Source organism: Nostoc sp. JL33 (assembly GCF_017114985.1).
Lineage (GTDB): Bacteria > Cyanobacteriota > Cyanobacteriia > Cyanobacteriales > Nostocaceae > Nostoc.
In genome coordinates, this window is sequence record NZ_JABXKP010000007.1 from 1 (window position 1) to 115,343 (window position 115,343).

Annotated in this window: 100 protein-coding genes and 3 pseudogenes; 52 read left to right on the forward strand and 51 right to left on the reverse strand. The window is 42.4% G+C overall.

The window, feature by feature from the left end:
- The first annotated feature begins 505 nt into the window (after positions 1-505).
- The gene (locus tag HWQ23_RS00195; protein WP_292822768.1) at positions 506-829 is read left to right on the forward strand and encodes a DMT family transporter; all 324 of its coding nucleotides are present in this window, start codon (positions 506-508) and stop codon (positions 827-829) included.
- 245 nt (positions 830-1,074) lie between these two features.
- Here HWQ23_RS00195 and HWQ23_RS00200 read toward each other — a convergent pair whose 3' ends face one another.
- The 4 genes and pseudogenes from HWQ23_RS00200 to HWQ23_RS00215 form a co-directional block, all read right to left on the reverse strand.
- On the reverse strand, positions 1,075-2,094 hold the full coding sequence (locus HWQ23_RS00200) for a FecCD family ABC transporter permease (protein WP_292822769.1): 1,020 nt from the start codon (positions 2,092-2,094) through the stop codon (positions 1,075-1,077).
- A gap of 512 nt (positions 2,095-2,606) precedes the next feature.
- The gene (locus HWQ23_RS00205) at positions 2,607-3,233 is read right to left on the reverse strand and encodes a 4Fe-4S single cluster domain-containing protein (RefSeq protein WP_292822770.1); all 627 of its coding nucleotides are present in this window, start codon (positions 3,231-3,233) and stop codon (positions 2,607-2,609) included.
- Positions 3,234-3,430: 197 nt separating this feature from the next.
- Positions 3,431-5,311, reverse strand: a complete 1,881-nt coding sequence (locus tag HWQ23_RS00210) for a beta strand repeat-containing protein (RefSeq protein ID WP_292822771.1) — start codon at positions 5,309-5,311, stop codon at positions 3,431-3,433.
- 768 nt (positions 5,312-6,079) lie between these two features.
- A pseudogene (locus HWQ23_RS00215) lies at positions 6,080-6,259 on the reverse strand (RNA-dependent DNA polymerase); the annotation flags it as partial.
- A 562-nt stretch (positions 6,260-6,821) separates the two neighbouring features.
- Here HWQ23_RS00215 and HWQ23_RS00220 point away from each other — a divergent pair.
- Both HWQ23_RS00220 and HWQ23_RS00225 read left to right on the forward strand, forming a co-directional pair.
- The gene (locus HWQ23_RS00220; protein WP_292822772.1) at positions 6,822-8,015 is read left to right on the forward strand and encodes an NAD(P)/FAD-dependent oxidoreductase; all 1,194 of its coding nucleotides are present in this window, start codon (positions 6,822-6,824) and stop codon (positions 8,013-8,015) included.
- Between the two features lie 133 nt (positions 8,016-8,148).
- The gene (locus tag HWQ23_RS00225; protein ID WP_292822773.1) at positions 8,149-8,796 is read left to right on the forward strand and encodes an HAD-IA family hydrolase; all 648 of its coding nucleotides are present in this window, start codon (positions 8,149-8,151) and stop codon (positions 8,794-8,796) included.
- Between the two features lie 11 nt (positions 8,797-8,807).
- Here the strand turns inward: HWQ23_RS00225 and HWQ23_RS00230 are convergent, their stop codons facing one another.
- Together HWQ23_RS00230 and HWQ23_RS00235 are read right to left on the reverse strand one after the other, a co-directional pair.
- Positions 8,808-9,050, reverse strand: coding sequence for a DUF433 domain-containing protein (locus tag HWQ23_RS00230; protein ID WP_292822774.1), 243 nt, complete (start codon positions 9,048-9,050; stop codon positions 8,808-8,810).
- Between the two features lie 187 nt (positions 9,051-9,237).
- Entirely contained in the window at positions 9,238-9,858 is a 621-nt protein-coding gene (locus HWQ23_RS00235) for a hypothetical protein (RefSeq protein ID WP_292822775.1), read from the reverse strand.
- Positions 9,859-10,031: 173 nt separating this feature from the next.
- Here HWQ23_RS00235 and HWQ23_RS00240 point away from each other — a divergent pair, with 173 nt between their 5' ends.
- The 4 genes from HWQ23_RS00240 (at position 10,032) to HWQ23_RS00255 (ending at position 15,848) form a co-directional block, all read left to right on the forward strand.
- A complete protein-coding gene (locus HWQ23_RS00240; protein ID WP_292822919.1) occupies positions 10,032-10,199 on the forward strand; it encodes a transposase in 168 nt (55 codons plus the stop codon).
- Positions 10,200-10,418: 219 nt separating this feature from the next.
- Complete coding sequence (locus HWQ23_RS00245) at positions 10,419-11,279, forward strand: Tab2/Atab2 family RNA-binding protein (protein ID WP_292822776.1); 861 nt, start codon at positions 10,419-10,421, stop codon at positions 11,277-11,279.
- A gap of 237 nt (positions 11,280-11,516) precedes the next feature.
- On the forward strand, positions 11,517-12,830 hold the full coding sequence (locus HWQ23_RS00250) for a TldD/PmbA family protein (RefSeq protein WP_292822777.1): 1,314 nt from the start codon (positions 11,517-11,519) through the stop codon (positions 12,828-12,830).
- 327 nt (positions 12,831-13,157) lie between these two features.
- Positions 13,158-15,848 (forward strand): chloride channel protein, encoded by a 2,691-nt coding sequence (locus tag HWQ23_RS00255; protein ID WP_292822778.1) that lies wholly within the window; start codon positions 13,158-13,160, stop codon positions 15,846-15,848.
- Positions 15,849-15,885: 37 nt separating this feature from the next.
- Here the strand turns inward: HWQ23_RS00255 and HWQ23_RS00260 are convergent, their stop codons facing one another.
- Both HWQ23_RS00260 and HWQ23_RS00265 read right to left on the reverse strand, forming a co-directional pair.
- Entirely contained in the window at positions 15,886-16,080 is a 195-nt protein-coding gene (locus HWQ23_RS00260) for a hypothetical protein (protein WP_292822779.1), read from the reverse strand.
- A 684-nt stretch (positions 16,081-16,764) separates the two neighbouring features.
- Positions 16,765-17,070: a WGxxGxxG family protein gene (locus HWQ23_RS00265; protein ID WP_292822780.1), complete on the reverse strand. Its 306-nt coding sequence runs from the start codon at positions 17,068-17,070 to the stop codon at positions 16,765-16,767.
- Between the two features lie 132 nt (positions 17,071-17,202).
- Here HWQ23_RS00265 and HWQ23_RS00270 point away from each other — a divergent pair, with 132 nt between their 5' ends.
- Positions 17,203-17,358, forward strand: a complete 156-nt coding sequence (locus tag HWQ23_RS00270; RefSeq protein ID WP_292822781.1) for a hypothetical protein — start codon at positions 17,203-17,205, stop codon at positions 17,356-17,358.
- A gap of 561 nt (positions 17,359-17,919) precedes the next feature.
- On the opposite strand, the gene HWQ23_RS00275 is transcribed toward HWQ23_RS00270, so the two are convergent.
- The 7 genes from HWQ23_RS00275 to HWQ23_RS00305 form a co-directional block, all read right to left on the reverse strand.
- Complete coding sequence (locus tag HWQ23_RS00275) at positions 17,920-18,498, reverse strand: Uma2 family endonuclease (RefSeq protein WP_292822782.1); 579 nt, start codon at positions 18,496-18,498, stop codon at positions 17,920-17,922.
- 72 nt (positions 18,499-18,570) lie between these two features.
- Positions 18,571-20,607, reverse strand: coding sequence for a serine/threonine-protein kinase (locus tag HWQ23_RS00280; RefSeq protein WP_292822783.1), 2,037 nt, complete (start codon positions 20,605-20,607; stop codon positions 18,571-18,573).
- A gap of 435 nt (positions 20,608-21,042) precedes the next feature.
- Positions 21,043-22,119 carry a serine/threonine-protein kinase gene (locus HWQ23_RS00285; protein ID WP_292822784.1) on the reverse strand — a complete coding sequence of 359 codons (1,077 nt, stop codon included), beginning with the start codon at positions 22,117-22,119 and terminating at the stop codon, positions 21,043-21,045.
- A 467-nt stretch (positions 22,120-22,586) separates the two neighbouring features.
- The gene (locus tag HWQ23_RS00290) at positions 22,587-24,821 is read right to left on the reverse strand and encodes a glycoside hydrolase family 57 protein (protein WP_292822785.1); all 2,235 of its coding nucleotides are present in this window, start codon (positions 24,819-24,821) and stop codon (positions 22,587-22,589) included.
- Between the two features lie 79 nt (positions 24,822-24,900).
- On the reverse strand, positions 24,901-25,131 hold the full coding sequence (locus HWQ23_RS00295) for a NifU family protein (protein WP_012408256.1): 231 nt from the start codon (positions 25,129-25,131) through the stop codon (positions 24,901-24,903).
- Positions 25,132-25,996: 865 nt separating this feature from the next.
- A complete protein-coding gene (locus tag HWQ23_RS00300; RefSeq protein ID WP_292822786.1) occupies positions 25,997-27,763 on the reverse strand; it encodes a sensor histidine kinase in 1,767 nt (588 codons plus the stop codon).
- Between the two features lie 172 nt (positions 27,764-27,935).
- Positions 27,936-28,172, reverse strand: coding sequence for a hypothetical protein (locus HWQ23_RS00305; RefSeq protein ID WP_292822787.1), 237 nt, complete (start codon positions 28,170-28,172; stop codon positions 27,936-27,938).
- 604 nt (positions 28,173-28,776) lie between these two features.
- Between HWQ23_RS00305 and lepA the strand changes: the two genes are divergently transcribed.
- The 3 genes from lepA (at position 28,777) to HWQ23_RS00320 (ending at position 33,717) form a co-directional block, all read left to right on the forward strand.
- Positions 28,777-30,588, forward strand: coding sequence for a translation elongation factor 4 (gene lepA / locus HWQ23_RS00310; RefSeq protein ID WP_292822788.1), 1,812 nt, complete (start codon positions 28,777-28,779; stop codon positions 30,586-30,588).
- A 511-nt stretch (positions 30,589-31,099) separates the two neighbouring features.
- Entirely contained in the window at positions 31,100-32,422 is a 1,323-nt protein-coding gene (locus tag HWQ23_RS00315) for a D-alanyl-D-alanine carboxypeptidase (protein WP_292822789.1), read from the forward strand.
- 80 nt (positions 32,423-32,502) lie between these two features.
- Entirely contained in the window at positions 32,503-33,717 is a 1,215-nt protein-coding gene (locus HWQ23_RS00320; RefSeq protein ID WP_292822920.1) for an HhoA/HhoB/HtrA family serine endopeptidase, read from the forward strand.
- A gap of 499 nt (positions 33,718-34,216) precedes the next feature.
- Here the strand turns inward: HWQ23_RS00320 and HWQ23_RS00325 are convergent, their stop codons facing one another.
- The 7 genes from HWQ23_RS00325 to HWQ23_RS00355 all read right to left on the reverse strand — a co-directional run bounded on the left by HWQ23_RS00325 (position 34,217) and on the right by HWQ23_RS00355 (position 40,862).
- Positions 34,217-34,369, reverse strand: a complete 153-nt coding sequence (locus tag HWQ23_RS00325) for a hypothetical protein (RefSeq protein WP_292822790.1) — start codon at positions 34,367-34,369, stop codon at positions 34,217-34,219.
- A gap of 48 nt (positions 34,370-34,417) precedes the next feature.
- Positions 34,418-35,320: an MBL fold metallo-hydrolase gene (locus HWQ23_RS00330; protein WP_292822791.1), complete on the reverse strand. Its 903-nt coding sequence runs from the start codon at positions 35,318-35,320 to the stop codon at positions 34,418-34,420.
- Positions 35,321-35,331: 11 nt separating this feature from the next.
- A complete protein-coding gene (panD, locus tag HWQ23_RS00335) occupies positions 35,332-35,715 on the reverse strand; it encodes an aspartate 1-decarboxylase (RefSeq protein WP_181932051.1) in 384 nt (127 codons plus the stop codon).
- 170 nt (positions 35,716-35,885) lie between these two features.
- A complete protein-coding gene (locus HWQ23_RS00340) occupies positions 35,886-36,398 on the reverse strand; it encodes an inorganic diphosphatase (protein ID WP_292822792.1) in 513 nt (170 codons plus the stop codon).
- A gap of 460 nt (positions 36,399-36,858) precedes the next feature.
- Complete coding sequence (locus HWQ23_RS00345; RefSeq protein ID WP_292822793.1) at positions 36,859-37,044, reverse strand: TLTLP motif-containing protein; 186 nt, start codon at positions 37,042-37,044, stop codon at positions 36,859-36,861.
- 1,244 nt (positions 37,045-38,288) lie between these two features.
- Positions 38,289-39,260, reverse strand: coding sequence for an Npun_F2552 family protein (locus HWQ23_RS00350; protein ID WP_292822921.1), 972 nt, complete (start codon positions 39,258-39,260; stop codon positions 38,289-38,291).
- Between the two features lie 180 nt (positions 39,261-39,440).
- Positions 39,441-40,862: an aspartate ammonia-lyase gene (locus HWQ23_RS00355; RefSeq protein ID WP_292822794.1), complete on the reverse strand. Its 1,422-nt coding sequence runs from the start codon at positions 40,860-40,862 to the stop codon at positions 39,441-39,443.
- A gap of 137 nt (positions 40,863-40,999) precedes the next feature.
- Between HWQ23_RS00355 and pgsA the strand changes: the two genes are divergently transcribed.
- Together pgsA and HWQ23_RS00365 are read left to right on the forward strand one after the other, a co-directional pair.
- On the forward strand, positions 41,000-41,527 hold the full coding sequence (gene pgsA, locus HWQ23_RS00360) for a CDP-diacylglycerol--glycerol-3-phosphate 3-phosphatidyltransferase (RefSeq protein WP_292822795.1): 528 nt from the start codon (positions 41,000-41,002) through the stop codon (positions 41,525-41,527).
- Entirely contained in the window at positions 41,511-41,675 is a 165-nt protein-coding gene (locus HWQ23_RS00365) for a type II toxin-antitoxin system HicB family antitoxin (RefSeq protein WP_292822796.1), read from the forward strand. The genes pgsA and HWQ23_RS00365 overlap by 17 nt, the downstream gene beginning before the upstream one ends.
- 312 nt (positions 41,676-41,987) lie before the next feature.
- Here HWQ23_RS00365 and HWQ23_RS00370 read toward each other — a convergent pair whose 3' ends face one another.
- Genes HWQ23_RS00370 through HWQ23_RS00380 form a run of 3 tightly spaced genes read right to left on the reverse strand, consistent with a single transcriptional unit; the run spans position 41,988 to position 44,212 of the window.
- Positions 41,988-43,079: a glycosyltransferase family 4 protein gene (locus HWQ23_RS00370; RefSeq protein ID WP_292822797.1), complete on the reverse strand. Its 1,092-nt coding sequence runs from the start codon at positions 43,077-43,079 to the stop codon at positions 41,988-41,990.
- 4 nt (positions 43,080-43,083) lie between these two features.
- Positions 43,084-44,001, reverse strand: a complete 918-nt coding sequence (locus tag HWQ23_RS00375; protein ID WP_292822798.1) for an FkbM family methyltransferase — start codon at positions 43,999-44,001, stop codon at positions 43,084-43,086.
- A gap of 4 nt (positions 44,002-44,005) precedes the next feature.
- Positions 44,006-44,212: a hypothetical protein gene (locus HWQ23_RS00380; RefSeq protein WP_292822799.1), complete on the reverse strand. Its 207-nt coding sequence runs from the start codon at positions 44,210-44,212 to the stop codon at positions 44,006-44,008.
- 370 nt (positions 44,213-44,582) lie between these two features.
- Between HWQ23_RS00380 and HWQ23_RS00385 the strand changes: the two genes are divergently transcribed.
- Together HWQ23_RS00385 and HWQ23_RS00390 are read left to right on the forward strand one after the other, a co-directional pair.
- Entirely contained in the window at positions 44,583-45,902 is a 1,320-nt protein-coding gene (locus HWQ23_RS00385) for an ABC transporter substrate-binding protein (protein ID WP_292822800.1), read from the forward strand.
- Positions 45,899-46,795 (forward strand): S66 peptidase family protein, encoded by an 897-nt coding sequence (locus HWQ23_RS00390; RefSeq protein WP_292822801.1) that lies wholly within the window; start codon positions 45,899-45,901, stop codon positions 46,793-46,795. The genes HWQ23_RS00385 and HWQ23_RS00390 overlap by 4 nt, the downstream gene beginning before the upstream one ends.
- Positions 46,796-46,903: 108 nt before the next feature.
- Here HWQ23_RS00390 and HWQ23_RS00395 read toward each other — a convergent pair whose 3' ends face one another.
- The gene (locus HWQ23_RS00395; RefSeq protein WP_292822802.1) at positions 46,904-47,641 is read right to left on the reverse strand and encodes a hypothetical protein; all 738 of its coding nucleotides are present in this window, start codon (positions 47,639-47,641) and stop codon (positions 46,904-46,906) included.
- 14 nt (positions 47,642-47,655) lie between these two features.
- Here HWQ23_RS00395 and HWQ23_RS00400 point away from each other — a divergent pair, with 14 nt between their 5' ends.
- From HWQ23_RS00400 to HWQ23_RS00420, 5 genes are all read left to right on the forward strand, one after another.
- Positions 47,656-47,802: a histidine kinase gene (locus HWQ23_RS00400; RefSeq protein WP_292822803.1), complete on the forward strand. Its 147-nt coding sequence runs from the start codon at positions 47,656-47,658 to the stop codon at positions 47,800-47,802.
- Between the two features lie 159 nt (positions 47,803-47,961).
- A complete protein-coding gene (hemE, locus tag HWQ23_RS00405) occupies positions 47,962-49,023 on the forward strand; it encodes a uroporphyrinogen decarboxylase (RefSeq protein WP_292822804.1) in 1,062 nt (353 codons plus the stop codon).
- 223 nt (positions 49,024-49,246) lie between these two features.
- The gene (locus tag HWQ23_RS00410) at positions 49,247-50,212 is read left to right on the forward strand and encodes an NAD-dependent epimerase/dehydratase family protein (protein ID WP_292822805.1); all 966 of its coding nucleotides are present in this window, start codon (positions 49,247-49,249) and stop codon (positions 50,210-50,212) included.
- Positions 50,213-50,588: 376 nt separating this feature from the next.
- Entirely contained in the window at positions 50,589-52,187 is a 1,599-nt protein-coding gene (locus HWQ23_RS00415) for a B12-binding domain-containing radical SAM protein (RefSeq protein WP_292822806.1), read from the forward strand.
- Positions 52,188-52,644: 457 nt separating this feature from the next.
- On the forward strand, positions 52,645-53,460 hold the full coding sequence (locus HWQ23_RS00420; protein ID WP_292822807.1) for a DUF4114 domain-containing protein: 816 nt from the start codon (positions 52,645-52,647) through the stop codon (positions 53,458-53,460).
- Positions 53,461-53,724: 264 nt separating this feature from the next.
- Here the strand turns inward: HWQ23_RS00420 and HWQ23_RS00425 are convergent, their stop codons facing one another.
- Both HWQ23_RS00425 and HWQ23_RS00430 read right to left on the reverse strand, forming a co-directional pair.
- Entirely contained in the window at positions 53,725-54,993 is a 1,269-nt protein-coding gene (locus HWQ23_RS00425; RefSeq protein ID WP_292822808.1) for a tetratricopeptide repeat protein, read from the reverse strand.
- A gap of 755 nt (positions 54,994-55,748) precedes the next feature.
- Positions 55,749-56,417: a 2OG-Fe dioxygenase family protein gene (locus HWQ23_RS00430; RefSeq protein ID WP_292822809.1), complete on the reverse strand. Its 669-nt coding sequence runs from the start codon at positions 56,415-56,417 to the stop codon at positions 55,749-55,751.
- Between the two features lie 264 nt (positions 56,418-56,681).
- On the opposite strand from HWQ23_RS00430, the gene sfsA reads away from it, so the two are divergent.
- On the forward strand, positions 56,682-57,407 hold the full coding sequence (gene sfsA, locus HWQ23_RS00435; protein ID WP_292822810.1) for a DNA/RNA nuclease SfsA: 726 nt from the start codon (positions 56,682-56,684) through the stop codon (positions 57,405-57,407).
- 190 nt (positions 57,408-57,597) lie between these two features.
- Here sfsA and HWQ23_RS00440 read toward each other — a convergent pair whose 3' ends face one another.
- Positions 57,598-57,999, reverse strand: a complete 402-nt coding sequence (locus tag HWQ23_RS00440; protein ID WP_292822811.1) for a fasciclin domain-containing protein — start codon at positions 57,997-57,999, stop codon at positions 57,598-57,600.
- Between the two features lie 670 nt (positions 58,000-58,669).
- Here HWQ23_RS00440 and modA point away from each other — a divergent pair.
- From modA to HWQ23_RS00455, 3 genes are all read left to right on the forward strand, one after another.
- Positions 58,670-59,524, forward strand: a complete 855-nt coding sequence (gene modA / locus HWQ23_RS00445; RefSeq protein ID WP_292822812.1) for a molybdate ABC transporter substrate-binding protein — start codon at positions 58,670-58,672, stop codon at positions 59,522-59,524.
- A 66-nt stretch (positions 59,525-59,590) separates the two neighbouring features.
- Positions 59,591-60,154, forward strand: coding sequence for a DUF642 domain-containing protein (locus HWQ23_RS00450; RefSeq protein ID WP_292822813.1), 564 nt, complete (start codon positions 59,591-59,593; stop codon positions 60,152-60,154).
- 309 nt (positions 60,155-60,463) lie between these two features.
- A complete protein-coding gene (locus HWQ23_RS00455) occupies positions 60,464-61,117 on the forward strand; it encodes a DUF642 domain-containing protein (RefSeq protein ID WP_292822814.1) in 654 nt (217 codons plus the stop codon).
- 155 nt (positions 61,118-61,272) lie between these two features.
- On the opposite strand, the gene HWQ23_RS00460 is transcribed toward HWQ23_RS00455, so the two are convergent.
- Positions 61,273-63,438, reverse strand: a complete 2,166-nt coding sequence (locus tag HWQ23_RS00460) for an FAD/NAD(P)-binding protein (RefSeq protein ID WP_292822815.1) — start codon at positions 63,436-63,438, stop codon at positions 61,273-61,275.
- Positions 63,439-63,750: 312 nt separating this feature from the next.
- On the opposite strand from HWQ23_RS00460, the gene HWQ23_RS00465 reads away from it, so the two are divergent.
- Together HWQ23_RS00465 and HWQ23_RS00470 are read left to right on the forward strand one after the other, a co-directional pair.
- On the forward strand, positions 63,751-64,005 hold the full coding sequence (locus HWQ23_RS00465; RefSeq protein ID WP_292822816.1) for a hypothetical protein: 255 nt from the start codon (positions 63,751-63,753) through the stop codon (positions 64,003-64,005).
- A 200-nt stretch (positions 64,006-64,205) separates the two neighbouring features.
- Positions 64,206-64,616 carry a 2TM domain-containing protein gene (locus tag HWQ23_RS00470; protein ID WP_292822817.1) on the forward strand — a complete coding sequence of 137 codons (411 nt, stop codon included), beginning with the start codon at positions 64,206-64,208 and terminating at the stop codon, positions 64,614-64,616.
- 74 nt (positions 64,617-64,690) lie between these two features.
- Here the strand turns inward: HWQ23_RS00470 and HWQ23_RS00475 are convergent.
- A pseudogene (locus HWQ23_RS00475) lies at positions 64,691-64,990 on the reverse strand (TIGR03792 family protein).
- A gap of 135 nt (positions 64,991-65,125) precedes the next feature.
- On the opposite strand from HWQ23_RS00475, the gene HWQ23_RS00480 reads away from it, so the two are divergent.
- The gene (locus HWQ23_RS00480) at positions 65,126-65,449 is read left to right on the forward strand and encodes a phasin family protein (RefSeq protein WP_100901084.1); all 324 of its coding nucleotides are present in this window, start codon (positions 65,126-65,128) and stop codon (positions 65,447-65,449) included.
- Between the two features lie 78 nt (positions 65,450-65,527).
- Positions 65,528-66,052, forward strand: coding sequence for an FKBP-type peptidyl-prolyl cis-trans isomerase (locus HWQ23_RS00485; protein WP_292822818.1), 525 nt, complete (start codon positions 65,528-65,530; stop codon positions 66,050-66,052).
- A 185-nt stretch (positions 66,053-66,237) separates the two neighbouring features.
- Here the strand turns inward: HWQ23_RS00485 and HWQ23_RS00490 are convergent, their stop codons facing one another.
- From HWQ23_RS00490 to gloB, 4 genes are all read right to left on the reverse strand, one after another.
- Positions 66,238-66,756 (reverse strand): alpha-ketoglutarate-dependent dioxygenase AlkB, encoded by a 519-nt coding sequence (locus tag HWQ23_RS00490; protein WP_292822819.1) that lies wholly within the window; start codon positions 66,754-66,756, stop codon positions 66,238-66,240.
- A 24-nt stretch (positions 66,757-66,780) separates the two neighbouring features.
- Positions 66,781-68,682: a replicative DNA helicase gene (locus tag HWQ23_RS00495; RefSeq protein WP_292822820.1), complete on the reverse strand. Its 1,902-nt coding sequence runs from the start codon at positions 68,680-68,682 to the stop codon at positions 66,781-66,783.
- A 112-nt stretch (positions 68,683-68,794) separates the two neighbouring features.
- Positions 68,795-69,253, reverse strand: a complete 459-nt coding sequence (gene rplI, locus HWQ23_RS00500) for a 50S ribosomal protein L9 (protein WP_292822821.1) — start codon at positions 69,251-69,253, stop codon at positions 68,795-68,797.
- 337 nt (positions 69,254-69,590) lie between these two features.
- The gene (gene gloB, locus HWQ23_RS00505; protein WP_292822822.1) at positions 69,591-70,364 is read right to left on the reverse strand and encodes a hydroxyacylglutathione hydrolase; all 774 of its coding nucleotides are present in this window, start codon (positions 70,362-70,364) and stop codon (positions 69,591-69,593) included.
- A 378-nt stretch (positions 70,365-70,742) separates the two neighbouring features.
- On the opposite strand from gloB, the gene HWQ23_RS00510 reads away from it, so the two are divergent.
- The 9 genes from HWQ23_RS00510 (at position 70,743) to HWQ23_RS00550 (ending at position 81,663) form a co-directional block, all read left to right on the forward strand.
- On the forward strand, positions 70,743-71,750 hold the full coding sequence (locus HWQ23_RS00510) for a hypothetical protein (protein ID WP_292822823.1): 1,008 nt from the start codon (positions 70,743-70,745) through the stop codon (positions 71,748-71,750).
- 75 nt (positions 71,751-71,825) lie between these two features.
- The gene (locus HWQ23_RS00515) at positions 71,826-72,869 is read left to right on the forward strand and encodes a glycosyltransferase family 2 protein (protein WP_292822824.1); all 1,044 of its coding nucleotides are present in this window, start codon (positions 71,826-71,828) and stop codon (positions 72,867-72,869) included.
- Between the two features lie 12 nt (positions 72,870-72,881).
- Positions 72,882-74,039 carry a glycosyltransferase family 4 protein gene (locus HWQ23_RS00520; protein ID WP_292822825.1) on the forward strand — a complete coding sequence of 386 codons (1,158 nt, stop codon included), beginning with the start codon at positions 72,882-72,884 and terminating at the stop codon, positions 74,037-74,039.
- A gap of 172 nt (positions 74,040-74,211) precedes the next feature.
- On the forward strand, positions 74,212-76,452 hold the full coding sequence (locus tag HWQ23_RS00525; RefSeq protein ID WP_292822826.1) for an ATP-binding cassette domain-containing protein: 2,241 nt from the start codon (positions 74,212-74,214) through the stop codon (positions 76,450-76,452).
- 65 nt (positions 76,453-76,517) lie between these two features.
- Positions 76,518-77,735 (forward strand): glycosyltransferase family 4 protein, encoded by a 1,218-nt coding sequence (locus HWQ23_RS00530; RefSeq protein WP_292822827.1) that lies wholly within the window; start codon positions 76,518-76,520, stop codon positions 77,733-77,735.
- 45 nt (positions 77,736-77,780) lie between these two features.
- Positions 77,781-78,740, forward strand: coding sequence for a glycosyltransferase family 10 domain-containing protein (locus tag HWQ23_RS00535; RefSeq protein ID WP_292822828.1), 960 nt, complete (start codon positions 77,781-77,783; stop codon positions 78,738-78,740).
- Between the two features lie 3 nt (positions 78,741-78,743).
- Positions 78,744-79,724: an Npun_R2821/Npun_R2822 family protein gene (locus HWQ23_RS00540; protein ID WP_292822829.1), complete on the forward strand. Its 981-nt coding sequence runs from the start codon at positions 78,744-78,746 to the stop codon at positions 79,722-79,724.
- Positions 79,725-79,727: 3 nt separating this feature from the next.
- Complete coding sequence (locus HWQ23_RS00545; RefSeq protein ID WP_292822830.1) at positions 79,728-80,618, forward strand: Npun_R2821/Npun_R2822 family protein; 891 nt, start codon at positions 79,728-79,730, stop codon at positions 80,616-80,618.
- A 16-nt stretch (positions 80,619-80,634) separates the two neighbouring features.
- The gene (locus HWQ23_RS00550) at positions 80,635-81,663 is read left to right on the forward strand and encodes an Npun_R2821/Npun_R2822 family protein (RefSeq protein WP_292822831.1); all 1,029 of its coding nucleotides are present in this window, start codon (positions 80,635-80,637) and stop codon (positions 81,661-81,663) included.
- Positions 81,664-81,742: 79 nt separating this feature from the next.
- Here HWQ23_RS00550 and HWQ23_RS00555 read toward each other — a convergent pair whose 3' ends face one another.
- The 3 genes from HWQ23_RS00555 to HWQ23_RS00565 form a co-directional block, all read right to left on the reverse strand.
- A complete protein-coding gene (locus HWQ23_RS00555) occupies positions 81,743-82,117 on the reverse strand; it encodes a hypothetical protein (protein ID WP_292822832.1) in 375 nt (124 codons plus the stop codon).
- A 29-nt stretch (positions 82,118-82,146) separates the two neighbouring features.
- The gene (locus HWQ23_RS00560) at positions 82,147-83,871 is read right to left on the reverse strand and encodes an ABC1 kinase family protein (RefSeq protein ID WP_292822833.1); all 1,725 of its coding nucleotides are present in this window, start codon (positions 83,869-83,871) and stop codon (positions 82,147-82,149) included.
- Between the two features lie 503 nt (positions 83,872-84,374).
- A complete protein-coding gene (locus tag HWQ23_RS00565; protein WP_292822834.1) occupies positions 84,375-87,038 on the reverse strand; it encodes a M1 family metallopeptidase in 2,664 nt (887 codons plus the stop codon).
- Positions 87,039-87,588: 550 nt separating this feature from the next.
- Here HWQ23_RS00565 and HWQ23_RS00570 point away from each other — a divergent pair.
- The 3 genes from HWQ23_RS00570 to HWQ23_RS00580 all read left to right on the forward strand — a co-directional run bounded on the left by HWQ23_RS00570 (position 87,589) and on the right by HWQ23_RS00580 (position 91,205).
- On the forward strand, positions 87,589-89,271 hold the full coding sequence (locus HWQ23_RS00570; protein ID WP_292822835.1) for a DUF3352 domain-containing protein: 1,683 nt from the start codon (positions 87,589-87,591) through the stop codon (positions 89,269-89,271).
- A gap of 740 nt (positions 89,272-90,011) precedes the next feature.
- Complete coding sequence (locus HWQ23_RS00575; RefSeq protein ID WP_292822922.1) at positions 90,012-90,791, forward strand: carbon-nitrogen hydrolase family protein; 780 nt, start codon at positions 90,012-90,014, stop codon at positions 90,789-90,791.
- A gap of 117 nt (positions 90,792-90,908) precedes the next feature.
- Positions 90,909-91,205 carry a hypothetical protein gene (locus HWQ23_RS00580; protein WP_292822836.1) on the forward strand — a complete coding sequence of 99 codons (297 nt, stop codon included), beginning with the start codon at positions 90,909-90,911 and terminating at the stop codon, positions 91,203-91,205.
- A 143-nt stretch (positions 91,206-91,348) separates the two neighbouring features.
- Here the strand turns inward: HWQ23_RS00580 and HWQ23_RS00585 are convergent, their stop codons facing one another.
- Positions 91,349-91,471: a hypothetical protein gene (locus HWQ23_RS00585; protein WP_292822837.1), complete on the reverse strand. Its 123-nt coding sequence runs from the start codon at positions 91,469-91,471 to the stop codon at positions 91,349-91,351.
- 68 nt (positions 91,472-91,539) lie between these two features.
- Here HWQ23_RS00585 and HWQ23_RS00590 point away from each other — a divergent pair, with 68 nt between their 5' ends.
- The 3 genes and pseudogenes from HWQ23_RS00590 (at position 91,540) to HWQ23_RS00600 (ending at position 94,062) form a co-directional block, all read left to right on the forward strand.
- Positions 91,540-92,460 carry a class I SAM-dependent methyltransferase gene (locus HWQ23_RS00590; RefSeq protein ID WP_292822838.1) on the forward strand — a complete coding sequence of 307 codons (921 nt, stop codon included), beginning with the start codon at positions 91,540-91,542 and terminating at the stop codon, positions 92,458-92,460.
- Complete coding sequence (locus HWQ23_RS00595; protein WP_292822839.1) at positions 92,453-93,421, forward strand: PrsW family intramembrane metalloprotease; 969 nt, start codon at positions 92,453-92,455, stop codon at positions 93,419-93,421. Before HWQ23_RS00590 ends, HWQ23_RS00595 begins: the two co-directional genes overlap by 8 nt.
- Before the next feature lie 32 nt (positions 93,422-93,453).
- Positions 93,454-94,062, forward strand: a pseudogene (locus HWQ23_RS00600) (Uma2 family endonuclease).
- A 62-nt stretch (positions 94,063-94,124) separates the two neighbouring features.
- Here the strand turns inward: HWQ23_RS00600 and HWQ23_RS00605 are convergent.
- A complete protein-coding gene (locus HWQ23_RS00605; RefSeq protein ID WP_292822840.1) occupies positions 94,125-94,997 on the reverse strand; it encodes a 6-carboxytetrahydropterin synthase in 873 nt (290 codons plus the stop codon).
- 352 nt (positions 94,998-95,349) lie between these two features.
- On the opposite strand from HWQ23_RS00605, the gene HWQ23_RS00610 reads away from it, so the two are divergent.
- Positions 95,350-95,622, forward strand: coding sequence for a hypothetical protein (locus tag HWQ23_RS00610; RefSeq protein ID WP_292822841.1), 273 nt, complete (start codon positions 95,350-95,352; stop codon positions 95,620-95,622).
- 237 nt (positions 95,623-95,859) lie between these two features.
- Here HWQ23_RS00610 and HWQ23_RS00615 read toward each other — a convergent pair whose 3' ends face one another.
- Both HWQ23_RS00615 and radA read right to left on the reverse strand, forming a co-directional pair.
- Entirely contained in the window at positions 95,860-96,654 is a 795-nt protein-coding gene (locus HWQ23_RS00615) for a DUF874 family protein (protein ID WP_292822842.1), read from the reverse strand.
- Positions 96,655-96,724: 70 nt separating this feature from the next.
- Positions 96,725-98,248, reverse strand: a complete 1,524-nt coding sequence (gene radA / locus HWQ23_RS00620; RefSeq protein ID WP_292822843.1) for a DNA repair protein RadA — start codon at positions 98,246-98,248, stop codon at positions 96,725-96,727.
- A 170-nt stretch (positions 98,249-98,418) separates the two neighbouring features.
- On the opposite strand from radA, the gene rpaB reads away from it, so the two are divergent.
- Both rpaB and HWQ23_RS00630 read left to right on the forward strand, forming a co-directional pair.
- Positions 98,419-99,147: a response regulator transcription factor RpaB gene (rpaB, locus tag HWQ23_RS00625; protein WP_292765338.1), complete on the forward strand. Its 729-nt coding sequence runs from the start codon at positions 98,419-98,421 to the stop codon at positions 99,145-99,147.
- A gap of 91 nt (positions 99,148-99,238) precedes the next feature.
- Positions 99,239-99,877 carry a cofactor assembly of complex C subunit B gene (locus HWQ23_RS00630; RefSeq protein ID WP_292822844.1) on the forward strand — a complete coding sequence of 213 codons (639 nt, stop codon included), beginning with the start codon at positions 99,239-99,241 and terminating at the stop codon, positions 99,875-99,877.
- A 71-nt stretch (positions 99,878-99,948) separates the two neighbouring features.
- On the opposite strand, the gene HWQ23_RS00635 is transcribed toward HWQ23_RS00630, so the two are convergent.
- Positions 99,949-100,863: a M48 family metallopeptidase gene (locus HWQ23_RS00635; protein WP_292822845.1), complete on the reverse strand. Its 915-nt coding sequence runs from the start codon at positions 100,861-100,863 to the stop codon at positions 99,949-99,951.
- A 354-nt stretch (positions 100,864-101,217) separates the two neighbouring features.
- On the opposite strand from HWQ23_RS00635, the gene HWQ23_RS00640 reads away from it, so the two are divergent.
- Positions 101,218-101,736: a DUF456 domain-containing protein gene (locus HWQ23_RS00640; RefSeq protein ID WP_292822846.1), complete on the forward strand. Its 519-nt coding sequence runs from the start codon at positions 101,218-101,220 to the stop codon at positions 101,734-101,736.
- A gap of 432 nt (positions 101,737-102,168) precedes the next feature.
- Positions 102,169-102,825: a PEP-CTERM sorting domain-containing protein gene (locus HWQ23_RS00645; protein WP_292822847.1), complete on the forward strand. Its 657-nt coding sequence runs from the start codon at positions 102,169-102,171 to the stop codon at positions 102,823-102,825.
- A 156-nt stretch (positions 102,826-102,981) separates the two neighbouring features.
- On the opposite strand, the gene nblB is transcribed toward HWQ23_RS00645, so the two are convergent.
- From nblB to carB, 6 genes are all read right to left on the reverse strand, one after another.
- Positions 102,982-103,647, reverse strand: coding sequence for a phycobilisome degradation protein NblB (gene nblB / locus HWQ23_RS00650; RefSeq protein ID WP_292822848.1), 666 nt, complete (start codon positions 103,645-103,647; stop codon positions 102,982-102,984).
- A gap of 105 nt (positions 103,648-103,752) precedes the next feature.
- Positions 103,753-104,217 (reverse strand): CBS domain-containing protein, encoded by a 465-nt coding sequence (locus tag HWQ23_RS00655; RefSeq protein ID WP_292822849.1) that lies wholly within the window; start codon positions 104,215-104,217, stop codon positions 103,753-103,755.
- A 248-nt stretch (positions 104,218-104,465) separates the two neighbouring features.
- Entirely contained in the window at positions 104,466-104,939 is a 474-nt protein-coding gene (gene mutT / locus HWQ23_RS00660) for an 8-oxo-dGTP diphosphatase MutT (protein WP_292822850.1), read from the reverse strand.
- A gap of 486 nt (positions 104,940-105,425) precedes the next feature.
- Complete coding sequence (locus tag HWQ23_RS00665; protein ID WP_292822851.1) at positions 105,426-105,770, reverse strand: DUF760 domain-containing protein; 345 nt, start codon at positions 105,768-105,770, stop codon at positions 105,426-105,428.
- Positions 105,771-106,015: 245 nt separating this feature from the next.
- A complete protein-coding gene (locus tag HWQ23_RS00670) occupies positions 106,016-106,972 on the reverse strand; it encodes an RNA polymerase sigma factor, RpoD/SigA family (RefSeq protein WP_292822852.1) in 957 nt (318 codons plus the stop codon).
- Positions 106,973-107,582: 610 nt separating this feature from the next.
- Positions 107,583-110,852 (reverse strand): carbamoyl-phosphate synthase large subunit, encoded by a 3,270-nt coding sequence (carB, locus tag HWQ23_RS00675; protein WP_292822853.1) that lies wholly within the window; start codon positions 110,850-110,852, stop codon positions 107,583-107,585.
- Positions 110,853-110,981: 129 nt separating this feature from the next.
- On the opposite strand from carB, the gene HWQ23_RS00680 reads away from it, so the two are divergent.
- On the forward strand, positions 110,982-111,119 hold the full coding sequence (locus HWQ23_RS00680) for a hypothetical protein (protein WP_292822854.1): 138 nt from the start codon (positions 110,982-110,984) through the stop codon (positions 111,117-111,119).
- 305 nt (positions 111,120-111,424) lie between these two features.
- Here HWQ23_RS00680 and dpsA read toward each other — a convergent pair whose 3' ends face one another.
- The gene (gene dpsA, locus HWQ23_RS00685) at positions 111,425-111,979 is read right to left on the reverse strand and encodes a DNA starvation/stress protection protein DpsA (protein WP_292822855.1); all 555 of its coding nucleotides are present in this window, start codon (positions 111,977-111,979) and stop codon (positions 111,425-111,427) included.
- Positions 111,980-112,510: 531 nt separating this feature from the next.
- Here dpsA and HWQ23_RS00690 point away from each other — a divergent pair.
- From HWQ23_RS00690 to HWQ23_RS00700, 3 genes are all read left to right on the forward strand, one after another.
- Positions 112,511-112,756 (forward strand): Asr1405/Asl0597 family protein, encoded by a 246-nt coding sequence (locus HWQ23_RS00690; protein WP_292822856.1) that lies wholly within the window; start codon positions 112,511-112,513, stop codon positions 112,754-112,756.
- A 76-nt stretch (positions 112,757-112,832) separates the two neighbouring features.
- On the forward strand, positions 112,833-113,498 hold the full coding sequence (locus tag HWQ23_RS00695) for a (2Fe-2S) ferredoxin domain-containing protein (protein WP_292822857.1): 666 nt from the start codon (positions 112,833-112,835) through the stop codon (positions 113,496-113,498).
- Between the two features lie 351 nt (positions 113,499-113,849).
- Complete coding sequence (locus HWQ23_RS00700) at positions 113,850-114,215, forward strand: hypothetical protein (protein ID WP_292822858.1); 366 nt, start codon at positions 113,850-113,852, stop codon at positions 114,213-114,215.
- A 659-nt stretch (positions 114,216-114,874) separates the two neighbouring features.
- Here the strand turns inward: HWQ23_RS00700 and HWQ23_RS00705 are convergent.
- Positions 114,875-115,141: a hypothetical protein gene (locus tag HWQ23_RS00705; protein WP_292822859.1), complete on the reverse strand. Its 267-nt coding sequence runs from the start codon at positions 115,139-115,141 to the stop codon at positions 114,875-114,877.
- Positions 115,142-115,343 lie beyond the last annotated feature (202 nt).

The following is a 115,343-nucleotide window of genomic DNA, read 5'->3' on the forward strand; positions in this document are numbered from 1 at the left end:
GTTTTTACTGCTGAATTATTTTAATCTACGCTTAATTTAACAATGTATCAATTAATTTATCCTAAGTTTGGCTAATCCAGATGTTTTTTTCTCGCTCGTGAGAAATCCGGGTTTACTGTCTAACTAATTGAGGATTTGATTCCTTGCTTTGTTCTCATAATATTTAAAAATAAAAGTTGGGTTAATTCGGTTTTTGTCACCTGGTTTAGGAAGATTACCGATCCAAAAATCTACCTAATAAAAAGTACGGGAATTTTGAATAGGTGTGTTCGGTAAACTCTACAAAAGCAGACTTGAAATAGAACAATTATTTTTAAAACTAGGACTTACGCACTGTACAAATTTATCGTGATGTGCATCGCACCCCTCCTAAAGCTTGCAATGCGTAGCGTATCCTACAAATTTTTAGTATATTCACGCGACTAATGTTCATAATTAGACCTGTTGTATTTTTTTAATTTCACAGAGATAATAAGAGATTCCTCACAAACTGCTGATAACAGATATGTTAACAAGTTGGATTTACCTTATCGCCGCAATTCTTTTTGAAGTTTCAGGCACAACTTGCATGAAGTTATCGCAAGGATTTACTAAAATAGGCCCTTCCATATTAATAGTTGTTTTTTATGGATTTTGTTTTACTTTTTTGACTCTTGCTCTCAAGAAACTTGAGGTGAGTGTGGCTTATTCTGTCTGGGCTGGATTGGGAACTGTCTTAATTGCTATTATTGGTATTATTTGGTTCCGTGAATCTGCCACACTTATCAAGCTCATTTCCATCAGCTTAATAATCATGGGGGTAATTGGCATAAATGCAAGTGGGGGATAGGAATTAGGCGGCTCTATTGCATCGGGTTTACCAAAATATGCCACTAAAAAACCGACTTTTCACTACTTTGCATGTGAAAATTTTAGTGGGAAAGTTTTTAGCCATTTATTGGAAGTTTTGCACTTTCAATAACTGTTTGCAAAATGTTAAGCTTTGTCCGAAGCGATCGCTGCTTGAAAGTTACTTGATGTATAGTATCAACTTCAGGCAAAATTATTTTTTGGCTTTAACCCAAGCGTATTAGCTCAAAATTTATTAAACCCAGCAGAACGACGATAAAGTAACCAGATAAACAACGGTGAACCCAGCAACGCAGTGACGGAACCTACTGGTAGCTCTACTGCTCCTAGTCTAGAGAGTAAATCTGCAAAAGTCAGTAACCATGCACCTGCAAGGGCGGAAAGTGGCAAAACAAAGCGATGATCTGTACCAACGATCAGGCGGACACCGTGAGGGACAACAAGACCAACAAATCCAATCAAGCCACTGATGCTGACTGCACCTGCGGCTAATAGAGTGGCGACACCACCAATTAACAGGCGCGATCGCGTCAACGAAACCCCCAAACCCACAGCCAAATCATCTCCCAAAGCCAGCACATTTACCGATCGCGCCAGCAAGCATCCCGCGATCAATGCAACGATGATGTAAGGGCCAGCCGTAGAAATTTCTTGCCAACCCCGTCCATTGAGACTACCAACCAGCCAACTCAGCGCAATTTGAATTTGACCGTCTTCAGCTAAAAGCAGCAATGTACTTTGGACAGCACCAAATAAAGAACTCACCGCCACTCCGCCTAAAATCAACCGCTCAACAGAAATCCCCGACCCCGCACGACCGATCAAAATAACGATCGCTGAAGTCAAAATTGCTCCCATCCACGCTGCTAAAGGAATTGCGATCGGGAATATTTGCCAGACGATCATCACAATCACAATTAATCCTGCACCGGCTGAAATGCCCAAAATAAATGGATCGGCAAGACTATTACGTAACATTCCTTGCAGCAGTGCCCCTGACATTCCCAAGGCTGCGCCGACAAGCAGAGCAGCTGTAATGCGCGGAAGACGCAAATCCCAGAGAATTGTCTGTTTAACCGGATCGCCTTTGCGGAGAATGGCTTGCCAAAATTCCGACATACTTAAAGGTACTGCTCCTTGAGAAAGCGACAGGGCTAGCGTTACCACCAGTGCTGCACTCAGGAGTAAAACAGCCCAAAGTACCCGGTGTTCAGTAAAAATTGTCTTAAATGGTCTAGTCAACATAATTCGTAATTAATAATTCGTAATTCGTAATTATTACCCTAAAATTCAAGTCGCTTGCTCAGAAAGATAAATCATGTTTTTTGTCTGCATTATGAGTTACGCAAAACTACACGCGCTCAGGGGCAATTCATGAATTGCCCCTACCTAAAAGTCAGACAATTTTGGATTTTAGATTTTAGATTTTAGATTGACCCCAGCAATCAAGTGACTTGCTCTGTCATTTAATTTTAGATTTTGGATTTTAGATTTCTTCTCGCGTTTAAATTCGGGGGCTTGAGACCTTTTTAAATTTTGGATTTTGAATCTTCTCTACGAGAGGCTTCGCCAACAATCCAAAATCCAAAATTTAAAATCTAAAATTCGGTCATTTAACCTAACCCCCTTTCCGAAGCGGGAAGGGGGGAAAACTCAAAGTCTCTCTCCTAGAAGGAGAGAGATGAAGAAGAGAGGTTTTCCAGATACGGTGAAAAGCCAAGGGCGATCGCGAGTCATTACGAATTACGAATTACGAATTATTCCGTCAACTCCAGTCCACCTTGATAACCCGTAACAATGCGTCCACCATCCTTGAGAATGTGGATTTCTATCTGGTCGCTGGCCCAGGTAATCTGGTCTTGGAAAGCCGGATTTAACACCCGAACCCGTTGATTACTAGAAGAAACTGGAGAGTTGGGAGAATTAATTGCCAGAGATTCTACAAAAGGCCCGTCAATCAGGATATCGAGTTGTTCTAACAATGCTTGGGAACCTGGCGGCGCAGATTGTGACTGTAGCTGCTTAAGAGTGAACCCAGAAAAAGACATTACATTTAACCCAGCAGCTTTTACCTTCCTAGCTAAAGACGCTAGTGCAGTTGCTTGCCAAAAGGGTTCTCCACCAGAGAACGTTACACCCGTGTTGTGGGGATTACTGAGAATATTCTCCGCAAGGGTATCAACAGCAATCAATTGGTTAGCTTCAAATGACCAGGAGTTAGTATTAAAGCAGCCAGGACACTCACGAAGACAACCTTGTACCCAGATGACTGCACGACAACCAGGGCCATTAACTTCTGACTGATCAACGTAACCCATAATGTTGAGATAGCCAGGGGGAATTTCCATGAGTGCTAGCGATGGGTCAGTTGGCTTAATTTCCATCTCTTTAACTCCTTTTAGCCGTTGCCTGTTAACCGTTAACTATAGCGAATCTCCAGTTATATAACCGTGACAATGGTCATATAACTGGAGAAGTAGGAGTCAAATGAATAGGGTTCGGTTAAGCCAAAAACCAGATATATTGAGGGATATCACACAAGTATTAGTATAAAAACCTATACTCCCACTGAAGCTGATAATCAAGTTATAGTCGTGTTGATGATAATGTTGCTTACCCCATTATTATCAGGAGATTTATAAGCGATCGCGCTGTTGTAGTTCACTGTGATGGTGCCAGACTTAGAGTTGTAAATACTACTATCATCTATCTTGTAACCATCAGAACTGAGTTCGATTCCGAAAACATTATTGAGCTTGATAGTGCTGATGCCCACCGTTAGGGTGGCATTATTGTAGATGTCACTGCCAAGGGGTGCCTGATTCTCACTAATGGTACTATTACTCAAAGTAACAATACCTAATTTATTAGAGCTGCTGTTATTAACGGTAGCTCCATAAATGTCGCCGCCATCGTTGCGATTATTGTAAATACCACCACCGGCTTTCCCTGCGTGATTGCCACGAATGATGCTATTAATCACGTTAACAATGCCTAATTGATTGTAGTCGTCGTACTCGTTAGAGGTAGAGTTGTAAATGCCGCCGCCGTAGTCGCTGGCATAGTTATCACTGATGATGCTGTCACTACTTAACAATAGATTGCCATTATTGTAGATGCCGCCCCCAGTGGATGCATGATTCTTAGTGATAGTGCTATTGCTCACCTTAAAAGTGCCATATCCGAGAATATCTGGGGAATGGTAGCCGGGGAGGATAAAGCCCAGGTTATAGATGCCACCGCCTTCGATTGCCGTGTTGTCACTGATGGTGCTGTTACTCACAATTATGGTGCCATAACCAGCAATACCGCCGCCGTATGACGCAGTGTTGCTATTAATGGTGCTGTTATTCACGGTTATAGTGCCAGCAATTATATTAGGCCCGCCGTCTGTCTCGCCGCCATTATAGATACCGCCGCCGTATGACGCAGTGTTACCACTGATGATGCTGTCACTCACAGTTATAGTGCCATCCCCTTCGTTAAGACTGCCGCCGCCATCATAGATACCGCCGCCATCATAGATACCGCCGCCGTATGACGCAGTGTTGCCACTGATGGTGCTGTTATTCACTGATAGGGTGACACCAGTGTAAATACCGCCGCCGTCGCCGGCCTCGTTGCCACTGATCACGCTGTCACTCACGGTTATACTGCCTTCATAGATACCATAGATACCGCCGCCGTATTCCGCAATGTTGCCACTGATAGTACTCTTACTCACTGATAGGATGCCTGAGCTGTAGATACCGCCGCCGCCGTAGTAGCTGGATTTGAAGTTGACGCTGTTATCATTGATGACGCTGTTAGTCACGGTTATAGTGCCAGAACCATAGATACCGCCGCCGCCGTATTCCGCAGTGTTGCCGCTAATGGTGCTATTATCCACAGTAACAATGCCATCGTTATAGATACCGCCGCCGTCACGGCCTGCCGAGTTATCACTGATGGTGCTGTTACTTACCGATAGGGTGCCTGAGCTGTAGATACCGCCGCCGTTGCTGGCGTTGTTGCCAGTGATGGTGCTGTTGTTTACAGTGAAGCTGCCAGAGCTAGAGTTATAAATGCCGCCTCCGTTCGCAGCCGAGTTGCCAGTGATGATGCTATCGCTTAAGGTAAAAACGCCTTCATTGGAGATAGCACCGCCTCCTTTGGCATTTTTGTAGCTATTAGTAATAGTCAGCCCGTTGATTGCAGCTGTTACACGACTGCCAATGTCAAAAACACGAGAAGCACTATTATCACTAATAGTTAGTAAGTTCGGACTTGTGCCTTTAATGGTAAGGTTATCTGTGATACTTAGACTACTACCAGTCAGACTGATGGTATGAGCGATCGCATCAGTAAACAGTCCACCAAATTTGATGATGTCGCTTCCTGTAAGAGCATTGGCATCTAGAATTGCTTGCCGCAGTGAACCTGTACCACCGTTGTTGGTGTTAGTGACGGTAAATAGAGACATTGAGATTACTCCGATTTTTTTCAGGTGTATAAATATTGCGCTCAAAGCTCGCCTTTTTACTAATACGAGTCTTGAGCATTTTTTCTACTGCTCACTGAATATTCAAGAGTGAGCTTTGTCAAAGAACATGAATATTACGCTGTTGTAAACAGCGTTGTGTCAGGTATATCAACAATTCCTTACTCGCGGCATTTACTGATTCGTAGGAAAACCCAGAATGGAGTCGGGTTTTCCTATAAATCAATCCAAATTACTGATTTTCATCGCCAAATCTTTAGTACAGCACGGCAAAAATCCAGGTATCATCTTCTGAATTAACCAGACTTGGGGCTTAATACCCTTGTCAAAGGTAGGCAAAGTTCCGCCACAGTGTACTAGGGAATTGCCGTCTCAAACTCTAAAACCTTCTGAAAATATACTTAAACTCTAAAACTTTTGTAACACAGATTAGAGAAAATGGAAGGTATACTTTTAAATTCATTGAGAGTTTATTTTACTTCATATCTGCTGAGAGCGGAACTTGATTCTAGTTTAAAAATACTAAGGAATAATACGGAGGGATACATTTTGTCTAATATCGAAATGATCTTTAACTGATGACTAATGACTAATCCCTGAAAAACTTTGGGGGGTTTTGAAAAGTCCGCTTTAACTTACAAGTTTTTCGGTAAGCGTAGAGCTTGGTAGAGTCGATGTGGGCTATTATGCCCAGCACCTCTGTGTTAGAATCGGACGTGCGCCTTTAGGTGCATCCGGCTCCCGATGTTCTTAGCTTGCGCTTTTGCTCATGTGCAGATAATCGTGGCAACTCTCGTGAGTCGCTTTTAGATTTGCCTTTTTCCAGTTGGCATGATTTCCGTCGATGTGGTGCAGGTGAACCCGCTCCTCACTTGTGAATTTCAGCCCGCAGGATGCACATTTATGGTTTTGCTTTGTAAGAGCTAAGGACAAACTCCTCCACCCGTACAAGGGAGTGGCTGACTTTAGTCGCCTACGTTTTTGCTAGAATGATTTTAGCCGGAAGGGTAATCAACCTGTTTAAAAACCCTATTGCTGCCTAACACGCAGACCCTGAACCTTCTCCCAAGGGGAGACGCTAACGCGAAGACAACTAAATCTAGGGGGTTCTACTTTGTTATTCCGATTGCTTTTCTGTATTTAGGAAAGCACCTGAAAGTAGGTGAAAGATTCACAGGAATCGGGCAACCAGCATTAAAATTAAAACAAATTTTGCAGTAGTGCAACTACGGTAGAGTATACCGATTAACCCTTTGGCTTCGCTCAGGGTTAAGCTTGGGAGGCAGTGCGTTGGGCGGTGCTTGTTCGCTCAAGCGCGTTCCCGCAGGGTAGCAACTGGCGTGGAGAGAACCATCTCTGGTTTAGATACTGCAAGAGGTCTAAGCTAAGTGGTCTCGTTGAACCAACAATCTTAGTCACCAAGCGTGCTGAGAGTGTCAATAAACTGAAGTTAGTTGCCCAATTAGTATTGACTGTTCCATAAATAGAATAGATGACTCAACAAACTTCTAGAATTTGTATCCTTGGCGGAGGCTTTGGTGGTCTCTACACAGCCTTGCGCTTAAGCCAGTTACCTTGGGGATCTACGCAAAAACCCGAAATTGTGCTTGTAGATCAAAGCGATCGCTTCTTATTCTCTCCTTTACTGTACGAATTACTTACTGGCGAACTGCAAACCTGGGAAATTGCCCCACCGTTTGAAGAACTTTTACAAAGTACAGGAGTGCGTTTTTATCAAGGGGTTGTGTCTGGAATTGACATCGACCAGCGACGGGTAAACTTACATCAAGGCCCGGAAATCCCTTATGACCAATTAGTGTTGGCGCTAGGAGGTGAGACACCGCTAGATTTAGTGCCTGGTGGAATATCCTACGCCTACCCATTCCGTACAATCTCTGATGCCTATCGTTTAGAAGAACGCCTGCGATTTTTAGAAGAATCGGATGCTGATAAAATTCGGGTAGCGATCGTTGGGGCTGGCTACAGTGGTGTAGAGTTAGCCTGTAAGTTAGCCGACAGATTAGGGGAAAGAGGACGCTTTCGGATTATTGAAATCGCTGACCAAATTTTGCGAACTTCCCCAGAGTTTAACCGGGAAGCAGCAAAGAAAGCAATAGAAGCCCGTGGCGTGTTTCTTGATTTAGAAACCAAAGTGGAATTAATAGAACAAAATAGCATCTCCCTAGAGTACAAAAACCAGTTAGACACAATTCCTGTGGATTTGGTAATTTGGACTGTGGGAACCAGAGTTGCGCCCGTAGTGAAATCTCTTCCCCTGAAGCAAAATCAGCGTGGTCAAATCAGCACTACATCTCATCTGCAAGTCCTTGATCATCCAGAAATCTTTGCTTTGGGAGATTTAGCAGACTGTCATGATGCTGAAGGGCAGCAAGTCCCCGCTACGGCACAAGCAGCTTTTCAACAAGCTGATTATACTGCTTGGAATATCTGGGCAACTATGACTAATCGTCCCCTCCTTCCCTTCCGCTACCAACAGCTAGGAGAAATGATGACATTGGGAATAGACAACGCCACTCTCACGAGTTTGGGAATTAAACTAGATGGGCGCTTGGCATACGTCGCCCGTCGCATTGCCTATTTATATAGGTTGCCAACTTTAGACCATCAACTTAAAGTTGGTTTTAATTGGCTAGTCCGTCCGATCATAGAAACACTTTCTCGGTAACTTAAGGTTGGGCAGTGGGCATTGGGGATTGGGCATTGATGCCCCATTCCCTATTCAATTTTGAGTTAGCCGAGTCATAAAGTTTTTAACAAACCAAAATCTAAAATACAAGATTTAAAATCTTCAAAATTGAATGGAACAACCGAAAGTTATTTTTTTAGATGCTGTGGGCACACTCTTCGATGTCAAAGGTGGTGTGGGTGAAGTTTATAGTCAGATAGCTCAAGAATTTGGTGTTACAGTTTCAGCCGAAACATTAAATACAGCGTTCATCCAAAGCTTTAAAGCAGCGCCACCGCCAATATTTCCAGATGCAGAAGTGCAAGATATTCCCCAGCGCGAGTTTGATTGGTGGCGAATAATTGCCCTGAACACTTTTGAAAGTGCAGGTGTTCTCAAGGAATTTTCTGACTTTTCGGCTTTTTTTAGCGAACTTTACATCCACTTTGGCACTGGCGAACCGTGGTTTGTCTATCCCGATGTCATACCAGCTTTAATTAATTGGCGGCGGTTGGGAGTTAGCTTGGGGGTGCTGTCCAATTTTGATTCTCGGATTTACTCAGTATTGCAAAGTTTGGGATTGAGAGAGTTTTTTACCTCTGTCACCATTTCTACCCAGGTACGTGCAGCTAAACCCGACCCTCAGATTTTTGCCATTGCCTTAGACAAACATAAATGTTCCGCAGAGGCAGCATGGCATATTGGCGATAGCATTAGAGAAGATTACCACGGCGCTAAAGCAGCTGGCTTGAGAGGTGTTTGGATTAACCGTGGAAAATGAGGGAGATACTTTCAATTTAGCAACGCCAAATTTTTAAAGTGGAATCCAATCCAATCTATTTCAATACGATTATGCAGATAGTAGGCAAGGGTTGCGTAAATTTTCTCCAAATTCAGGGAAGGTAATTCGTCTATAATTTCCTCTGGTGAATATCCTTGCAAGTAATATTGAATCACATTATCAATACCAATGCGATGGCCTTTGATACGGATGTCATCTGGGTCTAAAAACTCAAAATAATCTTCTAGTTGCATCCATCTACCTCTGAAATGTCTTTTAGCATTATCCTAATTACCCTTGGCTAATTCCATGCGATCGCTGGGCTACTGTTGCTGCATTTTTTCCAAGTTTTAAAGCCTCAAGTACTGACTATAAATAGTATGTATAGAGACAGTAAACCTCTTCAAGAGCGATCGCCTGTGAATTGATTTTTTTGGATACTCAATTACTACATTTTCTATCTCTTACACCTTGTTGATTACTAAGAACGTAAATATAGCTATGTAGACGCTTGTCATCTAATTTTCCTTGTTCGGCTTCATTAAAAGCGTTGTCTAAATCTTTTTGTGCCTCTTGCACTGCATTTTCAGCTTGCTGGCAAGTCCAAGGGTAGCCGCCTACATAGATAGTGCATCCGCCAAATAGGAAAATTAAACCCCAAAATGCCAAACTAAGCTCTACCTCTCTTTTCCGAGCCTCTTTTTTGAGATGCCCAGATGCTTCTGCACTCATTGGTGGACTAAAATCGGGTATTCTTGGGATTTCTGTAGTAGTTAAGCTAAATCTTTCACTCCAGGCTACGTGACTACCTTCTGATTGACGCGCATATATCTTGACGTGGCTAATAGATTCAGGGGCTAACGACATTAAGCCCTTGCGAATAGTGTTAACTAACGACTCTTGGCTCGGTACTTCTGGTGATTCTAGAATAACCTGTAAACAGTCATCTTTTTTAGTGACTTTAGCAATAATACGCTTTCCTTTTAAGGAGTTATTTATCAGCATCGCAATCGCATTTGCGTCACCTTGTTTCGCAAGAGTCAGTATACTTTGTGAATCCATTTTAACTATTTTTTCAACAGAATATACTTATACAGCCCAAAAACCGATCACAATAACCACTTCCTGAAAAAATTTTCATGAACCATATAGTTGAAGGCTAGGCGGCATTAAACCAGTGCCTCTTTCTTGTTTTATGCATTTACGGGTGAAAGTAAAATGAGTAACTTAGCAATATTTCAACCAATTGGAAAAAGGCACAGATACAGATTGCTAGGCTGCACGCCAAAATACCGAATATCCGCAAGGACACATTGCAGAAACTCACCACGATACTAGCCAAGAACCACGGCACAGTAGTAATTGAGGATTTGAATGTCAAAACCTTAGAACTCCATTCATGAACCTCGGAACTCCATTCATGAACCTCGGAACTCCATTCATGAACCCCGGAACTCCATTCATGAACCTCAGAACTCCATTAATCAACCTCGGAACTCCATTAATCAACCTCAGAACTCCATTCATCTCCTACTCCCCACTCCCTTATTCCCCATGCTGCCCCAACACTCGTATGATCAAAATATCAGGAAAACATAACAGCCAGATTTTTACCGCAAAACATGGGCAGTATTTGGGAAATCGATTTTTACTCCCGTCCGATTTTGGACGCTAATCAGAAAAAAATTTGGGAAGTCTTAGTCTGCGAAAGTCCCTTGGATATCAGCACAAAAGCAGATTCTTTGTTTCGCTATGCTCAATATTGTCCCAGTACCCAGGTAAATTCTGGCTGGTTGCGGACAGCATTGCAGGAGGCTATTAACCAAGCTGGAAAAGCACCAATTAAAATCCGCTTTTTCCGCCGCCAAATGAACAACATGATTACTAAAGCTTGCCAAGACTTGGGCATTCCCGCCCAGCCTAGCCGCCGCACTTTGGTTCTCAACCAATGGTTAGAACAGCGTATGGAAGAAGTGTATCCTCAAGAGGCAGGGTATCAAGGGGGGACTAATCCCTCAGTCCGCTTGGAGAAACCTTTGCCGCAACGTTTACCAGATGCTTTGGAAGGACAGCAGTGGGTATTTGTTACCTTAGATGCTGCGGATTTGGCCCAAATGCCAGAGTGGGAAATTGGCTTTGGTGAAGCTTTCCCCCTAGAATTGGTGAAAGTTTCACCCGAAGCTCGTATTCCTGGTATTTTGATTTTCTCACCGAGAGCGTTACCTTTGGCAGGCTGGATGTCTGGTTTGGAGTTGGCTTTCTTAAGATTTGACACCAGCCAAGAGGCGAGATTGCTTTTAGAAACTGGTGTAACTGAAAGCTGGATTGTGGCAAATATCAAAAAACCTCAAATTTTAGCAGAAGCCAAAGGTTTTGAAGAAGCCAAGCAAAAAGCTAACGGAGTACATTTTATCGGTGTACAGTCTGATCCCAAAGCAGAATCTTTTGCTGGTTTTTGGCTGTTGCAAGAGGTTAATCTTTGAAAAATTGGGCATGGGTGGAGAATGACTAATGACTAGATACGTCGAGAGATGGCGATGATTTGGGATAATTAACTGCGTCCATCAGCGTTGATCTGTGGTTCCAAATCGCAACTGCCGAAACACGCTGATGATTTTTGAATAGTTATCTGCGTCTATCAGTGGAAAGTCCGATCGCTAGGGATCAGACTTTTAAGGGACATTGATATGCGGTTCAAAATCCACAATTCACTAAGGGTCATGGGTTCTGAAAATTTGTCACAAGATACACTAGCAGAACAGCTGCTGGAACTAGCTATAAAATCTGGAGCAGAAGCTGCTGAGGTGTATCAGTCGCGATCGCTTTCTCGTCCAGTGTTTTTTGAGGCAAACCGACTCAAACAGCTAGAAACAAACCAATCTGAAGGTACAGCACTACGGCTTTGGCGAAACGGGCGTCCGGGACTCACGGTGGCTTATGGTTCTGTCCTAGCCGAAGTGATGGTGGAAAAAGCTCTGGCACTAAGTCAACTTAATCATCCAGAAACAGTAGAATTAGGCTCTAACTTTCAGCCCTCCTACCCAGATTTAGGGGAAAGTGTGCCGATAGAGATTTTGGTAGACTGGGGCAAAGAAGCGATCGCACTCATCCGTGATGCCTATCCAGATGTTGTATGCAATGGTGACTGGGAATGTGATGTTGAAACCACCAGACTAGTCAATACCAAAGGTTTAGATTGTCACTATACCGACACTACCCTCAGCTGCTACATATCAGCAGAATGGGTGCGTGGCGATGATTTTTTGAATGTTTCTGATGGACAAACCAAACGGGGTGAACTCCACCCGCAGAAATTAGCTAATCAAATTTTACAGAGGTTAATTTGGGCTAGAGAAAATGTCTCACCTCCGACTGGGCGCGTCCCAGTTTTGTTCACTTCAAAAGCCGCCGATATGCTTTGGAGTACTGTGCAAGCAGCTTTGAATGGCAAGCGAGTTTTAGAAGTAGCTTCCCCTTGGGGAGAACACCTGGGTAAGCCAGTAGTTGCACCCAGCCTCACCCTCTACCAAGATCCGCAAGCTGGCCCTTACAGTTGCCCTTTCGATGATGAAGGCACTCCTACTCAATCTTTAGTATTTATCGAAAACGGGACTTTACAGCATTTCTATGGCGATCGCACCACCGGCGGCGAACTCGGTACTGACACCACTGGAAATGGTTTTCGCCCTGGTTTAGGCAGCTATCCCACCCCTGGTTTATTTAATTTTCTCATCCAGCCAGGTTCGGCATCACTACCAGATTTGATTCAACAACTAGATGATGGCTTGATTGTGGATCAAATGCTCGGTGGTGGCGGCAGTATTTCTGGAGATTTTTCGATCAACGTTGATTTAGGCTACCGCGTCCAAAATGGTCGCGTAATTGGGCGCGTTAAGGATACTATGGTTGCAGGTAATGTCTACACAGCCCTGAAGCAATTGGTTACACTAGGCAACGATGCTGATTGGAATGGTTCTTGTTACACTCCATCTCTGATAGTAGAAGGGCTATCCACTACCGGGAGAAGCAATTAATTCGTAATTCGTAATTCGTAATAACGCTCTCTACGAGACGCTAAAAGCGAACGCGGATTCGTTAACGCTTCGCTAACGCTTGTTAGAAGCTCTTAACTTAAACCCTCAAAACTCCGTTAAAAATTCTAAATTGATCGCCGATAACGGGTTTTGCAAGTAGCAAATGTTGCCTTTGATTCGTTGAAAGTAGGACTTACGCATCAAGTACGAAATGTCAAGGCAATTCATGAATTGCCTCTACGGTTCGTCAAGGCTTTCACTGCCTTTTTGCGTAAGTCCTGGAAAGTTTAGTAAATAATCTCCGAATAACACAAGAGATTTGACATCATGTGGTATACACCTATCTTCCAGCGTTTTCGGCAACTGCTACAACCACGGCGTCGTTTAGCAATTTTTGAAGCTTGTCTGATTGGTTTGGTTTCAGCCCTTGCAGCAGTCTTACTTAAATCGGGGGTAGGATTGCTAGGTGCCTGGCGAGTGCAGACATCGCTGCTGCTACCAGCTTGGTTTGTGCTACCAGGGATCGGACTCGCCTTTGGATTCCTCGCCGGATGGCTGGTTGAGCGCGTAGCCCCAGAAACTTCCGGGAGCGGTATTCCTCAAGTCAAAGCAGTGCTAGCCCGCATACCAATTGCTCTAGATTTGCGGGTGGCCCTGGTCAAGCTAGTCGGTGGTATTCTGGCACTGGGTTCTGGGCTAGCTTTAGGGCGGGAAGGCCCAACAGTTCAAGTAAGTGCAGCTTTAGCAGCTCAACTCAGTCGGTGGTTTCCGACTTCACCAGACCACCGCCGCCAGTTGATTGCTGCTGGTGCAGGAGCAGGGTTAGCGGCTGCCTTCAATACGCCGATTGCAGGTGTGTTGTTTGTAGTCGAAGAACTGTTACAAGATTTCTCGGAATTTACTCTCGGCACTGCAATTCTGGCTTCTTTTATCGGTGCCGTCGTCTCGCGCTTATTGGGTGGTCGCAGCCTGGATCTGAATCTAGCATTAACTGCTTCCAAGACAGAGTTTTTTGTTCAAGATATTCCCTTCTATTTGGTGTTGGGGGTTCTGGCTGGGTTGATGGGGGCGCTGTTCAATCGCGGAATTATTGCCAGCTTAACTGTTTACCGACGCTCTCTGCGTTTTGGATTACCTGCTCGTGTGGCACTAGCTGGGCTAGTGTCTGGGGTAATTGTGGCATTACTACCGCTAGCGTTTCGAGACAACACAGGACTACGGGAAATTTTAATTACAGGTGAGGCTAGCTGGTCAATGGCCGCGATCGCCTTTGTCTCCCAGTTTATCCTAACCCTCGTAGCTTATGGCTCTGGTGTCCCAGGAGGATTATTTGCTCCCGCTTTGACCCTTGGGGCTGCCCTTGGCTACTTGGTGGGTATAGGAGAACACAGTCTGCTTCTTCCTTTTGGGATAGCGACTGGATTACCAATTACCTATGCCTTGGCAGGAATGGGCGCATTTTTTACTGCGGTCGCCAGAGTGCCAATCACAGGGATAATAATTGTGTTTGAAATGACTACAGATTTCAACTTAGTGCTGCCCTTAATGATTGGCTGTGCAACGTCTTATCTAGTCGCCGAAAAGTTAGCGCCAGGATCACTATACGACAAACTTTTGGCGTGGAATGGCATAACTATCGAAAAAGCAGCACCTGCGGGGGGGATAATGACAAGTTTGACAGCCAAAGATGTCATGCAGCAACAAGTAGAAACTCTGGATACAGAGATGCCTTTAGATGAAGTGATGCAGGCATTCGCCCGTTCGCACCATCGTGGCTTTCCAGTGGTAGAGGACAGCAAGCTTGTAGGGATTGTGACGCAATCAGATTTACTAAATATCCGCGATCGCAACTTAGCAAACGATACTCCCTTACGGGAAATTATGACCACCACTCCGATGAGCGTAACACCCATCCACACCCTGAGCAATGTGCTGTATTTACTCGATCGCTATCAAATCAGCCGCTTACCAGTGGTCGATGGACGAAAACTGATTGGAATTATTACCCGTGGAGATATTATTCGGGCAGAAGCAGAGCATCTCAATGGTGAAAATGCCACCCCTAAACTGCGACCAGAACCTTCATATGTAGTTTACCAAACGCGATCGCCTAGCATCGGCAGAGGTAGATTATTAGTGCCAGTAGCTAATCCAGAAACAGCCGGGATTTTATTAGAAATGGCAGCAGCTATTGCCCGCGATCGCCATTATGAAATAGATTGCGTGCAAGTGATGCTGATACCCCGCCACAGTTCCCCCTCAGAAACACAGGTAAGGACGGCAAAAAGCCGCCGCTTGCTACGAAAGGCGGAAGTCTTAGCAAAAAAGTGGCAAATTCCCCTGCACACGCAGATTCGAGTTACTCACGATGTAGCGCAGACAATTTTGGAGACAATTAACGAACAACACATCGACCTAATTTTAATGGGATGGAAAGGTAACACATCTACCCCTGGTCGGATTTTTGGCGATGTTGTAGACACCGTAATTCGCCAAGCCGCCTGCGAAGTAGTGTTAGTAAAATTAGGCACTATTCAGCAATCCCCACTGGAAACTCAGCACGGGCTAACAGCACCGGCTAAACAACAGCTATCGGCTAATAGCACTCAGCACTCCTTTAATCGCTGGCTAGTTCCAATGGCTGGTGGCCCGAATTCGCGGCTGGCGATTAAATTGCTCCCAGCTTTACTGACATTAGGAAATAATCCACAAATTCGCCTTGCACAGGTGTTTAAGCCATCTGAATTAAAGCCAGACATGACAATTTCAGAACAAGCCATCCGTCAGTTGATGCGGCGTCGAAAATTGTCCAGTACTGTAGTTGCTCTCCCAGTCCAAGCTGATTCAGTTGCTGAAGGTGTGATTAACCTAGTGAAAACCGAAGGTTACGATGTTGTCGTTGTAGGAGCTTCGCGCGAGGGATTGTTACAGAGGGCGATTCAAGGTAATATTCCCGAAGCGATCGCCAGTGGTGTAGAAAGTACAGTTATTTTGGTTAGGGGTGCGATTAATAAATAAACTCAGATCAATTGGCACTTTCTGGCGATCGCCCATTTTACCTACGATAAAATACACCAATAATAAGAGAAACAATGATTGGTATTAAGATTGGAATAGCAACTATAAGTCCCCACTTACCAAACTTAATTTCCTCACCCTCAGATTTTAAAAAGGCAATCCAACCTACAACTCCCATCACAATCCAAATACACCCAAAGCCAAGGAATATAACAAATACTGAATCTTCCATTTTTTTATCAATTAAAAATTATTTTAATCATAACTTTCTAGTTGTGTATAGTTGTTTGATAACAAAAAATCTCTGCTTAAACCCACACTCGCTGGTTTAAGCAGAGATTTTGATATTTTTTCCAGCTAAAATCCTGAGTACGTAAAGAATATTATCATATTACAGTCGCCGATGATAAGCTGTTCCACATTTAACTTGCTCCCATTAGGGCGGGCTTTTCGGCCCACCCCACAAGAGTTAGGTTTAATTAGGTTATGCAATTTAGATGTTTTTCAGCTTCTCATCTCTTGAAGCTATGAGTGATATTATGTCCGCTTGATTACTTATTAAACCCGAATCACCCCAAAGAGCCAAAGCTGCGCTTTGTCGCCCCCCTCGAAGAGCGGGGGGGAATTAAGGGGAGCCAGTGCGGTCTTGCAAGTGGCGTTTGAGGAACGAACTAGTCGCGATCGCCCAGCCCCTAAATTTACCAAAAACAACCACCTGCAAAGCTGATCAAGCTAAATTTGCAGTCCGATTTTATTTTTGGGAAATCCCAATTCACAATTCAACCAGGCAAACTTAGCACGCCCTCAACCCCCAAGGGTTGGAGACAAGTAAACACAAAAACAAAGCCTGCCGATGCAGGCTTCCTTTACCCGTAATTATCTTTAGAATTTACGCCAAATTCAACTCAACTTATTATTAATAGTTAGAACGGGAGCTAGAGGAACTTGCGACATTAGACTCACCATAACCTACAGTATCATTGGCTCTGCGACTCTTGCGACCAAACAGGCCAAATAAACCGAGCAACCCCAGTAAACCCCAATCACCATCTTGATAATTTCTGTCGGTAGCAGTGCGGTCTGTAGTAGTACCGCTAACAGTAGCATCAGGAGTGGTTGTTGTTGTTGTCTGAGCAGAAGCAGGTAGAACTGTGGGCAAGGTAGCTAAACTTAGAGCTAGAACACTACTTCCCAAAATTTTGGAGATATTAAAGCGTTTCACGATCACATTCCTCAATTGAATTGCTGCAAGTAATAGTTAAAGTTTATTAAGTTTTGACAGCGCCAGCATCAATCTTTAGCAGCAAATATAAATCTACTTAAAGTTGGATTTGTGCTCAAGGAAATAAGCATTTTGGCATACGTTGAAGAAGAATACATTCCTCAGAATCAAGACGCTCTCTACCAGACCGAAGGCGTAGCTTGTCCTCCGCAGGAGTACGCGGACACGAGAAAGCGTCAGACAATTTTGGATTTTGGATTTTGGATTTTAGATTCACCCCATGCCTAAAGTCAGGGGCTTGTCATTTAATTTTAGATTTTGGATTAAAGAATTATTCTCGCGTTTAAATTCGCTTGCTCTCAGACCTTTTTAATGGAACGCAAGAATCTTCTCTACGAGAGGCAACGCCCAACAATCCAAAATCCAAAATTTAAAATCTAAAATTCGGTGACGCTATCAGTCTCTTATTCAGACCCGCGACTACGAAAGTTGACCACTAAATTTTCTTGTTTTGCGGGGGTGCAAAAACGCCGATTATTCAGACGCTTTTTCGGTCAGAATACCTTTCCTGTATTCTGACGACTGACGCATGTATTCTATTCGATAAATTACAGTAGACCTTTTGCAAAAGTCCTCTAACACCCCTCCCCGCCGGCGGGGAGGGGAGACTTTGACGTAAGTTAAAGGCGGGGTGGGGTTCTTTTTTTGATTTATGCAAGAAGTCTAGTGTATTACAAATTATGTAATACTGAAGTCGCCGATCGCATTAAAGCAAGCTCGATTCCAGATAAAATTTTTCTTTTTAAAACCGAAAATTACGTCTTCAGGTATGACGGATGCCGATATTAATTATCCAAAAATTGGGTCTAAATCTAATAAAAATCCTGGCAATACATCTTCACCTGATAGATTTCGGGGAGATTGTAAAACTTCCACTGGTTGGTTAGAGCGATAAATTTCTACTTGCCTATTCTTAGGATTAATCAACCAACCTAGACGCAAACCGTTGTTGATATATTCCCGCATTTTTGCTTGAGTATCTTCTAAATCATCAGTTTCAGAAACCAATTCCACTACAAAATCAGGACATAAAGGTGGAAATTTCTTTCTTTGCTGTGGCGTGAGAGCTTCCCATCTGGCAATTTTTACCCAAGACGCATCAGGGGAACGAGTTGCACCATTTGGCAATTTAAAACCTGTAGAAGAATTAAACGCTTTTCCGAGCTTATTTTGACGGTTCCATAACCATAATTGACCTTCTATATCCAAGTTACGCTCTCCAGTTTCTCCCCCGGTGGGTGGCATAATAACTAATTCTCCTTGAGCAGTTAATTCCAGTCCTAAGTCTTGATTAACAGCAATCAGCTGTTCAAATTCTTCGTCTGTCAATTTCAGCGCCGGAGGGAAATGTAAAGTTAGAGCACTCATACCAATTTTGGATTTTGGATTTTAGATTTTAGATTGCAGCAATTTTCAGGTAAATGTTTCTAACCGCCGATTTCACTCAGACAACCGCCAAATCTTAATAGTATTGTCCTCACTACCACTGACAAGTGTCTTGCCATCAGGACTGAAGGTGACGGATGTGATAGTGTTGGTGTGCCCCGCCAAAGTGAGAATTTCCTCACCTGTGGCTGAATTCCAGAGTTTGATGGTGCGATCGCGGCTACCACTAGCAATAATTTTACCATCGGCACTGAAGGCTACGGTTGTGACAGTGTTGGCATGTCCGGCTAGTGTGCGAATTTCTCTTCCGGTAGTTAGATTCCAAAGTTTAATCGTGCGATCGCGGCTAGCACTGGCTAAAATTCTCCCATCTGGGCTAATAGCCACGGCTGTTACTGTTTGAGAATTTCCCTCCAGTGTACGGATTGAGTACCCTTTTGTGATATTCCAGATTTTAATTGTCTTGTCAAAACTGCCACTGGCAAGAACCACGCCATTGGGACTGATGGCTACCGATCGCACCCAGAATGTATGCCCTGCCAGTGTCCGAATTTGCTCTCCTGTTGTTAAATTCCAGATTTTGATCGTATTATCATCGCTGCCACTAACCAGAGTCTCGCTATCAGCACTGATGGCTAGGGCATGAACTGAGTCAGAATGCCCCTCCAAAGTGCGAATTAGCCTTCGTGTTGGCAGATTCCAGATTTTGATGGTGTTGTCATTACTACCACTAACCAGAGTTTTCCCATCTGGGCTGATCATTACAACATTCACCTGCTGAGAATACCCGTTGAGTGAAGAGATTGCTTTTCCGGTTGCGAGATTCCAAAGTTTAATTGTGCGATCGTCGCCACTACTGGCAATGGTTTTGCCATCAGGGCTGATGGCGACAGATAAAACTGAGTTTTCGTGTCCTTGGAGAGTCTTAGCTAAGGAAACCTCCCCCAAACTAATCTTTGGCGATTGACGTAAAAACGCATCATCTTTGCCAGAACTATTATGCTGACTCAGCCTAGAGACCAAATTAGTCTGAATCTGGCGAAAATGTTTATACCAAGATTCTCCAAACCCGAACAACATAATCAAAGCACTTATTAAAATTAAAATTCTCAGTAAGGGATAACTTTTTGGTAAAGATGGTGCTCTAGTTGGTGGTATTTTCCCAGATGACTTACCGGCTGGTGGTAGTGCGAGGAGTTGTTTTGGAGTCAAGTCTCTGAGGACTTCATCGGCTGACTGGTAACGTTCTTGGATGTCTTTTTTCAAAAGCTTGTCGATCACAAAATCCAACTCAGGATTTAATGGACTCCGCAAATATTCCCGCCAATTACTCACCCAGGAGTACCCAGATTCCATCCACAACTGAAAGGGGGAATTTCCCGTTAGCAGATGAAAGCAGGTAGCCCCCAAACCAAACAAATCACTGGCGGGGAAAGCTTTACCATCTCTAATTTGTTCTAGGGGTGAATAACCATGTGAACCAATGGATGTGCCAGATTTCTGCTGAACTTTGGCGGTGAATTGCTTTGAGGAACCAAAATCAATCAGGCTTAATCGCCCATCACTTTTATCGCGAATAATATTTTCTGGCTTGATATCTCGATGAATGACTTTGCGATCGTGGATGAATTTCAAGATCGGTAGTAAATCTAGCAAAATAGATTGAATTTCCCTAGCGTTATAGGGCTTGCGCTGTTCCAACTCCTTTAACAAATTGTCCCCATTGATAAACTGCTGCACTAAATATAAGCAGCCATCTTGCTCAAAGTAAGCTAGCAAAGTCGGAATTTGGGGATGTTCCCCAAGGTCTTGTAGTCGCTGCGCTTCTTCAGCAAACAACTCCATCGCCTTTTTTTGTGACCAAGTTCCTTGAAATTTTGGAGCTAATTGCTTGATAACACAGCGTTCATTGAGTTTATCTACATCTTCTGATAGATAGGTTCTGCCAAATCCCCCCTCATCTGAAAGGACTCGGATGACACGGAAGCGATTTCTTAAAAGTGACACCAATGGGGTGCTACAACTTTGGCAAAACTTCTTTCCATTGGGATTCAGGGGATTTGGGCAATCGGGATTTAAGCAGCAGATCATGATCTGACAGGCGCGACTGCATGACAACTTAGGCTAAGTTTGCCCCGAATTTTCCCTTAAGAAAATTGACTCTCGCTTACTGATGGTAGAAAACCCTGTTCTGGGGATTGGGGAATTACTTAATATAGTTAGCGTTTGTAAATAGTAGCCAGTCTTCCTCGTCTGTGGAAAACTACGAGAGCCATAAGATTAATTATTCTATTGATTATATAATAATCTGAGTAGAAATTTTTTTTGATGTGCCAGCCCTAGTAATTTTGCTTGTATATTGACCGGCAATAAGTGACTAAGTATTAAACAGAAACCCTGATTAATTAACCATCACTGACTAAAAAATGTAGTCAAAATGCTTACTAAATTTGTTTTTGAGATTTTAAATCACCCATGATTAATTGTTAATTTGATACTTTAGCTCAATCAGGCTTCAACTTAACTTTACGACTTAGTTGATTTTAGCCTTCCTCTCCATTTCCGAATAGCACTAGCAGTTCTGGCAACAGGTGGCAGATATACATCAGGATTTTCGTGAGAATTTTTGTGTTGTGTAATACTTTTATGATCTAATTTGTGTGTAGATTTTTGGGTAGTTAGACAGCTAGCCAAAGTAGTTAAATAGCTTTGATTACCTAAAGCTTTCATCACTTCATCGGCACTCTTAAACCGATCATTTAAGGCAATTTTCACCATTTTTCCTAAAATCTGGGCGAAACTGTAGCTAATATTTACCTCTTTTTGCCAGCTTATCTCACCAGTATTCGCCTCGTACTCAAATTCTAAAGGGCTTTTAGCAGTCAACATATAAATACAAGTTACACCCAGTGCATAAATATCACTGGCATAAACTGGACGTAGAGAAAACTGTTCTGGTGGTGCAAATCCCCTAGTCCCAATAAAATTGGTGTTTGCAGGTTGATTGATTGAGTTTTCACAAAGGTCAACTAATTGCTCTTTCACCGCCCCAAAATCAATCAGCACTATCCGCCCGTCATACTCACACCGCAATAAATTCTGGGGCTTAATATCCCGATGAATCACACGATGTTTATGAAGATACTGTAATACAGGTAATAAGTCCTGTAAAAACTGTTTAACTGAGGCTTCACTTTTGGGCCCAGTTTCTCGCACTTCTCGTGCCAAAGTCAAACCCGGCACGTATTCTTGAATTAAAAAAAACTCCCCATTCACCTGAAAGTAGTCTAATAGCATAGGAATTTGCGAATGACTACCGAGTTGACCCAAAGTTCTTGCTTCTTTTTCAAAGCGCATACACGCCCTTTGCCAGCTTTGAGGATTAGTCACTTTCGGACAAAGCTGTTTAATGACGCACAGGGGATTCCCAGGTAATAGGGTATTTTTCGCTAAAAACGTGATCCCAAAACCACCCCGACCCAAAATTTGCAATATTTCATAGCGATCGCGAAATAGTTGCTTGGAACCACACATCTGACCAAGTTGAGTTTGCTGTAAAATGCTCTGTTGAGAATTCGTTATTTTCTGAAAAAAGCGATTCATTAGTATAGAGTATCTGCTCTGCAATGCCTCTAATTTTACGATAGATAATCATTGGCAACAGTAAGATTACTGAAACTTTGCCAAATCATTAAAATCTTTTAAAAAGTAAAAATAGATTCTTGTAGAACTTACGCATTGACAAACAAGATCAAATATGAATGGACTACTTTGCTACAAATGAATCGACTGTAGGGGCGTACATCTGTCATTTGTGTAAACTTAAGGTAAAAGCCAGTCCATAACAAGCTTTTAAGATTGTCTCTTTCTCTCTGTGTCGCGCCAGTTGCTTCTCCCAAGGGGAGACGCTGCGCGAACAAGTCGGGCATTGCCCGCCCAACGCACTGGCTTCTCTGTGCCTCTGTGGTTAAATAAAAGACTTTTTAACCGCCCAAACGCAAAGAGCGCAGAGAGAAAAAAGAGATTTTACAAGTCACCTTGAAAGGGCTAAACACCAAACCTATTGAGTTCTAAGGCACTTCAATGGGAATCAAAGCATTTTCTGGCAAATAGTTGCAAAAACGCCCTTCATCTGCAAGCACCAAAATCAGGCGTAGCGAATAATCTGGCGGAACTTGCAAGTCTGCCCACGGTACTGCCAACTCTAAACAATTATTTAAAGCTACTTGAGCGCGACTGAAACGGGGATGCCATTGATAATTGTCTCCAGCTTCCCGAAACTGAATCGATTGCGTCAGCAAGTTAATTTCTAAAAGATGGTGGAAATGGTAATTAAGTGGGGCTGCATCTGGTATATCTGCCAAGGGAACTGGGCTATTGACCATTGTTTTTTCTGGATAAAACCACAGCAAATTCAACTCTGCTGGCAAATCCTGCCCTGGTGCAGCGCCACTCTTAAAGTCCAGCCGCAAATAGAAATTCAGGTGATCCACCCCATACCAAAGTCGCTGGATGACACTGCTATTGTGCATCGTCCCTCGCGCCCCGCCGATTTCTATGCGTCCAGCTTTATCCCAATCTTGTTCATCACCTTTACCATCGATGACGGGATGAATAAATCCTTGTGGGGCGTGGTTTGTCTGTGCTTCGTGGATTTCCACTGCTTGCTTGAGATAGGGCGGTACAGGTTCATTTAATGCCTTGTAAATGCCAAACAAATGTTCTCGAAACAATCGGTCAAAGATGGCATCTTGATTTGAGGAGTGCCCTGCACCAAACCACCAGAACCAGTCAGAACCCTCTGCGGCATACAAAGCTTCCCACGCTTCGGGGTTGTTTTCTTCCGTCGCTTCCGGATGACTTGCGAGCATTTTCCTGGCTTCTGTCAGATAATCCCAAGCACGATTTTTGGCGGGATCGCCGATCCAGGTGGTGAAACTGCCATCCACCCAAGAACCACTATGTAGTTGCTCTCCGGGAATGGTGGCTGTGGCTGGAAATTCTTCGAGAAATTCGGAGACAGTGACGAGTTTCAGGTGGGGTTCGTCGCTCAAACTTTGATACAAAGCTTCTAGGAAGGGTTTGCCGTCTTGGGGATAAAATTCCCAGCAATTTTCTCCATCCAAGGCGATGGTAACTAGCCAAGGCTGTTCGCTTTGACTATCTCTTTGCATTCTAGCGATCGCCTGCAAATGTCCCACTAAGTCTGCTGCTGCCTGTTTTGCTGGCATCGTACTGTAGGTAAAGCCAATCAAATCTGATAATCTGTGGTCACGAAACACAATTGACAAGTCACCCTCTGCTGTTTGCAGGCGATACGGTTGGTACAGCAGTTGTGGTTGCTCCACATTCCCCGCCCCATCCCGATGGAAAAAGTGTTTCAGCGTCCACCCTAAGACGGCTTCATCTGAGCATATCCACTTAAATCCTTGGTTAATAATGTGTGGAAGTACCGCCGGACTTACTGACTGTTCCGAAGGCCACAAACCACGAGGTATCTGTCCAAAGCGGTCTTTATAAAAGTTCCAAGCTTTCCGCAAGTGGCGGGGAATATCTTCTGCCCACTGAAAGCGCTGCTGGGGTAGTGTCATATTGGGCACAGCTACCCGACCAGAGTTAGTATCAGCTAGCAAGGGTAAAATCGGGTGAGTGTAAGGCGTGGTGGTAACTTCTAGCTGCCCCGCCTCCTGCATCTTCCGGTGTTGGGGGATAATCCGGCTGAGGATTTCTCGCTGTTTGGAATAAATGCGCTGGCGATCGCTTAAAGTAAAATTCCGACCCTGTTTTAACCAAGCAGCAATTTCTGGGTCATCCCAAAACAACGGATCGATCCAAGCCAAATTGTGCCAAGCTAACAAATCACCATAATCTGGCAATTCCCAATTTGCTAAACACCAAGCTTGCCCCTTATCCTGCCTTTGCTGGTACAACTCGCCATAGCGGGGATGGGGGTCAATCAGGGTGTGGTGATTGGCATCAAAAAAGTGTTGGATAATAAATTCGCGCTGTTCCTGGGTGAGTTGTTCATCTGGTGTCAAGCTGGCTGTGAGGTAAGGGTCAAAAGCAGTGCCAGCAATATAATCTTCGAGTTGCAATATCAGCGATGGAACTAAATTCACCGTTTGGTGTAACTTAGGATACCGCTCTAAGAGCAATACCAAATCCAAATAATCTTTAGTCCCATGCAAACGTACCCAAGGAAGCCGGTACTGCTGACTAGAAGATAGTGAATCGCCGCTTCCAGGGGATTTGTACAGCGGCTGATGTTGATGCCAGATAAAAGCGATGTAGAGAGGATGGGACATAGGAATGAGTTAGGAGTTAAGAATGAGGAGTTAGGAGTTGATCCAAAACTCATAACTCCTAACTCCTAACTTCTAACTTTTACACCACTTGCTCAATTTCTGCAATTTCGGGAATCATTTCCTTGAGGCGGCGTTCAATACCCATTCTCAGGGTCATTGCAGAACTGGGACAAGAACCACAAGCACCTTGCAACCGCAGTTTTACAACAGGCCCATCGAGTTCTACGAGTTCCACATTGCCGCCATCAGACATGAGATAAGGGCGCATTTCATCTAAGACTGTTTCAACGTTGTCAATTGTCAGTTCCATAGTTTTAGACCTGCTAAGTTAATGATGGGCATTGGGAATGGGGCATTGGGAATGGGGCATGGGGCATTGGGCATTGAATAATAATGATCCCTGTGCCAGATGCGCGGTTACTCATTAACCATTATCCAAACTTTTATTTTCCAGCTTTGTCAAATCGATCCTAAATCTAATTGCCCCTAAATTGTCAGGTGTCAGTTTTTAATGACTTTTGACTAAACCACTGCTGGTTTTAGCAACTTGATATTAGATTAGCTGAAACATTGTTTTCGTGTGACCCTCCTACTTTACTCTAGCCTTTAGGTTCTGCTTTGCAGTCTGGCGCAAGGCAGGATTTAATCGTCCTAAGTACACTTTTAGGTCAAAAGGGGTTAACTGATTTTGGATTTTGGATTTTGGATTGAAAGAAACCACAACGGTACGGGGTTTGAGGATTTTAGATTTTGGATTTTGGATTCGTTTCACCCACAAGGGGGAACGACTGCGGTGGACGGGTTAAGAGGCATAAAGGAGCCAGCCGCTCAAGTGGCATTGAGGCATGAACCAAAAAAAAATCTCAAATTGGCAATCTAAAATCTAAAATTGCTAGTCAAAAATCTATTTTTCGTAAATTGAGTAGAGCAAAGCGAAAGACAACATTTAGGCGTTTGTGGCGTTTTGTTTTTCAACCAATCTTTAATTGTAATACAATTTTGGTGGCTATGGACGGAAATCTTGCCAATTTCCAATTTAGTTATTAAATAATAATTGCTCAAAAAACTTAAAGTTTAAAACTCAAAACCCAAAATTGCCAAGTATCCTGACTCTGCCAATTTTCGATTTGGAATTGAAGGAAAAATCTAAAATCTAAAATCCAAAATTGAACGACTCAGCACTCAGCACTCTTTATTGAGTCGCTATCATTAGATGAAACCATAACTGGTTGTTGATATAGTGGCACTGTAAATGTGACTGTTGAGCCAAGTCCTTCGCCCAGACTATAAAAATGTACTTCGCCGCCCATTGCCTCCACTAGCTTCTGGGATATTGCCAGTCCTAAACCTGTACCACCGTACTGGCGAGTGCGCGAGCCATCCACCTGAGAGAATAATTGAAACAGTTTATCTTGTTTGTCCAAAGAAACACCGATGCCAGTGTCCGCCACACGTACTCTCACCATGCCAGGAAATTCCTGACCTTGAAAATTCGGCTTCGCTTTTTTGAGTACTAAATCGGCGCTGACAGTGATGCCGCCCTCATGGGTAAATTTGATCGCATTACCTACCAAGTTGAGCATAACTTGTAGCAACCGTTGGTAGTTGCTTTGGACAATGATTTCATCGGAGATAGCAGGCATTTGCATCCGAAAGCTGAGGTTTCTTATTTCTGCTTGGGGACGCATGAAACTTTCTACAGCACTGAATAGCTCATCTAGCTTGACTGGAGCGTAAACTAGCTCCATTTTACCGGCTTCGATTTTGGCAATGTCCAAAATATCGTTGATGATATTTAGCAGATGTATCGATAAGTGGTGAGCTTCTGCCAAAAATTGGTTTTGTTCTTCTGGGTCATCTGCCATGCCTTCTAAAATCAGCTTCAAAAAGCCAATCATGCCGTTGAGGGGGGTACGAATTTCATGGGATACATTAGCCAGAAACTCACTTTTGAGGCGGGAAGCTTCTTCGGCTTTTTGACGCGCTGCTTCTAATTCTTTATATAAAGTAGCATGTGCGATCGCAGTTCCCAATTGATCTGCTGCTTCTTTTGCCAGTTCTAATTCCGATTCTGTTAATGTGTAGCATTCATCCTGCCAATTCAAGGCAACCAATCCATTGGCTTGGTCTTGATAGCAAGTCGCAATCACCAAAGTTTTCTGCCGCCCAGATGTGTATCCAGCCACTTCCATCACAACTGGTTCTAGGGTTGCCAACACCTGAGCAAAGGCAGGCTCAGAAGCTATATCTATTTCTGAGCCAAGCATTGATTTGAGTTCTGGCTGACGATACTCAGCCTTCACCTCCACTTTTGAGCTAGAGGGCTGATAAGGACAAATAATGCAGCGCTCTAGCCGCAGTGCTTTCCCCAAACTGTCAACTGTTTGCTGCCAAATAATATCTAAATCCAATGTCCGCCGAATATTTCTGGTAATCCGATTTATCAGTTTTTGGTGTTGCTGTGAACGTAAGGCCAACTCTATTTGTGTGGGCGTTTTTGATGCCACACGCACTTGTTTTTTGTTGACTGTCGCTTGCACTAACCGTCCCATCACTAAAACTGTAGTGGCAGCCGTTCCCAAACTCGGCATAATCGGACTAATCACTAAGTCCAACTCAAATAATTCCTGGTGATAGCTAAACCAACACTGAAACCTTTCTGGCACCAAACTTATCAAAATTCGGTGCAATCGTTCCAAATAAGTAACCTTATCCACCGGGGCAAAAGTTTGGGTTTGGTTCAACTCGTCAACTATTTTTTCGGTATTTAACCCCAGGAGTTCGCTGTGCTGCCAACAAAAGGTCAGATAGCGCCCTGCCCCATCTTGCGTATATACCAACTCGGCTCCTAGAGTTGGTAATGAGCCATCAGTCTTACTGGTAATAGATTCCAGTTTTTGGGAAAATACATTTGGCAATTGGGAATTGGCAGTAATAGTCATTAATTGAGTTGGATAAGCAAAGGGTATCCGACCGTAATTTTACTAAAGCTGCTCAAATTTTGGCATAAATTTTTACAGCTTTTTCGTTTTTTATTGAATATTTCTTGGTGTTTTGAAATGCAGATTGGCAAACTTTACTTTTTTAACTTGCATTCACATCTGACTGATGGCGTCAATCGTTCCATTCACCGCGAGGAGGAACGGGAGTACGCACAGGCGTGCGCGTCAGTTCATCATCTCTGAGGATTTCACCCCGCAACCACTGGCGAAGCGCCACCTCAATCACTTTACTTGGGTCATTAGTGAGATGCTGAATTTGCTCTAGTAAGTCGGAGTCTAGGCGGACAGCAATTTCTACCTTTTCGGCTCGTCTGTTTTCCGCTTCGGTAGTTTTCTCTTGCATATTCATAGGTTTATATACTCTGAATTGGTTTTGTCTAAAGCTTTGTGAAGTAGCTATATTTATCATTTGGGCTAATTCACTGAAAAACCTTCAAGGGCACAATTACATAGTTCCCCAAAATAGCACCAAAGTAACAGCTTTAAGTTTCAAATCGCATTTTTCATCTAACTGACTAAACAATGGCTCTAGAAGTTTTGTCCGTAAATCAGTGATTATGAGTAATTACGGGTCGCAATTGCCCATGATCCCTACATGATCCCTACATGTACTTATTTACATTTATTGTACGCTCCTAGCTGATCAATTCCAGCAGCGACAAATAGACTTTCATAATATTCTTAAAAGTCCACCTATTTAGATCGAAACTTAAAGATGGGGTGAAGAGCGGCATTGGGTATTGGCCAAACAGGCCATTCGGCATTGGGGAAATAATAACTTCTCACTCCTGTACAGACGCGATTAATCGCGTCTCTACTCCTAACTCCCCACTCCCCACTCCCCACTCCCCACTCCGCATTAAAAGCTAGCAGCGTCTTGGCTAATAAAGCATTAAAATACATTAAGTAAATTGCTCTTTTAACTTTGGTTGCTGCTTAGGCAAAAATAGTATATGACTGACGTTCCCGCAGTTCGCATTCGCAATTTTTGTATTATTGCTCACATCGACCACGGGAAATCAACCCTCGCCGATCGCTTGCTGCAAGCTACTGGCACTGTTGAAGACCGGCAGATGAAGGAACAGTTTCTCGACAATATGGATCTAGAACGGGAGCGCGGCATTACAATTAAGCTGCAAGCTGCCCGGATGAACTACACAGCTAAGGATGGTCAGCAGTATGTGCTGAATTTAATTGATACTCCGGGACATGTGGATTTTTCTTATGAAGTCTCCCGCTCTCTTGTTGCTTGTGAAGGAGCGCTATTGGTAGTAGATGCGTCCCAAGGTGTAGAGGCGCAAACTTTAGCAAATGTATATTTAGCGTTAGAGAGTAACCTGGAAATTATCCCGGTTTTGAATAAAATCGATTTGCCTGGGGCTGAACCAGAACGGGTAATTGGCGAAATTGAAGAAATTATCGGTCTAGATTGCAGTGGGGCGATTCTGGCCTCTGCTAAAGAAGGAATTGGTATTGATGAGATTTTAGAAGCAGTTGTTGAGCGGATACCGCCACCGCCCAATACGATAAATGAACGCTTACGAGCGTTAATATTTGATAGCTATTACGACAGCTACCGGGGAGTAATTGTGTATTTCCGGGTGATGGATGGCACCGTGAGAAAAGGCGATCGCATCCATTTAATGGCATCCGGTAAAGAATTTGAAATTGATGAGTTAGGTGTGCTTTCTCCGACGCAAAAGCAAGTTGAAGAACTGCACGCTGGGGAAGTAGGCTATTTGGGAGCGTCAATTAAAGCTGTAGCTGATGCACGGGTAGGAGATACAATTACCCTAAGTAAGGCGAAAGCAGAGTCAGCCTTACCAGGTTATGCAGAAGCGAAGCCGATGGTTTATTGTGGGATGTTCCCCATTGATGCTGATCAATTTGAAGACTTGCGGGAAGCCCTGGAAAAGCTCGAACTCAACGACGCAGCGCTGCACTACGAACCAGAAACTTCTAGCGCGATGGGGTTTGGTTTCCGTTGCGGGTTCTTGGGTTTGCTGCACATGGAAATTGTCCAAGAACGTCTAGAGCGAGAGTATAACCTAGATTTAATCATTACAGCCCCCTCGGTGGTTTATAAGGTGATCACCCTCAAAGGTGAGGAACTGTACATCGATAATCCTAGCCGTTTACCTTCTCCCAACGATCGCGAAAAAATTGAAGAACCCTACGTCCAAGTAGAGATGATTACGCCGGAAACCTACGTCGGCGCTTTAATGGAGTTGTCACAAAATCGTCGTGGCATCTTTAAAGATATGAAATATCTCGCCCAAGGAAGAACTACACTTACGTATGAGCTACCCTTGGCGGAAGTGGTGACTGACTTTTTTGATCAGATGAAGTCGCGATCGCGCGGTTATGCCAGCATGGAATATCACCTCATCGGCTACCGTGAAAATCCTCTGGTGAAGCTGGATATCATGATTAACGGCGATCCCGTGGATTCCTTGGCGATGATTGTGCATCGGGATAAAGCTTACAACGTCGGGCGGGCAATGGCAGAAAAACTCAAGGAACTAATTCCCCGCCATCAATTTAAAGTGCCAATTCAAGCGTCTATTGGCAGTAAAGTTATTGCCAGCGAACACATTCCCGCCTTGCGGAAAGATGTGCTAGCCAAGTGCTACGGTGGTGACATCAGTCGGAAGAAGAAACTCTTACAGAAGCAAGCAAAAGGTAAAAAGCGGATGAAATCTGTCGGTACTGTGGACGTACCCCAGGAAGCGTTTATGGCAGTACTGCGCTTGGATCAAAGCTAATTTAAAAGTGCTTAATCCTCAGACACAATTGGCTGCTTGCAGCGACATCTCAAAGGAGAAAAAACATCAAAATTTAACCCTCCAGCCTAGTCTGGGGGCGGGGTTATTTCATTGTCATCTAGTCCGCCTCAGAATTAATTCTGAGGCTAATAGCACTTATTCGTCTAAAGACGACTAAGAAAAGGTTGTAGTCCGTTAAAACGGACTTTAGCTATTAGCCCTGAACTTCAGTTCTGGGCGGTTTTTGTCTAGAACGAAATAGCCCTAGTCTGGGGGGTTAGGTTTTAATTACCGATAAATGAATTAACTCTTCTTGAAACCCTGTGGACAAGGGGTTTTTTCTTTTTTCCCCTTGTCCCCTTCGGTCAAAGGAGCTACGAAAAGAAGATGATTCACCCTACTTACAGATGAGAAAAACAGCAGTTATTATGACTCAAGACTGATTATCATAAAAAACCTTGTATATTAGCACAGGAAACAACGTATCAGAATCCTAACAGAGGAATAAAACATGCTGGAATTATTGGGTTCAGGTTTGATGTCGCTTTGGCTGGAAATGGCCGGGGTACAAATCAAGCCTCTAGATGCCTTAGATGCTTTAACTTGGCAAAGTAGCCCTGGCTTGGTTCTTGCCCCTGATCCCAATCCAGCTGGGGCGACTACGGTGCAGGAATATCTGAAAAAGCTCATAACATCAAAAGTGGTGCCGCCAAATCTGGCCCAGAGTCAGGGAATTTGGATGCAGTCAGGGCCGATGCTGATGGCAAATCACCAAGGTACGACACCTCTGCCGGCTGCTTCTTTAACTAAAATTGCCACTACATTAGTTGCTTTGAAAACTTGGGGGCCAGATTACCAATTTGATACTTTGATGAGTGTCACTGGGCCAGTGGTAAATGGAGTTGTGCAGGGCGATTTGGTGATTACAGGCCGTGGCGATCCTTTATTTGTTTGGGAAGAAGCGATCGCTCTTGGTAATACTCTCAATAAAATGGGCATCAAGCAGGTAAAGGGAAATTTGATCATTAATGGCAGTTTTGCCATGAATTTCCAACGTCAGCCGATGCTGGCGGGTCTGATGCTTAAACAAACACTAAATCGTGCGACTTGGGGCCGCCCCGCTATTTACACCTACTCAATTATGCCCAAGGGAACACCTAAGCCTCAAGTTGTGATTGCTGGTGGGGTGAAAGTTGAGGCACAACCAAATCCTCAAGAAACTTTGTTACTGCGTCATCGCTCGTTGCCCTTGAAGCAATTAATCAAGGAGATGAACGTTTACAGTAACAACGATATGGCACAGATGCTGGCAGACTCACTAGGGGGAGCAACTGTGGTGCAATCAACCGCCGCCAGCCTTGCTAGGGTGCCACAACAGGAAATTCAGTTAATCAATGGTTCTGGACTCGGCCCGGAAAATCGCATTTCCCCCAGGGCTATCTGTGCCATGCTAATGGCGATTCAAATTGAGGCATCTACCCATCAACTAAATGTAGCTGACTTGTTCCTCATGTCTGGATTTGATCACCGGGGGACACTGCACGCCAGACACATTCCCCTTGCGACTGTGATCAAAACTGGCACTCTCCGGGATGTGAGCGCTTTAGCCGGAGTGATGCCCACACGCGATCGCGGTTTGGTTTGGTTTGCTATTATCAACCGGGGGACAAATGTCTGGGGTTTGCGGACTGGACAAGATCAACTATTGCAAAGTGTTATCAAACAATTACAAGTATCTCCAACCGTTCCTGCTGCCATCACTCCCCACTCAGTGATCAACTCTTTACCCCAGCTAGGCGCAAATAGTCGGAATGAAATCTTGTTCAAAAGTTAGTTTATCTTGGTAAAAATAACTATATATAGATTTGTCACGACTAAGCAACAATTAGGCTTATAAGAATGTTGGCTGTGATTATGCGATTTCCCAAAATATCCCGATCTCTACGTCAACTCACTAGTCATGTGTTAGCGATCGCGCTCGGAGTTGTGCTAATGGTTAGTACATTGCAGGTGTTGCCCTCCCAAGCCGAACCAGCACCCACGGTAACTGTTGATACTTCAAAACTAATTGTCCAACGCCAATCACCAGCCACTGCTGCGATCAGTAGCACTAGTTTTGTCACAGCAGCAGTGAATCGTGTGGGGACAGCAGTTGTCCGAATTGATACTGAGCGGACAATTACTCGTCGCGTTGATCCATTTTCGGAAGACCCCTTTTTCCGCCGGTTTTTTGGTGACGGTTTTTCCCAACAGATGCCTCCTGAGCAGCAATTACGCGGTTTAGGATCAGGTTTCATTATTGACAAGAGCGGCTTAGTTATGACTAATGCTCATGTGGTCGATAAAGCTGATAAAGTAACAGTCCGGCTCAAAGATGGTCGCACCTTTGAAGGGAAAGTTCAAGGTATTGATGAAGTCACAGATTTGGCAGTAGTCAAGATTAACGCTGGTAACGATTTACCAGTCGCGCCCTTGGGTTCTTCCAGTAATGTACAAGTAGGAGACTGGGCGATCGCAGTTGGTAATCCTTTGGGATTTGATAACACCGTTACCTTGGGAATTGTTAGTACTCTCAAACGTTCTAGCGCCCAAGTCGGCATTAGTGACAAACGCTTGGATTTTATTCAGACAGACGCCGCGATTAATCCTGGTAACTCTGGCGGGCCACTATTAAATGGCCAAGGTGAAGTGATTGGGATTAACACAGCCATTCGTCCTGATGCGATGGGTATTGGGTTTGCGATTCCTATTGATAAAGCTAAAGCGATCGCCGCGCAACTGCAACGTGATGGTAAAGTTGCTCACCCGTATCTAGGCGTGCAAATGCTAACTTTGACACCCGATCTTGCCAAGCAAAATAACACCGATCCCAATTCTCCTATTCAAATACCAGAAATTAATGGTGTTTTTGTAATGCGAGTTGTTCCCAATTCTCCAGCTGCATCTGCGGGTATCCGGCGCGGGGATGTAATTCTTCAAGTTGATGGTAAAGCTATTACCAGTGCTGAACAATTGCAGAACGTTGTAGAAGACAGTCGGCTTGGTCAAGTATTACAGGTGAAAGTGCAACGGGGTAATCAGACACAGCAGCTTTCAATCCGCACAGCTGAGTTGCAAAATGCTTCGTAGAAGCAATGCAGCCGATTTTAATAGTGTGGAATAGGGAACTTCCAAAAAAATATCCAATTATTTATTGTGGGGTGGGCGTCTCGCCCGCCCAGTAAGCAAAGGTGGGCAAGATGCCCACCCCACAATTAGTAGTAATTTATTTCTTGGAAATATCTAGTAAAAGTCTCATTTCTCTGGTTCGTTTAAAGACTGGCGTAATGCTGCAATAACATCTTGGGCTGACTGATGCCGAAATTTACCTGTATGGAAATCAGCTAGGGTTTGTTGCAATACAGTTCAGTTAAGAAATTTTTTCCTTCTCTCTCTTCTCTCTCTTCTCTCTCTGTGTTGCGCCAGTTGCTTCTCCCTACAGCCCTGCGGGCATCCTACGGCAGGCGCTAGCCTCTCCCTTTGGGAGAAGGGGAGACGCGCAATTTCCAAGTCTCTTAACCGCAAGGGCGCACTGGCTTCTCTGCGCCTCTGCGGTTCGTAAAGAAAATGACTTTGACAAATCCTAGCCTTAACCCAAGCGTATTGGGGTTTGTTGGGCATCCGCCGCTATTTCTGCACGACGATTTTCGCGGTGGCGGTTTTGGAGAATCTTGATCAGCATTTCTTGCTGTTCTGAGGAAAGTTGCAAAGCGTCTTCCAGCACTTGATCGAGAGTACTCATGATCGAATTAGACTATCAACTGCTCTTAGAAACTTGATCGTGTTTAAGTCACTTACCAACCGCTAATACTAAACCCTCATGGGCTAGTATTGCTTGAGGAAAAGCAGATTTAACATCAACTTGAACCTGGTCAAGAAAATCATCATGGTCATCTGGGTGATGATGAGAAATGGCTAGCCGTTTGACACCACCATTGAGACCTGCATTCACCGCAGCTTGCCAGAGTAAATCAGCAGAGTCATGGTTGTGAGATGTCGGGGGAGTGTAAGTGGCATTGGCAATTAGCAAGTCAACGCCTTTAATAAACTGTAAAATCCGCTCTCGCTCCACTTGATCGGCATTCTGGTGCAAATCTGTGACATAAGCAACACTATACTCTTGCCAACTAACTCGATAGCCAACTGAGCGCTGAGTTTGATTGATTAATGCAGTTGTAATGGTGACATCATCTAGCTTTACCTCACTGTCTGGAGTCAGATTGTAAAACTGCAATTCCGACTGCATTACCTGTAAAGGGTAAGGAAAGTGTGGCTGGAGCATCTGATCGTACAGACATTGTTTGATTGAGGCTCCATTTGAGGCAGCTGTGCCGTAAATGTGAAAACAATTTTCCCCAATAAATGCAGGAGCGAAAAAGGGAAACCCTTGAATCCGATTTGATTGGCAGTTGGTAAAAAATAAATGCGCTTCTAGTCGCTGTTGTACTTGTTGCCAAGTTTTACCCAGTATGCGTAAGCCAGTACCGCCATCAAAAATCAAGCGTTTCCCAGCTACATGCATTTCTACACAAGCGGTATTACCACCATAACGATTGGTGTTGCTAGTTGGAGTGGGAATCAAACCTCTTACACCCCAGAATTGCACGAGAAATTCACTTGCTGGACTACTTGGCATGGTAGCTGACTTTTCTCTTATGTAGCTCTGGGAACCCGACAACTCAAAATTTGACATTTTCTTTGAAATTAGACCTTACTGAGCAGGTCATCGTAGCGCCGTACTTCCAACAGCCTGTTTTTTTCGTCCACAATGACTACCGTCGGAGAGTAACTTTTTAACTCTTCTGGAGTGAACTGCCCGTAAGTCATTATAATCAAGCGATCGCCAATAATGCCTAGACGTGCCGCACCCCCATTTAACTCAATTATTCCTGAATGGGCTGGAGCCGGGATCGCATAAGTAATAAAGCGCTGACCATTAGCATTATTAACTACTTGCACCTGCTCATAGGGTAAGATACCAGCTTTTTCCAAAAGCATTTCATCAATGCTGATACTACCCACATAGTTGATATTTGCCCCCGTGAGGGTGCAGTTATGAATTTTTGCCAAAAGGAGAGTGCGCTGCATTTGCGTTTAGGTTGGTGACAGATTTTGCGATCCGTAACAAGCGAAAGTTATTAAAGTTAGGAGCGAGGATTGATAAGTGAGGAGTGAGGGTGAGGAGTTAGGAATAAAAATTCATAACTCTTTATAACTCTTAACTCCTAACTTATAACTCTTAACTCCTAACTCCTCTATTATCCTCTATAAGCTTTGACGGATTTTTCTACTAAAGCTGCAACCTTGTCCACATCTTGCCAACCAAGAATTTCAGTCACCTTTTTTTCCAAATTTTTATAACTACGGAAAAATTCGGCAATTTCATCTAAGCGGTGTGGCGCTAAGTCATTCAGAGATTTGACCTGAGTGTAGCGCGGATCTTTGTCAGGAACACAAAGGATTTTTTCATCGCGATCGCCACCGTCAATCATCTCCAAAAAGCCAATCGGTCGTGCGGCAATAACACAGCCTGGAAAGGTTGGCTCGTCAATTATGACCATACCATCTAGGGGATCGCCATCATCAGCCAAAGTATTGGGTACAAAGCCGTAGTCATAGGGATATTGTACCGAGGAATAAAGTACTCGGTCTAGAGCAAAAGCTTCTAGTTCCTTGTCGTATTCATATTTATTTTTACTTCCGCCAGTAATTTCAATCAGAACGTTGATTAGACCCGGTTTCGGCTGGGCAGGAATACGAGATAAATCCACAAAAAACTCCTCTGATAACAGTGAATCATGGGGGCACTCAGTCAGCTTCGCTCCCCGTGTAGAATTTTAGGGCAATATGGATCTCTTCCCAAAGTATTCATTCCAGGGCATGGGGCATTGGGCATTGCTTATTTCTCCCTCATTTTCCTCATCTCCCCCACTCCCTACTCCCTACTCCCCACTCCCCAGTTCCCTTGAATTAACCAAAAAATGGAAAAAGCGTTGCGAAGATACTTCGCAACGCTTTTTCCAAGAGGGTACTATGGATATCCTCCACCTTGATTGCTGTTGGAGGGATTTCTCCCCCTATTCTGCCAAGACAACTGAAATCGGGAGTTACACAATACAGATTCAGATCATTCCTGATGAACTACATGCAAATCTACAGAGATTGTCTCAAAATCAGTTTTCTCCTTTTTTATAGCTTTTCTGCTGGCGAAATGCATACTAAAAAGCTTTATCAATCTTTACTTTTTTGTAGGTTTTGGATCAGCGGATGCTGGTTATTTTCAACATTAGTTGAAGAATAATGGGCGATCACAAATACGGGTAGGGTGAGAGTTAACAGAGCGATCGCAGTTCCCACAATGTCTGCCATACGTTGGGAATATGTATCGGCATTGGCAGACTGGCTATTTGAATTCATACAAAATTGAAGTTCTTCGTAATACTGTGTAGGTCTACTCTCTCAGTGAGAGTCTTGATGCTATTTTAGCTATTTTTAAACTGTAAAATGTGTAGCATTCTACAAGCTAAATCAGTTTTGCAACTGTCATAATAGCGTTTTGATACATGGAATTCTTAATACAAAGTTACAAGTAAACAAATCATGTTTTATTTTGTGATTAATGTTTTCAGATGTTTCCCTGTATGGTGTAACGGTTCGCATACGCAAAGTTAACTTTAACAGCATCATAAATTACATTTTTTCGCTGCTTAAAGATTAATTAGCAAAATGTATTTGTCCGATACTTTATGATTATAACATCCTGCAACGCCTTTGTTAAGGTCATTTTACTGAAATTGCTAATTTGTGATACAGGACACAAAACCGCAAAAGCACTGATAGATATTCAGTGTTTTCGATCGTTCTACGGTAGTTATACACAAAAATATTTGACACCAAAGAAGAAACTGGTAGGAATGATTTTTGTAAGCACTTATAACTACCGAATAAATACAGATACCTCAACTGTCTTGTGCGACTTGGATTCAGTGATACCACTAAACAGATATTTTATAATTTTAATTTTCAACTCTATTTAATATCACAGCAATTTTGTCAATCTATATATAGGTAGAGTAAAAATGCTTTGGAAGGTGGTGTAGGGGGTTATCGCCAGACTTTGCTCATAATCTGAACAAAATACCCAATTCTAATTTCCAGATCCTAAATCTGTATAACTTTTAGGATAAATCAAAATCTAATCGAGAAACTGTAGATAGCGTTTCTTAATAAGAGTGAGGTACAGCTTAACCTCACCCCAATAAAGCTGTGCTTTATATCCCCTCTCCTTATTAAGGAGAGGAGTTGGGGGTGAGGTTTTGATATGTACTTCATGCACCTGGGAACTGCTATAACAAAATTAATCAGCTAAAAAAACCGCCACTAACTATATATAATAGGGCGGTCTGGTTAAGCAATCGGAGGGTAATTAGAGATTACTCTACTAATAAATGAAATTGCTGTAACGATGTTTGCACTTACAAATTAGCGATTGGGCATTGGGCAATCTTTTTCTTCTCTACCAGACCAAGGGGAACAATTTTGAATCCGTGAATGCGTGAATTGATTTCTCCCTAGTACGCCCGTAAATAGAGCAACCATTTAAAATCCATAAAAAGCCTATTCCATAATACTTTTGAATGCGTGACTTCCGCCTTGCGGTACTAGTCCCTTCCGTAAACACTCATTGGTTCCTTGATAAATCGGGTGTAAAGATGCTTAAACGTAGACTTAATTACGCGGGGCATACCAAAATCGATGGGCATCAACTTGTCTGGTAGCCGCCAATCTTCTATTTTTAATAAGTCAGGATTTAAATGCGGAAACTCTATGGCAGCAAGTTCTGGACAAACTCCTAATCTTTGGGAAGCTGCAACTGTAGGCACTTGTTCAGGAGAAACATTGAGGATTTCTATCATTGCCCGATCTAAGGCAAATATATCTGATGCAGCTGCTAAAATGCCCAGTTGGCGAGGTTCGCCGTTGCTGGGGCCATTACCTTCATGACCGATGATGCCATCTAATATGGTTAAGTTAGGGTTAATTGCCCTGGCAGTTTCTACTAACATTTCACCAAATCTATTCGCATCTTTTCCGGCTTCCATGTGCCACCAAGCTTTCATTTTGCCGGGGACGCAACCAAACAAGTTTTTTACGCCCAGTGTTAATGTCAACTGCATATGTGATTTCACTTTAGGTAGGTTAATCACTACGTCTGCTTCCATTGCTTCTTTAGACAACCGCAGATGGTTAAAATTGTCACTAACGGTTTGGTAACGCTGACCGTGAAAATCGATAATGGGAAGATTGAGTTCTTCTAAAATAGGCAGATAGCCGTTTGCTACTGCTACGCCTTTGGCACTGCCAAAAGCAGGACTATCGCCCAAAAATGGCTTACCGCCAACCTCAATTACCATCTGGGCAACTTCGTAAACTAGTTCGGCACGGGTGATACACTCTTTACCAGGACGCGTACCTGTAAGTAGATTCGGTTTGAGTAAAACGCGATCGCCTTTTTTGACAAACGCTGCCATTCCTCCAAAAGGTTCCAGGAGAATGACTAAGGATTCCCGTAAGGCTTCTCGTTCGTAGGATGTAGCCCGAATTAGACTAACGGATGGTTTTTGAGTCTGCATGGTATAGATGGGGGAGTGGGGAGTGGGGAGTGGGGAGTGGGGAGATGAGGAGGTAGGAGTTTGGAGTTTGGAGTTTGGAGTTTGGAGTTTGGAGTTTGGAGTTTGGAGTTTGGAGTAGGGGGGACAAGCAATGCCCAATGCCCAATGCCCAATGCCCAATGCCCAATGCCCCATAACTTATTATTCTGTTCTGAGCGGTAAGATGCCACTCATTTGTTCTAGATTTAAGACTGTGGCTAAGTCTGCTTCACTCATCAATCCTCGTTCTAGAACAATTTGGCGGAGGGATTTACCAGTTTCTAAAGATTCTTTGGCGACGGCTGCGGCATTTAAATAACCGATGTGGGTATTTAGTGCAGTTACTAAAGCTAAACTGCCTTCGGCATATGCTAAACAACGTTCCTGGTTAGCAGTAATTCCCTGGATGCAGCGTTCGGTGAGTGCAGCGATGGTATTACCCAAAATTTCGATACTGTGAATTAGGTTATAAGCAATCAGGGGCATCATCACATTTAATTCTAATTGTCCGGCTTGTGCGGCTAATGCGATCGCACTATCGTAACCCATCACCTGAAAACACACCATTGATGTCATCTCTGCCATCACTGGGTTATATTTCCCTGGCATAATTGAGGAACCGGGTTGCACTGGAGGCAGTTGAATTTCTTTTAAGCCAGTTTTTGGCCCGGAATCCATTAGCCGCAAATCATGAGATATTTTGACTAAATCCTGCGCTAAGTTGCGTAAAGCACCGGAAACATTTACAAATGGTGCCATACTTTGCATGGCTGCCATGAGGTGGGGCGCAGGTTCTAAAGGAGTGTCAATCAATTCTGAGAGTACTTCCACTACACGGGCGCGATACAGAGGATGAGTATTTAAACCTGTTCCGGCTGCACTACCTCCCAAACCCAACACCATCAAATCACCAGAGGCGGTGTAAATTCGGTTTTGATGTTCTGTAAGAATTTGCGCCCAAGCCTGAAAATTTTCACCCAAACGCACAGGTACAGCGTCTTGTAAGTGGGTTCTGCCAGATTTGACGATATCTTGAAATTCTACAGCTTTGTTTTCTAAGGATGCGATCGCACCATCTATTGCTGGGTGTAATGTTTTGGATAATGCCAATAATCCACCAATACGAATTGCAGTAGGAATCACATCATTGGTAGACTGCCCATAATTAACGTGGTCATTGGGACTAACACGTTTATAGTTGCCCTTTTCTTCACCAAGAATTTCTAAGGCGCGATTTGCTAGAACTTCGTTGACATTCATGTGGTGGGATGTTCCAGCACCCGCCTGATAAACATCTACGACAAATTGATCCCGGAACTTCCCAGCCAAGATTTCATCAGTTGCTTGCACAATCGCCTGACTAATATCTTGAGGAATGCAATTTAGTTCAGCATTCACAATTGCTGTAGCTTTTTTAATTAGTATTCCAGCATCTACGTAAGTAGATAGAGGTTTTATGCCGCTAATTGGGAAGTTTTCGATTGCCCGGAGCGTTTGAATGCCGTAATAAACGCTACTAGCAATTTGGCGATCGCCCATTGAATCGCGTTCGATGCGGTATTGGGAGTCTGGGTGTTGAGTCATAGTATTGTTTTAGGATAGCTACAGAAAACAGATTTTCCCACGCCGGTACACACAGATACACTAATCTGCATATATTTTGCATATTTGCTTGGCTGCTTGTTGCTTTACACTTGTTAACTTTGGTTTTTGAATTCCCTATGAGCATACCCAACTGGATTACCTTCTCTCGCCTATTGGGAATACCATTTCTGCTTTACGGTTTATATAATCCTACACCTCAAGCTAAGTGGATATGTTTGGCGATTTTTCTGATTGCGGCATTGACTGATTGGTTAGATGGCTATTTGGCGCGGAAACTCAACCAAATTACTGATTTAGGTAAATTTCTTGATCCCTTAGTCGATAAACTTCTGGTACTTGCGCCGTTGCTGGTCTTTATTGAACTAGGAAAAGTGCCAGCTTGGGGAGTGTTTCTGATTTTAGCGCGGGAATTAGCGATCGCTGGTTGGCGAGTAAATCAAACGACAATTACCGGGGCGAATATTTGGGGTAAACTCAAAACTGTTAGTCAAATAGTCGCGATCGCGCTTCTGATTGCACCTCTGGCTGAAGTGTGGCAAATTCCCTCTCTGATTGCCTTTTGGATTTCTGTCGCCCTGACTTTAATATCTGGGGGTATTTATCTTTTGCCGCAAAAAGCTAAGAATTATGAAACGACAATATAGTATTGTAATTCAGTGGTCGATGGAAGATAAAAAGTACATTGTCAGCCTACCTGAGTTTGGCCCCTATGCACACACTCATGGAAATACCTACGCGGATGCTCTCAATAATGGTGAAGAAGTGCTGGAACTTTTGATTGAAGATTACTAAGCACAAGGAAAACCACTACCAGAGCCTTTGACTGCAAACGTTTCCTTTCAGTTTATGTAATTCTCACCCTAATTATTAGCAGTTACAACTATAGCGTTTTTCGTTTGGATGCAATGCATTTTCACCTCCGTGGACTAATAAAAAATCAAGGGTGTTCTAACCCACGGAGGTGGGTTTTGACTGTATAGCCTGCGCCAGTGCGTTGGGCGGCTCCGCCGACTTGTTCGCGCAGCGTCTCCCCTTGGGAGAAGCAACTGGCGTGCGACTTCTAGTCGCCCGGCTAATAAGAAATTAGACTTTTTAAACAACCTCTTAAGCCGTTTCAGGGTAGCCTATTCTCAGAATTTTTTGAAACCACGCTTCGGTGCGATCGCCCATAGCTTCTAAAGAGTATAGAGTTTCTGCTTGCTGCCGACAAGCTCGGCGATCAATTTCATCCAAATGCTTAATCGCTTCTACTAAACCTTGGACACTATCAGGTTCCACTAAAAAACCAGTTTTGCCTGACTGAACAATTTCTGTTAAACCACCCCGACGATAAGCAATTAAAGGCACTCCACAAGCAAGCGCCTCTATTGCTACATTTCCAAATGCTTCTATCCAACGAGGAGTTACTAAAACTGCTCGACATTTACCTAACTCCTTTTGTAGCTCAACCGTTGGTAAAAATCCGACATATTCTATGGGAGCATCAGGGTGTTCTTGACAAATCTTTTCCCAGTAAGATACATCCTGTTTTAATCCGAATATTTTCAGCGTAATGCCGGTGATTTCTGCTGCTGCTACTGCATCTTCTAGTCCTTTTTCAGGAGCTATCCTACCTACCCATGCCAAACTCTGAGTTGGTTTGGGACAAAATTGATAAATAGATAAATCCAAACCATTTAGCAGACAGTAACATTGTTCTGCACATGAAAAGGTGTCCGCCTGTGATTGAGTGTAAACACCAATAGTATTCGGAAACTCAATTGCCACACTTTCAATAATCTGATCGATTGCATCTATCAAAGAACCCATACTGATAAAATGGGCGATCGGACAGTTAAAAAATGGTGTTAAATACAATGGCAGCCAATCATAAGCAAAATTCACAATCAAATCATAATCGGCTTGGACTTGGCGAGCATAATCCCACATATTCGCTAAAACAGAATTTTTTAGCATAGTAATTGGGCTATTACGGGTCTGATTTTGTGCTGGTGTCTGTAATTTTCCAGCAATTTCTTTCACAGTAAATTGCTGCATAACAGACCCCTGCGGTGCGACAATTTCAACCTTATGTCCCCGTCGCGTCATCTCTTGGGTAATGTTAAATAGTGTCAGTTCGACACCGCCTCCAATGCCTGTACCTATCGCACCAACAGGAGTAGAAATAAACAATAATTTATATGCTGGTATTTGCATAATCTTATTTCCACCAGTCTTCTTGAATTTTTCTTAGTTCTATTTTACTGTTTATATATAAATCTTCAGAATTAACTAGCATCCTCTGAGGATGCAGAGGTAAATCTAAAATTTCTAAAATAGCCATTTTATTTGCTTCATCAATATCCGAACCCCTAACTATGTTTGCTGCAAATTCAAAGTTACTATGAATCAGACAAAACAGCACTCCTTTCAGTATATCTTCTTCGTTATTTAAAAAGTTAATATCTCTCAGAAAAGCCACATCTAATTCAATTATTTCTCCTCCAAAGCTAGGATTATATTGACAAGAAATTAATTTGAATCCTAGACTAGTTAGCAACTTATGGATATCAAAAAACAAGGGAGAGTCAATATATATTTCTTGTAGATAAGTTTCTAAAAATATTCCGATTACATTATTCTTTAAAGCTGACTGCCCTCCCTTTAGTACTTCATATTCTGCTCCTTGAATATCAAGTTTGAGGTAATGTGGTTTAGATACTTCAAATTTAGCGATAAATTGATCAAGTGATATAGTTTTTACAGATGTAGTATCAACAATTTCAAACAAATCCGATATTAAATAATTACTCAGAAACTTTGTATTGGGAAGATAAAGAGAGCAGCACCCAGGATGTTTGGTAATATAAATTGTCCTCACACCTTCAGATTCAGCCAGAGCAAGAGGAAATGTTTGTCTGATGCCAGACATATTATTTTCATTTAGTTTAGATACTTCTTCTTCATCTGGCTCAAATCCAATGACACTAAAGTTTGGATGCTTAACTAATTCTGTATACAGATAATGAATTCCATATCTTGCACCAACGTCATACATGACTATTGATGTATTGACATACTCTCTCTTTAAAAAAGATAAAAAATTACCAATTTTATCTTGAATAAGACTACTATTCATGATTCTAACCTTCAAGACTAAATTTGACGTACTTGCTGGAATATACGTTATCAGCTTTTTCTATATCATGTTCCTGAACAAATATTTCCAATATCGTCAGCCACAGCTTTGAATAAATCATCAGTTTTAGACGTTGACTCCAGCCAAAAACCGCATACAATTGTGAATTTTGCACTTGCAAAAAAGTGCTAGTGACATAATCACTTGCCATGATAGATTTACCCAGTTAGTATTCTATTTGCACCTTTGAGAAATTATACATGATAAATATGAATTTATCACAATCTGATTCGATACAGGAACTTACTCGTAAAGACTCTGAATTCTTAACTGGCAAGCCCAGACTGTCTAATTAGTATTTTTAACAATTCCGGGAGAAAGAGAATTATTAAACACAAGACCTTCGCCAATTTACGAGGCTTGACATAGAACAAACCTAAGATTTTACAAGCTTTTTTTGCCATCTTGCAAAAAACTGAGTCAATAAAATCCTGTATAGTTTTTGTGGAGCTAATTTTGACCGTTGTATACGTCTGGGTGGAGTTTCTACGTTTTGCCTAATAATCAAGCACACACTTGGCATGAAAGTTACCCTTTTGCAATCCCAAATTCTGAATTTTTACCGCCAGTTGACCAATTCTGCTTGGCGGCTTTTGCTAATGGGAATTATTCTGAGTATATTTTTATCTGGTTGTCAGGGGACAGTCCAGAAGAATGACGGAGTAATTCATCTGAGTCTATGGCAATCAATCAATCCCCCTAGTAATCGGGATGTGTTTAACAAACTAGTAGATAAATTTAATCAGACTCATCCTGATGTTCAGGTGGAATCTATCTTCATTGGTCAACCCCAATTGCCAAAAATATTAACAGCAGTTGTGGGCAATGCGCCTCCAGATATTCTGTCATTCGATCCTCAATTGACAGGTCAGTTTATGGAACTAGGAGCAATTCAACCTTTAGAAGAATGGCTGGACAAATTGCCCTTAAAGTCGGAAATTAGCCCGAACTTATGGGAAGAATTAAAATTAGACGGTCATCTTTGGTCAATCCCACTTTACACGAGCAATATAGGCATTTTTTACCGACCTAAACTTTTCCAAGCTGCGGGAATTACGCAAATTCCTCAGACTTGGGAAGAGTTGAGGGAAGTTGCTAAAAAATTGACCATAGACCGGAATGGCGATAATCGACCTGAACAATACGGAATATTACTGCCTTTAGGAAAGGAAGAATGGACTGTCTTTAGTTGGTTCTCCTTTTTATTGAGCGCTGGCGGAGAGATTGTGACAAATAATCGCCCAAATTTGATGAATCCTAGTGCGATCGCAGCCTTACAATTTTGGCAAGACCTCTTAAAAGATGGTTCAGCAACTCTTTCTTCCCCAGAGCGAGGTTATGAAGAAGACGCTTTTATAGCAGGTCGCGTTGCTATGCAACTCACAGGCCCTTGGACTTATATAATGAAGTCCAATGTTGACTTTAACGCATTCCCTATACCTGCAAAAGTGAAGCCTGCGACGGTGACAGCCACTGGAAATATGTATTTGATGAAGACCACACCAGCAAGAGAGCAAGCTGCACTCAAATTTTTAGAGTATGTCTTGAGTGAAGAATTCCAAACAGAATGGAGTATGGGGACGGGTTTTTTACCAGTTAACCTCAAATCTACCCAAAGTCAGGCTTACCAGGAATTTATCCAGCAAAAACCTGTCTTGAAAGTCTTTATTGACCAAATGTCTGTATCAGGTTCTCGACCAATCATTCCTGGATATAGTCGTTTGTCTGACAGTTTAGGTCGAGCCATCGAAGCCACCATGTTAGGCGCTTCTCCAGAAACAGCACTCAAACAAGCCCAAGCAAACCTCGATTCAATTTGGGATTCCCTATCATCTAGATGAAATCTAAAATCCTACCAGCACCTCTCAAACCTGGTGACTTGCTACGAGTTATTGCGCCCAGTGGTGCTTTACGAGAATTGGAGCCGTTTGGGCGGAGTGTGGAAATTTGGCGATCGCACGGCTACCAAGTAGAAATCAGCCCACAGATAGATGATAAATGGGGATATTTAGCAGGCAGAGATGAAGAACGCCGTAACCAGCTAGCAGCAGCATGGCAAGATCCAGATTGTCGCGGTATCCTCTGCGCCAGAGGTGGTTTTGGTAGCACCCGCATCTTAGAAAATTGGCATTGGCAACAAAACTCAGAACTTCCCAAATGGTTGATTGGCTTTTCTGACATCACCGCCCTTTTGTGGAGCCTTTATAATGTCGGGATTTCCAGCCTTCACGGGGCAGTGATGACAACTCTCGCCGATGAGCCAGATTGGTCAATCGAGCGATTGTTCAATTGTGTGGAAGGGCGAGCTCTCAAACCTCTCAAAGGTTGTGGTTGGGGTGGCGGGATTGTTACTGGCATTTTGCTACCAGGAAATCTCACAGTCGCAACTCATCTTTTAAATACACCAATGCAACCAAATTTCGATGGTGTGATTTTGGCATTTGAGGATGTCACAGAACCGCCCTACCGCATCGACAGAATGCTGACGCAGTGGCGTTTAAGTGGTTCTTTATCAAAAATTCGGGGGATTGCTTTGGGGGGTTTTACTCGGTGTCAAGCCCCGCCAAATGTACCTAGTTTTAGTGTGGAAGAAGTTCTGCGCGATCGCTTAGGCGATTTGGGGATTCCTGTTGTCTCTCACCTGCCTTTTGGTCATGATAGCCCGAATGCAGTGTTACCAGTGGGTGTGGAAGTAACTTTAAATGCAGACCAAGGAATATTAGAGATCATTTGAGAGGATGTTTTAAAAGTTTTTCAATCAAAGTTTGCTCTTTGAAATAACGAACCGCAGAGGCACAGAGAACACAGAGAAAGAGAAACAGAGAAAGATTTGTAGTTATGCTCAACTAGAAATTTCACTCCGGCGATGTGGATTTATTTTCAAGGTACACAAGCCAATTGCTGGTATAATCCCCAGAATTATTGCTGTAAATAATTGTCCACTCCAATACAATATAAAATTACGGTTTACTTCTGGAATAAAGTCTTGTACCAGAAAAAGCAACCAAACCAAAATACTAATTAATAAGAAAGAAATTGAGGGTAAAAAATTCCACCACCAAATACCTGCTGTATATCGCCTCAATACCAGCCATTGGCAAATCCCTAGCCAAATTCCAGAAATTATATATGCGATCGCAGATAGAAATCCCAAAATTAAAATATCTTCAGGAGATGATGAGGCAATCGTCGAAATGTAGTTAATCCAGGCTGTAGAAACACCGTTGGCAATCAGCCAACCTACACTAGTAGCAAATAGCCACTGCCAACCCGGTAAATATCGGTAAATTACTAGGCTCTGGTCAGCAGCGAAAATCACGGCAAATACAACGTTACTGAGACTTCTCACCACAATGCTCCATGTTTGTGGTTGGATAGCAACGCCAGGTGAGAGACTTTGGAGAATAATTTTCTCTAAGGCGATACTGGCAACGCCACCCACAACCCATCCGATCAGGGTCATTAAGGTAAACTGAATAAAGAACCTCTGTCGCTGCGATCGCGGAATCAAAAACTTTCCTGGGTTAGGCTCGTTATTAGTAGATGCAACATGATCGGGACTGTTAGAGTCAGTTTGCATAGGAAGTTAGGGGAGTGGGGAGTGGGGAGTGGGGAGTGGGGGATGAGGGAGATGAGGGAGATGAGGGAGTAGGGGAAGAAGAACTATTGATTATTGCCCAATGCCCCATGCCCTATGCCCAATTCCCAACTCCCAATGCCCAATCCTCAATTCAATATTGATTCCTGTTTTATCCTATTTCCCACTCCCTACTCCCTACTCCCTACTCCCCACTCCCCACTCCCCACTCCCCTTTTACTCCAAACCTGCTGAAAAAGCGTAATCCCAGAATGATAAGCTAAACAGTGGCATAAAAATTGTGACTTAGGATGAAGTAATAAATGGGTGTTTCTTCAACGACTCCTCATCTCTTACGGGCTGCTCGTGGTGAAGTAGTAGATCGTCCCCCTGTTTGGATGATGCGACAAGCGGGACGATATATGAAAGCATATCGAGACTTAAGAGAGAAGTATCCTTCATTTCGCGATCGCTCGGAAATTCCAGATGTAGCAATTGAAGTTTCCTTGCAACCGTGGAAAGCCTTCCAACCAGATGGAGTAATTTTATTTTCTGATATTGTCACCCCATTACCTGGTTTGGGCATTGACATGGATATCGCCGAAGGTAAAGGGCCAATCATCTCTTCGCCCCTCCGCACTCAAGAACAAATTGATCGTCTGCGTCCTTTGGAACCAGAAGCAGCTCTGCCATTTATCAAAACCATTTTGCAAGCGTTGCGCTCTGAAGTAGGCGATAAATCAACTGTGTTGGGCTTTGTGGGTGCGCCGTGGACGTTAGCAGCTTATGCAGTTGAGGGAAAAGGTTCTAAAACCTATTCCATCATCAAAAACATGGCATTTTCCGACCCGACGATACTGCATCAACTGTTAGCTAAATTAGCAGATGCGATCGCCATCTATGCCCGCTACCAAATTGACTCTGGCGCTCAAGTTGTGCAAATGTTCGATTCTTGGGCGGGTCAATTGAGTCCTCAAGATTATGACACCTTTGCTCTCCCCTATCAGCAGAGAGTTTTCCAGCAGGTTAAGCAAACCCATCCCGATACACCTTTGATTTTGCTAGTTAGCGGTAGTGCGGGTGTGTTGGAAAGAATGGCACAATCTGGCGCTGATATTGTCAGTGTAGACTGGGCGGTGGATATGGCAGACGCACGAGCCAGATTGGGTAAACAAGTCAAAGTTCAAGGAAATCTTGACCCAGGCGTACTATTCGGCTCTAAACAGTTTATCCGCGATCGCATTCTCGATACCGTTCGCAAAGCTGGTAATTGGGGTCACATTCTCAATCTCGGTCACGGTGTTTTACCAGAAACTCCAGAAGAAAATGTTGCTTTCTTCTTTGAAACCGCAAAGGAACTTAATCTTGCAGGAGTTAAGGCTTGAGAGTGAGGAGTGAGAGTTATGAGTTATGAGTTATGAGTTAGGAGTTATAAACTATAAAGTTATCAGTTGCGAGGTGCAAAGTTATTTTTTATTTTTAACTCCTCACTTCTCACTCCTAACTCCTAACTTCATTCTTGACTCCTAACTTGATTTTTACCTCCTGGAACTTTTAACTTAATTCTTAACTCCTAACTCCTAACTCCTAACTTATTAAAATCTTAGTATGAGCCAGAAACGGATTTTAGTGACTGGTGCAAGTGGTTGTATAGGTCATTATTTAACAGAAGCCTTAATTAAAGAAACAGATCACGAACTGTATCTACTAGTTAGGAACCCAAGTAAACTGCAAGTTGATACCAAGGCGCGTTCAGGCATCAACGTTTTGCAAGGTGATATGCAAAATATTCGCCAGTTTGCCAATTTGCTATCCACAATTGATACGGCGGCACTCACAGCCACAGCTTGGGGTGGTGATCAGACATTTGATATTAATGTCGTTAAGACAATAGAGTTGCTAGAACTACTAGATCCAGAACGTTGCCAGCAGGTGATTTATTTTTCGACAGCTAGCGTTTTGGATCAGTACAATCAACCATTAAAAGAAGCCGGTGAAATTGGGACAGATTACATCCGTTCCAAATATGACTGCTTACAGAAAAAAGAAAAATTAGCGATCGCACCCAAAATAACCACACTATTTCCGACTTTAGTAGTGGGCGGTGATGCCAATAAACCCTATTCTCACCTCACATCTGGCATTCCCGAAGTTACGAAATATATTAATTTGATTCGCTTTCTACAAGCAGATGGCAGTTTTCACTTTATCCACGGACGAGACATTGCCATTGTCGTGCGATATTTAATTGATCATCCTCCCGAAAATGATCAACCACGTCGGCTTGTTTTAGGCCAGCCACCCTTAACTGCTAATCAAGCAGTCGAAGAAGTTTGTGCTTATTTGGGCAAAAAGATTTACTTTCGCATTCCCATATCTTTAGCATTGGCTAATTTGATTATCGTTCTGTTCCACATTCAGATGGCCGCTTGGGATAGATTTTGCATGAACTATCGGCATTTCACCTATGAAAATTTCATCAATCCCGATACTTTCGGCTTACCAAATTATTGTGCAACCATGAGTGATGTTTTAAAAATCAGTGGCGTTGAACGGGCTAAAAATTCGATATAAACTGTGGCTTTTGACAACATTTGTAAAACATTAGTAGAAAAATAACGTATTGCATAAAGCATCTACCGCTCAAACTTTGCGCCCCTCTGTCTTGAAAAGTTTCCTACGCCGGGAAACCCGGCTTCGAGGAACTTTTCGCTGCGCTTTACTTCTCTGCGTTCGCGCAGCGTGTCGCAGACAGACGCTTTGCGAATGCGTTCCTCTGCGTTTAAAAAAGCTACCAACTTATGCAAAACGTACCTCTTTCCCCTCTGCCCCCTGCTCCCCATTCAGGTAAAAATATGAATGCTAAAATAAAACAACTTTAATAAAAAGTCAATAACTCTTAATTTTCGTTAGAGTGGGATAACAATCAAAGTGTGAGGATTGATACTACATGCGAATCTTGTTAGTGTATCCAATATTTCCCAAAACCTTTTGGTCATATGAAAAAATCTTAGAATTAGTCGATCGCAAAGTTTTATTACCACCTCTGGGTTTAGTAACAGTAGCGGCGATTCTCCCCCAAGAATGGGAATTCAAGCTAGTCGATCGCAACATCCGCCCAGCAACAGAAGCAGAATGGGCATGGGCAGATGTAGTAATTCTCTCTGCGATGATTGTCCAGAAACAAGATTTACTTGACCAAATCCAGGAAGCAAAAAAACGTGGCAAGTTAGTTGCAGTTGGCGGCCCCTACCCGACTTCTGTACCTCACGAAGTTGAAAATGTTGGCGCAGATTTTCTGATTCTCGATGAAGGGGAAATCACGCTGCCGATGTTTATTGAGGCAATCAAAAGGGGAGACACATCTGGCACTTTCCGCGCCACAGAAAAACCTGATGTCACAAGCACACCAATACCTCGCTTTGATTTATTAGAATTGAATGCTTATGACATGATGTCGGTGCAGTTTTCGCGCGGGTGTCCCTTCCAATGCGAATTTTGTGACATTATTGTTCTCTACGGGCGCAAACCGCGCACCAAAGCCCCAGCCCAACTGTTAGCAGAGTTAGATTACCTCTATGAATTGGGTTGGCGGCGGGGTGTGTTTATGGTGGATGATAACTTTATTGGCAACAAGCGAAATGTGAAATTGTTGCTCAAAGAGTTAAAAGTCTGGATGGCAGAACATAAGTATCCCTTCCGGTTTGACACTGAAGCTTCAATTGACTTAGCAGAAGACTCAGAAATGTTGGAGTTGATGGTTGAGTGTGGTTTCGCGGCGGTGTTTTTGGGAATCGAAACGCCGGATGAGGATAGTTTGCAAATGACCAAAAAGTTTCAAAATACTCGCAATTCCCTAACTGAGGCAGTGCAAACGATTATTAAAGCCGGATTGCGCCCAATGGCTGGGTTTATTATCGGCTTTGATGCCGAAAAAGCAGGCGCAGGCGATCGCATTGTCCGCTTTGCTGAACAAGCAGCAATTCCCTCTACTACTTTTGCGATGTTGCAAGCGTTACCAAATACCGCACTTTGGCATCGCCTGAAAAAAGAAGGGCGACTGCGGGAAAATCAAGATGGGAACATCAACCAAACAACATTGATGAACTTCCTTCCCACCCGTCCCTTGGAAGAACTTGCACGAGAATATATTGAAGCATTTTGTACTTTATACGACCCAGTACAATATTTAGATCGCACCTATCGCTGTTTCTTAATGATGGGTTTGCCAAGTTGGAAAGCGCCAGCGAAAATGCCAGAGTGGGTTGTTGTGAAAGCGTTGTTAATTGTAATTTGGCGACAAGGCATCAAACGCGAAACCCGTTGGAAATTCTGGCATCATTTGTTCAGTATTCTCAAGCGTAACCCTGGAGTTATTGAGCATTACATTGCCGCTTGCGCCCACAACGAGCATTTTCTAGAGTATCGCCAAATTGTCCGCGATCAAATTGAAAGTCAACTAGCTGAATATCTCGCACAAGGTGCAGAAAAGCCTTATGTACTAGTGAAGGAAAAAGCTGAGGAAAAAGCTGAAGCGGTAGTCAGTTAAGGCTGGTAATGGGTAATAGGTAATAGTAAGACTCTATTTTCTCTCTTCTGTAACTCTTTTTTGAAGAATTGGTATAATTACAGCCCATGATTTGAGAGTTACAAAGAGTAGGGCTACAAAGTTAGGGATACTAGTGAGTACCCCTAACTTTTTTAGGTTTTGGACTTTAACTATCAACATTACACATCTAATTTTAATAAAAAATATAAATTTTCGATAAAAGTCTCATTATCTATTCAGTTTAAATACTGAATCATAATGATAGTACATGAGTTATCAGTTAAGATTATTCTTCAGTAAAAATACTCTAAATAAAGAGCTATTTAAATATACAAATAAAAGTCAAAATAAAGATTGACTTTGCCAAAGCATAGCTGTTAGAACTTAAGTATCGAGACGGACGGGGTGCTAAAAATATTACTGTCTAAATTGTTTTGCCTACTTAATGAATTCTGATATGAAAGCTACTTTGTTGACTGCCTTGATTGCTGCTACCGCTACCTTGACCGGATTAGTTTCCAAAGTAGAAACTGCATCTGCTGCTGGTTTTACTTGGAATAATGCCTGGGCTCAACCAACGATATCTAGTGAATCTAAAACTGGTTTTAACGACACTCCTTTTCAACAATTTGTCCAAAAAGAAAGCGTTGCCATCCCAAACAGCGGACAATTTAAATTAGACCCTAGTAAATTAAACCTAAAATACAACTACAACGTATCTGTTGACTTTATCAATGAGGGCGCTAGTTTTAGAAACCAATTAGCCTTCAATGCCACAGGAACTACTAACAAGTCTGGACTGATTTTTAAGGATGCTTCTTGTGACGGAGTTTCTGGGTGTATGATGGGCGGGGGCGTTAGTTCACTAAACTTCGGTGATGGGGTCAATATTGGTAATATTGCCGGAGGTACTCAACTCGACTTCTTTTTAAAAGCTAATGGTTTGAACAATCCCAATGGCAACATCTTTGGTACTCAAACTGCCTCTAATGCTGACGGACTACAGCACGTAGTTGCTTATGCTTATAACAACTACATCATTCTGGGATTTGAGGATTTATACGGGGCTTTACACGCAACTGGTAACTTAAACCAAAATTCTGACCGTGACTTTAATGATCTTGTCGTCGTTCTTGATATCGGCGAGGCAAATGTTAGAGAGCTAATTAGCGCTACCGTTCCTGAACCATCTGTTACTCTGTCAATGTTTGCGGTGGGAGCAGTTAGTATGTTTGGATTGCGTCGTCGCCGTCAAACTCGCACTTCTAACTAAACTTTGAACGTTCTTAATATAGTAAGATGCGTTTAGTTTGATTGAAAAATAGCAAGTGATTGATCGCATTTTCACCCGTACACTTCTACGGGTGAATTTTCGTGTATATAGGACTGGTATTTGATTTTTGAAAAAAATCAGTACACTCCGAAAAGGCTTCTTCCCCACTCCCCACTCCCCCCTCCCTGTCTACGCAAATAATTATGGCTATGCCACGCTGCGCGAACAAAAATCAAATATGATTCCTATAGTCGCATTTATATTTTATCTACCGCGATCGCGTTCTAAATCATCAATTACTTTTTGCAAATACCACTCGTCTGCCATCCCAGGAGAGTAATCCTGCTTCTGCTGAATCAATCGTTCGGCAATTTCCCAATATCCGCCAACCATTCGCAAAAGTCGCTGACGTAGCAGATTATATTTTTGCTTTTTTGACTCTGGACTAAATTTATGGATTTTTTCTAGGCTACTTAAAACTTGTTGATAATTTCCCCAGTCTTCTTGTTCACAAAAGATACTCGCCGCCCGTTGATAATCTTCCACGGCGTTTTGCATTTCTTCTAAACAAGTATAAGCAATGCCGCGATTGTAGTAAGCTTGAGCATCATCAGGATTGATTTGCAGCGCTTGGGTGTAGTCTTGAATTGCACCGAGATAATTGCCCGTTGTCCGATAGGCATTACCTCTGGCAATATAGACTAAGGCATCTTCGGGTTGCATCTGGAGTGCTTGGTTAAGATCCGCGATCGCACCTTGATGATCTCCCAATACAGAACGCGCTTTACCTCGATTGCGATAGACAATCGCATCTTGAAAATTTAATCGCAATGCTTGATTAAAATCTGCGATCGCTTCTCGATAATTCCCCATTTTACAACGCACAACCCCACGACAGCAGTAAGCTTGGGCATCTTGCGGATCGGCTTTTAATACCCAGTTTAAATCGGCGAGTGCCTCTTGGGTATCTCCCTTTTCAGCTTTTTCTAATAATTGCGTGAAATAATCATTGGTGGATAAAATTGGCGCATTTGTAGAACTAGATTGCTGTACAACAGGTAATTCTGGGGGTTGTAGCTTTTTAATTAGTTCCAGACACAGGCGACAATTCTCTTTATCCTGTTGCTCTAGATATAACTGTGCAGCTTTTTTAAAATTAGCGATCGCATCTTGAATATAACCCTGTTTGCGCCGCACCATTCCCCGCAGATTATAAGCAGCAGCATAATTCAGATTGAGACGAATAGCGCGTTCAACATCCTCCAGCGCCCCCGGCAGATTTTTCAGCGCTACCCTTGCCAATCCACGACAATAATATGCCTCTACACTGTCAGGATTCAGCTTCAGTGCTTCGGTATAATCTGAAACAGCCTTAAGGATTACACCTGAGTCATAATATGCCAAACCCCTTTGCAAGTAAGCTTCGGTAAAGTAAGGTGTCAGTTCTAAAGCATGGTTAAATTCCTCAATTGCTCCAGCGTAGTCTTTTCGCCTAGCCTTTTCCAATCCTCTATTGTAGAATTCGTCATTCATGGCATTTGTTTGGTTGATTCAGTTAGTTGAATTCCAGCAGGCTTGTTTCGTAGTTTAACCTATGCGCTCACCCTTAATATTCTAAGTATTCAGCGTGGCTTTGCTTCATTTCGTATTTTCGATTAAAAAAAACGAACACACCACCCTAAGTTGTTATAAATAGAATTCACCCAATGGAATATTGTACACGTCCAGTTTTTATAAATCTAGGCGTAGGTTGGGTTGAGGAAAAAACCCAACACCAAGAATCGTTGATTTTGTTAGGTAACACGAATGTTCAACCCAACCTACAAATATTTTATTTTTTCAGAGTAATAAAAGAGCGGTAAATTGTTATAAACGGAATTCACCCAATGGAATCTTGTACACGTCCAGATTCTAATCAATAATAAGTTATGCCAATGGAAATTAGAACTATCACAACAGGTATATAAGCTGAAAAACACCTAAATTGCATAATCGGATTAAATCAAACTCTTGTGGGGTGGGCCGAAAAGCCCGCCATAATTATGCAAGTTAAATGTGGAACAGTTTAGCAGTCCTAAATCATTGACGAAACCTAGTACGCCACGGCGTAAATAGAGCAACCATTTAAAATTACTAGGAAGCCTATTGCATAATACTTTTGAATGCGTGAATGCGTGACTTACGCCTTGCGGTACTAGCCCCCTTACCTTATAGAAAAGGGGAAAAAATCAAAGCCTCTCCCCTAAAAGGAGAGAGGTTTTCCAGAATAACAGTGAAAAGTCAGAGAATTATTCTGAAAGCAAGCTAGGAGAAGTCAGTACAAAAACATCCCAACTTCCTTCAGCATCAATTTGTGGTTTTATGGGATTGGCGAAGTGCAAGAATTCATGGTCATTTACCAATAAAAGTTCTCCCGGATTTAGAACTTTGCTAAACACAGGCTTTTCTTTTTTGGCAGTATACAGATGTGTTTCTCCACCTTGAATATTATTTCTAGCTACTGAGAAGATGCCAACAAAATCAGTGCCATCTTGATGGATACCTTCAGGTGCTGGATTACCTGAATTATCTGGTGAACAAAGAATTCTAATTTGATGAACTCCGATTTCAGCTTCAGGATGAAGTTTACAAGAATCGCTAAATGCCAAAACAAGATGTTTAAAAATATCAAGTTCTATGAGCGCATCATCTAATTCTGCAAACTCTCTTTTTATGTCGCCCGCTAATGGATTATATTCTTTGCTTTGAAAGAAGTAGCCATGAGGTAATTTGATTAACTGATTTCCCGATACTGTGAACCGAGATAATCTTCTCGAACGATGATTGCCTTTGATATAAGGGTCAATAGGCATATTACTAAAAAATGGCTTAAAACCTTCTAGATTTATCGAATTTACCTTTCTTAGAGTAAACAGAAAAGCATATTCTAATTCCGTTGATGTCCACACTTTTTGCATAGGATTTACCTCCTTGCATGTTGAAATTCTCCCAGATTTTCCTTTATGGGAGGCTTATAACACCTAGTATATGCTAATTCTTATTAAGATGTTGTTAATTTAACTACAAAATTTGACACTTTATGATATATCAAATTACTCAAATTCTGTCACAGGGCGGAGTAATGCTTATGGGTGTATGAGTAGCTGCTGAAAAGATTTGCTGATGGGGGTTCGGTGGGGAAGAAATCGACGTATATTTACTAACAGCAACAAGGTTTCATAATGATTGATTGGCTTTACCGTTACCCACCTTTATATCCAGGTATTCTGCTAAAACGCTACAAGCGGTTTTTTGCTGACGTTCAACTTACTTCTGGCGAAATAGTGACAGCACACTGTCCCAATACAGGGCCAATGACTGGAGTCTCGACTCCCCAAAGTGCTGTACAGCTTTCCAAAAGCGATAATCTTAACCGCAAATTGGCTTACACTTTAGAACTAATTCAGGTACATGACAATGAGCCGACTTGGGTAGGTATAAATACTTTTTTGCCCAATCGGGTGGTAAAGCTAGCTTTGGCGAAACATCTTTTCCCAGAATTGGGCGACTATAGCCAAATCAAGGGCGAGGTAGTTTATGGGCTAGATAAAAAAAGTCGAGTGGATTTTTTCTTGACGGGAAGTGATCAGCAACGCCCGATTTATTTAGAAGTTAAAAATACAACTTTGTCTGAGGGGAGATTAGCCTTATTTCCTGACACGGAGACTACAAGAGGACAAAAGCACTTGCGAGAATTAATGGCGCTGCTACCTCTAACTCGTGCGGTGATGCTTTACTTTATCAATCGCAGTGATTGTACTGAGTTTTCCCCTGGCGATCGCACAGATCCTATATATGGTAAATTATTACGGGATGCGATCGCTCTTGGTTTAGAAGTCTTACCTTGCCGTTTTGACATTTCCCCCGAAGGTATCCGTTATTTGGATTTGGCAAAACTAAAAATTTGATTACATCTAATTAGAGAGACGTTGCAATCCAACGTTTATACACGCATAAAACAATAAATCCATCTAGACAGTATCTAGATGGATTTATTGGTAGTTGTGTTTAATAAAAAACATTCAACCAGACTGTAATCGAGAAACGACTATAGGTAGTCGCCGTCCCAGAAATAGCATTCGCTATTCTGAGATTTGCTTATGCAGGAATCAAAACTGTGTCAATTACGTGGATGACACCGTTATCAGCAGCAACATCTGCTGTTGCAACTTTTGCATCATTTATCTTGACGCCATTAGAAGCATCAATTTTCACATCTGAACCTTCAACTGTTTTAGCTGTCTTCAGTTTAGCTACATCAGCAGCCAGTACCTTCCCTGAGACAACATGATAGGTTAAGATTTTCTTGAGCTTAGGAATATCTTGGAGTAATGCGTCTACTGTACCTGGTGGAAGCTTATTAAATGCTGCATCAGTGGGTGCGAAGACGGTGAATGGGCCAGGTCCTTGCAGTGTATCTACCAGACCAGCCGCTTTAATTGCTGCAACTAGTGTATTGAAAGAACCATTATTAGTGGCAGTGTCAATTATGTTGGCCATGTGTTTTACCTAAGTTCTGTGTAACCTGTTACAAATTTAAACTACTTGTTTAATAAAATCTATCTATCGGTAGACGTATGTCAAATCAAATCTTTTATTGATACGATAGAAAACTTTACATATTTTTATACAAATAAAAAATAATATGTGCATTGTCTTGGGCGGGTGAGTTACAAGCGCTCCTTTTTCTACACCAAAGTAGGGGCGATCGCTGTTCACTACTATGAATACAGCACTTTTTTACCAAAAAAGTTAGTTAAAAGTATTTTGTTGGTATAGCTTAAATATTTAGGAATACTAGAAAAATTAGAATAAAACCTCTACTCGGTAAGCTATTCAGCGCTTTTATAGTATTTAGATTTGCTTGTACTAGCTTTTTGTCAGGATTCTCTAACCAAAATTGTTGGTAATGAGCCTATTTAACTGATATTATTTCATCACTAAATACATTTCACTCGCTGTTTGTGTAGTTCTACTTGGAAATAATAAATGGTTCATCACACTAATACTTTTAGCGATTGTGATTGGCCGTTTATTTCCAGAATACTCAAACTCTCATTTCTCCATGTCCTCTGCCATCTCTGTGGTTGGTTTTTCCGTTGCCTGTGCGTAAGTCAGGTATATCAACAATGAGACTTTTAGGTAATATTTTCCTCGAACTATAACTTTTATGAACAGAAGAAGACTTATTGTTTGGATTGCTACGGCAATTACCAGCATGATGTTGGTAATTGGCTTACAGTTTGTCAATTTTTCACCAGCAAGTTCCGCAACCACACTTAACGTGTATGCGGCTGTCAGCTTAACAAATGCGCTGAATGCCATTAAGACTCAGTACCAAAATGCTAACCCAGGTGTCAACGTTGTTTATACATTTGGTGCTTCTGGTACCTTGCTCAAGCAAATACAAGCAGGAGCACCAGCAGATATTTTCATTTCTGCTGCCAACGACCAAATAAATGTTTTGCAGAATTCAACTCCAAGTAAATTGGTTCCAGGTAGTCGTAAAAACGTCGTCAAAAACAGTCTAGTTTTGATTGTTCCTACGACATTTCCGATTAGTGCTGGTAGTGCAGGTCTCACTAGCTTCAATGGGTTGACCAACGCCAACATTACTGGCATTGCTATAGGTGACTATACAGGTACTCCTCCAGTTGTGCCAGCCGGAAATTATGCCAAACAAGTTCTGACTAAGCGAGGTATTTTCACTACTCTTAGTCCTAAATTATACCTTGCTAGCAATGTGCGTAACGTTTTAACTGCTGTTGAAAATAAAACTCTTGTAGTTGCAGGTGTAACTAAAACTATCAGCGCAGGTGCCGTTTACAAAACCGATGCTGCCATTTCTAAGAAGGTAAGAGTCGTAGACAGTGCGAAAGTAGCAGAGAGTGATACGATTATCTATCCACTGGGTATACTCACCAGAACTAAAGTTTTATCGACGGCACAGAGTTTTTCTAACTACTTAAGTGGTAGTACTGCCAAGAATATCTTCAAAAATAATTATGGCTTTGTCCTGCCTTAATGACTGCAAACTAAATCAATTAAGTACTCGTTGTCGTGAATTTTGAACTATTTGGAGTAATGTCTCGTGAAGTTCACTAAAAAACTCTCAATTATTGTTTGTAGTCTGAGCACTGCCTTGCTTCATACTGCTGTGATTACCAATACTTATAAGTCAGTAGCACAAGCGGAAGGAAAAGAGCTAATTTATAACGGGGGATTTGAAATCGACCCTCTGGCAGATCCTAATAATCCTAACGGTGTAAATCCTAATGTTACTGGATGGCTTAAATCTGGCGCTCTAGGTACTACAATTAGCAACTTTCCTCACACTGGTAACCAAGGTTTATCGCTTGGTGCATTTTCAGGCATTAGCTACATATCGCAGACTATCCCTACAGTTGTTGGTCGACACTACCAACTTACTTACTATTTTGCATCCATAGAGGAGCCACCTGACCTTGAGAATAAATTTCAGGTTTTTATAGATGGAAAAAAGGTTTCTGTTAAAAAAGATACTCCTTTCCAACCTTATAGGCAATACACCTTAGATTTTAAAGCAAAAGCAAGATCCACAGAGATAAAGTTTGGTTCCCTAGCAAAGTATGCGTTTTTATATTTGGATGATGTGAGTGTCAAAGCTACACCTTAACAATCAAGGAGAAAACAACGGGGATAAATAAACCACAGATGACAAGCTAACCTTATTGTCTTAGAAGCCCAAGCAATGTCTGGCTCCATAGTGTCGAGAATGCCACTGAAATTCTTCTGATTAAAAAACTCCATTATGGGTTTATAGAGAGGTTGCCTTAAGTGTATGAATCATTATCCATATCAATAGCTAACTCTCAGAAACCAGAATAAAATGCTCAGTTTGATTGACACTACTTAGAGCCAGCATGGATATAACTATCAACTTGTTTTAATTGTCGGAATTTAGAATTATTTGGAGTCAAGTTTCATGAAGTTAACTAAAAAACTCTCAATTATTGCTTTTAGTGTTACTACTACCTTAATTAGCACTGCTGTGATTACCAATACTTATAATGCAGCCGCACAAGCGGCAGAACTTGTTAAAAATGGAAGCTTTGAACTCGATCCGCTCGTAGATCCTAATAATCCCAATGTTACAAATCCTAATATTACAGACTGGACTAAATCTGGTAATCCGATGGATATATCAGGGATAAGAATAAGCAATTTTCCTCAGCATGGTAGTGGTAATCAGGGCTTATCACTTAGTGGATTTATAGACCTCAGCTACATATCACAGACGCTTTCTACACAACCTGGTCAGAAATACGAACTTAGTTACCATTTAGCATCTATAGATGAGGCACCTGACCTTGATAATCAATTTCAGACATTTGTAAGTGGAAATAAGATTTTTGATCAAAAAGACATTTCTTTTCAACCATACACGCAATATAAGTTCAATTTCACGGCAGACGCATCATCCACAGAATTAAAGTTTGGGAATTGGGATAAATATGGATTCTTATACTTGGATAATGTGAGTGTAAAACCTGTGCCTGAGCCATCGACTATTGGAGGAATAATAGTTACTGGTGGGTTGTTGGGAATATGGCTGAAGAAAAAGAAAGCAATTAGTTAGAAAAAATAACCCTTTTTTGTCACTCTCGGAAAACAATAGAGTGTAGACGCGCACTGGCTTGTCGTTAGACATCGCCATACAATTCTCAATGGAAAAGGTGTCAAGGCGTAGCCCATCGTAGACATCGCCTTACCCTTTTTATAGCTAAATAAAGTTCAAATTTGATAATCCAATGCAGCTAAAATTCTGCCACAATGCTGATTTGCAGGTACAGCTTCCAGCATCTTTTTCGGTTGGGGTAAGTTGAGGTTCTTCATTAGTTCGATGAACTGATTGCGGCTGCGTCCAGCAAAACGAGGATTCCAGCACTTTTCTTCGCCAATCGTGGATACTGTCTGTCCTTGGTAGTCGTGGCCGGGATATACCAAGGTGTCATCTGGTAATGTGAATAGCTTTTGAGTAACGGCATCATACAGTGAGCCAGCGTCACCGCTTTGGAAGTCGGTACGACCACAACCCCGGATGAACAGGGCATCTCCAGTTAATAGATGAGTGTCATTGACTAAGTATGCCATGTGGCTGTCAGTGTGACCAGGGGTAGCGATCGCTCGAATCTGCACGTTCCCTAATTCCAACATATTTCCATCGGCAATGTAGTGGTCTGCACAGGTAGCGGCTGCATTCTCAGGCAAAATCCCCAAACAACCCGTCAGTGACCTGAGTCTGTCTGTTCCAGTAATGTGGTCAGCATGAATGTGAGTTTCTACACAGTAGCGCAGGGTCAGCCCCAATTGTCGCAATATCTGAAGATCACGTTCGACCTGCTCCAACACAGGATCAACTAGGATAGCTGTTTTGGTTTCTGGGTCAGCAATTAGGTAAGTATAAGTACTAGATTCTTTATCGAATAGTTGACGAAATAACATACCAGGTTTCCTCAACCCGAAAGTAGTAGCATCGGGTTTTGGATTCAGAGATTTCAGTAACTCCTGTGCCAAATTTGCTGCCTGAACGCGAATTTCGGGAACAGCAGTGGTTTCCCAAAGATTGCCTTTGCGCGGTGTCCCCAAGGTGTACAGCATTTGAGATGTATTTCCATCTGCATCGATCACCGCACCATTTGGAGCAGTGTCGATTCCCATTGACAATGTGTTGGGACGGATCAGCCGTTGTTCTTGGATGCTAGCCACCAATGGGTGCTGCAATCTGCGGTAATCACAATTTGCACCAGTGCAGTTGATAATCCGCTTCACCTGCAAAACGATATTTTTGTGCGTCCCCCGTTCGCAGATGCTCACATTCACTCCATTCTCTAACTCCTGACAACTTTGAATCCGACCTGCGTAATGCTTGAGTTGACCAGACTCGATTGCAGCATCCAGTACTTCGGCAATTCCTTCAGCAATCCGATGACGGTGAACTTCCCAATAAGCTTTGACATGGCGGAGAAATCGCTTCTGTTCCCGCAATGGCATTGCTTGCCAAAGTTCTGGAATAATTGGGCGGATGGCATCGATTACCGCCCGCCAATCTTGAGCGTGTCCTTGGGTAAGGGCTTGGCGCAGTTCTTGACGTACCACATGCAGCAGTCCTCGCGCCGTTTTTGGCGCAGTTTCTAGATTAATAAATGCCGGATAAGCTGCTGTTGATTTGTGCTTAAAGGGCATCAATCCGTGCCGCGAGACGGTATGAATTTGTCCCTGGAACCCTTGTTGATGTAGGGAAACAACCGCATCTACCATTGTTAACCCAGTACCCACCAGCAGAATAGCATCCTCTGGATTTAAGTCGGTAATCGCATCCGCAGACCAAGCATCTTTGACATAGCGGTTGTCTAAAACGGCAAGCGGTGCAGGCGTAATTGCCGGGAAATTGCCCAACGCTAACACCGCTTTTTGCACATGCAAACATTGGCCACTGCTCAGATAGACTATTGTATTGGTCGGTTTTGTTTCAATGGCGATCGCTTCATCCACAATCTTCTCTAGCTGCACATTAGCCGGTGCATTTACCTGTGCTGCTTTTAAAGTCGCCTGCACATAGTCCCCATAAACCCGACGCGGAACGAAGGTAGATGGAGTTACCTGTTGGTGCCCATTTTTGTGCAGCCAGTTGAGGAAGTGATTTGGCTCATCAGCAAATGCGCTCATCTTACCCGCAGGCACATTCAGCAAGTGACAGTCAACTGGTGTCCCGTAAGCAACTCCTCTACCCACTTCAGAATTACGTTCAATCAACTTGATGGACAATGGCATAGTTGCGTTGCGTAAAAGATTGGCTGCAACCAGAGAACCGCTAAAGCCACCACCAATGATAGCGATCGCAACTGGAGGGACGGTTAGGTTAAGAATATTGTTGTTCATAGGACGTGTGAGTTGCACTTGCTGCTTTCTACCTATCAATCTACGGCCGATAAATTGAAATTTACGCTTATTGGAAGTTGTTAGGCGGAATGAATTAGCTCAAAAACCACATAGGCACAAGAATAAGTGGGAATTGCACTTGAGTATCCAATTCCCCAAATCGAGAGAGTGGCGATCGTCAGATTACACAAACTAAAATCTATATGAGACAACGTTTTGGAACTACTTCTCTAAAATTGATGTGTCTATTGCATCCAAATACGATGCAAATACCGGGGTTTTTAATTAACATCAAAAAACCCTTCAAAAGCGATAATTTTACCTTGACAATTGTCAACATTTTCTGACACTACTAGCATTCAAGTTTCAGATAATGTTTGGCTTAATATCTTAAGAGCGATCGCTGTTAGGGCATTGTCATATAGCGCTTCCCAGGTGCAGGAAGTAGATCATATCAAAACCTTACCACGCCAGTTGCTACAACTCTTGGAACCCCGCAACACACTGGCTCCCCAACCCCTCTCCTTACCAAGGAGAGGGGAGATAAAGCACAGCTTTATTGGGGTGAGGTTAAGCTGTACCTGATTCTTATTAGGAAAAGCAATATAGAGGTATTGAGAAATACAGTAGCCCTAAATCGATTATGAGAAAATAATAAGCTTGTGAATGTGACTAAGTATTTAGTGCAAAATGTGGAGGCATTTGCTAACTGAATTGGACGAAGCCTATCGAAAACTTCGTAAAATCAAAAGCGTATTTACACACAAAATTATCAGGTAATTAAAATGACTTACGATTCCGAAGATGTGCAACAAATCCTTCAAATAGCACTCACTCGTAAACAGGAAACTGAATTTTCACGAGAAGAGCTTGTAGAAATGGCATCTGACTTAGGTATTTCTTCTAATATTTTGGAAACAACTGAACAAAAGTGGTTAGCTCAACAAGAAGAGGAAGGTTCGAGACGCACATTTAATACTTTCCGACGTAGAGCGTTTTGGGCACACTTTGTTTCCTTCTTAGCGGTGAATTTATTCCTCATTCTCTTGAATTTAATCACTAGTCCTAGTTATTTTTGGGCTATCTTCCCAGTTTTAGGATGGGGGTTAGGACTATTTTTTCATTGGTGGAGTGTTTATCAGAGTAAAACAGAGGATTACGAGATAGCCCTTCAGAAATGGCGTGCAGAAATTTAACTTCTCCCTACTTTGAAAAATGGAGACACCAACGCACAGCTATGCAGCCCTACGAGTTGCGAGTAATCTTTCACCTACAAATGGCGAAATTTCCGTACTTGATACTCTGCTGACTCCAGTATCGGATAGGATTCTCCCAGTAGTTGGATGAATTTGTCTTCGATAGTCTGCAAATCGGCTTGGAGTAAGACTTTCCACTGCTCCAGCGTTGCCCAATGAAATAACTTCTCTGTGGTCATTGGGGCTGATCCAAACCTCTTTACCGAGAAATCCAGGATATTCAGCCAGCGCTGTTGTCCAAATTTGTGCATCCTTCTGGATAAAATCTTCCCATAGATTCGGGGCACTTTAAACTTGAGGAGTTCTATAACCACGCCCTTTGAACCTTGTGCTTGCTAATTTGCCAAAATAGAGATGTAGGCTAGAATAACTACGCTTTTAGCATAGCTTGATTGCCTACACTCAGGAGCAAGGGTCGGCTGGTTTGAAATAAATAAGAGGAAGGAAGTATGGACAGCAATAACTGGTTGCAACAGTTAATGATGGTGGGTCTTGGCACAACGTCTTTAGTAGGTGAAAAACTGCGCCAAGTTAGTGATGATTTAGTTAAAGACGGTAAGCTCAATCCTGAGCAAGCCAAGGCGGTAATAGATGATATTGCCCAGCAGTTAAAGTCGGAACAGGGAAACTTCGATGTCCAAATGCAACGGCAAATGCGGAATATGATGCAGGATTTGGGGGTAGCTCGTCAGTCGGAAGTGGACGAGCTGCGCGGTAGAATTGACCGTTTAGAGCGTCAACTGCGCGATTTGGAAAATAAGCTTTGGCGTTAAGATGTCCTTTCTGATTTAAACTAATTGTGTCCTGTTGGTAATGTTTTTGCCAGGATACCTAAGTAAGGAGAACTGATTTTGAAACCAATTTTCCTCAGCGTGGCGTTCATGCTGGTGTGTTTTGTGCTTTTGGTTGTGGGGCAAGTAGGCAGTAAACAGAATACTGCCATTGCTGCTGAGTTAACCCAAACGTCGCCAGCGCCCACAACTTTAACTGAAAATAATACTCTAATTGCGAGCAATACTATGTCTGATGATGCTAATGCCGTAACTACCCCCTCTGGATTAAAGTATGTCGAGTTAAAAGAGGGGACTGGGGCGACTCCTCAATCTGGACAAACGGTTGAAGTTCACTATGTCGGCACTCTAGAAGATGGTACTAAGTTTGATAGTTCACGCGATCGCGGCCAACCCTTCAGCTTTAAAATTGGCCTTGGACAGGTAATCAAAGGTTGGGACGAAGGACTTAGCACCATGAAAGTAGGCGGTCGTCGTCAGTTAATCATCCCCCCAGAGTTAGGTTATGGCTCTCGTGGTGCTGGTGGTGTGATTCCGCCTAACGCCATCCTGCATTTTGATGTGGAATTGCTGGGAGTTAAATAGGGACTAGGGACTAGGGATTGGGTACTGGGGACTAGGGGGAATTATTAAAATAAGTTTCTATTCTCTCTTTTCTAAATGCCCAATGCCCTATCAGATAAATTAGGTATTTCAGAGTACAGATGGGACAGAAGTACAGCTAGAAAACATAAGAAAAAGTATCTGTAACTTTGATCGGACTGCCGCAACTATATCAACAACCTAAATGTCAGACTAATACGCCCGAATGTTTCTGGTTGCTTGAGAATTCCATGCTTCCAGTATTGCTGCGTCTTCTGAGGCATAAAAAGTAGAGAACCACTTTTGAGTAAGTAACTATGTTCAATGTTTTTGTCTTGTTTATTTTGAAATGTAATTATTCTTTCAGCCCCTAACGAAATAATAGAGATACCAGTATCATCCATGAGTTCATCAATTGAGTCGGAGTGAAATCCCATTGTTGAGTTACCATTTGTGTAATAATTTACTAAACAGTTGTTTGGTCGAAACCCAAAGTGTTTTTCAAGCCGATCGATAATAGGAAGTAACTCATTCAGCATCGGGCATGAGTTGTAATAAATGTTTGAGTAGTTATATGGTGAACCAAAACTAGCTGTTTTTCGTGCCCGTATACGCTCATCCCAGTTAATTATGGATATAAGACTATCAAATAGAGAATGACTATTCGGCAAAAATATATCATTAATGAGTAAATCAGGCTCATTCATTGCTCAAATAATTATTTGATATCGCTAAATTTTTAAATTTTGAAACTTTGTAAACTGTGGATTGAATAAAAGTTTTGCAGTACCTGTAGGGCCGTTGCGATGTTTAGCTATAATCACTTCTGCAATGCCGCGATCGGGAGTATCGGGAGAGTAATATTCATCGCGGTACAACATTATTACTAAATCCGCGTCTTGTTCAATAGAATTGTGAACAACAATATTATTAGCAACAAAGTTATTTAAACGAGGAACGGTGAGGTCAAATACTTCTTCTTCTTTACTAGGTTCAGTTGAAACTATTTCATCCCAATAAATATCGCAATTTGGACTTGCTTGCAGTTTATTTGATTGAACAACTGTGTCTTCTTTTAGAGATTCTTCTCGACTTAAATTTGCTTTATAAACCGTAGAGTCACAATAGGATGTTGCAAGGGCATAAGTCATGGTTTGTTCACCAGAACTAGGCAGATGTCTAGGTAAGCACAGATGTTCCTTCGGACTTAACTCATCTAGTCTGCACCAACCATTAATTGTTAAAAATTTGTGATTACTTGTGGCACGAATTTTTCGGCCCAATCGAGTTGTTATAGTAAACAGAGGCTTTACACCAGTGGAAAAAGCATTGCTAACAATTGCCTTTTCTAACTGCATTGTAGCTTCGTTCAACGCCCAAACTGCAAAACCAGATTTACCTGCTAATTCCCTAATTGGTACTTGCAGTCCTGAGTTCGCTAATGTCACCAAACTGTCGCCTGCTAAACAACCAGACTCTCTCAAATCAGATAACATCGGACGCTTATTGGTACGTGCTTCCACCCCTCGACTTAACTGAGATAAAGCAATAACTGGTACAGATAATTCCCGCGCTAAACCTTTGAGTTGACGCGTAATTTTTGATAATTCTTGAACTCGATTATCGCCTGCTCCTTCCATCAATTGCAAGTAATCTATTACAATTAATCCTAATTCAGTTCCCTGTTCTGCTTGCAGTCTTCTTGCCTGACTACGAATTTGTGTAACTGTAATATTCGGCGTGTCGTCAATATAAATCGGCATCTCAGAAAGGATACCAATAGCACGGCTTAAAGGTTCCCACTGTGTTTGGCTGAGTCTTCCAGTTCGCAGATAACTACTTTCAATTTGCGCTTCGCTAGCTAATAGCCGTTGGGTCAGTTGCTCTTTTGACATTTCCAAGCTGAAAACAGCAACTGGTAATTTAAAAGAAGCGGCAATATTATGAGCAATATTTAAACAAAAGGCCGTTTTTCCCATTGATGGCCGACCAGCGACAATAATCAAATCAGAACGTTGAAAGCCGCTAGTCATAGCATCTAAATCGTAAAATCCGCAGGGAATACCAGGTAAGGCGATGCCTTGATTTCGATCCTCAATATCCTGAAAATTATTAATTAGAGTATCAGAAATGTGAACTAAACCCGATTGGGGACGTTCTTGAGTAACTCCGAATACTTTTTGTTCTGCCTGATCTAAAACCTGTGGTAATTCGGTTTCTGTCTCGTAACCAAGATGTACAATTTCATTGCCAGCTTTAATTAAGCGCCGCCGCAGGTATTTGTCCATCACCAACCCTGCTAAACCGTCAATGTTGACGGCTGATACTGTGCGGTCTACCAGAGTTGCTAATTTATTTCTACCACCTATGCGGGATAGCATTTCATGGTCAGTCAGCCAACTTGTGACTGAGAGCAAATCTGTGGGTTTACCTTGGGCGTGGAGCCTGACAGCTGCTTGATAAATATCTTTGTGAGCGCTAATGTAAAAAGCTTCGGGAAGGAGGCGATCGCTAACTCGACTAATCGCTTCTGGATCTAGCAAAATACCCCCCAAAATCGCTTCTTCCGCCTCAATATTTTGTGGTGGGAGGCGATTGCTACCATCGCCTTGAAAACTCAATTCTTCAGCCATAAACGATTTTAGTTTTGAGATTTTGCTAGAGACGCGATTAATCGCGTCTGTACAAGAGTTTGGAGTTTTTATTTACTCCTATCCCTGCTTCCTATGCTCCCCCTGCTGTCTTTTAGCTAGCGACTACTTGAATATCGACTTGCGCCGCTACTTCAGAATGCAGCTTAATTTCGGCTTTATAAGCACCAAGGTGGTTAATATCGGGGATGGTAATGCCACGCCGATCGATTTCTTGACCGGTAGCTGCCTTAATTGCATCTACAACATCTTGGGTGGTGATAGTACCGAAAATTGCTTCGTTTTCACCAACTTGCTTGGCAATTGTCAAGCTGCCAACTTTTTCTAAAGATTCTTTTTGCTCAAGAGCTTGTTGTCTGAGTTCTAATTGCCGTTGACGCTCTTGCTCACGACGGCGTTCTACTTGCTTGAGAATACCAGGAGTGGCATTGGTTGCCAATTTCTGGGGAATCAGATAATTACGAGCGTAGCCAGGAGCTACTTCCACTAAGTCGCCAGATTTTCCCAGCTTGCTGATATCCTGATTTAAAACTAACTGCACGCGTTTCGCCATCGTTTTTCGTTTTTCCTGTAAAATATGATTAATTTGGGTTTGGGCAGCATAGCTCACCAAAACAGTGCTGAGTGGTGAGTGCTGTTAGCGGATAGCTAGGGTTTAGCCCCTACTGAGTAAAGAGTCCTGAATAACGAGTGTTTCTTCAGAACTTAGAACTCCTGAAATGAGTGTATTGCCCCAAGTAGCTTTGCCCATAGCCTAAAGCTTACAGATCCTAGCGAAAGGAAGGGTGCGATCGCAACTATTAGCGCTAGAAAATTCCAGGAATGGGGGAGTGGGGAGAAATCAATTCAAAATTCAAAAACTCCTACCTCCTCTTTTCCTATGCCCAATGCTAAAAGTTATTTCTCATTTCCCGTATCCGCGCAAAGGTTTGCACTGCATCGCTACTCTTAAGAGTTAATTGTAATGATGGCTGATCCCAACGTAAAAAGGGATTGATTCGCTTCTCCACTCCCAGCAGTGAGGGTATGGTAGCTTCTCCTCGACTACGGTAAGCCTTCACTTCATTGAAGCGCCTTTGTAAGTCGGCGTTGTCGCCATCCACAGTTAAAGCAAATTGCAGATTTTTTAAGGTGTATTCGTGGGCGCACCAAACGCGTGTATCATCGGGTAGCGATCGCAGTTTGCTTAAAGAATCTACCATCTGGGTCGGTGTTCCTTCAAACAAGCGACCACAACCGCCAGAAAATAAGGTATCGCCGCAAAATAAATCGCCTGTCTCACCAGCTTTTTCGGGGGGGAAGTAGTAAACGATGTGAGCGCGGGTATGGCCAGGAACGAAGAAAACTTCAGCTATCCGGTCTGCAAACTGGACGCGATCGCCTTCTTGCAAAAACACTTGCTGTCCCGGAATTCTACCACGATCCTCGGCACCTCCGTAAACTATCAGTTGCGGGAATTCTCCTATTAACTGCTTATTACCACCCACATGATCGTTATGGTGGTGCGTGTTGAAAATTGCTACCAACTCAGCTTTTAATTCTGCCAGTTTCTCTAATACTGGTTGAGACTCCGCTGGATCGACAACAGCAGCGATACCATGTTGTGTATCGTACAGTAAAAATATATAGTTGTCTGAGAGTGCCTCAAGACGGATTACCTGCATTACCTTTGCCTTTCTTATGAGTAGATATTTTGTATCAAAAAATATCATTTATATGTAAAATTTCGGTAGACGAACTAGCCAATATGGCGTTAGCTTTATTTAGGCTTTTATTGAAACTTGATATCTAGGGTTAACTAAAAATATACCCTTTCCCATAATTGCTCACAAATTAAAGGCTGATTCATCGTTGACCTGAAAAACTTCAAAAGTAAGAGATCGCCTATATTAAAACCATTTCCTAGTCTATCAATACCTTATTTATCGAATAATAACAATGAGAAAGTTTTGTCAATAAAAATCAACTAAGATTTTTAGCGCCGAATATCCCACATCTGATCGAAATTTCATCCAGCACTATATTAACGTCACAAATCCTCTATGTACAAAGAATTTCGGCAACAGGTAATTTCAGCAATCCGGGATGCTGTGAACAACGTCCGATATCCCAAGCGCATCCTTGTTTTGCGACAGGCAGATCACCAGTCTACATACAATGACTACTTTCTTTATTGGGTCAGTAAAAATGTACCTGAGGCACTACATCTGTTTGAACTCCATTATCTCCCTTGTGAGATAAATGACTGGGATCGCTATGCACTATTGATACCTTGGCTACAAGATCCCCTCAAAGAAAGATTTCCGCATATTTATCAATATGCCCAGCTAATAGAAGCAGAATGTAAAAAACGCAACATTCCCATTGTTAATCCCATTGATAACCTCTCAAATTCAATTAAATCACTGGCAGCACAGCGCATTGGTAACGTAGAGGGCATTCGCACCGCCAAAACAGTGCCGATTACTGATTTAGAAGCTTTCAAAAAGACACAAGGAGGATTGTCAACTCCCTTCTTTATTCGTGAAGACTGGGTGCATGGCTGCCAAATCTTTTTCGTCCAAAATCTTGATGAGTTGGAAAACATCCCTTTTGAAAAGATGCTTGCCCCCATTGCAGTAGAATTTTTGGATGTTAGGGGAGAAGATGGTCTGTATCGTAAGTATCGCTACTTCGCTATGGGAGATGAAGGTGTCCCTGGCCCTTTAATGGTTTCCAAATCTTGGGAAGTACGCGACAACGATAATCGCGTAATTAATGAATCAATAATAGCAGAGGATATTGCTTATTTCAGTGGAGAAGACCCGAATCATCATCTTTTGCAGCAGGCACGCAAAGCATTAGGTTTTGATTTTATGGCTTTTGATTACAGCTATGACGAACAGAAAAACCTCATTGTCTGGGAACCAAATCCTTTCCCAGTCATCTGGGGTTCACATGACAGTGAACCTGAGAAAAAGTATGCATTGCCATCAAGAGACCGTATCTATACAGCACTTCTCAAATATTACTTGCAGCGTGCCAATATCTCAATCAAAATACCAACTTAGTTGATTTGCTAATACTTAATTTTCTCCGGCGTGAATTCTAAACTATACCTTTTCACCAAGAAGAATGTTTAATCAATGACTCCCCTTGTTTCAATCGTTGTTACCTGTTTTAATCAAGCTAGCTACCTAGAGCGCTCAGTTAAAAGCGTACTATCACAAACATTTACTGACCTTGAATGTATTATGGTAGATGATGGCTCTACTGATAATACACAAGAAGTTGCTCAACAATTGATCAGTCTAGATTCAAGAGTCAGCTACTTCTATAAAGAAAATGGCGGAGTATCCTCAAGTCGGAATTTTGGGTTTAAAAAGGCACAAGGGAAGTGGATTCAGTTTCTAGATGGAGATGATTGGATTCACGAAGATAAAATTAAATTTCAATTAGATCATTTAAGTGCCTTGGATGTTCAAGAAAATACTGTTTTTTATACAGATTATGAACGGGTATTTATAGACAAAGAACAGCAAATTATCAACAGAGAGGAAAATATAGTTGGTTCTTTATCACCAGAGCAATTAATTGAGCGATTACTCATCCCTGATTTTCTAGCTGATTCTCCATTTCCCTTACTTCAGCAATGTCTATTGATGAGTAAAGATGTGCAGGAGAAAAAAATATTTGATGAGCGCCTAAAAGCTCTGCAAGATAGAGATTTTACAATAGACCTTTTAATTGCCAATGTTAATTTTGTCTACACACCGATGATCGGAGCATATTATACGAAACATCAGTCTAATAGAACTAATAACTGGTCTTATATGAAAGCTTATTACATTTTGTTATACGAGACAGTGTGCAGTAAGCATGATGATTTAATCCCTTTATGCCAAGTAGGTATAGATTTTTTGCTTAAAGAAGCAATTAGAGAAAAAGAGGAAGATAATTTTGCTCGGCTAATTAAAATGTTTTCTCCTCCTTTGTACTTATTAAATAAAAAAATCAAGATTAATCATAGTTATTTACTCAAGCTAATTTATCAAACTCGGCTAATTATTCCCAGCTTTGTATTATATGAAAACTATCGAGGCCCGCGATCGCAAAAAATTATCTCGATTTTTTCCCAGATCATCAACTTGTTCAAAAAGCCCAAAAGCAGTTATATCAATACTGACTAAAGCAACTAATATATGAAAGGAAAAGTTTCGTTAGTTGTGAGTGACTTGTCTGGTGGAGGCTCAGTTAGAGCATTTTTACTAGCTCAAGTTCTAAAAAAAATCGGTTATGAAGTTGAGATTGTCGGATTTTTATTTGGGCAGGAATTATATGCTATTCCTCCAGTAGGGATACCAGTAGTTGCTATTGATGGTAGAAACTATCCTGAGTTTTTTACTTCAGCTAAAAAACTTTGGCAAAAACTAGATGGCGACATTATTTATGCAGTCAAACCTAAACCGACAAGTTTTGGTCTGTCTCTACTGCATAAATTAGCTAGTCGTCGTCCTTTGCTTTTAGATATGGATGACTGGGAACTTAGCTGGCATGGAGGTTTTGAATGGAAGTATCGCCCCAGTCTTAAGCAATTTGGCAGGGACATTTTAAAAAAAAATGGTGCATTGAGATTTCCAGATCATCCACTTTATCTCCAGTGGATGGAAAGTTTAGTATCTCGTGCTAATGGGATTACGATAGATACTCAGTTTCTTCAAGACCGCTTTGGGGGTGTTTATTTGCCTAATGGCAAAGATACCGCCATGTTTGACCCTGAGAAATATAACCCAGAGGTCAGCAGAGAGCGTTATGGTTTGACAAAGTATCGAGTTCTCATGTTTCCTGGTGCGCCAAGACCTCACAAGGGGGTTGAAGATGTCTTAATAGCGTTAGATCAGTTGAATCAGCAAGATTTAAAATTGGTAATTGTGGGAGGCAGCCCTTACGATGATTATGATCAGCAGTTGATTCAAAAATGGGGACGCTGGATTATCAAGTTGCCAAAATGTCCTGTAGAGGTTATGCCTGAGGTTGTAGCAGCTGCTCACGTTGTAGTTGTTCCTCAGCGAGATAGCGTAATTGCTCGTGCCCAATTTCCTCTGAAGTTAACAGATGGAATGGCAATGGGTAAACCTGTGTTATCCACACGAGTTGGAGATATTCCCGAAATTTTAGCAGAAACTGGTTATTTAGTTGATCCTAGTTCTCCCCAACAAATTGCTGCACAAATTCAACTAATATTTGCCGATGTAGAACAAGCAAAGGAGCGAGGTAGAAAGGCTAGAGAAAGATGTTTGGAAAAGTATAGCTTAGAAGCTATGGCATCTACCTTATCTGAGTTAATTTCCCGTTTGTGAGAATGGTGCATGGTTATAAATCTATGATTAATCTAGATTTAACTCAATTGAAAATATCGTAACAGGCATAGTATATCTATCATGTAAGAATAGCTCTGGATTGACAGAAGTTTTATGTATAACATTTTTTTCTTGCCGCGATCAAATTAGAAATTTATAATCTAAATCCCCAATGTCTAACAGCAAACTACTAGTAAAATTTGCTAAACCTTATCCAGCTAGGATATTTTTTACAATCTTATTCGGATTTTCTAGCGCTTTATTTAACGGTGTGGGTACGACACTGATTGTGCCAGTAATTCTTCAAATAGTCGGTCAACCTGTGGATTTAACAGGTGCTCCGCCAATTATTAAAGCTATTATCTCTCCCTTTGATCAGGTTCCCGAAAGTTACCGCCTAGTGGTGATGGCTGGCTCAATCATATTTACAATTGTTTTAAAAAATTTAGCTGGCTATGTCGGTACTTTGGTGTCGAGTTCTTTAACGCGAACCTTGACATCCGATATGCGAGAAGCCGGGTTGAAGTTATTACTAGATATTGACATAGATTATTACAGCAAAATGAAAGTTGGTGATCTAATCAACAGCCTTGGGGGAGAAATTAGTCGTGCTGCTAGTGCTATAGGCGGTGTCATCCGGTTAATCATCCTGGCAATTACGATTTTAGTTTTTGTGGCTTTGTTGCTGTCAATCTCCTGGCAGTTGACGATCGCCACTACAATGTTGCTAACTTTGGTGACGTTCGTAAACCAGTATGCAATTTACCGCTCAAGAGATTTCGGTGCCCAGCTTTCGGAGATGTCGAAAGCTTATTCCATCTCTGTGTTAGAAATGCTAAATGGAATTCGCCTAGTAAAGGCAACTGGAAATGAAGACAGAGAATATAAACGGATTCAAAAGCTAATTCGTGACCGAGAAAAAGCAGATTTTCAGTCGCAGGTGAATTCTGAGGCGATTACACCAGTTAGCGAGGTGACGGGCATTATCGCCTTAATAGCGATTGTCTTTTTGGGTCGCACCTTATTTGCCAACGAGCTTAGTTCTGTCTCAGCCGTTTTGATTACATATTTATTGTTGCTATTGCGACTGCTCCCGTTTATTTCTCAGTTAAATACTCTTCGGAGTAGCTTTGCTAATACTGCTTCTAGCGTGGATATTGTTGCTGATTTTTTACGACAAGATAATAAGCCGTTCATGAGTAGCGGGATGATTCCTTATGAGAAATTAACAGAGGGAGTACATTTTAAGCATCTGTGTTTTTCCTACCCTAATCATCAAAATATAGTACTTCAAGACGTAAATTTATATTTACCACGCGGTACTACTCTGGCTTTGGTGGGTAGTTCTGGTGCTGGTAAATCAACAATGGCAGACCTCTTACCGAGATTTTATGACCCCACATCTGGCTGTATTACCCTAGACGGAATAGATTTGCGAGATTTCGATTTGAAATCGGTGCGGAAGGCAATGGGAATTGTCAGTCAAGATACGTTTCTGTTTAATGATTCGGTGGGGAAGAATATTGCTTATGGACGACCAGAGGCTAGTGATGACGAAATTCTCACAGCCGCAAAGCGAGCAAACGCCTATGAGTTTATTAGCAAATTACCCCAGGGATTTGATACGCAGGTTGGCGATCGCGGCGTGATGTTATCTGGTGGACAAAGACAAAGATTAGCGATCGCCCGCGCACTACTCCAAAATCCCGAAATTTTGATTTTAGATGAAGCCACCAGCGCTTTAGATACCGTTTCCGAACGCTTAGTACAAGCTGCACTTGATGATTTGAGTCGCGATCGCACCACCCTAGTAATCGCTCACCGCCTTTCCACAGTCCAAAAAGCCGATCAAATCGCCGTCTTAGACCAAGGAAGTGTAGTAGAAATCGGCACCCATCAAGAACTTTTACAAAAAGGTAGTTACTACTCACGCCTCTACTCAATGCAATTTACTAATCAGCCGGAAATTTCCACCAAAACTAATCCCAGCTTTAACCGAGTTTCTCACGAACTGCGGACAAGGCTTAACTCAATGATTGGTTTCCTCGGACTATTAGTTGATGATCTGGTAGACAATTCCCAGGAGCGGCAAGAATTAATTGAGGAATCATACAATTCAGCCTTAAGAGTTCTCAACGCCATTGATGTCTTCGACGATGTGATTAACCTGAAAAGTAACTGGGAGATATCGTCAGATATAGATCAAAATCAAAATGGAAATAAGCAGTATCAAAACTTTAGTCATATCTCGGATGAGTTTCGGACACGTCTCTATCCCCTCCTTAGCTCTCTGCGCTTGCTAGCCGATAAATTAGAATCCGAACCCCAAAAACAAAATCGATTAATTGCAGAATCTTATGACTCTGCTATTTCCCTACTAGATATATTAAAGCTTCTCGAAAATAGAGTTTAATTTTAGTTATTGCAATTAACAAAAGTATTATTACCAAAATCTTGAAAAACCGATCATCCAAAATAATGATAAATTCTTTAAAAAAAAATCAATATATTTTTTACACCGGAGAGTTATCACTACAACCGGACACAGCACACGAAATTCATGATGTTCTTTGTGCCAACGCAGCAGCTAACTTAGGCTACTCCTCAGTTTTAATCTACCCAGATAAAAAAAATTCTTCTGTTAATCTCCTATCGTTAATTTATCCTTATCAACCCAAAAGACCCGGCAGAGAATTTATAGAATTTTACGATGTTCAAGAAAAGCTCAAAATTGCTCCATTACCAATGCCTTGGCCTATTGATAAAATAGGCGGCAAATTTACTAACTCCAGTACAGTAGTAACCAAATATTATTTACCGGTTCATATCCTACCGAATACGAAAGTTGTCCACACGCGGGATTGGAATTTTGTCAAAGCTGCAATCAAAAATAAAATTCCTACTATTTATGAACGTCACTACTTTCCAGACCAAAAATTTGAGCCAGAAATTGTCCACAGTCCCTATTTTAAAATAGCCATAACTCAGTCAGAACCGATCCGGCAAAGCTTAATAGAATATGGAATACCATCTGAAAAAGTCGTTTGGCTACATAACGGATTCAATCAATCATTTTCAGTCAGACAGCCCCAACTCGCCGAAACATGGCGTCAAGAATTGCTCATAAATGGACGTAAGCATTTAGTTGTCTATTCCGGCGCTTTGTATCCTTTCAAAGGGGTTGATCTGTTAATTGATTCTGCTAAAGAATTGCCAGAAATTCAGTTTGTGATCACAGGTGGTACAGAAGCACAAGTACAATCTTATCAACAACTAGCCAGAGATAAAAATGTAGAAAACCTGAAATTCTTAGGCTGGATACTTCCACGGGAACGATTAGTCAGCTTGTTTCAAGCAGCTGATATTTTAGTTCATCCTCACTGCGCGGGAAAATCAGCAGATTTCACGAATCCAGTTAAGTTTTTTCAGTACATGGCTGCTGGTACTCCTATAGTTGCGACTGAGATTCCACCTTTAATGGAATTCAAGACATCACCTTTAATTGCCAGTTGGTGTACACCAGATAACCCGCATAAACTTGCCCAATCTATTCAACATACTTTAGAAACCTATCCCAGAAAAATAGAGGGTTATGCAGCTAGTATAGATTTTGCCCAGCAATTTTCTTGGGAGAATAGAATTACTAAAATATTAAGCTACGTAGAAGAAGATCAGCGCCCACCAATTCTGGGGTAACGATACAAAAATTAACTGAAAACTAACTACGAATATATTCGATTTATGACTATCAAAACTGTTGGGATGATTAGCAGCTATTCAGGTCTTGCTAAAACCAGAGATTGGTTATGGCAACAAACCCCGCACCACTTTGGTGTTTGGGACAACATCCAAATGTTGAAAATAGCCGAAAAGCCAGACTTTCTGTTGCTATATCAATTTGATTTTCCCCAACCATCCCCACAACCATCCTGGTTAGATATTGTTCGTAAACGACAACAAAAACCAGAAATAAATATAGAATCTCTATTATGTGGTGTACCGAAAGAGCGGATTATTTATTTTCTCCGCGAACCGCCCTTAGATGAAATTGTAGAAATAAGTAAGCGGAATTATCAGGAAGCTCAAAAGTATTGTGGTCATGTTTCCGGCCCCGATGACTTTGCGCCCAATCCCGATTATATGCCTGCTATTTGGTATCATGCCAAATCATTTGAGGATTTAAATGAAATGCCAGTGCCGGAAAAAATTGCCCCATGCAGTTGGATAACTTCGGGAATTAGCCGGACAGCTAACCATCGCCAGCGCTTAGACTTTTTGAAATCATTGCAAGCCAGCGAGACTAAGTTCGATTTATATGGGCGTGACTTACCTGCATGGTCGCCAACAAAAGGAGAACTTGGTCATAAATGGCATGGAATGGCACCATACTACTACAATCTGGCAATTGAAAACTATGCAGAAAATAGTTGGTATGTAAGTGAAAAATTGTGGGATTCTTTGCTGGCATGGTGTCTGCCAATTTATTATGGTGGGCCTGCTGCTGATAAATTATTGCCACCCGGTAGTTTTTTGCGGTTGCCCAGTTTGGATGAAAAAGGCATTGCTTACATCCAAGAAGTGACAGCTACACCTGATGCTTGGTATGCTGCTAGAGATGCGATCGCAGAAGCACGTCAAATCATTTTACGCAAATTAAACCTGCTTAACTGGTTGTCAAACTTTGTTGCTCAACACTCATAAATTATGAATGGTATTTGTACCCTTGGCAATGATTATGTTTTCGATCAACTGGTGGCTTTGCTCAACAGTATTGATGTTATCTTGGGTTTAGAAACTCCTGTTTGTATCTATCCTTTCGATGATCAGACACAGCGAATTGCTGATGAAATAGCTAAACGCCCTAATGTATTTATTTACGATGATCAAGAATCAATCAATCGCTGGGATCAATTTATGCTCACAGCAGCGCCAGAAAGATTGAATCGCAGTAAATCCCGTCTTTATGGCGCTCACCGTCGTTTTTGCGCTTTTGATGGCCCATTCGATAAGTTTATCTATTTAGATGCAGACACTTTGGTGATGAACTCACTAGCGACAGTGTTTGAAAAGCTAGATAGTTATGATTTTGTTGTCTATGATTTCCAATTTAAAGACGTTAGTAAAATATATAATGTTAATTCTCCAAAATTACTAGAAGTTTTCGAGCAAAAACGCATTGATTCCGAAATATTTTGCTCAGGCTTTTATGGCGCAAAACAGGGAATATTTAACTCAGAACAAAGAGAACGGCTGATATCCCATTTACAAAATGGTGAGGCGGAAATTTTGTATAGTGGTGCTGGCGAACAACCACTGATTAACTACATGGTAATGAGGTCTAATCTTTCGATTTATAACTTTGCTCAACAACTGCCAGATAATGAAGCAACAGGATGTTCTGCCACATCTAAGCATTTCGAGGAACGAGAACATCTTCTTTATGACAAAGGTAATCGACTAACTTATCTTCATTACATTGGGGTTCCTCCTAATATCAATCAAGCAGTCTGTGCTGGAGAAAATATTGAGTTTCCCTATCGAGATTTATTTCTCTACTATCGTTATTTACACGAGCCAGAGAAGCGTCCAGTCTTTAAAAATCCTCCTAAGAGTTATAATGACGCTCCAGCACCGAATTTACTTACAAGAGCTTTGCGAAAATTTAAGTTAATTAACCAAGGATAATTTATGAGTCGGGGCATTTATATTGTTGCCAATGATCGTGTTATTGATAATGCGATCGCTTTACTCAATAGCATTCGTTACTATGACCCAGAAGTGACTGTTTATCTCATACCTTTTAATGAAAGTTATCACAAAGTAGCAGAACAGCTTGCTACGTTACACAACGTCCAAATCTTCCCAGATTTAGAACTTATTGATACTTTTACCAAACGCATCGGAGAAATTTTTGATCGAGATTTCCTCGCCTTACCCAACAAAATGCGTAAACTGGTGGCGTGGTTTGGCCCTTTAGATGAATTTATTTATATAGATACGGATATTGTCGTTTTTGAAAAAATCGCCGACAATTTAGACAAACTTTCAGAAGTAGATTTCTTCTGTTGTGATTACCATCATGCTAATGACAAGCTGCGAAATATCTTTTCCCCATTTGTGAAAGAGCAGCAAATTTTTTCTGAACTCCAACTTGAAGACGTTTTCAACAGTGGCTTTTGGGCTTCGAGAAAAGGAGTTATTACCGAACAACAAATGGATGAAGCTTTGCGCGAGTGTGCAGCGCATCGAGAATATTTTGATTTTTCTGAAGGAGTTACAGACCAACCAATATTAAATTATCTAGTGCTAAAATTAATTTCCAAACGTGGTAATCTTGTCAAAATTCCTGGGGGAGGGCCTGGTAGTTGGGCGGGTTCGCAAAATTTTCAACAGCAAGATTATGCCCTGTATGACCGAGGACAACGACTAAAATATCTCCACTGGGCTGGTACGCGGATGAAAACTGGTAGTCCCTATTGGCAATTGTGGGAACACTATCGCTATCTCCATGAGGGTAAATTCGCTTTCATTTCCAAATTGACTCGCCGTTTATTTCCCTTTGTTGCTGCCCGTACTTAATATTAGGAGTATCCCAATGAGCGATGGCATTTACATCTTAGCGAATGATGTTGTCTATGACCAATTAGTGGCGTTACTCAATAGTATAGAAGCTAATGCTGGTAGAGAAATTCCTGTTTGTGTAATTCCATATAATGATCAGTTAGACAAAGTAAAGGCAGAGATTGCATCTAGAGATAATGTTACTTTATTTGAAAATTATGATTCCATAGCCTACTGGGAGAACTTTGGCTCTCGTATCTGGAAAGCTCACCCAAGAGCGTTAAAATTGTGGCAAGAATATGGTTTGCCAGATAATTATCGCATAGAAAGGCATCGAAAACTTTGCTGTCTAGATGGCCCATTTGACAAGTTTATCTTCTTTGACGGAGATACGCTGTTGATGAAATCACTCGATGATGTTTATCAGAAGTTGGATGAATCTGATTGGATTACGAATGACTTTCAATATAAATCCGATTTGAATTATATTTTCAACTGGCCAGAAGATAAGCTAAAAAAGATTTTTCCGATAGAAAATATCAGCACTCACGTTTTTTGTTCTGGTTGGTTTGCTTCTAAAAAGGGAGTTTTTGACGATGCTAATTTAGCCAATCTACTAGAAAACTTAGAAGCAGGTGAAGCTGATGCACTGGCATGGGCAGATTCCGATCAAACAGTTCTCAACTATTTAGTTTTACGTAGTGGAGTTTCTTACTACAATTACGCTCATCACGATACAGCGACTGGTTGCCATTGGGCTTCTAAATTTGATGTTGTAGATAATATCCTTTACGACCAAGGACGGCGGCTGACATATCTGCACTATATGAGTATAAGTTCATCAAACTTTACTCAACTTTGCGCTGCTGAAGATGTTAAGATTCCATATCGAGATGTGTTTTTGCATTATAGGTATTTAAAGTCGCCAGAACAAAGACCCAAAAGCTTTAAGCGCCAGAATCCGCTAATGCGTCTGCAAAAGACTACTACAAGTTTTTTAAATCAAAAAGTCAACAATATTAAGCTTAACTATCGTAATTTCAAGGATCGAATTACTAAATAATTAAGCAAAATTAAACTTAAAATAATTACTGATTAAGTTTTGTAACGGGGGTTTGTATGTTGGTGAGGCGTCCTACTATCTAAGAAAAAGAATCTAAATCTAAAGATTGCATTCCTTCGCGTTCTATAAATGTCATCATACTTCCCAGTTGCAACCAAACTAATAAACAAGTAAACAGACTAATTGGTAGACCGACTCCTAAAGCTAAAGAGGATGGGAAGCCAAATATCTCTAAGCCTGAAGACAGAAATAGACAAGTACCGCCAGTTATGCCGATAAATGGTACAAGTAATTGTTTAAGTGAGGAGCGCGGCTTAGTATTTTCTGTGCGCTCGCTTGGCCATTTCTGCACAATTACTTTCAAAGTGCCAGATAATGCCAAACCAGATGTTAATGCTGTTAGAAAGCCAACAAGTAATAGGAAATAAGGCGGTTGCAGAGGAAAATAGTACATAAAAACTCCTAATTGATATTAAAGATTTTTTATTTTTTATTTGTTGATTGGTTGCCAGCAAAAGACCCCAGGAATGTAGCTTTTGGAAGGATAGCAGCTGCGCCCTCTCTGGATAACTCTGTTAAAATGCCGATCGCTACATTTAATAAACGATCCGGTTTTAAGTCATCTTTAACCAGGTTCCACAGGCGTTGGACATCTTCAGTATGGAGGCGGTCATCTTCGGTGAGAGCAAGCACCATCTGCCGCCGCAGAAACTTGCCTTCTTCCGACATTAAATATTGGAACCCCATCTGGGCTGTGGGCAATACATCAAAGTTGCTATCGGTACGAGCGATCGCAATCAAATTCTCTAACCGTTGCCACTGAAATTTACCATCTTTGAACAACACATTCAATAATCGCCGCCGTAATTCCGGCGATTCCCCGGTTAGCAGCCGCCGTGCTATATAGGGATAACCCACTTCAACAATTTTGAAATTCGGGTTGAGGCTAAGGGCAATACCTTCCTGAGTCACCAGGGAACGAATAATCAAAGCAAACTTCGCCGGGACTCGGAAAGGATATTCATACATCAGTTCCGAGAATTCATCGGTAATAGTTTTGAAGTTAAAATCCTTGACATTTTTGCCAATAGCATTCCCTAGCACTGCCTCTAATGCTGGCACTATCGGGCAAATATTCGTGTCTGGAGTCAGAAATCCCAATTTTACAAAATCTTCGGCTAAGTCGGTATAGTCTTTATTCACCAAATGCACTAGCGCATCCACCAGCGCTTCTTTGGTAGTTTCCTCCAACTGATCCATCATGCCGAAGTCGATGTAAGCCATACGTCCATCAGGCATCGCAAACAAATTACCGGGATGGGGGTCAGCATGGAAGAAGCCGTATTGTAACAGCTGTTGCAATCCTGAGGTGACACCAATTTGGATGATCCCTTCTGGGTCTAAACCTGCTTCGCGGATGCGTTTAGTGTCTGTCAGCTTGAAGCCATCAATCCATTCCAGGGTTAAAACGTGGGTATTGGTGTAACGCCAGTAAATGCCTGGAACTTTTACTTGCGGGTCGTTGCGGAAGTTGATAGCAAATTTTTCGGCGTTGCGGCCTTCATTAATATAGTCAATTTCCTCAAATAGCTTTGTGCCAAACTCGTCCACAATCAAAGTTAGGTTGTGACCGAGATTTAAAGGCAACCAAGGAGCTAGCCAACCTGCTCCCCAACGCATCAGATATAGGTCGCGTGTGATTACCGGGTGTAAGTTGGGGCGTTGCACTTTTACTGCGACTTCTTCACCACTGACTAGACGACCACGGTATACTTGACCCAAGCTAGCAGCAGCTACGGGGTTAGGTGACAGTTCGCTAAAACTTTCGTGAATAGGGCGGTCTAGTTCAGTTTCGATAATCTGGTAAGCGATCGCATTATCGAAAGGTGGTAACTGGTCTTGTAACTTTATCAGTTCTTCTAAAAAATCTTTGCGTATCAGGTCTGGTCTGGTGGAAAGGGCTTGACCAACTTTAATAAAAGTCGGGCCCAGTCCAGTGAGCAGTTCTCGTAACTGGATAGCTCGTTTACCCTTGTTCTGCTCAACTTGATCTAGCCATTCGTCCCACTTGAGACTGAGTAGAAATCCTGCAAAAGACCAGATAATTTTCAGCAGTCGCCCCCAGGCTAACCAGGGACGGTAACTATAGTAGCGAGCGATCGCATCTGGATTATAGAGTTTTAGCTGAGTAGGTTGAAACTGACCCACGCCTTTATTTGCCTCTTCAACTGAAAAATTTACAATGATTGTTTTTCTCCTAAGCCACAAGTTAGTTGCAAGTTTAGGATAGCGGTAGTCTTTTATCTAAAACAACTAGAACTTTACCCTTTGGGGATACTGTTCGAGGCGTTTTTAGCTGATTTTACTGCCTAGATTTATTTATCTTTATTCTTAATTATACTTTATAAAACTACAACTCATTACCCCAGTTTTCGATGATTTTATCTTTTCTTAATTATACTTTACGTAAATATAAATATTTAATATGCAAATTTAAGCAGGATATGATCACTCAGTAACCATGTTTGCTATCAGCTACATCAAAAATAAATTTTTGCCAGAGAGTGTAGATTTAGAAGCTTTTTGATTGATTATATTATGCAAATTTATCATAAAAATTACATCCAGCGTTAAGTACAGCTTTGGTAATTGGTAGTGATTTTGCCACAATTACCAATTACCAATTAGCTAGTTTTAACTATCATGTAGTGCTATTTAGATTTGGCCTCCAAGTTTTCTAAACGGCTTCTTAATTCTTGGTTTTGTTGTTTAAGTTGGTCGAAATCTTCACGCAATTGACGCAGGGTTTTTTCTGAACCAATATTCTTTTGCACCTTGGAAATTTCTTCTTCAGCATAGCGACGTACACGCCCATCGGCTGTTTGGTCAACTAGCGATCGCAAAATCCCGACTGCTTTGGGTGTTTCCATTTCTCCCAATGCTGCTGCTACCGCCACTTGCGTTAAAAAGAAGGTTTCTTTGGCTAGTTCTGTTAATTTTTCTAAAATCCGTTCCAAATTAACCGGACTTTGACCTACAGAAATCTTTCCTAAAGCGCGAATTGTGGCTAAACGTAGGGGTTGTGGTACACCAAGTTTGGTGTATTCGATCAGCAGATTTAAAGCTGCTTCGGAAGTTTTGAATTCAGCTAAACCGGCGATCGCACCACCCCGCACAACTTCATTCCAACCCGCCTTTTCTTCTAAAACGGATTTTAGTAGCTTTAATACCTTGTCTTCCTTGGGTTTTTCTTCCAAGTTAGCAGATGCTCCGGCAAAGCCCGTCGCAGACATCACCCCGATCGCACGAGAAGCTGCTGCTTCCACGTAGTAGCTGGGATCGCCCTTTTGCACTAACCTTCTTACAACTTTATAGCTTTCAGCAGTTTTGATTTGAGCAAGTGCTTCCACTACAGATCGTCGCACATAAGCATTTTTATCTTTTAACCCAAGAACTAAGCCATCAAAGGTTTGGTCTAAATTAATTTGGGCTAGTTGTTTTGCCACTTCCACACGCACACCCCACAATGGGTCATTTTTGAGCGCCGCAGATAGTGCAATCGTAGCTTCTAACCCGCCTTTTTTCGCCAAAGCTTCTGCTGCATAGATGCGCGAAATCGGATTGGGATCAAATTCCAATTGTGCTTTTAACTCTGTTAGTGGATACTCCAAAGCTACTGTTTTCAGGTAATTATTCCCCACATCAAAGCTGATAAATTGGGGCTTATTTTCTAGGGGAAAGTAGAAGCTTTGTTCACGTTCATTCACCCGCACTACAAAAGTTTTTAGTTGTGAGTTAGGAGTTATGAGTTTAGAATTATTTTTAACTCCTAACTCCTCACTCCTGACTTCTGACTGTTGCGTATAGCCAAAACCAATAGGTATTTTTAGATCAAACAAATCCTTACTGCCATTTTTATCTTCAGCAGCTTGGGTTTGAGTTACCGTAATTTTTGCCAAATTAGCATCCCCATCCCAAGAGTAAGCTACTTTAAAATCGGGATGACCACCACGATAAACGTATTGGTCAAAGAGGAACAAAAGATTACGTCCGGTTGCTTTTTCAATCGCCCTAAGTAAGTCTACTGTTTCTACAGTTTTGTGGGCATTATCTTGGATAAATGTTTGAATTGCCTGCCAAAATAATTCATCTCCTAATTGGGCCCGAATCATGTGATATACACAAGACCCTTTTTCGTAGATGTGGCGATCGTAAAGTTCAATAGCTTCTCGGTAAATATGTGTTACCATTGGACGGCGGTAGCGGCTGCTATCTTCACTGAAGTAACGACGAGCTTGCAATAAACGATAGTAAGCTGCTTCTTCTGGACTATATTCCTCTTCTGTCCACATCACCTCAGAGTAGGAAGCCATCCCTTCCTTAATCCAAGCATGAGACCAATGCTTAATCACCACCAAATCACCAAACCATTGGTGCGCGAGTTCGTGGACGACTAAACTTTCGGTGTTGCGGTTATCTAAGGCGGCGCGTTCATCCAGCAAGCATCTATCTGTTAACAAGGTTGTGGAGGTGTTTTCCATCCCGCCAAAGATGAAGTCATCGACGCAAACTTGGGCATATTTCGGGAAAGCATAGGGATAGCCATACTTTTGGCTCAAAAATTCGATCATCTTGGGAGTTTTGCCCATGCTGCGTTTAGCATCTTCTTCCCGTCCCTTTTCTACGTAGTAGGTAACAGGTTTACCCTGCCACTCGTCCCCAATTTCAGCAAAATCACCTACTGCCAAAGTCATCAAGTAAGTAGGATGAACTTGTTGCTGCGACCAATGGAAGATTTTGTAATCACCATCTTCTGTGGTGTCAATCAATTCGCCGTTGGAAATCGCCACAAGAGGGTTGGGAACACGCACGCGAATTTCCGAAGTAGACAGTTGTCCTGGATAGTCAAAGCAGGGGAACCAAAAGCGAGAGTCTTCGTCTTCTCCCTGAGTCCAAACTTGGGTGGGCTTGTTTGGGTAGTGCTTGTCTGGTTGAATAAAATAAATACCGCGTTGCGGTTTTGCCACCGAGTAGGCGATCGCAATCAGCAAGCTTTTACCAATCTGAGTCGCCTGAGAAAGTTGGATGGAAAGGTGTTCCCCGTCATAGTCAAAATTTTCTCGCGCCCCGTCCACCTGCACAGACTCGATATTCAGGTTGACAGCATCCAAAGCCAAACGGTCAATGCCATTACAGATTGGCAAGAGGCGAATGCTACAAGTACCCTGATAGCTTTGCTTGGGGATATCCAAGCTGAGATCGAGAAAAATATGCTCTACCTGTCCGGGGCGATCGGGGTTGTAGTGTGGTCTTGCTCCCGGTAACTCAAAAGGCTTGTGTCCGTTATTATCTGTATCAAAATAAGACTTCGACATTGATCCTTACTGACCTTGTAATTCTGAAAAGTCTGGCTTGGCTGGATGTAGTTAAGCAAAATAGCGGTGTCTTAATGTATTTCCCCAACAGGGCATTACGGAGGTGAAAACTCCCCTTTGGGATTGGGGGATTGAAATTAATCTCACCCGAATTTCCGAAGGTCGGCTGCCGATGCTTGGATTTTTTTCCATATCCCTCCCGCATTTACTTTTCCTGATGTTTTGCACTTTTTTGTCATCGGGTCAAGAGTCTCTTGCACCTCGATAGATTCTCATTAAGTACAAATACTCCTAATTATTCTTATAACTTAGGATAGCTTGCTGCTGCTGAACAGGCTATCTTATTTGAGATGAACAGCATAACATTTGCGGATTCGCCCATCATCCCTTTGAAGTATTTTTGAGGGTAATTTTAGACTGCTAACTTATAGGACTACTAATTTTATCAGTAAATACCGATCAATGAGCGTCGATTATTAATAAATCCGAAAACTCTACAATGACACTTGTATAAATCTCGGTGACAATCGGAGCAAAAGAGGATAACAAAATGCCTGAAAGTAAATCAAAGTTTTTCATTCCTGCTGTTAGTGCTGCTGTAGTTGTAGCAGGAAGTATAGCGACTTATACCTATTTTAAAAGCCCATCAGGAGGTAGCTCAGATGCTCTAGACAGTGCTAAAGTAGTACCTTCAACAGCATTTATGGCAGCTTATATTACTACTGACTCTCAAGGCTGGGCAAAGTTACAGCAGTTTGGTACTCCAGAAGCACAAAAGTTAGTGGCTAAAGGTCTGGAAGATTTCAATAAGCAAATGTTCAGTAACAGTAACGTTTCTTATGAAAAAGACATAAAGCCTTGGGCTGGTGGTGTGATGATTGCTGTACTGCCAACAAATCCTGTGAAACCGGCACAGTTAAACGTGCCGTCTGGGGGATCTAATGTACCGACAAATTTACAACAGAAACCGAATATCCTGATAGTAGTGGGAATCAAGGACAAACTCAGCGCCTTGAATTTTGCTAATAAATTGAAGTCAGAAAAAGGGGTGAAATTCCAGGAATCTGACTACCAAGGTGAAAAAATTATCGAAACTAGACAAAATGGCAAGCCGACATATAGCGTAGTTTTAAATAATAGTCACTTGGTATTAGCCCCGGAAAAGCAAGCTGTAGAAAAAGCAATTGACACCTTTAAGGGACAGTCTTCTTTGGCCAGTAAAGAAGGTGCTAGCAGCATTCTCAACCAAGGAGTGGATGTCAAAAACAGCCTCGCCCAAATTTATGTACCAGACTATGCAGGTATGGTACAGCAATTATCAGCCGCAAGTCCGCAGACAAAGCAGTTACCTGCACAAACCCTGACGCAACTGAAGCAGATAAAATCTGTGGTAGCGGGTGTTGGTGTTGATGATGCAGGAGTGCGGCTAAAAGCGATCGCGAATTTAGATCCACAACTAAATAAATTTCAGTATCAATCAACTCCTGGGAATATAGTCGGGCAATTTCCGATTGATACCTTTGCTCTGATTAGCGGAAGTGGCATCAGCCGTGGCTGGGAAACGGTAGTAGAACAGTCAAAAGATTATCCCCAAATGAAGCAAGCTCTAGAACAGGTGCGATCGCAACTGAAATTTGTGAATATAGACCTGGATAAGGATATTTTTGGCTGGATGAATGGAGAATTTGCCTTTGGTGCAATTCCATCAAATCAAGGGGTTTTAGCAAGTGTTGGTTTTGGAGGTGCTTTAGTATTTGATACTAGCGATCGCAAAACTGCCGAAGCCACCTTCACAAAATTGGATACCCTCGCCAAAACTCAACGAATTAACATCGCCAACAAAAATATCGCTGGTAAAGACGTAACTGAATGGCAAATCCCCCAACAAGGAGCTTTATTGGCACATGGTTGGCTGGATCAAGATACTGTATTTGTAGCTCTTGGTGGCCCCATTGCTGAGGCAGTTAGCGATCGCAAGAATCCATCTCTCGACAATAGCGACACCTTCAAAGCTGTTACTGGTTCTTTGCAAAAGCCCAATGGCGGTTATTTCTACTTAGATATGGATAAAACTAAAACTGTGCCCCTGATCAATAGTTTTATCTCATCTAACGCCGATACCATCACCATCCTGGGTTCCATTCGTGGTTTTGGTATTACCGCCACTAGCCCTGATAAATCCACCAGTGAATTGGAGATGTTGTTAGCTCTGAAGCCGAATACTGCAAAATAGGGCATTGGGCGAATGGCACTAAGTTAACCGTAAAACATTGATATAACTGGTTTCTGGGTGTAAGGGTATAGGGGTATAAAAGAATGGCACTAAGAAAAGCTATTCGCTATGTAGAATAAGGGCTATAGCTTGAAAAGCTGGATGAGCAGTAATGGTATGGTTCAGGCGATGGTCGCAAAGCGAACCGCCTTCGGCATCGCCAATAGAAAAATGATGTACGGTTGTCCAAAAGTTTTTGGGGGTAGAAAAAGCGAAGCTCGTTCATGAAATACTTTCACAGGAGACGAGCAAGCCAACATCATAAACACTACTGTGACACTATGAGTACAAATCCTCAAGAATAAATTTGGACTACCTTTTAAAGAACTGTTACCAGAATCAATTATTGAAGAAACGCTTCAAGAACTAAAAATAAAATACAAGATTAGAAAATCTTGTTAGTTGGCACAAACCTCGAGTCTGCCCTAGTCATGTTCTTAATTTTTCTGCGATCGCTACTAAGCGTAGTAAATTCAATGTTTCGGGGGAGTGTCAAAATTTATGTTTGCAGTTGGCTACAATTAAGCAGAATCTAGGTTTGAATTGAGGAACTTCCCACTTTAGGGGAAATTAATTGAATGGAAACAGAAGCCATGCCGGAACCGAAACGCCTACGGATGGCCGTAGCGCAAACCACGCTTCGCTCTGACCCTAGCAATAGTGTTCAACTGCGCGAGAGCGGGCGGGAGATCCGATGTCTGATGTGCGAGGCACACGAAGCGGGCGCGAGGCTTGTACACTTCCCAGAGGGAGCTACTTGTTCTCCGCATAAGCGCATCATGTCCATCGCTGGCTGCGATCAAGTTGGGGCAGCAGACTGGAATCGAGTCCAGTGGGACGTTCTCCAGCAGGAGTTGAACCAGACGGCTGCCTTGGCGCGAGAGCTACGGCTGTGGGTCGTTCTCGGTTCGGTGCATCGGCTGACACCACCGCACCGTCCGCACAACAGCTTGTACGTCATCTCGGAGCGGGGCGAGGTAGTGACGCGATACGACGAGCGGATGCTGTCGAAGACCAAGCTAACCTTCATGTACACACCAGGCTCCATCCCGGTGACGTTCCAGGTTGACGGTCTACGGTTTGGATGCTCGGTTGGCATGGAATGTCAGTTTACAGAAGTGTTCAGCGAGTACGAGCGGCTCGATGTCGATTGCGTTCTGTTCTCGACAGCTGGCCCAGGTACGCCGAATAATAAGGGAGTGTTCGCTACCCAGGCGCAGGCACTCGCGGCGATGAACAGCTACTGGGTCAGCTATGCCGCGCTCACGCAGTCCGAAGGCGCACCGTCTGGTCTGATTTCACCTCGCGGGAAATGGCTGGTGCAGTGTCCGCAGCACGGTGAACCAGTAATGGCGGTCGTTGACTTGGACGACAGCGAACCGAACCTCGCACGACCGTGGAGGCGTAAGGTTCGGGACGGGATCTACGAGCCGCACCTCGTTTGCAACGATGCTCGGAGCAACGAGCGCCAAACCTTCTGAGCGGGCTTTAGGGATCTCCAGAAAATAAAAATAGTATTTAACTAAACAATGCGACTACAGTAGAAAAAGTTTTTAGTATACAGGCAAACTATGACTGAATACCAGAGACGATTTAAAATGACTATTTCTACTGTGCCTCGACGTGTCAAAATACTCAAACAGAAATTTCCCCAAAGTCTAGGACTACCTTTTAAAAAATTGTTACCTGACACGGTGATTCAAGAATCTCTGGCTAAACTTTTTATAAAATATAGCCGTCGATTATTTGACCCAATTGTTACTTTATGGGCGTTTCTCTCTCAACTTTTAGACACTGATAAAAGTTGCCATAATGCAGTTAGTAGAGTTATCGCCTATCTCGTGGGAGAAGGTGTGGAACTTCGTTCTACCCTGACCTCAAAACTGTTTGATTAGAAAAAATATTGTGTAGGAGAATTTTGTATTTGTCAACTACTTAATTCGCGGAATTATTCCGCGAATTAAGTGTTTTTTTCCACTGCATTCCCTCGCTTGTCACATCCCAGTGCTTCAAACCCTTACAGAATATACGTTTGGGCTTATCTTAGTGCCATTGCCATTGGGCATTGGTTATTAATTCTTCTCTCTGCTGCTCCCCCTGCTTCCTCATCCCCCTCATCTCCCCCCACTCCCCACTCCCCACCCTCCAGAATGTTTTTCAATTTGCATCTAGACTCGCCTCCAGCAAGTATGTCATAAGTACAAAAGGCTGTTAAATGCAAACTGACTTATGACTGCTGCTGTAAACACTAATCCTGGCTTTGCTTCCCGTTTGGTAAATGGCATATTGGCAATCAAGCCTTTAGCTAACCTAGCCAAACATCAAGCTAGACAAATGATGATTAAACGTGCCGAGAAAATTGGTGTGCCTTGGACGCAAGAAGTCGAAACACTACAGGCGCGTGATTGGAAGGCTGATCTAGCTCAAGTACAAAATCCTCAGCTTTCCTACCCAGAATACTACTTGCGGCCGTTCCATGCCTACGAAGGCGGAAACCTCAGTTGGAAAGCGGCTTGGGAGCTAGAAGTTGCTGCTCGTACCGTCCATGCCGGAATCTGGCAGGATGCTGGAGCCGAAGGAGATGCTAAACTCCGCCAAAGTTACCACGATATCCTCAAAGTTCAAATCCCCAATCAACCCCAAGACATCCTAGATTTGTGCTGCGGTGTGGGTTTGAGTACATTTACCATGCAAGAAATTTATCCCCATGCCCAAATTACAGGTTTGGACTTATCTCCCTACTTCTTAGCCGTTGCCAATTACCGCGCCCAACAACGCCAAGCTAAAATAAACTGGCTTCATGCCCAAGCTGAATCTACTGGACTACCTGATGCCTCTTTTGATTTAGTCTCCATTTTCCTGATGTGCCATGAATTGCCCCAGTCGTCAACCCGACAGATTTTAGCTGAAATGCGGCGCGTGCTGCGTCCCGGTGGCTACTTAGCAATCATGGACATGAATCCCAAATCTGAAGTTTACAAGAAAATGCCAGCTTACATTTTGACGTTGCTCAAAAGTACCGAACCGTATTTAGATGAATATTTCGCTTTGGACATTGAGCAGGCTATTGTTGAAGCGGGTTTCCAAACTCCCACTATCACTAACAATACCCACCGTCACCGCACAGCGATCGCTCAGGTGAGTGGTTGATTTTTCTCTAGTGTTGTGGGCAGCCATACCACCCTTGCTGCTGCTAGGCTACTACTATTGTCGAGTGCCATTTGCCCCACCTTTGTTAAAGTTGCTGATGTTCTTTATCATTGGGGCAATATCTGGTCTTTTAGCCCTGAGCCTCGAAAGGGTTTTTGAAACTGTAGCCAACTCTTTTGTAGACTGGCATCAGATCAAGCGATCGCTTCCTGGTATAGCCTTGCGGCAGCTTGTGGAAGTAGGCCCAATTGAAGAAGGCTGCAAATTGGCAGCAGTTGTTGTCCCAACCTGCTATCTGCAACGCAGGTATCGATTACTTCAGTCTACGGTTTTCCTCTTCACTATAGCCGCTACCCTTGGATTCACTGCCGAGGAGAACTGGATTTACCTGTTCCACGATACCGCATCAATTCTTGACCGGACTATTGGCACGCCAGTCCACGCCATGTTCTCTGCGCCTTGGGGATATGCTTTGGGAATTTATATTTCCTCCCACACTCGATTAAATCGAGACAGGAAGTTAATTTTTAGGGCTTGGCTAAATTCTGTAATTTGTCATGCCCTAGTTAATGTCCTATCTAGTGCTGGACGTTACTCAATACCCCTAAATTTCCTTACTTATGGTTTATTTCCGTTTCTATTGTGGATGTTTTGGCGACTGGAACAATTACTCCGAAAAGTACAAGGTAAACCTGTAATTACCCTGATTTCAGTCCGTACACCCCAACGCCGTTACTGGCAGAGGAGTTTAGTGCTGTTTACCCTCGTGCTGGGTGGAAATGCTATTTTTGGGCTGTTTCTCTTAGCCAGCAAAATTAGTCCCTTGAGTCCGTCCAAGTTTTTTGACAGTGATATATTGTGGTTTATACTTACTCGCTTTTTGCTAAATCTCTTTTTTGGAGTTTTAGCCTGGGGCATTTATCGCTATTTGCGACATTCCGCCCGTCGTCGGTATTTTTAAAATATGATTTAAGAAAATGCTAGGGGGTTTCTATGCAAACAACTCCAGTGCGTTGGACGACTGCTGACCTAGAGTTCTTTGCTAGCGATTCTCGTTCCGAGACACTTCGTGAACGCAGGAATCGCTATGAGATTATCGATGGAGAACTATTTGTGACTAAAGCACCTACTTGGGATCATCAATCAAGTTGTGGCAATATTGTTACATTTCTTAACAATTGGTCAGATGAAACTGGTTTAGGTAAAGCTGCGTAGATGCGGAGCAGCTTGTCGTCAGACATCGCACCTGGAATTATTTTCTCAGATTCTGACAATGTAATCCCTGATGTGGTGTGGGCAAGTCATGAACGCTTAAAATACTTGCTAGATGAAGCTGGACACCTTACGGGCGCACCGGAGTTAGTAGTAGAGGTTTTATCACCCGGCGAAAAAAATGAGAAACGCGACAGGGAAACAAAGCTAAAGCTTTACTCGGTGCAAGGGGTTCAGGAATATTGGACTTGCGATTCTATACAGAAAAAAGTTGAGGTTTATCGTCGTGAACAAGCTGCATTAAAGCTAGCAGTTACTTTATTTAGTCAAGATGAATTGACAAGTCCTTTGCTACCTGGTTTCAACTGCTTAGTTAGTAAACTTTTCTAGCTAGGCATTGGGCATTGGAATGATATAAATTCCCTATGTCTTATGCCTAAGTTTCTAATTAACTAAACTTGTGCCAATACTGGGTGATTCACGGCTGCGCTGACTGAATCTGATTCCGACTCCGTGCAGTAGATTTCGCAGGAGTTATTGGGACTTTCAATCAGTTTCACTTTGTAAAGTTTAGCTCCCAATTCCTGAATAGGCGATCGCAATAAATTACTAATATAAAGTGCGATATTTTCAGCCGTGGGCACAACTTCGGCAAAGTAAGAAATGTCTTTGTTTAAAAATGTGTGATCGAATGGCTCTACCACATAATCTTCTACCACTTGATTCAGGGCACCTAAATCAATAATCATGCCGGTACGTGGGTCAATTTTCCCTTTGACAGTGACTTCTAGATGGTAGTTGTGTCCGTGACCGTTGGGACGAGCGCACTTACCATAAACAAGCGTGTTTTCTTCGTTACTGAGGTTAGGATGAGCTAGCCGATGGGCAGCGCTAAAGTGAGTACTGATGCTGAGGTAGGCTTCCATTGCGTTTCCCATATAATCTGCCCAAAGTTCAGGATGTTCAAATAACTGCACACGGACTAGAGGCAAGTGAGGTGCTAACCTCTGCCAGATAATCCGTGCAATATTCTCAGTGGTGGGCAGAGTTTGTTGAAATTCTGCCCAGACATCGTTGAGATAAGAGAAGTCCAATTGACTGGTAACTTCCCGTTTAATTACGTGTTTCACATCAGACAAGTTTAGCACCATGCCATATTCATCCAATTCCCCGGCTAGGGAGATAAATAAGACATAGTTATGTCCGTGTCCCGGAAATCTAGAGCAAGCACCAAATTTTTCAATATTCTCGGCTTCACTCAGTTCTGGCAACCAATAGCGATGACTTGCTGAAAACTGGGCGCGGCGATTAACAATACATTGCATGAGTACAGTAGCAGCAGAATTTAAAATTTCTTAATCTTTTTCTGTTTCCAGGATAAACTAATTTCTCTGTCAGTGGTTAGGGGAATCAACACTTCGGACAATTTTACAACGATACTGAAAGCCTTACAGGGTATTCTCTGGCAAAAACGACGCATTTTTTAAAGATTAGCTTAGAGGATGTTTTAAAAGTATTGGGCGAATAGAATTCGCTACTACACAAACAAAGTCCACCTCCGTGGACTAAGAAAAAATGAAGGGTTTTTAACCTGCGGAGGCAGGTTTTGTCTGTGTAGCCGCGACTTTGTGTACTTTTGTTTCTATCAATCCCATTCCAGGTGCAGCGATACCAGTTGTGGCTACTATTCAGACTTTTATGGTTACATATATTGGCTGGCTAAGTGGACGGAAGTTTTCTGATCAAACTGTCAAAGACTTTTTTGTAAATGGGGGAGTAGGTCTTGGAGCAAATCTTGGCATGATCGGTATTGCTGATATTGCCTTAAAATTTATACCTGGTTTCGGTAGCTTGGTGGCATCTGGGGCTGGCGCGATCGCTACAAAAGGTTTAGGGGATGCTGCGATCGCATATTTTCTCACCTTACCAGAGGCAAAGAATGCAGGCTAGGAGGGTTAGGTTTGGGAGGCTTTGATGTTACCAAAAATACTTTTCAAACATCCTCTTAATAGACATCTCCGAAAACAGGTAAAGCCAGTCTTAAACTGACTTTTCAGCAGGCGATCGCACAATTTTAACAGATGCTACGTTTTTCTATGAAGGTGGGGACTTCCGCGCACTGTTTAAAAAATGCTAGATTAGCGAAAAATTTGCTAATCTAGCAAACCTAAATTTTTTGCAAGAAGTCTAATCTTCAGGTTCAATTCCCGCAGCCCGCAATTGTGCTGCTAGTCGTTCGGCGCGTTGGCGTTCTTGTTCGGCGCGTTGTCGTTCTTGTTCGGCGCGTTGGCGTTCTTGTTCGGCGCGTTGGCGTTCTTGTTCGGCGCGTTGGCGTTCTTGTTCAGCTAATTCAGTACCCCAGAGTAATAGGTTTCCTTGTTCATCCCACCACCGCAACCAATTTCCTGTGTGGTTTTCACGCATACCTTGCCATACGCCAAGGTAAAGATTCATTTCCCCTATCCAGTAACGTTGGTTTTCGTTGGAGGTTTGTACAATGTACCTGCCTGTATTGTGATCTAGGCGATAAACTTCTAAGTTGCCGCTATCAGGTTCAAAAATGGCATAGTTTGGAGCTTTTAAGACGCACTCGTAAAAAAACCATTTACCAGGAGGATAAGTGGGTTTAATGGAATATTCCCCGCCTTCTGTATCAGAAAGGAATTCCATCACAATTACGGGGATGTCTCCTTGTAATTGGGGGGTATAACTGCGTATTACTTCTTCTCTATCAACACCGATTTTCGGAATATACGCCCAGTCTGGAGCTTTAACGACGATTTTGCCATTTAATGTGGCGCAGATGCCGTAATTAGTTGGCGTCAGCGCATTGGGTGGGAGTTTTCCGGCAAGTTCTAAGCTTTGTGTAAGTGCTGCGGCTAAGGCTGGTTGGTTGATGTTGTCCACTGGATCATCTGGCAGTTTGTAATCATCGGGTAGTTTTTCCCAAGTGATTTGATAGTCTTGGCTAAGGGTTGTCATCGTGGATTCTCCTTTGCTGTGGTGTTTTACTGTATTGATCCCCCCAACCACTGAAAAAGCAAAGCTATGGTTACTCATCTTCATCGGGTTCTAAATCGTCATTTGTTAGTTCCTGATGCGGGATGGCGGCGATAATTGCATCTATTACTTTAGATACTGGTAATATCTCAATGTTAAGGTCAGGAAATTTTGTTCCTTTTGGGACGATCGCTCGTTTAAATCCCAACTTAGCAGCTTCTTTCAACCGCAGTTCCATTTGGGAAACCGATCGCACTTGTCCGCCTAAGCCAACTTCACCGATCAATACTGTACCCGGATCAACTATGCGATCGCGGAAACTGGCAACGATCGCGATCGCTATTCCCAGATCTACCGCCGGTTCTTCCACATTCAACCCACCCGCAGAAGCAACGTAAGAATCTAACTTGGACATCGGAATTCCCACGCGTTTTTCTAAGACGGCGAGAATTTGCACCAAACGGTTGTAATCTACGCCAGTACCAGCACGACGGGGTGAAGGGTAGCTGGTGGGACTCACCAAAGCTTGCAATTCCACAACTATCGGGCGAGTGCCTTCGCAAGCCACGACAATGGCAGTACCAGGAGCGGGATCGTCACGGTTGCCTAAAAATAGCTCTGAGGGGTTGGAGACTTCCCGCAGTCCCTCGGCCACCATTTCAAAAATGCCGATTTCGTGAGTTGCGCCGAAGCGGTTTTTTACTGTCCGTAATAACCGATGGGAGGCAAAGCGATCGCCTTCAAAATACAACACCGTATCTACTAAGTGTTCTAAAACTTTCGGCCCAGCGATCGCTCCTTCTTTGGTGACGTGTCCCACAATCAGCATAGTCACATCTTCGTGCTTCGCTACCTTCATCAGTGCTGCGGTACATTCCCGTACCTGAGCCACCGAACCTGGTGCAGAAGTAAGCGCCGGAAAAAACACCGTTTGGATACTATCAATCACCGCCACGTTGGGTTTTAGAGAGTCTATTTCCCGTAAAATTTCTTCTAAATCTGTTTCTGGCAGTACATATAAATCTGCACCTATACTGTCATGGTCTATGGGAAGTGTAGTATCTACTACTGTTCCCTTCTCCTCATTCACCAAACTTAGCCTTTTTGATACTCCCAAACGAGAAGCTCGTAATTTTACCTGCTGTCCCGATTCTTCACCAGTTACGTAAAGGATGCGATATTTCTGTGCTAGTTGATTTGATACTTGCAGTAATAAAGTAGATTTACCGATACCCGGATCACCTCCAATCAGCACCATAGAGCCAGGGACAATGCCACCCCCAAGCACCCGATCCAATTCTTCATAACCAGACTCCCAACGGGCAATTTGGCGATCAGTAATTTGGTCAAATGTTAAGGAGGCTCGCGCTTTAGCTGGTTTAGAGTGAGATTTGCCATTGGTTTGAGTTGATTGCCAACTACTCACTCCCCCCCGACTGGGTACATCTACTGAAGACTGGATAGTAATCTGCTCTTCTAGAGAATTGTATGTGCCACAACCTGGACACTTACCAAACCACTGAGATGATTCTGCTCCACAATCGTTACAAACGAAAAAGGTTTTTGACTTTGCCATTCTTAAATATTATTAAATAATCTTAATATTTTCTTAATTCTTGAAAAAAACTAAAAACCAATAATAGTAGTATTTAGAGCTTTTTCCAAATCAATTGGTGGAATGATATCTTAATATTATGGTATTAAAAATTAATCATGTAAATTTTTAGTGAAGGAGCCTTGAGAAACTTGGAAAGCCATAAAGAAAAAATCTTGGTGGTAGACGACGAAGCCAGCATTCGCCGGATTTTGGAAACGCGCCTTTCCATGATTGGCTACGATGTAGTGACGGCTGGCGACGGGGAAGAAGCTTTGGAAACTTTTCGCAAAACTGATCCTGACCTGGTAGTTTTGGATGTAATGATGCCAAAACTAGACGGTTATGGTGTATGTCAAGAATTACGAAAAGAATCAGATGTCCCGATTATTATGCTAACAGCCTTGGGTGATGTAGCCGATCGCATCACCGGGCTAGAATTAGGTGCTGATGACTACGTAGTTAAACCATTTTCCCCCAAGGAGCTAGAAGCTCGAATTCGCTCGGTGTTGCGGCGGGTAGACAAAACCAGTGGTTCTGGCATTCCTAGTTCTGGTGTGATCCATGTCGCTAATATTAAAATCGATACGAATAAGCGACAAGTCTACAAAGGCGATGAGCGAATTCGATTGACGGGTATGGAGTTCAGCTTACTAGAGTTGGTAGTCAGTCGCTCTGGAGAAGCTTTTTCTCGTTCGGAAATTTTGCAGGAAGTTTGGGGTTATACACCAGAGCGTCATGTGGATACCCGCGTAGTGGATGTGCATATATCCCGTTTGCGGGCAAAGTTAGAAGATGATCCTAGCAACCCAGAATTGATTCTCACAGCACGGGGTACGGGTTATCTTTTCCAGCGAATTATTGAACCAGGGGAGGAGTGAAAATAGTTAGGAGTGAGGAGTTAGAAGTGAGGAGTTAAAAACTTTCTTCAACTCATAACTCATAACTGATAACTCATAACTTTTTCCAAGGATGACTAAACCTGATCCTAATCGAGTTTTGCGGCGTCTACCCATTGTCGTCGGTGGGCTAGGCGCTGTGCTTTTGCTGATTAACCGTTTATTGACACCAGAATTAACCCAGTCTCAATCGCGTGGTGATGTGGTAGGCGTGATTTTGAGTGCGGTGTTAATTTTAACGGGTTTAATTTGGCAGCAAGTTCAGCCGCGATCGCCTGATATTGTAGAACTAATTGGTGAAGTTGGTTTTGTACTAGCAGCAGATTTACCTGAAGCCGTGAAAACAGAGCTAGCCTGGGCATCTCATTTATTGTTAACCAATACAGTAACGCGATCGCTTGTGGTTTTTTATCAAGGTAAAGTTTTGTTGCGTCGCGGGATTCTAGGTACAAAATCTGAAGTTGTACCAGGAGTAATCTTAAAACAGGTACTCGAAAAACAAAAGCCAATTTATTTAGTTGCGCTAAAAATATATCCAGGTAGGCTTGAATTTGATTATTTACCAGAAAATACTCAAGGTGTAATTTGTCAACCTATTGGCAACCAAGGTGCTTTAATTTTGGGCGCGAATGCTCCTCGCAGTTACACCAAACAAGATGAAAACTGGATTGCGGGAATTGCTGATAAATTAGCCGTTACTCTTGGCTCTTAGGTGATTGGCTAGTTTAGAATTTAATCTAAAATCAGCAATCCAAAATCTAAAATCTAAAATCTAAAATTCAATCACCAAGAAGTCAAAAAATTCCACCCTTCCTTTTCTTCCAGTGTATTTCCTTCTTTTTCTTCCGCTTCTTCTGGTGTCTTTAAATTTTTCAGTTGAATTACATTCTCATATTCTCCTGAATCAACCCATTTTAATAACTCGCCAGCCCGCATAACTACCCAGGAAAGTCCAGGTTCTGTATAGCTTAATATTTTCGTAACCTTATCAACAGGATCAAAGCTATTGGATGCAAACTCACGGGCTTGAACAAGGAAATCTTCAATTACAGCAGTAGTCAAATACTCATCTGGCAAACCTGCGAGTTTCATCAGTGTAGTAGTTGCTACGTCAATATCCTGACAAGCCAGCATTGCAGCCCGATCAGCAGTGAACCTAGCCATCATTCGCCAATTATATAAAGCCAGTTCCATACCACTAGCTACCAAGCCACCAACCCCCAGTGTGGTACTGTTCAACAAATTTTTCAAACTTGGCATAACAATTGCCATTTGGTGATAAACCATGTGCTGACTCTTGATGCGAGCGACTTCGTGTCCGAAAACGTAAAGTAACTCATCTGCGCCAAGCCACTCCATTGCATCTAAATTTATACCAACAAGGGGTTTTTCTACCCCAACAATGTAGGTTTCAATGTGGCCTGTGCCTCGAAACAGACACAGTTCAGGAAGTGGAGCAACATCAAGAATTTGGCAGGTTTCTACAAATGCTTCATGCAATTGGGGAAAATTACGGGGCGAAATTCTAATTTCACTACCAAGGCTTTGCAGCCTGAGTAAGCGATCGATGCCGTATTCATTAACTTTTTTGAGTAGCAAGGAGACACCGGGCATATTTTGCAAAGAAGCCAAGGCTTTGCGATCGAAGGGGTGTTCGTAGGCTTCTGAACTCAGTCCAGTTAAAATTTTTCTCGTCATTAGTTTTGAGTTTTGTCTTGGAGTGTTTGGGAAGTTCAGTTTCAGTAGGAACGGCTTGTGCTTTCACTACGCCTGTGGCTATGGGTTAATAAACAAACCGCAAGTAACGCGCTTGCTATTGAGTTTTTTGAACAGTGTAAATTGTATCTGCCCAACAACTGAATTAGTCCCCATAACCGACAATTACCAAGACGAGCCAAGAGCGATCTAGAGAGAGATTTTACCAGATTGAACTAGAAAAACATATTTGGTTCAGGTTAAAGTCTAGGCATTTTTTACCATCTTGTCCAGATAGAATATACAGTAGGGGCGCACAGCTAGCTGTGCGCCCCTCGGAAATTTAGAAATTTATCTATGCAAATTATTTATTGGCTATTACTTGCTGTAATGCTTGTAGGTATCATTGGTGCTGTAGTTCCTGCCATTCCTGGTAGCAGCTTAATTTTAATTGCAATTATCGTCTGGGGAATCGTTAGTAGTTCCTTTGCGGCTATCAAAATTCCCCTAATTGTGACAATTATAGTTTTACTGCTCAGTGTCGGAGTAGATTTTTTAGCAAGTTATGTAGGAGCAAAACAAGCTGGAGCTAGCAAGTGGGGGCAAATTGGCGCAATTGTCGGTTTGGTCGTGGGATTTTTGGGATTATTGCCAACGTTGCCTTTTGGAGGCCCACTGTTAGGAATTTTACTAGGGCCGCTTTTGGGAGCAATTATTGGTGAGTATATTTACCGACGTGAATTTGGGTTAGCGGTTAAGGCGGGTATAGGAATTATAGTCGGGTCTTTGGTTGGAAATTTGATTCAAGGCTTGTTAGCGATCGCCGCAGTTGTAGTTTTCGTTGTGACAACTTGGCCACAGGTATTTGCCTCTTAATCTGACAGATTTGAGAACAGCCGTAATACGTAGCAGTTATAGCGTTTCTTAATAAGAGTGACGTACCGCTTTACCTCACCCCTAACCCCTCTTTGTGAGTTCAAGAGGGGTTAGAGGCGAGGTTTTGATATCTACTTCATGCACCTGGGAACCCCTATAGCGATCGCCAACAATTTAAACCCGATGAAATGAAATATATACGAAGCGCAGATATGTAGGCAATTAAAATTTCATGAAGGAAAGTAATGCGTTAAAGATGTGATGAAGACCACTAAGTAAATATTGCAGGCTCTAAATCTATGTGATTTTATGGAGATAAGAAATACATCACGCAAGTTTCGCTTTCACTGACAGTATTTTCTATAAATTACTGAGATTAAAAGTAAAGCAATTGCTCTGATTTAAAATTATTCCTAGGAGCCTCAAACAACAATGATTGGTTTTAAATCTACATTACTAAATGCAACTTTAGCCATTACTGCTGCAATTCCTTTAGCTGCTACTGGGTTGTTTACATCTGTTGGTTCAGCTCAAGCTGCTGCACTCAATGGTAGTTTTAATTACGGTGGTGCTGGGTTTCCTGCTACTACAGTTACAGTGTCAAATACATCCTTACAATTTACCCCTAACCCTGGTTTAGCTTCCCTAGCATTACAAACTGGAAGTTTTACAGCATTTGACGCAGCTCACATATTCAACGTTACTAACCCCTTAACATCGAGTTCTCTTTTTCTTGACTTAGGTGTATTTGCAACCTCTGGTACTTTAGGAGATGGAGCAAATACATTTAGTTTAACGTCTTTGGGTACCCCAACATTCACAACACAGAACGCAGGAACAGATATAAATTTGAATTACGTTGGATTCTTTGATGATGGATCGGGTAACAAAACCAATGGAACCGGATATATCACTTTTTCTACTCAAGATACTAATGCAGAAAATGACTACACATCTGGTAAAACATTCAAAGCCACTTTTACTGGTCTTGCAGTAACTTCCGTTCCCGAACCAGCTGCATTATTAGGCTTAGGTGCAGTAGGTGCAGTCATGGCCATGTCTCGCCGCCGTAAGAGTTTCGTTCAATAGACTTATCCTAAATATCATCAAGTTACTTTTAGCAACTAAAAGTAACTTGAATTTATCTATTCGACTGGCTGGAATGCAAAATTTACCAACCAGGTCGAATTTTTTAGTATCAGATAAATCTATATTAAAGGTGAATTTTCTTAACCTTAGATAGACTTAAACTGATTGCAAAGAATTTTTGGCTTCAGTTGCGATCGCTTCTACTTCATCATTAGCCAAAGTTTCTAATATAGATTTGGCTTCTGGATTACGCAAACGAGCCAAGGCTTGTACAAGTCTGTAACGAATTTGCCAATCTGGATTGGTAGCATAGGGAGCCAATAAGGGAACTGCTTGTGCATCTCCCAAGTCACCCAAAGAACTAATAGCAGCAGTTTGGACTAATTCGTTTTCTGACGAGAGTGCCTCTTTGAGTAGTTCAAAGGCTCGTGGATCGCCCAACTCTCCTAATGTAGCAATGATACTGAATTGTATTAGCCATTCATCGGTTGTATGATAAAGCTGCTGCAAATCTTCAAAAGCTTCACGTAACTTCAGGGCACCCAAACAGTCTGCTGCTGCTGCTTGGACATCTACTTCGGAGTCATGAAGCAAGCGATCGCGCAAGATATCCAAGGATAACTGTAAATCCTGCGTTCCGAGTGTATCCATTTGACTCACTGCTGAGTAACGGACACGGGAATTGTGATCGCCAATGGCAGTTTGAATCAATTCAAAGCCGATCGCAGGTTCCAGTTGGCGAATTTGATTTACTGCACGTAAGCGATCGCCTAAATCCTCAGAACTGAGCAATTGCTTAACAGACTCCGAAGTAATACTCATTTAGTTATCCTTGATTTTCAAAGGTATAAAAAAGACAGACGTGATTAATCGCGTCTCTATTTTTGGCTTTTGTACAGACGCGATTAATCGCGTCTCTATTTTTGACTAATCTTGACTTGCTGCCATTGCCCGAATAATATCACCACGAGTGAGGATACCAATTACTTGACCCGTACTGTCAAGTACTGGCAAGCGGTGAACGCTGCGATCGTGCATGATTGTGGCTGCTTCCTTTAAAGTTTTATCAGGGGAAATACTAATCGGGTTTTTACTCATCACCTCCCCAACGGTTTGCCCTAGTGCCTTGTGCAAGTCACGATCATATGTAGCAGGATTTTGTAAATAGATAACGCTATCAAGAAACATAATGTACGCAGGTGGAGTAACACCAGTTTCTTGCCACATCAAATCGGTTTCTGAGATAATGCCCACTAATTTACCGACATCATCCACAACAGGTAATCCGCTGATGTGGCGTTCTGCGAGAATTTGGATAGCTTCCTTCAGTGGAGTTTCCGCCCGGACGACAATAGGATCGCGGCTCATTACATCGGTAACGGTTTTAGGCATTTATTTGCTGACACCTTAAATCAAAGTCCCTGCGCCTATTGTAGGAAATTGCGGGACTCAACCTGATGCAATTAATAGATTGTTACGGGATTGGGCATTTGTCAAAAGTCATTGGTTATTTCCCCCCTATCTCCCAATACGGTTCGGATAAGGTTTTTTGATGACACGCCGCTAATCGCAAAGACGCGATCGCCGTCTTTACAATAATCAGTTCTTTGTAGAGACGGCGATTTATCGCGTCTCTTGCCTTAACCGAACCGTATTGCCTCATCTCCCTCATTTCCCTCATCTCCCTGTGTCTTTCCTACTCCCCAGTCCCTTTTTAAGGCAGCAATAATTTGAGTATTTGCTTTAGGAAAAGTAAACTGCTCCAGTTCTTCCAAAGTTACCCAGCGAATTTCATCGGATTCCAAAGGTTGGGGAACACCTGTAAGATGACGGCAATGATGTACTGTGAGGGTAACGCGTAAGTCTGTATAGGTGTGGTCAATAGTAATCAGATGCTCTCCCACTTCAATTACAATTCCCAGTTCTTCGGAAATTTCCCGTTGAATACACTCGGTGATAGTTTCACCAGGCTCAATTTTACCACCAGGAAATTCCCACAAACCACCCATCATTCCTTCTGGACGACGGCGATCGATTAAAATTTGCTTTTGGTCATTCCAAATTACTGCAACACCAATGATTTTATGGGGTAGGAAAGAACTGGTTTTACTCATTGTGAATTTGGGAAATCGAGAGTAGGGGAAAAATTCCTGACTTTTGAATCTTGACTAATAACAAAACTCGGCAGACTGGTTTTAACTCTGCCGAGTTTGTATTTATTGGGAAGGTCGTCTACCGCTCTTAGTTTATCCACAAATGTGTATTAATCATTTAGAAATATGCCTTTAGTTAAACTAATTACCAAATTAGATGAGTTCACAGATAACCAAATCCAAAAACTCCGCGTTACTCTAGGCTAACTTCCGCGTTCCTACCCTGCGGGAAGGCGTTCGCGTAGCGTCTCGTAGAGAAGTACCTATGCGTTTAGATTTCAACCTGAATTTTTCAGTATTTTGGATTTTTTAAAAAGATTGACCTGATGTATGATTTGGAATTAGAGGCAAAGATTTCGCAGAGGCTTATTTGAAATTCCTATCGCCCTGACTGTGACTAGCTATCAGACCAACAATATAGGATAGGATTTCCTAAATTTTATATTTCTAGTCAACTTCGCTGTTGTTGGTTTCATCTCCTTGTAGGGCGATTTCAAAATTCATTCTCTGTTCAGCGTTACGCAAGAAATAGCCACTAATCATAGCAGAGGCTAAAAGGCGACCCAGATTTTCCCGATTTGTAGTTACAGTAACACCAAAATGTTCTGAAGGTAGATTTCCCAACAGTCCGGTAATATTACGTTCCATCACCTGAAAGACTTCGGTAGACGTAGGTTTGGATAGCTGCGTAACTGTCTCTGGACTCAAGGATTTAACGTACTGCCATAATAAATCGCTAGTTTCTGATTCGCTATTAAAAAATTCTGAGACACGATTGGATGGGTTATTCATGTTTTAGATCCTTAACTACCACTACTGGCTGCGGTGCTTGTGATTTGAATATTAAATGCCTGTTTTGGATTTGACTTAGCTAGCTCTTTGGTCTTCCTGTCAACTAATGTAACAACCTAGCCCAAGAGTGGAAGTAGGTGTAACCGTACCAAAGTCAGCGTATTTTCTCACCCCAATAAATATACTTAGGAGTGAGGAGTTTTTAATTAACTCCTCACTCCTAACTCTTAACTCCTAACTTTCCTTTAACTTGCCAAATATTCATCCATGCTGGCTTTAGACTTGCGAAGTTTGGTTAAGGCTTCCCGCTCAATTTGCCGGACTCGTTCCCGACTGATGTTCAGTATTTCACCAATTCTAGCCAGAGTCAGGGCTTGCCCATCAGTTAAGCCAAAGCGCAGCGTGATCACTTCCCTTTGTTGTGGCGTAAGATCGCCCATCAGGCGATCTAAGTCATAAGATAGAGAAGATTGCATGACAAACTCTTCTGGAGATGCTCCTGGATCTTCCAGCATTTCTCCAAGTTCGGTGTCGTAATTATCACCCAGCCGCAAATCCAAGGAAAGGGGCAAACGCGCCTTTTCTAGATACTCTCGTACTTGTTTGGGGGTCAATTCTAATTCTTCAGCTAGCTCACCAGCTGTCGGAGCGCGTCCCAACTTTTGAGACAATTGGCGCTGTGCCTTTTTAATCTTATTTAATTTTTCGGTTATATGGATAGGCAGTCGAATGGTACGAGCTTTTTCGGCTATGGCACGAGTGATTGCTTGCCGAATCCACCAATAGGCATAGGTAGAAAACCTGTAGCCTTTGGTGGGGTCAAACTTTTCCACGCCCCGTTGCATACCAATACTACCTTCTTGGATCAAGTCCAGTAAATCGACGTTGCGCTTTATGTACTTTTTGGCAACGGACACTACCAGCCGCAAATTGGCTTCTACCATCTTGCGCTTGGCAATTTCACCATCAGCGATCACTTCGTTCAACTCTGCTGGTTCTAGTTTTGTCGCTTTAGCCCACTCTTCTAAAGTCGGTTGACGATCTAACTGGCTAACAAGACATTCTCTTGATTGATGCAAAGCACAGGAACGTTGCACCTGTTTACCATAGAAAATCTCTTCCTCGTGGGTTAAGAGTGGCACACGGCCAATCTCACGCAGGTAAGTCCGCACGAGGTCTGTGGCTGTCTGAGCGGTCTTCATGGCGCTACTCTTTGGTAATGATGGGTTTGGCGGTAGGGTCATTAAGGGATAGATGCTTTGTTAGGGTGCTACCCAGTCTGACTGGGAACCCATGCTATGGTTTGCAACTTACGCGCCCGATCAACTCGTCGGCTGCTCATAATAATCAAATTTGGGCTACTAACTGCTAAAAATTACAGTTATTTCCTACTTTTTACAAGTATCTACAGTTAGATAAAAGGTAGCTTCTTAAACATTTTTCTATGGGAACCTTATTAACAATTGTAACATTTATGAGAATGTTTTGGCTAGATGGCGACGTTAAATTTCCTGGCTGTTCCAGTTCATGCAATGTCGCCCATTTTCTCAAGGCTGACTAGAAGTCAATTTAAGAAATTATCTGGTTTCAATAATTTTCCTCATATTTGTTAAAGTATCTCAATGAGAACTATAGTCATTCTCTTATAACAATTCTTTAATTTTTCTTGGGCATGGGGCATAGGGCGTAGGGCATTGAAAAGAGGCTCCAGGGGCGGGGTGCTGCTCTTGCTGAGGGAAAAACTCTTCTCCCTTGCTCCCTGTGCTCCCTGCTCCCTCATCTGCCTTGTCCCCACTCCCCACTCCCTACTCCCTACTCCTTACTGACGATCGCGCAGTAATCTTGGATGGCTTTTACGTCCAAAGTCGTATTTTGTAAGGAACGGATGGCGGCAACGGTAGCTTTTGCACCCGCGATCGTAGTAATAATCGGAATTTTGTAACCTAAAGCTGTGCGACGGATTAACCTAGCATCAGTCTGAGCTTCTTCCCCTGAAGGTGTGTTGATAATAAGTTGGATTTTCTGGTTTTTGATTGCATCGAGGACGTGGGGACGACCTTCATGGAGTTTTAACACCAACTCAATATTTAACCCGTGTTCGAGAAGAACTCGGCGTGTACCAAGTGTAGCCATCACTTTAAAGCCCAAATCGATAAATTCCTTCACCACAGCACCCGCAGCAGGTTTATCGCGATCGCTCATTGATACAAATACAGTTCCCGTCAGTGGTAAATGCTCCCCAGCACCCATTTCCGCTTTGGCAAAGGCACGCCCAAAGTCGCTGTCAATCCCCATCACCTCACCAGTAGAGCGCATTTCTGGGCCTAATATTGTATCAGTTCCAGGGAATTTATTAAAGGGTAATACAGCTTCTTTTACAGCAATGTGGGTTGGAATAACTTCCTCGGTGAAGTGTAGCTCCTCTAAGGTTTTGCCTGACATAATTAAGGATGCTAGTTTCGCCAACTGTACGCCCGTTGCCTTAGAAACAAAGGGGACTGTGCGGGAGGCGCGGGGGTTGGCTTCCAGAATGTAAACTTGGGGAGAATAGCTGCTTGCGCCGACAACGGCAAATTGAATATTCATCAATCCCACGACTGACAGCGCTTGTGCTAGCTGCACCGTCCAAGTGCGAATTTGATTGAGAACTGCTGGTGATAGGGAAATGGAAGGTAAGGAACAAGCGGAATCTCCTGAGTGAATTCCGGCTTGTTCGATGTGTTCCATGATGCCACCAATCACCACCCGTCCTGTATGATCAGCGATCGCATCTACATCAACTTCGATCGCATTTTCCAAAAACTTATCAATCAAAATCGGATGTTCTGGTTCCACTAGTACCGCAAAGGTCATGTAGCGTTCCAACTCAGTATCGGAATAAACGATTTCCATCGCCCGTCCCCCCAACACATAGCTGGGACGCACCACCACCGGATAGCCAATGCGTTTGGCGACAATCAGCGCATCTTCGTAAGTCCGAGCGATACCGTTAGGCGGTTGGGAAATATTCAACTGTTGAAGAATCTTTTCAAACCGCTCCCGGTTTTCTGCCATGTCAATAGAATCTGGTGATGTACCCCAGATTTTAGTGATCAGTCCTGATGTGTCATTGTTAAGAAACTCTTGTAAAGGAATAGCCAACTTTAGCGGTGTTTGTCCGCCAAACTGGATGATCACCCCGACGGGATTTTCAGTTTCGATGATGTTAAGAACATCTTCTTTTGTTAAAGGCTCAAAGTAAAGGCGATCGCTGGTATCGTAGTCTGTCGAAACTGTCTCTGGGTTGGAGTTGACCATAATCGTCTCATACCCCGCTCCCTTCAAGGCATAGGCGGCGTGACAACAACAATAATCAAACTCAATTCCCTGCCCAATGCGGTTGGGGCCACCACCCAAAATCAATACTTTTGGCTTGGTTGTTGGCAAAACCTCTGTTTCTTCTTCGTAGGTAGAATAGTAGTAAGGGGTAAATGCTTCAAACTCAGCCGCGCAGGTATCCACGGTTTTGTAAACTGGGATGATTCCTAGTGACTTGCGGTAAGCGCGAACTTCATCTTCGGTGGTTTTGGTGGCATAGGCAATCTGGCGATCGCTATATCCGTCCCGCTTCACTTCATAAAGTTGCTCTTTTGTCAATTGCTGTAAGGGTGTCCGTTTCAGGAATTTTTCGACATCTAGCAGTTGCTGCAATTTATCCAGGAACCATCGGTCAATACCAGTGAGTTCATAGATTTCCTCAATGGTTATTCCTTGCTGCAAGGCATGACGCACGGCGAAAATGCGATCGGGGTTAGGTGTCCGCAATTGGGCGCGAATTTGTTCGCCACTGGGTAATTTCTCAGCTTTGTCGCAACCCCAACCAGCGCGTCCTGTTTCTAGCGATCGCAGCGCTTTTTGAAAGGATTCGTTGAATGTCCGCCCAATTGCCATTGCTTCCCCGACTGACTTCATTTGGGTTGTGAGCACTGGTTCTGAACCAGGAAACTTTTCAAAGGCGAAGCGGGGAATTTTTGTCACCACATAGTCAATTGTCGGCTCAAAGGACGCGGGAGTTTTCTTGGTGATGTCATTTTGAATTTCATCCAGGGTGTAGCCCACAGCCAATTTTGCGGCAATTTTAGCGATCGGGAAACCCGTGGCTTTGGAAGATAAAGCCGAACTGCGGGAAACGCGGGGGTTCATCTCAATTACAACCACATCCCCATTAACCGGATTGACGGCAAATTGAATATTAGAACCGCCAGTTTCCACGCCGATCTCGCGGATGATTTTAATTGCCATATCCCGCAGCCTTTGATATTCTTTATCAGTGAGGGTTTGCGCGGGAGCGACGGTAATCGAGTCGCCAGTGTGGATACCCATAGGGTCAAGGTTTTCGATGGAGCAGATAATCACCACGTTATCTGCCAAATCACGCATCACTTCGAGTTCATATTCTTTCCAGCCGAGTAAAGACTGGTCAATGAGAATTTGCGAAACAGGGCTAGCATCTATACCTACCTGTGCCATTTCTTCAAATTCTTCTTGGTTGTAGGCAATACCGCCGCCACTTCCACCCATTGTGAAAGCTGGACGAATAATCAGGGGATAAGTACCAATTTGGCGGGCAACAGCTTTGGCTTCTTCCAAAGATTCGGCTGTGTCGCTAGGACACACAGCTATTCCGATTTTTGCCATTGCCTGACCAAAAAGTTTTCTGTCTTCGGCTTTTTCGATCGCTGGTAGTTTAGCGCCGATTAACTCAACGCCGTACTTTTCCAACACCCCATTTTTGGCTAAAGCAACGGCGAGGTTGAGGGCGGTTTGTCCTCCCATCGTCGGTAGTAGAGCGTCAGGGCGTTCTTTTTCAATGACTTTTTCGACCAATTCCGGTGTCAGAGGCTCAATGTAAGTGCGATCTGCCGTTTCCGGGTCGGTCATAATCGTTGCAGGGTTGGAGTTGACCAAAACCACTTCATAGCCTTCTTCTCGCAGCGCTTTGCAGGCTTGAGTGCCAGAGTAGTCAAACTCACAGGCTTGTCCGATCACAATTGGACCAGAGCCTAACAGGAGAATCTTCCGGAGGTCGTCACGGCGGGGCATAGTCGTTGCCTTGGAGTACGAGAATACAAATCAAATCCTGATTATTTTAAGGGTCTTTACCCCCTCTGGTGCTTTTTATTATTAAGATTTTCTAAGTTTGATGACACAGAGGGGAGTCGGGAGTGGGGAGTGGGGGATGAGGGGGATGAGGGAGATGAGGGAGATGAGGGAGACAAGGAGAATAACCAATGCCCAATGCCCAATGCCCAATGCCCAATACCTAACGATGATTTTGTATTTCTAATTTTATTTAATTGTCATGCTTAAATTTATTAAGCTTTTGCGAATCTTTATTCTTTAAGCTGATGACACCTGGCAACAAATGGTAATTTATTTTGGCATATATCTATCCTGATTATTCAGCACAAATAAATTTCTTAATTAAGAATGTTTATTAACTAGCTAATTGCTAAATATTTTCAATGTTAAATATTATGTAAATATGTTTACTTAGATTAAAAATGGCAGAGAAATAGGGATACCATTCTCTGCCATTTTTTATATTATTTTAAGAGTTAGTGCTGCCAACTTTTTCTTTGAGTCTAGGTAGACAAATCTAGATTATCAGAGCTTTAGCTTTGAGCAGCTTGAACAAACGCTAAGGTTAAGCTGTCTTTGGCGAGGAAGTGAGACAAATGATAAGCACGTTCCTCAGTTTTCAACAAAATCTTTTCGTAGAGATAGCGTGTGCCCCTATCCCCCAAACTCTCTGCCTGAGCAGCTTGGCGGCGAATTACGCCAATAATGGCTTGTTCTGCGGCTAGGTCATTTTCTACCATTTGGCGAGAGGAATATACGCCTTCAGATTCTTGCTCAAAAACAGTTAATTCTGCTAGCTTACTGAAAGTGGCTACTGGCACACCACCTAGTCCATCCAAGCGTTCCCCAATTTCATGAACGTGCTCTTGTACTTGGTTGTAGCTTTCGTTAAAAAACTCATGCAGAGAGTAAAATTCTGAGCCTTCAACTACAAAATGATGCTTTTGGTACTGTAAGTATAGTGCCTGGAAACTAGCTAATAAGACGTTAAATCCTTCTGTAACTGGAGCAGTGACGCTGTGATCCAGCAAGACGGGATTGTCATATACATGACCAAAATTCCGTAACAAAGTTTGCGTTTCAGACATTGTTCTCCTCGCTTTTTAGCAGTTATAGATTTTAACTGCTTATTCCTTACATATTAACATTTTAATAATTAAGAGCAAGTCGATTCGCCATCACAAGATTTTGTATTTTTGCTTACTAAAAATCTCAAGTTTATTGTTTGCAACTTGATGAGCGTGCCATCAAGTTGCATGTATTTATTATTATTGACATTCAAACTTAAGTGTGCGTAATTCCCTAGAGAGTCGGGAGATGCGGAAGACAGAGTAGAATTTTTTCCCTTACCTCTCACCCTGCGGTTCGTTAAAGCTACATCTGCCCCTTCCCTACAAACGCGAATAGCGGACGCGTAAGGGACAATGCGTGAATGCGTGAATTGATTTCTCCCTCATGGGATGACTGCAAGAATTTAATTTTTTTTTCCAAAATTAATGATAATTATTTGCACTTAATGTATGCTAGTGTTAACAGGCTAAACTCCTAAGACTTTCAAAAAGCAGGGAGTTAAATCGTAGTAGTTACTGCAAGTTTGTTGCACTTTGAGGGCAATTCGCTTGAAATCGTTTAGTTCAGAAATAGAAATAAAGCACCTTGTAGAGGTGAATTGGGCAGACCGGTGGCAAGTCTATCAACGCCTAAAGGAGTTAGACATTCCCTGTAGTTGTGCGGCTAACCAGCCATTGAAAGTTGAAATTGGCAATCCTATTGCGGCTGTTCAACTTTGGAGTGTGATACGGCAATTTACAGCCTTCCGTCAAGACCAGATTTTGACTCTTGAACGCTGCTGGTATAGTCGTTAGCAATAGTTATAATCTGTGGCTACTGCTAAGAATCTCTCGCTTGATAGCTTGTACTAGTTAAAAGGAGGTCAAAAAAATGGGTGTATTTCAGAGTACAGAAGTATCAGAATTTTGCCTTGAAGGCAGGTTTATAAATTTTGTTATTAAAGATGGCTATAAGCTTAAAGGCTTACTGCTGGGGACTCATGAGGGTGAGTCTTACATTAAATTAGCTAAACATTTACGGGCTACTTTTGACTTGCGCTTACCACCAGGGACTTGGTTACAAGTTGTTGGTTACAAAAAACATGATTTGAAGAACGGCACAGTTACACTGAAAGCTGAACGTGTAATGGCGGCGCGTTCTGAGATGGGGAGAGTTGAAACGATCGCCCCAGTACAAGAACCCCCATCTATTGATAATGTCAAGGTAAAACCAGCTAAGACTAAAGCCACGATTTTGGTGTGTCAAAAGTCTGATTGCATGAAACGCGGTGGTAAAGCGGTTTGTCAGGCGTTGGAGGCTGCTTTAAGCGATCGCGGTTTAGAAGACCAAGTTACAATCAAGGGCACTGGTTGTATGAAGAACTGTAAAGCTGGGCCTAACCTAGTAATGCCAGATAAAACGCGCCATAGCCGAATTCAAGCTTCACAAGTCCCGGCGCTAATGAAGCAGCATTTTGGTAACAAGAGTCTAGAAGCGCAGCCTGAGAATTTAAGGCAAGCAGCGATACCTAATAGCAAGTTTTGCGGAAATAAGTAGTGAAATATTGACATTTTAATGAGAAAGTTTAATAATATCTTTTCAAGTGTGTTCCCTTAATACTCGGCCGTAAGCTTTGATAAAAGTTTGCAACAAAATCAAAAAACTGGCTTTAACTAAGGCCAGTTTTTTGAATTAATAGGGTTTCTATTGAGCAATTTTTAATCGGGATGCTTCGATAATTTGTAAAGATTCAAGGGAACGTGGTTGATTGGTGAGTAGGGAGACGCACTGAGGCTTGTCGTTAGACATCGCTTACAGTGAAAGCGTTAATCATCAATCGTTTAAAAACAAATGCCACATATCCCTGATTGGATATACATCGTTTTTTTTCCACTTATCACGATAGTCATGATTTTTCTATTCCGTCATGACTGGAATCGTCTCGCTAAACTCTACCGCACCCAAGAAGCGCCGCCACTAAACTTCTGCCGAATGAACACCGGTTCTGTGGGTTTGGTGTACTACAAAGGAACTTTAAATGTTGGTATAAATCCTCAAGGGATTTATTTGAGTATTTTCCCCTTGTTTAGCTTGGGACTTACGCCGTTGTTGATTCCCTGGAGTGCCATTAGGAAAATTGAACCTGCTAACCAACTATTTATTGAGCGTTTTCGTTTGTATCTTAGTTCTCCAAAAGTCAGCCTGATTTTAAGGAAAGATATTTTGGAACCAGCTAAAGAATTTTTAGTTATACAAGGGTTTGAGTGGATTTAGACCTGACTTTTCACGGTATCTGGAAAACCTCTCTTCTTCATCTCTCTCCTAAAAAGAGGAGCGACTGCTACAGGTGCGGTTTCCCGACTTGGAAATTGCGCGTCTCACGAGAGGGAGAAGCATGTGGCGTCAGAGACTTTGAATTTTCCCCCTTAGAGCGTCCTATACACGGTAGCGGCACAGCACTACGCAATGCAGTTTGTGATTACAAGGGCGATGAGCGCTCAGTTGAGCTACAGATGTTTTGGTGTAGAGGTAACAAATGCCGTTTATCGCCCGTAACAATGTGAGTTAGTCATTGCGATCGCTTGTCTGCGGCACCCTGTTCGCCTTCGTCGTTCCTCCTCTCTACGAACGCGAATAGCGTGTCGCAGACAGACCGGAGGCGAACGCAATGACAGATATTACATTTAATTATGCTTGCCTACTAAGCAATTGTGATTAGTCGTAGATGAAATTTATTTAGGGTAGGACTTACACATTGACAAGAAATACCAAATAGGAATCAAGGTTAAAAACCATATCATGCTGTAGGGGCACAGCATGATCTATTTACGTAGTTTACCGCCGTAGGCATCGCAGGATAATTAAGAAAAGCCTGAAAACTTCCTCAATAGAATTTATTGCACATCACGATGCATTTGTACAGTGCGTAAGCCCTATAGGGGAGTTAGCAAAGCTCGGCAGTCGAGAAAAATATGACGCAGCTTTGGCGAAAGTACCAGATATTGAACCGGAATTTTATGATCAATTACCCACAGCCTAACAACGTAGTACACCACGGCGTAAATAGAGCAACCATTTAAAATCCATAAAAAGCCTATTCCATAATACTTTTGAATGCGTGACTTCCGCCGTGCGGTAGTAAGCTGAAAAACATCTAAATTGCATAACCTAATTAAACCTAACTCTTGTGGGGTGGGCATCTTGCCCGCCCTAATGGGAGCAAGTTAAATGTGGAACACCTTAGTGCAGGGTTTTTACCTTCATTCCCAACTTTTGCAAATACTTGACAAAAGTTAGGAATGAAGTGATGCCTGCGGTTCTTGCTAGCCTAGCAATGCAGCTTGTGATCCAAAGTTTCCTATTAATAGCTTTTTGCGTCTTTTTGGAATTCAGACGAAGTGG

Bases quoted from the DNA above. Each gene is read 5' to 3' on its own strand.
- HWQ23_RS00615 (WP_292822842.1), bottom strand. From the start codon at position 96,654: ATGACAACCCTTAGCCAAGACTATCAAATCACTTGGGAAAAACTACCC.
- HWQ23_RS00200 (WP_292822769.1), bottom strand. From the start codon at position 2,094: ATGTTGACTAGACCATTTAAGACAATTTTTACTGAACACCGGGTACTT.
- HWQ23_RS00565 (WP_292822834.1), bottom strand. From the start codon at position 87,038: ATGTCGAAGTCTTATTTTGATACAGATAATAACGGACACAAGCCTTTT.
- HWQ23_RS00245 (WP_292822776.1), top strand. From the start codon at position 10,419: ATGGGCAGTATTTGGGAAATCGATTTTTACTCCCGTCCGATTTTGGAC.
- HWQ23_RS00645 (WP_292822847.1), top strand. From the start codon at position 102,169: ATGATTGGTTTTAAATCTACATTACTAAATGCAACTTTAGCCATTACT.
- HWQ23_RS00380 (WP_292822799.1), bottom strand. From the start codon at position 44,212: ATGGCAAGTGATTATGTCACTAGCACTTTTTTGCAAGTGCAAAATTCA.
- HWQ23_RS00235 (WP_292822775.1), bottom strand. From the start codon at position 9,858: ATGGATTCACAAAGTATACTGACTCTTGCGAAACAAGGTGACGCAAAT.
- HWQ23_RS00575 (WP_292822922.1), top strand. From the start codon at position 90,012: ATGTGCGAGGCACACGAAGCGGGCGCGAGGCTTGTACACTTCCCAGAG.
- HWQ23_RS00205 (WP_292822770.1), bottom strand. From the start codon at position 3,233: ATGGAAATTAAGCCAACTGACCCATCGCTAGCACTCATGGAAATTCCC.
- HWQ23_RS00525 (WP_292822826.1), top strand. From the start codon at position 74,212: ATGTCTAACAGCAAACTACTAGTAAAATTTGCTAAACCTTATCCAGCT.
- radA (WP_292822843.1), bottom strand. From the start codon at position 98,248: ATGGCAAAGTCAAAAACCTTTTTCGTTTGTAACGATTGTGGAGCAGAA.
- HWQ23_RS00395 (WP_292822802.1), bottom strand. From the start codon at position 47,641: ATGCAAACTGACTCTAACAGTCCCGATCATGTTGCATCTACTAATAAC.
- HWQ23_RS00495 (WP_292822820.1), bottom strand. From the start codon at position 68,682: ATGGCTGAAGAATTGAGTTTTCAAGGCGATGGTAGCAATCGCCTCCCA.
- pgsA (WP_292822795.1), top strand. From the start codon at position 41,000: ATGAGCATACCCAACTGGATTACCTTCTCTCGCCTATTGGGAATACCA.
- HWQ23_RS00370 (WP_292822797.1), bottom strand. From the start codon at position 43,079: ATGCAAATACCAGCATATAAATTATTGTTTATTTCTACTCCTGTTGGT.
- HWQ23_RS00515 (WP_292822824.1), top strand. From the start codon at position 71,826: ATGACTCCCCTTGTTTCAATCGTTGTTACCTGTTTTAATCAAGCTAGC.
- HWQ23_RS00410 (WP_292822805.1), top strand. From the start codon at position 49,247: ATGAGCCAGAAACGGATTTTAGTGACTGGTGCAAGTGGTTGTATAGGT.
- hemE (WP_292822804.1), top strand. From the start codon at position 47,962: ATGGGTGTTTCTTCAACGACTCCTCATCTCTTACGGGCTGCTCGTGGT.
- HWQ23_RS00695 (WP_292822857.1), top strand. From the start codon at position 112,833: ATGGGTGTATTTCAGAGTACAGAAGTATCAGAATTTTGCCTTGAAGGC.
- HWQ23_RS00470 (WP_292822817.1), top strand. From the start codon at position 64,206: ATGACTTACGATTCCGAAGATGTGCAACAAATCCTTCAAATAGCACTC.
- carB (WP_292822853.1), bottom strand. From the start codon at position 110,852: ATGCCCCGCCGTGACGACCTCCGGAAGATTCTCCTGTTAGGCTCTGGT.
- HWQ23_RS00225 (WP_292822773.1), top strand. From the start codon at position 8,149: ATGGAACAACCGAAAGTTATTTTTTTAGATGCTGTGGGCACACTCTTC.
- HWQ23_RS00490 (WP_292822819.1), bottom strand. From the start codon at position 66,756: ATGAATGAGCCTGATTTACTCATTAATGATATATTTTTGCCGAATAGT.
- HWQ23_RS00250 (WP_292822777.1), top strand. From the start codon at position 11,517: ATGGGTTCTGAAAATTTGTCACAAGATACACTAGCAGAACAGCTGCTG.
- HWQ23_RS00605 (WP_292822840.1), bottom strand. From the start codon at position 94,997: ATGCAATGTATTGTTAATCGCCGCGCCCAGTTTTCAGCAAGTCATCGC.
- HWQ23_RS00530 (WP_292822827.1), top strand. From the start codon at position 76,518: ATGATAAATTCTTTAAAAAAAAATCAATATATTTTTTACACCGGAGAG.
- HWQ23_RS00455 (WP_292822814.1), top strand. From the start codon at position 60,464: ATGAAGTTAACTAAAAAACTCTCAATTATTGCTTTTAGTGTTACTACT.
- HWQ23_RS00280 (WP_292822783.1), bottom strand. From the start codon at position 20,607: ATGATCTGCTGCTTAAATCCCGATTGCCCAAATCCCCTGAATCCCAAT.
- HWQ23_RS00350 (WP_292822921.1), bottom strand. From the start codon at position 39,260: ATGCAGACTCAAAAACCATCCGTTAGTCTAATTCGGGCTACATCCTAC.
- HWQ23_RS00230 (WP_292822774.1), bottom strand. From the start codon at position 9,050: ATGCAACTAGAAGATTATTTTGAGTTTTTAGACCCAGATGACATCCGT.
- HWQ23_RS00430 (WP_292822809.1), bottom strand. From the start codon at position 56,417: ATGCAAAAAGTGTGGACATCAACGGAATTAGAATATGCTTTTCTGTTT.
- HWQ23_RS00305 (WP_292822787.1), bottom strand. From the start codon at position 28,172: ATGAATATGCAAGAGAAAACTACCGAAGCGGAAAACAGACGAGCCGAA.
- HWQ23_RS00315 (WP_292822789.1), top strand. From the start codon at position 31,100: ATGCTGGAATTATTGGGTTCAGGTTTGATGTCGCTTTGGCTGGAAATG.
- rplI (WP_292822821.1), bottom strand. From the start codon at position 69,253: ATGGCGAAACGCGTGCAGTTAGTTTTAAATCAGGATATCAGCAAGCTG.
- HWQ23_RS00355 (WP_292822794.1), bottom strand. From the start codon at position 40,862: ATGACTCAACACCCAGACTCCCAATACCGCATCGAACGCGATTCAATG.
- lepA (WP_292822788.1), top strand. From the start codon at position 28,777: ATGACTGACGTTCCCGCAGTTCGCATTCGCAATTTTTGTATTATTGCT.
- HWQ23_RS00375 (WP_292822798.1), bottom strand. From the start codon at position 44,001: ATGAATAGTAGTCTTATTCAAGATAAAATTGGTAATTTTTTATCTTTT.
- HWQ23_RS00550 (WP_292822831.1), top strand. From the start codon at position 80,635: ATGAGCGATGGCATTTACATCTTAGCGAATGATGTTGTCTATGACCAA.
- HWQ23_RS00545 (WP_292822830.1), top strand. From the start codon at position 79,728: ATGAGTCGGGGCATTTATATTGTTGCCAATGATCGTGTTATTGATAAT.
- HWQ23_RS00325 (WP_292822790.1), bottom strand. From the start codon at position 34,369: ATGAGTACTCTCGATCAAGTGCTGGAAGACGCTTTGCAACTTTCCTCA.
- HWQ23_RS00425 (WP_292822808.1), bottom strand. From the start codon at position 54,993: ATGAATGACGAATTCTACAATAGAGGATTGGAAAAGGCTAGGCGAAAA.
- HWQ23_RS00195 (WP_292822768.1), top strand. From the start codon at position 506: ATGTTAACAAGTTGGATTTACCTTATCGCCGCAATTCTTTTTGAAGTT.
- HWQ23_RS00295 (WP_012408256.1), bottom strand. From the start codon at position 25,131: ATGGAACTGACAATTGACAACGTTGAAACAGTCTTAGATGAAATGCGC.
- HWQ23_RS00630 (WP_292822844.1), top strand. From the start codon at position 99,239: ATGACTAAACCTGATCCTAATCGAGTTTTGCGGCGTCTACCCATTGTC.
- HWQ23_RS00345 (WP_292822793.1), bottom strand. From the start codon at position 37,044: ATGAATTCAAATAGCCAGTCTGCCAATGCCGATACATATTCCCAACGT.
- panD (WP_181932051.1), bottom strand. From the start codon at position 35,715: ATGCAGCGCACTCTCCTTTTGGCAAAAATTCATAACTGCACCCTCACG.
- HWQ23_RS00320 (WP_292822920.1), top strand. From the start codon at position 32,503: ATGCGATTTCCCAAAATATCCCGATCTCTACGTCAACTCACTAGTCAT.
- HWQ23_RS00665 (WP_292822851.1), bottom strand. From the start codon at position 105,770: ATGAATAACCCATCCAATCGTGTCTCAGAATTTTTTAATAGCGAATCA.
- HWQ23_RS00640 (WP_292822846.1), top strand. From the start codon at position 101,218: ATGCAAATTATTTATTGGCTATTACTTGCTGTAATGCTTGTAGGTATC.
- HWQ23_RS00440 (WP_292822811.1), bottom strand. From the start codon at position 57,999: ATGGCCAACATAATTGACACTGCCACTAATAATGGTTCTTTCAATACA.
- HWQ23_RS00260 (WP_292822779.1), bottom strand. From the start codon at position 16,080: ATGGAAGATTCAGTATTTGTTATATTCCTTGGCTTTGGGTGTATTTGG.
- HWQ23_RS00415 (WP_292822806.1), top strand. From the start codon at position 50,589: ATGCGAATCTTGTTAGTGTATCCAATATTTCCCAAAACCTTTTGGTCA.
- dpsA (WP_292822855.1), bottom strand. From the start codon at position 111,979: ATGTCTGAAACGCAAACTTTGTTACGGAATTTTGGTCATGTATATGAC.
- HWQ23_RS00540 (WP_292822829.1), top strand. From the start codon at position 78,744: ATGAATGGTATTTGTACCCTTGGCAATGATTATGTTTTCGATCAACTG.
- HWQ23_RS00385 (WP_292822800.1), top strand. From the start codon at position 44,583: ATGAAAGTTACCCTTTTGCAATCCCAAATTCTGAATTTTTACCGCCAG.
- HWQ23_RS00520 (WP_292822825.1), top strand. From the start codon at position 72,882: ATGAAAGGAAAAGTTTCGTTAGTTGTGAGTGACTTGTCTGGTGGAGGC.
- HWQ23_RS00580 (WP_292822836.1), top strand. From the start codon at position 90,909: ATGACTATTTCTACTGTGCCTCGACGTGTCAAAATACTCAAACAGAAA.
- HWQ23_RS00255 (WP_292822778.1), top strand. From the start codon at position 13,158: ATGTGGTATACACCTATCTTCCAGCGTTTTCGGCAACTGCTACAACCA.
- HWQ23_RS00300 (WP_292822786.1), bottom strand. From the start codon at position 27,763: ATGACTATTACTGCCAATTCCCAATTGCCAAATGTATTTTCCCAAAAA.
- HWQ23_RS00420 (WP_292822807.1), top strand. From the start codon at position 52,645: ATGAAAGCTACTTTGTTGACTGCCTTGATTGCTGCTACCGCTACCTTG.
- HWQ23_RS00700 (WP_292822858.1), top strand. From the start codon at position 113,850: ATGATTTTTCTATTCCGTCATGACTGGAATCGTCTCGCTAAACTCTAC.
- HWQ23_RS00390 (WP_292822801.1), top strand. From the start codon at position 45,899: ATGAAATCTAAAATCCTACCAGCACCTCTCAAACCTGGTGACTTGCTA.
- modA (WP_292822812.1), top strand. From the start codon at position 58,670: ATGAACAGAAGAAGACTTATTGTTTGGATTGCTACGGCAATTACCAGC.
- HWQ23_RS00705 (WP_292822859.1), bottom strand. From the start codon at position 115,141: ATGCCCACCCCACAAGAGTTAGGTTTAATTAGGTTATGCAATTTAGAT.
- HWQ23_RS00330 (WP_292822791.1), bottom strand. From the start codon at position 35,320: ATGTCAAATTTTGAGTTGTCGGGTTCCCAGAGCTACATAAGAGAAAAG.
- HWQ23_RS00285 (WP_292822784.1), bottom strand. From the start codon at position 22,119: ATGAATCGCTTTTTTCAGAAAATAACGAATTCTCAACAGAGCATTTTA.
- HWQ23_RS00210 (WP_292822771.1), bottom strand. From the start codon at position 5,311: ATGTCTCTATTTACCGTCACTAACACCAACAACGGTGGTACAGGTTCA.
- mutT (WP_292822850.1), bottom strand. From the start codon at position 104,939: ATGAGTAAAACCAGTTCTTTCCTACCCCATAAAATCATTGGTGTTGCA.
- HWQ23_RS00670 (WP_292822852.1), bottom strand. From the start codon at position 106,972: ATGAAGACCGCTCAGACAGCCACAGACCTCGTGCGGACTTACCTGCGT.
- HWQ23_RS00590 (WP_292822838.1), top strand. From the start codon at position 91,540: ATGACTGCTGCTGTAAACACTAATCCTGGCTTTGCTTCCCGTTTGGTA.
- HWQ23_RS00275 (WP_292822782.1), bottom strand. From the start codon at position 18,498: ATGAGTGCTCTAACTTTACATTTCCCTCCGGCGCTGAAATTGACAGAC.
- HWQ23_RS00290 (WP_292822785.1), bottom strand. From the start codon at position 24,821: ATGTCCCATCCTCTCTACATCGCTTTTATCTGGCATCAACATCAGCCG.
- sfsA (WP_292822810.1), top strand. From the start codon at position 56,682: ATGATTGATTGGCTTTACCGTTACCCACCTTTATATCCAGGTATTCTG.
- HWQ23_RS00220 (WP_292822772.1), top strand. From the start codon at position 6,822: ATGACTCAACAAACTTCTAGAATTTGTATCCTTGGCGGAGGCTTTGGT.
- HWQ23_RS00570 (WP_292822835.1), top strand. From the start codon at position 87,589: ATGCCTGAAAGTAAATCAAAGTTTTTCATTCCTGCTGTTAGTGCTGCT.
- HWQ23_RS00635 (WP_292822845.1), bottom strand. From the start codon at position 100,863: ATGACGAGAAAAATTTTAACTGGACTGAGTTCAGAAGCCTACGAACAC.
- HWQ23_RS00655 (WP_292822849.1), bottom strand. From the start codon at position 104,217: ATGCCTAAAACCGTTACCGATGTAATGAGCCGCGATCCTATTGTCGTC.
- HWQ23_RS00555 (WP_292822832.1), bottom strand. From the start codon at position 82,117: ATGTACTATTTTCCTCTGCAACCGCCTTATTTCCTATTACTTGTTGGC.
- nblB (WP_292822848.1), bottom strand. From the start codon at position 103,647: ATGAGTATTACTTCGGAGTCTGTTAAGCAATTGCTCAGTTCTGAGGAT.
- HWQ23_RS00365 (WP_292822796.1), top strand. From the start codon at position 41,511: ATGAAACGACAATATAGTATTGTAATTCAGTGGTCGATGGAAGATAAA.
- HWQ23_RS00510 (WP_292822823.1), top strand. From the start codon at position 70,743: ATGTACAAAGAATTTCGGCAACAGGTAATTTCAGCAATCCGGGATGCT.
- HWQ23_RS00480 (WP_100901084.1), top strand. From the start codon at position 65,126: ATGGACAGCAATAACTGGTTGCAACAGTTAATGATGGTGGGTCTTGGC.
- gloB (WP_292822822.1), bottom strand. From the start codon at position 70,364: ATGCAGGTAATCCGTCTTGAGGCACTCTCAGACAACTATATATTTTTA.
- HWQ23_RS00535 (WP_292822828.1), top strand. From the start codon at position 77,781: ATGACTATCAAAACTGTTGGGATGATTAGCAGCTATTCAGGTCTTGCT.